93 protein-coding genes and 2 riboswitches (1 of these 95 running past the window's edge) are annotated in these 104,989 nt (G+C 59.4%); of the genes, 60 read left to right on the forward strand and 33 right to left on the reverse strand.

Translation table 11 applies throughout. The features are described from left to right. A protein-coding gene (locus AAA138_RS04045; protein WP_349089661.1) for a LysR family transcriptional regulator crosses the window boundary here: on the reverse strand, window positions 1–253 show its 5' portion. Its footprint begins 686 nt before the window's first position; only the first 253 of its 939 coding nucleotides appear in the window; it begins with the start codon at window positions 251–253; its stop codon lies off the left edge, out of view. Window positions 254–526: 273 nt separating this feature from the next. On the opposite strand from AAA138_RS04045, the gene AAA138_RS04050 reads away from it, so the two are divergent. The 3 genes from AAA138_RS04050 to AAA138_RS04060 all read left to right on the forward strand — a co-directional run bounded on the left by AAA138_RS04050 (window position 527) and on the right by AAA138_RS04060 (window position 3,331). Continuing rightward, window positions 527–1,837: an O-acetylhomoserine aminocarboxypropyltransferase/cysteine synthase family protein gene (locus AAA138_RS04050; protein WP_349089662.1), complete on the forward strand. Its 1,311-nt coding sequence runs from the start codon at window positions 527–529 to the stop codon at window positions 1,835–1,837. 312 nt (window positions 1,838–2,149) lie between these two features. Next, window positions 2,150–2,926: a hypothetical protein gene (locus tag AAA138_RS04055; RefSeq protein WP_271760119.1), complete on the forward strand. Its 777-nt coding sequence runs from the start codon at window positions 2,150–2,152 to the stop codon at window positions 2,924–2,926. Window positions 2,927–3,112: 186 nt separating this feature from the next. Next, entirely contained in the window at window positions 3,113–3,331 is a 219-nt protein-coding gene (locus AAA138_RS04060) for a hypothetical protein (RefSeq protein ID WP_271760121.1), read from the forward strand. 90 nt (window positions 3,332–3,421) lie between these two features. Here AAA138_RS04060 and AAA138_RS04065 read toward each other — a convergent pair whose 3' ends face one another. Both AAA138_RS04065 and AAA138_RS04070 read right to left on the reverse strand, forming a co-directional pair. Then, complete coding sequence (locus AAA138_RS04065) at window positions 3,422–4,336, reverse strand: ketopantoate reductase family protein (RefSeq protein WP_271760123.1); 915 nt, start codon at window positions 4,334–4,336, stop codon at window positions 3,422–3,424. A 123-nt stretch (window positions 4,337–4,459) separates the two neighbouring features. Next, window positions 4,460–4,654, reverse strand: a complete 195-nt coding sequence (locus tag AAA138_RS04070) for a hypothetical protein (protein ID WP_349089663.1) — start codon at window positions 4,652–4,654, stop codon at window positions 4,460–4,462. Between the two features lie 162 nt (window positions 4,655–4,816). On the opposite strand from AAA138_RS04070, the gene AAA138_RS04075 reads away from it, so the two are divergent. The 7 genes from AAA138_RS04075 (at window position 4,817) to AAA138_RS04105 (ending at window position 16,457) form a co-directional block, all read left to right on the forward strand. Further along, the gene (locus AAA138_RS04075; protein WP_271760127.1) at window positions 4,817–6,004 is read left to right on the forward strand and encodes an aldo/keto reductase; all 1,188 of its coding nucleotides are present in this window, start codon (window positions 4,817–4,819) and stop codon (window positions 6,002–6,004) included. A 93-nt stretch (window positions 6,005–6,097) separates the two neighbouring features. Further along, entirely contained in the window at window positions 6,098–7,117 is a 1,020-nt protein-coding gene (locus tag AAA138_RS04080) for a Gfo/Idh/MocA family oxidoreductase (RefSeq protein WP_349089665.1), read from the forward strand. 172 nt (window positions 7,118–7,289) lie between these two features. Next, on the forward strand, window positions 7,290–8,156 hold the full coding sequence (locus AAA138_RS04085; protein ID WP_250787612.1) for a deoxyribonuclease IV: 867 nt from the start codon (window positions 7,290–7,292) through the stop codon (window positions 8,154–8,156). A gap of 147 nt (window positions 8,157–8,303) precedes the next feature. Further along, a complete protein-coding gene (locus AAA138_RS04090) occupies window positions 8,304–9,164 on the forward strand; it encodes an ABC transporter substrate-binding protein (protein ID WP_250787613.1) in 861 nt (286 codons plus the stop codon). Between the two features lie 117 nt (window positions 9,165–9,281). Continuing rightward, a complete protein-coding gene (locus AAA138_RS04095) occupies window positions 9,282–10,643 on the forward strand; it encodes an ABC transporter permease subunit (protein ID WP_271760134.1) in 1,362 nt (453 codons plus the stop codon). Between the two features lie 12 nt (window positions 10,644–10,655). Then, window positions 10,656–11,408, forward strand: a complete 753-nt coding sequence (locus tag AAA138_RS04100) for an amino acid ABC transporter ATP-binding protein (protein ID WP_022094423.1) — start codon at window positions 10,656–10,658, stop codon at window positions 11,406–11,408. A 199-nt stretch (window positions 11,409–11,607) separates the two neighbouring features. After that, window positions 11,608–11,735: riboswitch (cobalamin riboswitch) on the forward strand. 192 nt (window positions 11,736–11,927) lie between these two features. Further along, on the forward strand, window positions 11,928–16,457 hold the full coding sequence (locus tag AAA138_RS04105; RefSeq protein WP_349089668.1) for a prenyltransferase/squalene oxidase repeat-containing protein: 4,530 nt from the start codon (window positions 11,928–11,930) through the stop codon (window positions 16,455–16,457). Window positions 16,458–16,596: 139 nt separating this feature from the next. Here the strand turns inward: AAA138_RS04105 and AAA138_RS04110 are convergent, their stop codons facing one another. Together AAA138_RS04110 and AAA138_RS04115 are read right to left on the reverse strand one after the other, a co-directional pair. Next, complete coding sequence (locus AAA138_RS04110) at window positions 16,597–17,016, reverse strand: flavodoxin (protein ID WP_271760138.1); 420 nt, start codon at window positions 17,014–17,016, stop codon at window positions 16,597–16,599. Between the two features lie 46 nt (window positions 17,017–17,062). After that, complete coding sequence (locus tag AAA138_RS04115) at window positions 17,063–17,767, reverse strand: DUF3793 family protein (protein ID WP_271760140.1); 705 nt, start codon at window positions 17,765–17,767, stop codon at window positions 17,063–17,065. A gap of 175 nt (window positions 17,768–17,942) precedes the next feature. On the opposite strand from AAA138_RS04115, the gene AAA138_RS04120 reads away from it, so the two are divergent. Then, window positions 17,943–18,326 (forward strand): cation transporter, encoded by a 384-nt coding sequence (locus AAA138_RS04120; protein ID WP_271760142.1) that lies wholly within the window; start codon window positions 17,943–17,945, stop codon window positions 18,324–18,326. A 26-nt stretch (window positions 18,327–18,352) separates the two neighbouring features. Here the strand turns inward: AAA138_RS04120 and AAA138_RS04125 are convergent, their stop codons facing one another. Further along, a complete protein-coding gene (locus AAA138_RS04125; RefSeq protein WP_271760144.1) occupies window positions 18,353–18,778 on the reverse strand; it encodes a hypothetical protein in 426 nt (141 codons plus the stop codon). Further along, window positions 18,771–20,276 carry a DNA repair protein gene (locus tag AAA138_RS04130; protein WP_271760146.1) on the reverse strand — a complete coding sequence of 502 codons (1,506 nt, stop codon included), beginning with the start codon at window positions 20,274–20,276 and terminating at the stop codon, window positions 18,771–18,773. The genes AAA138_RS04125 and AAA138_RS04130 overlap by 8 nt, the downstream gene beginning before the upstream one ends. A 223-nt stretch (window positions 20,277–20,499) precedes the next feature. Here AAA138_RS04130 and AAA138_RS04135 point away from each other — a divergent pair, with 223 nt between their 5' ends. Continuing rightward, complete coding sequence (locus AAA138_RS04135; RefSeq protein ID WP_271760230.1) at window positions 20,500–21,024, forward strand: iron-containing alcohol dehydrogenase; 525 nt, start codon at window positions 20,500–20,502, stop codon at window positions 21,022–21,024. Window positions 21,025–21,223: 199 nt separating this feature from the next. Next, window positions 21,224–22,918: a glucose-6-phosphate isomerase gene (gene pgi / locus AAA138_RS04140; RefSeq protein ID WP_271760148.1), complete on the forward strand. Its 1,695-nt coding sequence runs from the start codon at window positions 21,224–21,226 to the stop codon at window positions 22,916–22,918. 141 nt (window positions 22,919–23,059) lie between these two features. Here pgi and AAA138_RS04145 read toward each other — a convergent pair whose 3' ends face one another. From AAA138_RS04145 to AAA138_RS04155, 3 genes are all read right to left on the reverse strand, one after another. Beyond that, entirely contained in the window at window positions 23,060–24,364 is a 1,305-nt protein-coding gene (locus AAA138_RS04145) for a VirD4-like conjugal transfer protein, CD1115 family (RefSeq protein ID WP_271760149.1), read from the reverse strand. Beyond that, window positions 24,357–24,974, reverse strand: coding sequence for an ATP-dependent Clp protease proteolytic subunit (locus AAA138_RS04150; RefSeq protein WP_022094432.1), 618 nt, complete (start codon window positions 24,972–24,974; stop codon window positions 24,357–24,359). Before AAA138_RS04150 ends, AAA138_RS04145 begins: the two co-directional genes overlap by 8 nt. Window positions 24,975–25,037: 63 nt before the next feature. After that, window positions 25,038–26,084: a hypothetical protein gene (locus tag AAA138_RS04155; RefSeq protein WP_349089670.1), complete on the reverse strand. Its 1,047-nt coding sequence runs from the start codon at window positions 26,082–26,084 to the stop codon at window positions 25,038–25,040. 333 nt (window positions 26,085–26,417) lie between these two features. Between AAA138_RS04155 and AAA138_RS04160 the strand changes: the two genes are divergently transcribed. The 8 genes from AAA138_RS04160 to AAA138_RS04195 all read left to right on the forward strand — a co-directional run bounded on the left by AAA138_RS04160 (window position 26,418) and on the right by AAA138_RS04195 (window position 34,915). Then, the gene (locus tag AAA138_RS04160; RefSeq protein ID WP_117745871.1) at window positions 26,418–27,260 is read left to right on the forward strand and encodes a Cof-type HAD-IIB family hydrolase; all 843 of its coding nucleotides are present in this window, start codon (window positions 26,418–26,420) and stop codon (window positions 27,258–27,260) included. 64 nt (window positions 27,261–27,324) lie between these two features. Then, on the forward strand, window positions 27,325–27,984 hold the full coding sequence (locus tag AAA138_RS04165) for an HAD family phosphatase (protein WP_308196326.1): 660 nt from the start codon (window positions 27,325–27,327) through the stop codon (window positions 27,982–27,984). 150 nt (window positions 27,985–28,134) lie between these two features. Beyond that, entirely contained in the window at window positions 28,135–28,878 is a 744-nt protein-coding gene (locus AAA138_RS04170) for a GntR family transcriptional regulator (protein WP_035138851.1), read from the forward strand. Between the two features lie 218 nt (window positions 28,879–29,096). After that, complete coding sequence (locus tag AAA138_RS04175; RefSeq protein ID WP_329737822.1) at window positions 29,097–30,560, forward strand: YfcC family protein; 1,464 nt, start codon at window positions 29,097–29,099, stop codon at window positions 30,558–30,560. A gap of 9 nt (window positions 30,561–30,569) precedes the next feature. Beyond that, window positions 30,570–32,153, forward strand: a complete 1,584-nt coding sequence (locus AAA138_RS04180; protein ID WP_118081839.1) for an amidohydrolase family protein — start codon at window positions 30,570–30,572, stop codon at window positions 32,151–32,153. A gap of 1 nt (window position 32,154) precedes the next feature. After that, window positions 32,155–33,006 carry a sugar phosphate isomerase/epimerase family protein gene (locus AAA138_RS04185; RefSeq protein ID WP_117745875.1) on the forward strand — a complete coding sequence of 284 codons (852 nt, stop codon included), beginning with the start codon at window positions 32,155–32,157 and terminating at the stop codon, window positions 33,004–33,006. A 62-nt stretch (window positions 33,007–33,068) separates the two neighbouring features. Beyond that, window positions 33,069–34,037: an SIS domain-containing protein gene (locus tag AAA138_RS04190; protein ID WP_329737823.1), complete on the forward strand. Its 969-nt coding sequence runs from the start codon at window positions 33,069–33,071 to the stop codon at window positions 34,035–34,037. Between the two features lie 14 nt (window positions 34,038–34,051). Next, window positions 34,052–34,915: a PfkB family carbohydrate kinase gene (locus AAA138_RS04195; RefSeq protein ID WP_138374647.1), complete on the forward strand. Its 864-nt coding sequence runs from the start codon at window positions 34,052–34,054 to the stop codon at window positions 34,913–34,915. Window positions 34,916–35,194: 279 nt separating this feature from the next. Here AAA138_RS04195 and AAA138_RS04200 read toward each other — a convergent pair whose 3' ends face one another. After that, window positions 35,195–35,977 carry a TatD family hydrolase gene (locus AAA138_RS04200; RefSeq protein ID WP_118081837.1) on the reverse strand — a complete coding sequence of 261 codons (783 nt, stop codon included), beginning with the start codon at window positions 35,975–35,977 and terminating at the stop codon, window positions 35,195–35,197. 14 nt (window positions 35,978–35,991) lie between these two features. After that, window positions 35,992–36,789 carry a tRNA threonylcarbamoyladenosine dehydratase gene (locus AAA138_RS04205; protein ID WP_118081834.1) on the reverse strand — a complete coding sequence of 266 codons (798 nt, stop codon included), beginning with the start codon at window positions 36,787–36,789 and terminating at the stop codon, window positions 35,992–35,994. Window positions 36,790–37,249: 460 nt separating this feature from the next. Here AAA138_RS04205 and AAA138_RS04210 point away from each other — a divergent pair, with 460 nt between their 5' ends. The 3 genes from AAA138_RS04210 (at window position 37,250) to ettA (ending at window position 40,082) form a co-directional block, all read left to right on the forward strand. Next, window positions 37,250–37,528 carry an autorepressor SdpR family transcription factor gene (locus AAA138_RS04210; RefSeq protein WP_022094448.1) on the forward strand — a complete coding sequence of 93 codons (279 nt, stop codon included), beginning with the start codon at window positions 37,250–37,252 and terminating at the stop codon, window positions 37,526–37,528. Continuing rightward, window positions 37,521–38,225 (forward strand): SdpI family protein, encoded by a 705-nt coding sequence (locus tag AAA138_RS04215; RefSeq protein WP_349089671.1) that lies wholly within the window; start codon window positions 37,521–37,523, stop codon window positions 38,223–38,225. Before AAA138_RS04210 ends, AAA138_RS04215 begins: the two co-directional genes overlap by 8 nt. 177 nt (window positions 38,226–38,402) lie before the next feature. Beyond that, the gene (gene ettA / locus AAA138_RS04220; RefSeq protein ID WP_349089672.1) at window positions 38,403–40,082 is read left to right on the forward strand and encodes an energy-dependent translational throttle protein EttA; all 1,680 of its coding nucleotides are present in this window, start codon (window positions 38,403–38,405) and stop codon (window positions 40,080–40,082) included. Between the two features lie 220 nt (window positions 40,083–40,302). On the opposite strand, the gene AAA138_RS04225 is transcribed toward ettA, so the two are convergent. Together AAA138_RS04225 and AAA138_RS04230 are read right to left on the reverse strand one after the other, a co-directional pair. Continuing rightward, complete coding sequence (locus AAA138_RS04225) at window positions 40,303–41,649, reverse strand: hypothetical protein (RefSeq protein ID WP_349089673.1); 1,347 nt, start codon at window positions 41,647–41,649, stop codon at window positions 40,303–40,305. 138 nt (window positions 41,650–41,787) lie between these two features. After that, on the reverse strand, window positions 41,788–42,732 hold the full coding sequence (locus AAA138_RS04230; protein WP_349089674.1) for a hypothetical protein: 945 nt from the start codon (window positions 42,730–42,732) through the stop codon (window positions 41,788–41,790). A 203-nt stretch (window positions 42,733–42,935) separates the two neighbouring features. Here AAA138_RS04230 and AAA138_RS04235 point away from each other — a divergent pair, with 203 nt between their 5' ends. From AAA138_RS04235 to AAA138_RS04255, 5 genes are all read left to right on the forward strand, one after another. Continuing rightward, entirely contained in the window at window positions 42,936–44,915 is a 1,980-nt protein-coding gene (locus tag AAA138_RS04235; RefSeq protein ID WP_349089675.1) for an NAD(+) synthase, read from the forward strand. Between the two features lie 118 nt (window positions 44,916–45,033). Then, window positions 45,034–46,197, forward strand: coding sequence for an aminotransferase class I/II-fold pyridoxal phosphate-dependent enzyme (locus AAA138_RS04240; RefSeq protein WP_117745888.1), 1,164 nt, complete (start codon window positions 45,034–45,036; stop codon window positions 46,195–46,197). Window positions 46,198–46,398: 201 nt separating this feature from the next. Next, a complete protein-coding gene (locus tag AAA138_RS04245) occupies window positions 46,399–47,349 on the forward strand; it encodes an L-lactate dehydrogenase (protein ID WP_195919773.1) in 951 nt (316 codons plus the stop codon). 114 nt (window positions 47,350–47,463) lie between these two features. Further along, the gene (locus AAA138_RS04250; protein ID WP_349089676.1) at window positions 47,464–48,624 is read left to right on the forward strand and encodes a DUF2974 domain-containing protein; all 1,161 of its coding nucleotides are present in this window, start codon (window positions 47,464–47,466) and stop codon (window positions 48,622–48,624) included. A gap of 111 nt (window positions 48,625–48,735) precedes the next feature. Continuing rightward, a complete protein-coding gene (locus AAA138_RS04255; protein WP_195644741.1) occupies window positions 48,736–49,740 on the forward strand; it encodes a nucleoid-associated protein in 1,005 nt (334 codons plus the stop codon). 246 nt (window positions 49,741–49,986) lie between these two features. On the opposite strand, the gene dapD is transcribed toward AAA138_RS04255, so the two are convergent. Genes dapD through dapA form a run of 3 tightly spaced genes read right to left on the reverse strand, consistent with a single transcriptional unit; the run spans window position 49,987 to window position 53,788 of the window. Next, window positions 49,987–50,706, reverse strand: coding sequence for a 2,3,4,5-tetrahydropyridine-2,6-dicarboxylate N-acetyltransferase (gene dapD, locus AAA138_RS04260; protein WP_349089677.1), 720 nt, complete (start codon window positions 50,704–50,706; stop codon window positions 49,987–49,989). A 39-nt stretch (window positions 50,707–50,745) separates the two neighbouring features. Beyond that, on the reverse strand, window positions 50,746–51,486 hold the full coding sequence (gene dapB / locus AAA138_RS04265; RefSeq protein WP_349089679.1) for a 4-hydroxy-tetrahydrodipicolinate reductase: 741 nt from the start codon (window positions 51,484–51,486) through the stop codon (window positions 50,746–50,748). Next, the gene (gene dapA, locus AAA138_RS04270; RefSeq protein ID WP_349089680.1) at window positions 51,479–53,788 is read right to left on the reverse strand and encodes a 4-hydroxy-tetrahydrodipicolinate synthase; all 2,310 of its coding nucleotides are present in this window, start codon (window positions 53,786–53,788) and stop codon (window positions 51,479–51,481) included. Before dapA ends, dapB begins: the two co-directional genes overlap by 8 nt. A 65-nt stretch (window positions 53,789–53,853) precedes the next feature. Next, a riboswitch (Lysine riboswitch) is annotated at window positions 53,854–54,022 on the reverse strand. A 144-nt stretch (window positions 54,023–54,166) separates the two neighbouring features. On the opposite strand from dapA, the gene AAA138_RS04275 reads away from it, so the two are divergent. Together AAA138_RS04275 and AAA138_RS04280 are read left to right on the forward strand one after the other, a co-directional pair. Next, window positions 54,167–55,366 carry an N-acetyldiaminopimelate deacetylase gene (locus AAA138_RS04275; RefSeq protein WP_229107727.1) on the forward strand — a complete coding sequence of 400 codons (1,200 nt, stop codon included), beginning with the start codon at window positions 54,167–54,169 and terminating at the stop codon, window positions 55,364–55,366. A gap of 87 nt (window positions 55,367–55,453) precedes the next feature. Then, the gene (locus AAA138_RS04280) at window positions 55,454–55,708 is read left to right on the forward strand and encodes a type II toxin-antitoxin system RelE/ParE family toxin (protein WP_195624768.1); all 255 of its coding nucleotides are present in this window, start codon (window positions 55,454–55,456) and stop codon (window positions 55,706–55,708) included. A 98-nt stretch (window positions 55,709–55,806) separates the two neighbouring features. On the opposite strand, the gene AAA138_RS04285 is transcribed toward AAA138_RS04280, so the two are convergent. Continuing rightward, window positions 55,807–56,964: an IS110 family transposase gene (locus AAA138_RS04285; RefSeq protein ID WP_324252936.1), complete on the reverse strand. Its 1,158-nt coding sequence runs from the start codon at window positions 56,962–56,964 to the stop codon at window positions 55,807–55,809. 226 nt (window positions 56,965–57,190) lie between these two features. Here AAA138_RS04285 and AAA138_RS04290 point away from each other — a divergent pair, with 226 nt between their 5' ends. Next, a complete protein-coding gene (locus AAA138_RS04290; RefSeq protein WP_271736363.1) occupies window positions 57,191–57,589 on the forward strand; it encodes a HigA family addiction module antitoxin in 399 nt (132 codons plus the stop codon). A gap of 437 nt (window positions 57,590–58,026) precedes the next feature. Here AAA138_RS04290 and AAA138_RS04295 read toward each other — a convergent pair whose 3' ends face one another. Next, window positions 58,027–58,743 (reverse strand): YfbU family protein, encoded by a 717-nt coding sequence (locus AAA138_RS04295; protein ID WP_195624767.1) that lies wholly within the window; start codon window positions 58,741–58,743, stop codon window positions 58,027–58,029. A gap of 423 nt (window positions 58,744–59,166) precedes the next feature. On the opposite strand from AAA138_RS04295, the gene AAA138_RS04300 reads away from it, so the two are divergent. The 9 genes from AAA138_RS04300 to AAA138_RS04340 all read left to right on the forward strand — a co-directional run bounded on the left by AAA138_RS04300 (window position 59,167) and on the right by AAA138_RS04340 (window position 66,730). Beyond that, window positions 59,167–59,385, forward strand: coding sequence for a hypothetical protein (locus AAA138_RS04300; RefSeq protein WP_349089681.1), 219 nt, complete (start codon window positions 59,167–59,169; stop codon window positions 59,383–59,385). 430 nt (window positions 59,386–59,815) lie between these two features. Continuing rightward, entirely contained in the window at window positions 59,816–60,742 is a 927-nt protein-coding gene (locus AAA138_RS04305) for a DNA methyltransferase (protein ID WP_195624765.1), read from the forward strand. Further along, window positions 60,739–61,479, forward strand: a complete 741-nt coding sequence (locus tag AAA138_RS04310) for a DNA cytosine methyltransferase (RefSeq protein ID WP_349089682.1) — start codon at window positions 60,739–60,741, stop codon at window positions 61,477–61,479. The genes AAA138_RS04305 and AAA138_RS04310 overlap by 4 nt, the downstream gene beginning before the upstream one ends. A gap of 23 nt (window positions 61,480–61,502) precedes the next feature. Further along, window positions 61,503–61,802 carry a DNA cytosine methyltransferase gene (locus tag AAA138_RS04315; RefSeq protein WP_349089684.1) on the forward strand — a complete coding sequence of 100 codons (300 nt, stop codon included), beginning with the start codon at window positions 61,503–61,505 and terminating at the stop codon, window positions 61,800–61,802. A gap of 13 nt (window positions 61,803–61,815) precedes the next feature. Further along, complete coding sequence (locus tag AAA138_RS04320; protein WP_349089685.1) at window positions 61,816–63,378, forward strand: AAA family ATPase; 1,563 nt, start codon at window positions 61,816–61,818, stop codon at window positions 63,376–63,378. Further along, window positions 63,327–63,752, forward strand: a complete 426-nt coding sequence (locus tag AAA138_RS04325; protein ID WP_349089686.1) for a hypothetical protein — start codon at window positions 63,327–63,329, stop codon at window positions 63,750–63,752. The genes AAA138_RS04320 and AAA138_RS04325 overlap by 52 nt, the downstream gene beginning before the upstream one ends. Window positions 63,753–63,754: 2 nt before the next feature. Continuing rightward, complete coding sequence (locus tag AAA138_RS04330) at window positions 63,755–65,239, forward strand: LlaJI family restriction endonuclease (protein WP_195624762.1); 1,485 nt, start codon at window positions 63,755–63,757, stop codon at window positions 65,237–65,239. A gap of 44 nt (window positions 65,240–65,283) precedes the next feature. Beyond that, complete coding sequence (locus AAA138_RS04335; protein WP_195624760.1) at window positions 65,284–66,312, forward strand: Shedu anti-phage system protein SduA domain-containing protein; 1,029 nt, start codon at window positions 65,284–65,286, stop codon at window positions 66,310–66,312. A 73-nt stretch (window positions 66,313–66,385) separates the two neighbouring features. Next, entirely contained in the window at window positions 66,386–66,730 is a 345-nt protein-coding gene (locus AAA138_RS04340) for a hypothetical protein (protein WP_195624759.1), read from the forward strand. Window positions 66,731–67,220: 490 nt separating this feature from the next. Here the strand turns inward: AAA138_RS04340 and AAA138_RS04345 are convergent, their stop codons facing one another. Beyond that, the gene (locus tag AAA138_RS04345) at window positions 67,221–68,012 is read right to left on the reverse strand and encodes an SDR family NAD(P)-dependent oxidoreductase (RefSeq protein ID WP_195624758.1); all 792 of its coding nucleotides are present in this window, start codon (window positions 68,010–68,012) and stop codon (window positions 67,221–67,223) included. A gap of 333 nt (window positions 68,013–68,345) precedes the next feature. On the opposite strand from AAA138_RS04345, the gene AAA138_RS04350 reads away from it, so the two are divergent. The 6 genes from AAA138_RS04350 (at window position 68,346) to AAA138_RS04375 (ending at window position 73,411) form a co-directional block, all read left to right on the forward strand. Next, entirely contained in the window at window positions 68,346–68,507 is a 162-nt protein-coding gene (locus AAA138_RS04350; protein ID WP_195624757.1) for a hypothetical protein, read from the forward strand. A 169-nt stretch (window positions 68,508–68,676) separates the two neighbouring features. Continuing rightward, the gene (locus tag AAA138_RS04355; protein ID WP_271736372.1) at window positions 68,677–69,402 is read left to right on the forward strand and encodes an Abi family protein; all 726 of its coding nucleotides are present in this window, start codon (window positions 68,677–68,679) and stop codon (window positions 69,400–69,402) included. A gap of 565 nt (window positions 69,403–69,967) precedes the next feature. Next, complete coding sequence (locus tag AAA138_RS04360) at window positions 69,968–70,696, forward strand: hypothetical protein (RefSeq protein ID WP_195624755.1); 729 nt, start codon at window positions 69,968–69,970, stop codon at window positions 70,694–70,696. 212 nt (window positions 70,697–70,908) lie between these two features. Further along, the gene (locus AAA138_RS04365; protein WP_229107722.1) at window positions 70,909–71,451 is read left to right on the forward strand and encodes a DUF4352 domain-containing protein; all 543 of its coding nucleotides are present in this window, start codon (window positions 70,909–70,911) and stop codon (window positions 71,449–71,451) included. Between the two features lie 39 nt (window positions 71,452–71,490). Further along, window positions 71,491–71,913, forward strand: a complete 423-nt coding sequence (locus AAA138_RS04370) for an XRE family transcriptional regulator (protein WP_195624753.1) — start codon at window positions 71,491–71,493, stop codon at window positions 71,911–71,913. A 97-nt stretch (window positions 71,914–72,010) separates the two neighbouring features. Next, entirely contained in the window at window positions 72,011–73,411 is a 1,401-nt protein-coding gene (locus AAA138_RS04375; protein ID WP_195624752.1) for a protein kinase, read from the forward strand. A 42-nt stretch (window positions 73,412–73,453) separates the two neighbouring features. Here the strand turns inward: AAA138_RS04375 and AAA138_RS04380 are convergent, their stop codons facing one another. Then, complete coding sequence (locus AAA138_RS04380) at window positions 73,454–74,587, reverse strand: hypothetical protein (protein WP_271736377.1); 1,134 nt, start codon at window positions 74,585–74,587, stop codon at window positions 73,454–73,456. A 234-nt stretch (window positions 74,588–74,821) separates the two neighbouring features. Next, window positions 74,822–75,454 (reverse strand): MOSC domain-containing protein, encoded by a 633-nt coding sequence (locus AAA138_RS04385; RefSeq protein WP_349089688.1) that lies wholly within the window; start codon window positions 75,452–75,454, stop codon window positions 74,822–74,824. 220 nt (window positions 75,455–75,674) lie between these two features. Here AAA138_RS04385 and AAA138_RS04390 point away from each other — a divergent pair, with 220 nt between their 5' ends. After that, window positions 75,675–76,931 (forward strand): ATP-grasp domain-containing protein, encoded by a 1,257-nt coding sequence (locus AAA138_RS04390; protein WP_349089689.1) that lies wholly within the window; start codon window positions 75,675–75,677, stop codon window positions 76,929–76,931. Between the two features lie 84 nt (window positions 76,932–77,015). Next, window positions 77,016–77,762: an aspartate/glutamate racemase family protein gene (locus tag AAA138_RS04395; RefSeq protein WP_343007024.1), complete on the forward strand. Its 747-nt coding sequence runs from the start codon at window positions 77,016–77,018 to the stop codon at window positions 77,760–77,762. Window positions 77,763–77,886: 124 nt separating this feature from the next. Here the strand turns inward: AAA138_RS04395 and AAA138_RS04400 are convergent, their stop codons facing one another. The 5 genes from AAA138_RS04400 to AAA138_RS04420 all read right to left on the reverse strand — a co-directional run bounded on the left by AAA138_RS04400 (window position 77,887) and on the right by AAA138_RS04420 (window position 84,695). Continuing rightward, window positions 77,887–78,633: an energy-coupling factor transporter transmembrane component T gene (locus AAA138_RS04400; RefSeq protein WP_349089690.1), complete on the reverse strand. Its 747-nt coding sequence runs from the start codon at window positions 78,631–78,633 to the stop codon at window positions 77,887–77,889. Continuing rightward, a complete protein-coding gene (locus AAA138_RS04405) occupies window positions 78,626–80,377 on the reverse strand; it encodes an energy-coupling factor transporter ATPase (protein WP_349089691.1) in 1,752 nt (583 codons plus the stop codon). Before AAA138_RS04405 ends, AAA138_RS04400 begins: the two co-directional genes overlap by 8 nt. Window positions 80,378–80,589: 212 nt before the next feature. Then, the gene (locus tag AAA138_RS04410; RefSeq protein ID WP_349089692.1) at window positions 80,590–81,162 is read right to left on the reverse strand and encodes a hypothetical protein; all 573 of its coding nucleotides are present in this window, start codon (window positions 81,160–81,162) and stop codon (window positions 80,590–80,592) included. 405 nt (window positions 81,163–81,567) lie between these two features. Next, on the reverse strand, window positions 81,568–83,367 hold the full coding sequence (locus tag AAA138_RS04415) for a C69 family dipeptidase (RefSeq protein WP_349089694.1): 1,800 nt from the start codon (window positions 83,365–83,367) through the stop codon (window positions 81,568–81,570). Window positions 83,368–83,777: 410 nt separating this feature from the next. Further along, complete coding sequence (locus AAA138_RS04420) at window positions 83,778–84,695, reverse strand: diacylglycerol kinase family protein (protein WP_022094107.1); 918 nt, start codon at window positions 84,693–84,695, stop codon at window positions 83,778–83,780. A 98-nt stretch (window positions 84,696–84,793) separates the two neighbouring features. Between AAA138_RS04420 and rnd the strand changes: the two genes are divergently transcribed. From rnd to AAA138_RS04465, 9 genes are all read left to right on the forward strand, one after another. Beyond that, complete coding sequence (gene rnd / locus AAA138_RS04425; RefSeq protein ID WP_117797979.1) at window positions 84,794–85,927, forward strand: ribonuclease D; 1,134 nt, start codon at window positions 84,794–84,796, stop codon at window positions 85,925–85,927. 64 nt (window positions 85,928–85,991) lie between these two features. Continuing rightward, window positions 85,992–86,696: a zinc metallopeptidase gene (locus AAA138_RS04430; protein ID WP_117735251.1), complete on the forward strand. Its 705-nt coding sequence runs from the start codon at window positions 85,992–85,994 to the stop codon at window positions 86,694–86,696. A 159-nt stretch (window positions 86,697–86,855) separates the two neighbouring features. Then, complete coding sequence (gene xseA / locus AAA138_RS04435; protein WP_349089695.1) at window positions 86,856–88,307, forward strand: exodeoxyribonuclease VII large subunit; 1,452 nt, start codon at window positions 86,856–86,858, stop codon at window positions 88,305–88,307. Between the two features lie 42 nt (window positions 88,308–88,349). Beyond that, on the forward strand, window positions 88,350–88,616 hold the full coding sequence (xseB, locus tag AAA138_RS04440) for an exodeoxyribonuclease VII small subunit (RefSeq protein ID WP_006234311.1): 267 nt from the start codon (window positions 88,350–88,352) through the stop codon (window positions 88,614–88,616). 154 nt (window positions 88,617–88,770) lie between these two features. Beyond that, window positions 88,771–89,106 (forward strand): histidine triad nucleotide-binding protein, encoded by a 336-nt coding sequence (locus AAA138_RS04445; protein WP_035137921.1) that lies wholly within the window; start codon window positions 88,771–88,773, stop codon window positions 89,104–89,106. Window positions 89,107–89,147: 41 nt separating this feature from the next. Then, window positions 89,148–89,801: a LysR family transcriptional regulator gene (locus tag AAA138_RS04450; RefSeq protein WP_349089696.1), complete on the forward strand. Its 654-nt coding sequence runs from the start codon at window positions 89,148–89,150 to the stop codon at window positions 89,799–89,801. 360 nt (window positions 89,802–90,161) lie between these two features. Then, window positions 90,162–91,322, forward strand: coding sequence for an MFS transporter (locus AAA138_RS04455; protein ID WP_349089697.1), 1,161 nt, complete (start codon window positions 90,162–90,164; stop codon window positions 91,320–91,322). Window positions 91,323–91,442: 120 nt separating this feature from the next. Next, window positions 91,443–92,621 (forward strand): acetate kinase, encoded by a 1,179-nt coding sequence (locus AAA138_RS04460; RefSeq protein WP_128620453.1) that lies wholly within the window; start codon window positions 91,443–91,445, stop codon window positions 92,619–92,621. A gap of 164 nt (window positions 92,622–92,785) precedes the next feature. Next, window positions 92,786–93,964 carry an acetate kinase gene (locus AAA138_RS04465; RefSeq protein ID WP_349089699.1) on the forward strand — a complete coding sequence of 393 codons (1,179 nt, stop codon included), beginning with the start codon at window positions 92,786–92,788 and terminating at the stop codon, window positions 93,962–93,964. Window positions 93,965–94,309: 345 nt separating this feature from the next. On the opposite strand, the gene pta is transcribed toward AAA138_RS04465, so the two are convergent. Beyond that, window positions 94,310–95,290 (reverse strand): phosphate acetyltransferase, encoded by a 981-nt coding sequence (pta, locus tag AAA138_RS04470; RefSeq protein ID WP_006234296.1) that lies wholly within the window; start codon window positions 95,288–95,290, stop codon window positions 94,310–94,312. A gap of 231 nt (window positions 95,291–95,521) precedes the next feature. Between pta and glf the strand changes: the two genes are divergently transcribed. Then, on the forward strand, window positions 95,522–96,724 hold the full coding sequence (glf, locus tag AAA138_RS04475; RefSeq protein ID WP_006234295.1) for a UDP-galactopyranose mutase: 1,203 nt from the start codon (window positions 95,522–95,524) through the stop codon (window positions 96,722–96,724). Beyond that, complete coding sequence (locus AAA138_RS04480) at window positions 96,717–97,748, forward strand: glycosyltransferase family 2 protein (RefSeq protein ID WP_349089700.1); 1,032 nt, start codon at window positions 96,717–96,719, stop codon at window positions 97,746–97,748. Before glf ends, AAA138_RS04480 begins: the two co-directional genes overlap by 8 nt. Before the next feature lie 250 nt (window positions 97,749–97,998). On the opposite strand, the gene AAA138_RS04485 is transcribed toward AAA138_RS04480, so the two are convergent. The 5 genes from AAA138_RS04485 to ppk1 form a co-directional block, all read right to left on the reverse strand. After that, window positions 97,999–99,000 carry a P1 family peptidase gene (locus tag AAA138_RS04485; protein ID WP_349089702.1) on the reverse strand — a complete coding sequence of 334 codons (1,002 nt, stop codon included), beginning with the start codon at window positions 98,998–99,000 and terminating at the stop codon, window positions 97,999–98,001. 101 nt (window positions 99,001–99,101) lie between these two features. After that, window positions 99,102–99,683: a Maf family protein gene (locus tag AAA138_RS04490; RefSeq protein ID WP_055287257.1), complete on the reverse strand. Its 582-nt coding sequence runs from the start codon at window positions 99,681–99,683 to the stop codon at window positions 99,102–99,104. Then, a complete protein-coding gene (locus tag AAA138_RS04495; RefSeq protein WP_055287259.1) occupies window positions 99,680–100,222 on the reverse strand; it encodes a DJ-1 family glyoxalase III in 543 nt (180 codons plus the stop codon). Before AAA138_RS04495 ends, AAA138_RS04490 begins: the two co-directional genes overlap by 4 nt. A 105-nt stretch (window positions 100,223–100,327) precedes the next feature. Continuing rightward, entirely contained in the window at window positions 100,328–101,656 is a 1,329-nt protein-coding gene (gene rlmD / locus AAA138_RS04500; protein ID WP_349089703.1) for a 23S rRNA (uracil(1939)-C(5))-methyltransferase RlmD, read from the reverse strand. A 98-nt stretch (window positions 101,657–101,754) separates the two neighbouring features. Further along, window positions 101,755–104,328, reverse strand: coding sequence for a polyphosphate kinase 1 (gene ppk1, locus AAA138_RS04505; protein WP_349089704.1), 2,574 nt, complete (start codon window positions 104,326–104,328; stop codon window positions 101,755–101,757). Window positions 104,329–104,989 lie beyond the last annotated feature (661 nt).

The raw sequence follows: 104,989 nt of genomic DNA on the forward strand, positions 1-104,989 counted from the left end.
CGTCCTCGTAGCGGGCCTCGAGCATGTCGGCCTGCTCTACGACCTGGCGTGCATAACCCAAAAGCTCGGTGCCGTCGTTGGTGAGTGCAACACCGCGGCTGGAGCGCGTAAAGATTTCGATATGAAGTTCCTGCTCCAGGCTTTTGACGGCATTGGAGATATTGGACTGCGCCGTATAGAGGCGCTGGGCTGCGGCGTTGATCGAACCGGACTCTGCCACGGCGATCATAAAGCGAAGCTGCTGGAGGGTCATCGGCGCCCGTCCCTTCGATAGCTATCTATAAAACCGATAACAGGTTAGCGCTTTTAAGTGATTGACCGAGGGAAACAATGCTCGTACTATTCAAAACACACAAAGGCGGTAGGTAATTAAGCCAACCACGGAACCGGGATGCGAAAGGAGGCCCGCATATGAATTGCTTGCCAAGACGAATGCCGGGCTCCTGTTTGCGCCCGTCGGCGTGATCAGGAGACAGCGACTTACTTCTCTCTTTTTATTTACTTTTGTTCGATCAAGGAGACCATCATGAGCCAGTTCATTAACAACCCCGAGCACACCTTTGGTTTCGATACCCTGCAGCTGCACGTTGGCCAGGAGAGCGCCGATCCTGCATCCGACTCCCGTGCCGTGCCTATCTACCAGACCACGAGCTATGTGTTCCGCAACTCCCAGCACGCCGCCGACCGCTTTGGTCTTGCCGACGCCGGTAACATCTACGGCCGTCTGACCAACTCCACCCAGGGCGTCTTCGAGGACCGTATCGCCGCCCTCGAGGGTGGCATGGCAGGTCTTGCCGTCGCCTCCGGTGCTGCTGCCATCACCTATACCCTGCAGGCTCTTGCCCAGGCCGGTGACCACGTGGTGGCTCAGAAGACCATCTACGGTGGCTCCTACAACCTGCTGGAGCATACGCTCTCCCAGTTTGGCGTCGAGACCACGTTTGTCGATGCCCATAACGTGGAAGAGGTCGAGGGTGCCATCAAGGACAACACCACGGTCATCTATCTCGAGACGCTCGGCAACCCCAACTCCGACATCCCCAACATCGACGCCATCTCCGAGGTCGCCAAGAAGCACGGTCTGCCGGTTGTCGTCGACAACACCTTCGGCACCCCGTATCTGTTCCGTCCGCTGGAGCATGGTGCCAACATCGTCGTCCACTCCGCAACCAAGTTCATCGGCGGCCACGGCACCTCGCTGGGCGGTGTGATCGTCGACGGCGGTAACTTCGATTGGAAGGCGAGCGGAAAGTACGCCCAGATCGCTGAGCCCAACCCCTCCTACCACGGTGTTTCGTTTGCCGAGGCTGCCGGTCCCGCCGCCTTCGCAACCTATGTCCGCGCTATCCTGCTGCGTGACGAGGGCGCCTGCATCAGCCCGTTCAACGCCTGGGCCCTGCTCCAGGGCACCGAGACCCTGTCGCTGCGCGTTGACCGTCATGTCGAGAACACCAAGAAGGTCGTTGAGTTCCTGGCTGGTGACAGCCACGTCGCCAAGGTGAACCACCCGAGCCTGCCTGAGCACCCCGATCACGAGCTCTATCAGAAGTACTTCCCCCGTGGCGGTGCTTCGATCTTTACCTTTGAGATTAAGGGTGGCCAGGAGGCAGCTTGGAAGTTCATCGATCATCTGCAGGTGTTCTCGCTGCTCGCCAACGTGGCCGACGTCAAGTCACTCGTCGTACACCCGGCTACCACCACGCACTCCCAGCTCTCTGCCGAGGAGCTCGCCGAGCAGAACATCACGCCCTCCACGATCCGTCTTTCCATCGGTACCGAGAACGCCGAGGATATCATTTGGGATTTGAAGCAGGCCTTCGCCGCGCTGGACGAGTAAGGCGACTTGTGCAAGGACCCCTTGCGACTCGATAGGTATAACTGCATAAAACGCCTGCTCAAGGCGCCTGTGCGCACAATGGTTGCACAGGCGCCTTTTTTGCATAGAGAGGGTGCAAAAACAGGGTTTTTGACACGATTTATGCATTTGAGTTGTGGAAAACTCCTGTTGAGAGGATGTGAGTTTTACGCAATTGACGTGCGCCTTTTGAGTAAAACCGCAGGTCGCGATTTGCTCGGGGTACTATGCAGCGCGATCGAATCACACGCAGCCCAAACGCAGCAAAAACGCACTACGGAGGTTTCCAGCTACATGAGGATCGATTCACGAAAACCGAAAGCCGCCGCCCTTTCCGCCGCTCTGACCGTGGCACTTTTGGCGGGCGCCGGCGCAACTGATGCCCACGCGGCAACACTATCCGATACGGTTGGATCTACGCCGTCCGAGGCGACGCTGGTGCAGCCCGTCGACTACCGCGGCGACGGTTATGGCTCTATGCAGGAGTGGAACGCCTCGATGGGGGCAAAGCGCGATTCCCTGGAGATGCGCGCTCAGATCATTATGAATATGTATGGCGACTATGCTACCGATGACGAGCGTGCTGTGTTGCAGAACTGCATCGACGGTGCGGGTAGCCTGTTGACGATGGGGGAGGTCGACGCCAAGTCGACCGAGCTCGACGAGCTTCGCTCCACGCTTGAGGATGCCAAGCGCGAGGCGCTCGAGGCTGCCGCAGCCGAAGCCGAGGCCGCTGAGGCCGTTCAGGCTTCGTATTACAACGCCGGCTCCGGCTCGTCTTACACGTCCGCTGCGTATTACGCGAACGGCTCGGGCCTGACGCGCTCGAGCGGCGTCAATAACTATAACGGCCGCCGCGAGACTTATTACAGCAGCAACGTGTTGTATCACCACCGCACGGGCGAATGGACGCAGGATTCCGAGGGCTTTTGGCGCGATTCCGATGGCTACTACGTCGTGGCCGCGGGTGATAAAGCTCAGGGCTCCACGTTTACCGGTTCCAAGGGCGAGTGCAAGGTCTATGACTCCGGCTGCGCAGCCGGAACCACCGACTACTACACTGGCTGGTAATTTTTCTGCATCACGGATATTTGGCGGATGGGCGTCTTTACCGAGCTTTAGGGCAACGTAAGGACGCCCGTTCTATGTATGCGTTTGAGCTAACAGAGCCCTTACCGTGGCAGTACGCCGCGCATATGGGCGCGGGGCACACTAAGTCACGAGAAGCAAAGTCTTTCTCGTGGAGGAAGTGGTCCCATGAACGCTCGAGATGTCGCTATTGCCGTCGTTGCCCTTTTGATCGGATGTCTTGGTCCGGCGGTGGCGTTAGCTGCCGGCTTGCAGTCCGCTACGGGCGCCGCTCCTGTGGTTGTGGGCGCCTTGATTGCAGCGGCGCTGCTGGGAAGCGCCGGCGTGCTACTTTGCCGCGATGACGAGGACGAGGTTCCGGAATCGCAAAATAGGCCTCAGTTTTAGCCTCGAGCCAAATGCAACAGGCCTTCGCGAAGACGGAATCCTCGCGAAGGCCTGCCTGCTTGTATTGCGCGCGTCGCGATGCGGCCGAGGCTACCAGCTGCTTTCTATTTCGCGAATCCTCTGGTAGAGCCAATCGTTTTGAGGCACTTGGATATCGTGTTTGACGGCCAGGCGGCAAATGGTGCCCGCGAACTCCTCGACTTCGGTTTTTCGTTGCGCGATGCGGTCCTGCGCCATCGAGGGCATACCGGTGGGGTCGATTCCCTCGATGAGGTGCACCATCTGCGTCAGGTCTGCCTCGGTCAGCTCAATGCCCTCGGCGTTGGCGACCGCAAGCGTTTCGCGCATGGCAGAAACAAAGCAGCGACGCTGCTCGGAGCCCGGCTCCGTGGCGCTTCCGTAGGTCCCGCCGTAGGCCATGCACGTCTGGTTGATGCCGTCGTTGAGCATGAGTTTGGCCCACATGCGGTGCGCAATGTCGCTCTCGACGGTATGGGCGATGCCGCAGCGCGTGTAGAGCTCGTCGATGGCGGTGACGGTTGCGGGCTCGGTGCCGGCCGCCGCGCCAAAGCGGATTTCGCCCGCATTGGTAAAGGTGAGCTCTCCGTTGAGGAACACGGCGTCCATGCCCTGGCAAATACCAAGAACGGTATGCTCCCAGCCAAAGCGCTCGGCAATCTTCTGCTCGCTCGTAATGCCGTTACACAGCGAGGCGATGAACGTATTGGGCCCCACGACGCGCTCCATAGTCTTGAGTGCTTGGTCGAGGCCGGTCGTCTTGACCGTGAGAATGACCAGGTCGGCGGGCGTTGCCTCGCTGGCGCGGACGGACTTGAGCGCACAGGGCTTGCCGTTGACGGTGAGCGCATCGCCTGCGTGACGCTCAAAACGGGCGTCATCCATAACGTATTCGACGGCGTCATTGCCGAGGGCCTTGGCAATCATGCTGCCGTAGAGCAGGCCGACGCCGCCCTTGCCGATAAAGGCGACCTTGTTGATCTGCATGTGAATCATCTCCCCATATAAAAGGCGCCCGCGTAAGGGGCGCCTGATGGATTGTATGTCGCCGGGGCGTTTGGTAAGCGCGCGGGGCTGCTGTTATGAAAAAGAAACTATTGCACTGTGCGCTTATGCCGCGGGACAGATCACAAAAACGCGCGCAGGGTGTACGACGCCATCGCGCACCTTGGGGAAGGTGCAGAAGATGACAGCGCCTGTGGCGGGAAGCTCGTCCAGATGGTCTATGACCTCGATCTGGCAACGGTCGACCGAGAGGATGTATTGTTCTCCGGGATAGGGGTAGGCGTCCTCGCGCGTGGTCACGCTCGCCTCCTTTCATCGGGCTTTTTGCTGGTGTTAAAGCGGTGCCGTGACGGCTCGATTTCTGCTACGTTACGATACGTTCTCGATTACGATTCCAATGTGTTTCGACGACGTGACCATTGTGTTTCGCCTCATTAGGGCTTCGAGGGGAGAGGAGGGGCAGTGCAATATCGCGTTGACCCCAAAAGCGGCAACCGTATCTCGGCGCTGGGGCTGGGTTGCATGAGGTTTCCCGGTGCGCCGGGACACCCCGATGCGAAGACGGCCGATGCCATCATTTCCCGTGCGGTGGAGCAAGGAATAACCTATCTGGACACGGCCTATCTCTACCCCGGTAACGAAGCTTGTGTGGGAGCTTCGCTTGAGCGCCTGGGTCTACGCGACCAGATTTTGCTCGCGACCAAGTTGCCGCACGCTTCGTGCAAATGTGCGGAGGATTTCGACCGCTTTTTTGACGAGCAGCTGCACCGTTTGCGGACTGACCATATCGACTACTACCTCATGCACAACATCACCTCGCCCGTGCAGTGGGAGTGCGTGGCAGCGTTGGGTATCGAGGACTGGATTGCGCACCAAAAGGCTGCGGGGCGTATTCGCCAGATAGGTTTTTCGTACCACGGCAGTGCGGCGGACTTCCTTACGATGCTTGACGCGTACGACTGGGACTTTTGCCAGATCCAGTACAACTACGCTGGAGAGCGCTACCAAGCGGGAACGGCGGGACTCATGGCAGCCGCCGAGCGCGGGCTCGCGGTGTTTGTGATGGAACCGCTTTTGGGTGGACGCCTGGCGGGCAAGCTGCCTCCGCGGGCCCGTGCCGTGCTCGATGGCGTACGCGATCCGTACCTGAAGACACCGGCTGCTTGGGGCCTTTCGTGGGTGTGGAATCATCCTCAGGTCACGATGCTGCTATCGGGTATGACCGATACCGCGCAGGTGGACGAGAACGCGGCATTGGCGGATCGCGCACTGCCGGATTCGATGACGACAGAGCAGCTCGATACCATCGCACGTGTGCTGGGAGAGTTTGAGAAATCGAATCGCGTGCCCTGTACGGGGTGCGGCTACTGCATGCCGTGCCCCAAGGGCATCAATATTCCCGGTTGCTTTGGCGCCTACAACGCGAGCTACGCGCATAGTTGGTTTACGGGGCTGTCTCAATACTTTACGGCGAGCGCGGTGCGGACGAACGAGCCCAAGCTAGTGAGCAATTGCGTCAAGTGCGGTAAATGCGCACGTCACTGCCCGCAGCACATCGATATCCCCGAGCGTCTCGACGATGTGCGCCGACGTTTCCAGCCTGGCCCCGTAACGGCCGCGCTTAAAGCTTTTTGCAAAACGCGCTCCTGATGCCCCTTTTATAAGTTGCGGTGGAATAGTTCCTGTTTGCGGCAAAATAGGGCTTAAACAGGAACTATTCCACCGCAACTGAAGGGGGCTGTCGTGGGCCATCGGGATTCATGTGATGATTTGCGTGAGGTTCGTTGGGGCGTTTTGGGCGCTGGGCGCATTTCGCATCGATTTGCATCGTCGCTCAAGGAGGTGGACGGGGCACGGCTTGTGGCTGCCGCCGGTCGCACTCCTTCGCATGTTGAGGAGTTTTGCAGGGCGTTTTCGATTGATGCCGCGCACAGTTATGCCACGGCTGACGATAACGGCGATGCAGCTTATGATGCGTTGATTGCCGACCCCGATGTCGACGCAATCTACTTGGCTCTTCCACATGGCATGCATGCGCATTGGGTCTGTCGGGCACTGCGCGCGGGAAAGGCCGTGCTGTGCGAAAAGCCGGCCGTTTTGAATGAAGAAGAGGCTCTCTCGATTGCCTCCACCTCTCGCGAGCGCGGTGTGCTGTTTATGGAGGCGATGAAGAATCGGTTTTGCCCGATGCGCACTCGCGTGAAGGACTTGCTTGCGTCGGGTGAGCTTGGCCGTATTGTCTCGATTGAAAGCGTGCAAAAGCTCGATTACGGCGAGCCTCCTTCGGGCTATCTGCTTGATCCGTTGCAGGGCGGCTGTCTATATGACATGGGCTGCTATGCGGTCGGTTGGTTTGAGGATTTGCTCGCGGGCGCGTGCGAGGTTTCGTCCCGTGAAGTTCGCTGGCGTGACGTGTCAGGCGGCCGCGTCGATTGGGCCGATGAGATCCATATGAGCGTCGGCGGTATACCCATTCATATGGTGTGCGATGGCAAGGCAGCATATGAAAGCCGCTTAACGATTGCCTGTGAGCGGGGCTCGTTGGAAATCGAGCGTCTCCATCGCCCCGAGCTCGCCCATGTGAAATACTCCGACGGACGAATGCTCGAAATTAATGCCCCGTTTGAGGTCGATGATTTCTACGGCGAAATCCAGCATGCGACCCAGCTCATCCGGGCGGGGAAACTCGAGAGTCCCGTCATGTCCCTTGCCGCCACACAGCGCTGCGCGCACATTATCGATGCAATCCGTCTAGCCCTCTAGGACTTGGCGCTGACGCGTAGGGAATCATGAGGCTGGCGCCCGTAGCCGCAGTGCTTGGTGGCCCGCATCTCTGATGCCCCTTTTATAAGTTGCGGTGGAATAGTTCCTGTTTGCGGCAGAATAGGGGCCAAACAGGAACTATTTCACCGCAACTGATGAGGGGGAGCTGGGGATGCTGACGATCGGGTGTCACCTATCCACGACGAAGGGCTATCGGGCAATGGGGGAGACGGCGCTATCCATTGGCGCCAATACCTTTGCATTCTTTACGCGCAACCCGCGTGGTGGCAAGGCGAAAGACCTTGACATGGATGACGTGGCGGCCCTGCGCGAGCTTATGGAGCAAAACGACTTCGGCCCACTCGTGGCGCATGCCCCCTATACCTACAACCCCTGTTCTGCCAAAGAGCGGGCGCGTGAGTTTGCCTTGGAGGCAATGGCCGAAGACTTGCAGCGTCTGGAAGCACTGCCCGGCAACTACTACAACTTTCACCCCGGCGCACATGTGGGGCAGGGGACTGATGCCGGCATTCAGATGATCGTCGACACCCTGTGCCAGGTGATGTTTGAGGGCCAGCAGACGACGGTGTTGCTCGAGACCATGGCCGGCAAGGGCACCGAGGTGGGCCGCAGCTTTGAGGAGCTGGCGCTCATCATCGAGGGCGTTGCCGACAAGCGCCCCGAGCTGTCGGCCAAGCTGGGCGTGTGTCTGGACACCTGCCATGTGAATGACGCCGGCTATGACATCGTCTGCGATCTTGACGGTGTGCTTGACGAGTTCGATCGTGTGGTGGGTATCGAGCGCCTGCGCGCCGTGCACATCAATGACTCCAAGAATCCCTGCGGCGCCCATAAGGACCGCCACGAATGCATCGGTAAGGGCTATCTGGGTAGTGAAGAGTTTGGCGGCGGTATGCAGGTTATGCAGAATATTGTATTGAATAGCCGCTTGCGTGCGCTTCCATTCATTTTGGAGACGCCTAACGAACTTGCAGGTTATGCAGCGGAAATTACGCTATTAAGGTCATTGCAGCAGTAATGACTGTCACAAAGTGGAGTGTTCCATTCACGTTATGGGTTTGTTTCAATCAGTTTTCTAATTGCAGTTTCGCATTTACGGGTGCATAATATCCAACAGTTTTTGCAGACCTCTGAATCAAACGGGGTCACCGGAAGGAGACTGATTATGAAGCTGAAGAAGCTTGGCGCATTTGCCGCCACGGGCGCCATGGCGATCGCCCTTGCACTGACGGGCTGCGGCTCGTCCAACGCCACCTCTGGTTCTGATGCCGGTTCCAGCAGCTCTGACGACGCTAAGGTCGAGAAGGTCGACGGCTCCAAGGAGTACGCGCTCGTCAAGGACGGTACGCTGACCGTCGGCACCTCTGCCGAGTACGCTCCGTTTGAGTACAAGGATGACAACGGCGATTATCAGGGCTTTGACCTTGAGCTCATCAAGGCTATCGGCGACAAGCTGGGCCTGGATGTCGAGTACGTCAACAATGACTTCGACACACTCGTACCCGGTGTCGCTTCGGGCGCTAAGTACGACGTCTCCATCGCGGCTATCACCGACACGCCCGAGCGTGAGAAGGAAGTCACTTTCTCCGATTCCTACTACATGGACGATCAGGCTATCGTGACCAAGGTCGATAACACCGACATCACGGCCGACAACTACAGCGAGAAGCTCAACAACGCCGACGCTACCATCATCGTTCAGTCTGGCTCGACCGCCGAGTCCTTTGCCCAGGAGAACTTCCCCAAGGCCAAGATCGTCCCCTACAAGGACGCTACCGAGTGCTTCAGCGCCCTGCAGTCCGATAAGGGCGACGCCGTAGTCACCAACCGCTCCGTTGCCAGCCAGCTGACCGCCGAGCAGTTCAACACCTGCCAGACCATCAAGCAGATCAGCACCGGCGAGGAGTACGCCATCGCCATCAACCAGGGCAACACCAAGCTCAAGGACGACATCAACCAGGCCATCAAGGACCTGACCGACGACGGTACCGTCGACGCCCTCATGGCTAAGTACAACATCAAGTAAAATAGCTACTTGATTGCGTGTAGGCCCTTTCCGTTTTGCGGAGAGGGCCTTTGCGCTTCTCTTGACGGAGAGTGCTTCCGTCTCGTTTTGCCGGCAACTTCTACGATAGGAGCCACCTTGTCTCGATTGAACGAAGGGGCTGCGGAGCAGCGTTTTCCACTGCCCGCCTTGCTCCAAAAGCTAGCCTGCGCCATGGCCGTGGCGCTCGCGCTGGTGTGCGTGGGGGCATATGCGCCCACGACCGCCCAGGCGCTTGAGACCGCAAAGATTACCGCCCGACCCAACACCGGTTCGGGCAGCGCTGTGGTCGGCGGCACCGAGACGCGCATTACCTGGGAGGTCCAGGCCGATGCCGACGAGGAACTGAGTGGTCTTTCGCTGACGTTTGCCGATGGCACGACCTTTGGTGCGGACGACACACGTCTGACGATGCTCTCGGGCGATGACCTTATGGACCGTACGCCCATGAAGCCTACGTGCAAGGTCGACGGCCAGACGCTCAAGATCGATTTTGGCGAGACGGCGCCCGCTGGCGGCTATTTCCGTGTCGAGGTCTACGGCGTGACCTTCCCCGTCGAGGGCGGCGACGAGGCCTTTAGCGGTACCTATACGCTCGCCGATGGTTCGACCAAGAAGATCTCCAAGATTCCATCGGTGGAGATCAAGGGCGTGACGGCATTCGATAACTTCCTGGCCGACCTTAAGGAGCAGCCGTGGGTCGAGGCATGGAATTCCAACATGTTCCTTCGCCTGTTCCTGAACCCGGTCATTTTGGTCCAGAGCCTGCCGATCGTCTTTAAGGGCTTCCTTATGTCGCTCTCGATCGTGCTCGTGGCGTTTCCGCTGGCCATTCCCTTTGGCTTTGCGCTGTCGCTCATGCGCATCTCCAAGTCGCGCATCCTGCGTTGCCTTGCCGGCATCTATGTGAATATCATCCGCGGTACGCCGGCGTTCCTGCAGATCTACATCGCGTTCTTTGGCCTGCCGCTGGCCGGCGTCAAGGTTGACGACTATGTGCTGGGCGTTATCGTCATGGCCATGAACTCGTCCGCCTACCTGTGCGAGATCTTCCGCGCCGGTATTCAGTCAATCCCCAAGGGCCAGAACGAGGCCGCGCGCTCGCTAGGCATGAACGCCTTCCAGACGCTGCTCTACGTCATGATTCCGCAGACGTTCCGCAATGTCCTGCCCACGCTGACCAGCGAGTTCATCCTGCTCTACAAGGATACGTCGCTGCTCGCCGCCGTGGGCGTGGTTGAGATCGTCATGAACGCTCGCACCATCGTGGCCACGACGGGCTCCATCACGCCGTATGTGGTTGCCGCCCTGTTCTATCTGGTCATTACCCTGCCGCTTGCGCGCTTGGTGAGCGGTCTTGAGGCGAGGCTTCTGGGGACGGCCGAAACTAAGAAGAAGCGTCCCACCAAGAGCGCCGGACAGGTTGTCGCGACGCCCGCCGATCATATCGCCGGTCTGTAAGGAGGTTCTATCATGAGCGAAACCAATAACTCGAACGAGGTCGTCGTCAGCATCAAGAATCTCCAGAAGGCATTTGGCGATAACGTGGTCCTGCGCGACATCGATCTGGATGTGCACAAGGGTGAGGTCGTTGTGGTCTTGGGCCCCTCGGGCTCGGGCAAGTCGACGATGCTTCGCTGCATTAACCGTCTTGAGGAGCCCACGAGTGGTTCGATTGTCGTCGAGGGCGTGGATGTGTGCGCCAAGGGCGTCGACCTCAATAAGGTACGTACGCACTTGGGCATGGTGTTTCAGCAGTTCAATTTGTTCCCGCACCTGTCAGTCAAAAAGAACGTCATGCTCGCGCAGCAAAAGGTGCTCAAGCGCAGCAAGGAAGAGGCCGAAAAGATTGCCGTCGAGGAGCTGACCAAGGTCGGTCTTGCCGAGCGTATCGACTTTATGCCGAGCCAGCTTTCGGGCGGTCAGCAGCAGCGCGTGGCCATCGCCCGTGCCCTGTCGATGAACCCTCACGTCATGCTCTTTGACGAGGCTACGTCGGCGCTCGACCCCGAGCTCGTCCGCGACGTTCTGGGTGTCATGCGCGACCTGGCACGCGACGGCATGACCATGATCGTCGTGACGCACGAGATGGGCTTTGCCCGCGACGTCGCCGACCGCGTTGTCTTTATGGACGGCGGCGTTATCGTGGAGGAGGGCACGCCGAGCGAGGTCTTCGACCATCCCAAGAGCGAACGCACCAAGGCGTTTTTGGGCAATATCTCATAGCTGATCAGCAGTGTCTCGGAATGAGAGTTTGCTTGAGCGGGCGGGGTCGTAGCAATGATGCTGCGGCCCCGTTTTGCATTTCGGATAAAGGTCTCGTCGTTGCCCTGGCGGACTTTCAACCACATTTTCGGTGAATTATGTGTGCGTGATATCGGCGGACGCTCGTTGTCTGGTCTTCCATACAATTACATGCTGTTTGAAAAGAAGCCGGACCATGGGTGCGCTTGGCGCATAAAAGGGAACTGGGTGGGAATCCCAGGCAAGGCGGTTACTGTGTGCGGGGCTGTCCCGCGAGTCAGATTACTTGCCCATGGTCTTCTCGTGTCGAGGGTCTTTTGGGAGCCGCTGGATTCCGGTGAGCAGAAGATGACATCATATTTGCTCCAAGCATCCCGTATGCGATGCGGGGGCATTGCCGCATGCTGTCAGGTGCGGGCGTTTCGCTGTGTCCCGTTTCCCTTTACATGGTCGGCCTCGATTCTTATTGGGGTAGTGATCTTCCAGACCAAGGGGGAAAGGATGCTCAACAACATCCGAACAGGTACGAGGAAATTCCTCGTCGTGCTCATGGCGTTTATCTTTGCCAGTTCGAGCACGGGAATGACCGCGTTTGCCGAGGAGGTGAGCACGGGCGTAGCCGCGGCGGCCGATCAGGTCACCGCGGCGGGCGATGATGGGCAGGGCAGGCCTAATGAAGATGAGCCTTCCGCCGACGCTGAAACCGGCATGGCAGATGGCGGCAGCACGCAGGAGCAGGAAAGCTCCGGTGTTGCCGTGCAATCTATTGCGTCCGAGGAAACGGTACCGGCTGCACAGGTCGAAGAAGCAGGTTCTTTCGCTAAGGTAGTGCACTCGGGCGAGACGGTGGTCGTCAACGATGCGGCCGATATGCCTGAGACCATTGAGGCGGGTGCGACCGTCAAGCTCGGCGCGAATATTTCGATGGGCACTGATCAGCAGATCGAGACCGTTGACGGCACCCTGGATGGCCAGGGCCACACGGTCACCATTAACGGCAAGGCCGTTGCGAATAATGTGGCCGGCTCGATTCAGAACCTGGGCGTGACGGGCTCGGTCTCGAGCACCGACAATGTGGGCTCCATTGCCATGACACTTTCTGGCACCATCCAGATGTGCTGGTCCACGGCGAGTGTGAACCTTATCGGCTGGATGGGCTGTGCCGGTGGCCTGGTCGGCGGTATGACGTCCGGAAAGATCGTCAATTCCTATTTTGCCGGCTCAGGCGTTGAGATGAACGGTGGCCTGGTCGGTGAGGCTCAGGCCGGATCACTGTTGAACTGCCTATATACCGTAGGTTTTTCGCCTGCCGAGATAAACAACCCTAGCGGCTTTAACAAGGGAAACGCGGCTAAAGCCGCCGACCTCTCTTCTGCTAAATCACTCGACGTGCTCAATACCGATACGCCGTCGACTGGCTTTTCCTGGGTGTCCAATGGTGGCCTGCCCTTGCTTGTGAGCGGCTCTGCCCCCGTCGTTGTCAATAAGGACGCGCTCGTCGCGGCTATCACGGCCGCCGAGGCGCTCAATGAGTCAGACTACACAACGGATTCCTGGTCCGCCTTTGCCGCTGCTCTTGCTGACGCCAAAATCGTCAACGATAACGACGATGCATCTCAGTCCGATGTAAATGCGGCGGTCAAAAAGCTCGATGACGCCTCGGATGCGCTTGAGAAAAAGAAGCCGACGGCTCCCGTCGCCCAGCCGGAGAGCGTCAAGCATATCTCGTCGCAGGATGACTTCATGTATATGAACGTCAAGGATGCGAGCAACTACTATGTGCTCGATAACGACATTGTGATTGATGACGAATGGTTCTTCGGACCCACAGGCGAGCTCAATTGCACGTTTGACGGGCAGGGCCACACTATTACCTTCGACAACGGGGGAGGCGTTAAGTCTCTGTTTGCGAGCGTTGGCTCCACCGGCGTCATCCAGAATGTCTCTTTTGCCGGTGAGCTCAAACAGGCCATGGACGGCAAGTCGTTTGGTCCGCTTGGCAATCAGGTAAAGGGCTCTGTCATTAATTGCTCCACGTCCGTTACGGGTAAGGGCGTTGCTGGCTTTGGCCGTACGCTCCAGGGCGGCGTGATCTCCAATTGCATGTCCACCGCCGCTTCGACCGGCGGCGTGCTCTTTGCGAGCTACGACTCCGGACAGCTCATCAATGCGTACTGGCAGGAGGGCCTTACCAATAAGGTCGTCTTTCCCTCGGACGCGCTCGTCAACTCCTATGCTGTCGATACCGATGACATGAAGACGGCGACCTTTGTCGAAAATCTCAACGTCAATCGTGGTGAAAACGGTAGCGTGTGGGGTATGGGGTCTGATGGCTTTCCGCACTTCGGTGAGAATCTAGACCACGAGTCTTCTGAGAGCCCTACTGCAAGCAATAAGTACGAGGTGAAGTTCACGTCTGCCCGTACCGGCAAGACCGTAACTGCTGCCGATGGTGTGCTCTGCCCGTCTCCCGACGACGTTGTGGTGGGCGAGAACGGTGCCGCCTGCGTTTCGGGCACGCTTGAGCTCGATGGCCTGCCCAAGGATGCCAAGGTGACCTGGGGTACCCCAGATGCCAACAGGGGTGATATCGCCGTTAACGAGGAAACGGGCCTGCTGCACGTGTATAACGACGCCGTAGGTACGGTAACCGCCACACTCCACAAGGACGACGGCACTACCGAGAACGTCGCGACCGTTGTGGTCAAGGCAGTGTCCAAACCGATCGATGATTTTCAGATTTGGTATAACGGCGCAAACGTGACGGGCGGCACTATTGCGGTTGCGGGTTCCGAGGTCAAGAATCTTGAAGTCCGTGTTCATTACACCGATGCCGCCGAGGGCGAGTACACTCCTGTTTCCTATGCGCGTTTTCGCTTTGTCGGCACGCCTGCGAACGTACTTTACTCCAATCCCGGATCCGCCTGCTTTTATTTTAAGAAGCCGGGCGAGGCCACGATTCGGGTATCTTCACGCGCAAATCTCGATATCGCCTCCAAGAGCGTGACGGTCACGTCGAGCTATGTGCCAGCGACGAGCGTCTCGCTTGGCTATAACGAGGACGGCGAGACTGTCTATCTGCACGGTCGCAATCCGCTTGCCAAAGGCGCCTTCCTGACCGATAAGGCTGCGCCGGTTGTGGGACCCGAAAACGCGAGTGATCGCGCTTGCTACACGGTCACCTCGAGTGATTCTGCGGTTGCCGAGTACACTACGAGTGGCGAGATTGGCTTTACGCCGTATAAGGCCGGTAAGACAACGTTTGAGGCGACGGTCGAAAACCAGGACGGCAGCGTCATCTCCTCGGGTAAGCGAGAAGTTATCTACGCTTACCGGAACCCACTGAAATCGGTGACAATCACGAATGTCCCCGCGTCCGTTAAGGCCGGTAAGACCGTCGAACTCAACCTGGGTTATACGGGTGAGAACGATGTCGAGGGCTGGAGCGTTTCCGAGCCCGGTATGAAATGGAGTGTGACGACCGAGGAAGGTCGGGATGCCTCGGATGCCGTGAGTATCGACCGACGCGCTCTTGGTGATTGGAAGCACGTTGACGGTGCTCCTGACGACGGCTTGTTTGTGGCGAGCGGCGCCTATGTCCTGACGGCGAACAAGGCCGGTACCTATACGGTGACCGGTACGCCGATCGATCAGACTGCCGGTGCCCAGGCCATCTCCTTTGAGATTACGGTTGACGGAATCGTTGCCTCACCGGATAACGAGGCAAAGGCCGACGAAGGTACCCTTTCCGCTGCCAAGTACTTTGACGCCAACCGTACGATCGATGCGTACACCTATGGTCAAGAATGGGAGATTTACGCCTTCGCAACGTCGGGGCGCAAGATTGACGACGCACTGATCGCGAATTACAAGAAGTCCCTTACCGTTCATAAGGCCGAGTGGTCGGGCAACACCGCCAAGGTGACTGATTGCGAGCGAGTTGCGCTTGCGCTAACCGCGCTTGGCGAGGATATTACCTCTTTCGATGGCGTGGATCTCATTGCCGACATTTGCTCTCACGAAGATCTTGTGGCTTCGGCGAACAACGTGGTCTATGCACTGATCGCCCTTGACGAGGCGGGTATTTCGAATGAGGTGCTGCGTGCGTCCGGCTCTTCTTGGACACGTGCTCAGCTTGTTTGCGCGCTGCTTTCGTTCCAGAATCCCGACGGCGGTTTCACCATCGATGCGGGCGGTGCGAGCAACGTCGATATGACCGCTATGGCACTTCAGGCGCTTGCGCCCTATGTCGATAATGACGCGTGCGCCGTTGCCCTGGCCTCGAATGGCCAACCTTCTGTTGCATCTGCTGTCGACAATGCGCTCGGCTTCCTTAGGGGTCAGATGAACGGCCTTTGCGACTTTGGGTCCGTTGAGTCGAATGCCCAGGTGCTGCTCGCTCTTGTGGCTCTTGGCAAGGATCCCGTAAATACCAAGAACGGTTTTGCAACGGGTGCGAATAGCCTGATTACTGCAATCTGCGCCTACGAGGTCGCCGACGGCAAGGGCTACGCCCATACCATGGAATCCGACGGTAAGCCCGGCAATGCCAACGCGCTTGCGACTGTACAGGCCTTACGATCCCTTTCGGCCTATAAGTCCGCAGGGTCCGGTGTGAGCTGGTCCAAGATCGGTGGCGTAAAAGCCGGTGTCGTCGAACCGGGCGGCTCGATAAAACCCGTGACGCCCGAGGTACCCGTTCCTACGGTCCCGACGAAGAATTCGACGCCCGCGGTCATGCCGACCGGTTCGCAGAGGGGCGATGGCTCCGGCGATAAGCAGGGCGGTTCTGGAATGCAGGAAGTTGTTGCTTCGCAGAATGTGGATGCCAACAAGGGCGAGTCCGATAAGAAGTCCGGCTCCGACGAGTCTTCCGGTTCGAAAACGACGTCCGCTGCTGCCGCATCACGCAAGGGTGCTTTGGATGGGCGAGGCGGCGTTAACCCGGTCGCTGTTACCGGTGTTGTTGTCGGTATCGTGTGCCTTGCGGCTATTGGTGCGTGGTTTGTGCGCTCCCGTAAGAGCGCATAGCGACTCGATGCCTGTAACGTCCGTCGTTTGATACGCGGGTGAGTTGTGCCGTTCGTGTCGTGGCTTTATAGATGAACGGGCTCCGGGTTAAGACGACCCGGAGCCCGTTTGCGCTGCATCTGTCGTGTCAATGGGTGGTTTATGCCAGCTCCGCTCCCAGGGCCTTGCAGGCCGCCTCGCCCTCATCATCGGGCGCATCGTAGCAAATGACGGAATCGACGACGTTGACGCCCGCCTCGTCGGCATCGGCCTTCCAGTTGTCCATCCACTCGCCCTCGGCCCACGAGTAGGAGCCAAAGAGGACGACCTTCTTGTCGCCGAGGGACTCCTTGACCTCGTCCCACATAGGCTGGAACTCGTCATACTCAAGCTCCTCGGAACCCATGGCGGGGCAGCCGAAGGCAATGGCGTCATAGCTGGCGGCCTTGTCTGCGGAGAAATCGGCGCAGGAGATGACTTCTGCCTCGGCGCCGGCATCGGTTGCACCTTCGGCAACGAGGTTTGCCATGGCCTCGGTGTTGCCTGTACCGCTCCAGTAGACGACTGCGATCTTGCTCATATGTTTTCCTTTCGGTTGTGCGGCGTGCGGCCGCGTTTTGTATGCTCTATCGGGTTGCCTGGACAAGTTGTCCCAGGGTGCAGCCCTGTTGATAGATATAGGTAAGGTATTGCGTGCATGCGCGATAGGAGTCAAAGGTCGTGAGCGCCTGTTCGACGTTCGTGTATACCTTCCAGGCGCCAATGACCTTATAGTTTTCGCCGTGCTGGACGATAAACTGATGGACATCTTCGTAGGGATAGCCCAAAAAATAGCCAATTTCGTGGGGGAACTCGCACATACACCCCGTATCGCAGTGCCTATTTCGCGCGAGTGCGCTGACACTGCCGTCATAGGCGCTTTCTGCGGCATTGCTGCTTGCCAGCGTGATGCGCGCGGCGAGATGCACCAGGGATGCGGGCAGGTTGTGGACATCGTAGCCTTCGGCGACAAGCGCCGTCGCGGCGCGGGGGTCGGAGAGATATCGCATAAGGTCCGCAGGGCGGTACACATAGATGAGCGCTCCGCAGGGGCGCCAGACCAAAACTCTCATATGGATCCCGAGCGGCTGGAGCTCGCGGTTGCATTGGGCTATGACGGCGAGCAGGCGAGAGCGTCGCTCTTCGATTTGAGCGATGCCGAGTTTTCCGTTTTGGTTGGCGTAAACGCCGGGATAGGTAAAGAGCGAAGCTGGCTTGATACCTGCGAGCGTAGGGGAGCAGTTGCGCACGACAGCCGTTTGATATGTTGGGATGTCAATGGTTCGAGTCACGTTGCCCCTTTCGAGTCCTCAACTGTTAGCCTAGGAAAACTTATACACGAAAGTAAGCCATGGTCAACAAAAAAGTTTGAAGAGGGAAACTAATTGACCGAACGGACATGATTTTGGGTTAAGATGGGGACACCCTATGGGGGTATCTAGATAGGGCTACTTGAAAGGGGAACGCATGAGTGACTTGCTCAACCCTGCGAATCTCATCGTGCTGGCCGTAATTGCCGTCGGTTTGTTTTTTGGGTTGCGTCGCATCGCCGCTTCGACTCGCGGAAAGAGCTGCTGCAGTGACGGCGCGAGCGGAAAGAAGTCCAAGAAGGTCGTGGTCGCTGATACCGATCTGTCTCATTATCCCTATAGCGAGGAGCTGCTCATCGGCGGCATGAGCTGTGACGGCTGCGCTCAGAACGTAGCCAATGCCCTGAATGCGCTGGATGGCGTGTGGGCAACGGTGACGTATGCGGACCACACGGCACGCGTGCGCTCTAAGCAGCCGATCGATCGCGGTGCTCTCGTGGCCGCCGTGAAGGACGCGGGTTACTACGTCATGACGCTGTAAGCGTCGCCTTGGATGCATTTCCTTGTCTAGGCTCGTCCGCGCAGTTCGATGTCTTGGATATCGTCGAAGTCGATGGCGATGTCCTTGAGCTTGAGGAACTTGAAGGCGGGAAGCACTTCGTCGAGAATGCCGGTGCGGCTACGATAGCCGTATGTATCGTAATAGGTGACACGCACCAAGTCGCCGCGTTTGAGGCCCTCGAGCTTTTTTGAAAGCTCGAGGGCTTTTTCTTCCGTGAGTTCGCATTTTGGTTCGACGGTAATTTCTTGCTTGCGCACGAGCTCGTAGTATCCCGTGAGGGCGGCAAAGGGCATAAACTGCGCGGCGCGGCCGGCGCGGACGGCGCCGTTGGCGGTGAGCTTTGGGTCGGCGGAGCGACGTCTTCCCTCGGGGTCCGCTAGGCGTTCAAAAGGTGTCGGTGGCCGCATCGGCTGTTGTTGGGACTTAGGCACGGTGTCCTCCAACTTGGTCGTTGCGTTCGCGCGCGGTGGCGCCGGCGGTAAAGCTCAATCCTTTGACCAGGGCGTTTTTGCCGTACTTGCCTTTCACGGCCAGGACGGCGCGCGCCAGGTCGCGCTCGCGCTCATCCGCCTCGATATCGCTAAATAGATCGATGGTGGCAAATTCCTCGGGCATGAGGTTGCCAAATCCCAGGTTGATGCGTTTGACCGGTCGTTTGGGATCGACGGTCTGCGCCCAGAGCTCATCGAAATAGCCCATGATCTTCTTAAACGAATTGGTTCGCTCGGGCAGCTTTCGCGAAGCGTTGGAGTGCGCGAAGAGCGCGGCATAGCCACCGCGCGGTTTGCCGCCATGCTCTCCCACAAAGATGCCATCGATTGCCTGCGCCTCACGCACCAAGCGCCGTCGTTCGTCATCGCGTTGGACGGGCTTGGGCGCACGGGGTGCGAGCTCGGGTCCAACAGTTACGGCGGGTTCGATGCTCGACGTGCTCGAGCGTAGGTGTCCGCATCCGTCCACATATTGCGCTGTGCCGCTGGCGTCGAGGCGGCGTATGTCGGCGCGCTCGCTCGCGTAGCCTACAAAGAGCGAGATGCTGTCGCACACCACGTGCTTATCGACTAAGTCCAGCACAGCGTTGTCGACCATCTCGCGCAACACGGTGTAGGCCTGCTCGTAGGCATAACCCTTCGAGAGCACCTGCCCTGTGGTGGTCGAGGTCGCTTGCGGGCGATAAGCTTGGATATCGGCGATAGTTGTCGGCTCGCGCCCAAAGGCGTGGTCGATAAGATACTCGGCATTGACGCCGAGCTCGTCGTAGAGCAGGTTTTCGTCGAGCGCCGCGACGCCCATCAAATCGTAGACGCCGTATTTTTCGAGTCGCGCTGCCACGCCGGGCCCGATGCCCCAGATGTCGGTGATGGGGCGATGGGGCCAGATCTCCTTGCGAAAGGTCTCGTCGTCGAGTTTGCCGATGCGACTGGGCACGTGCTTGGCGGTGATATCGAGTGCAACCTTGGCCTGGAATAGGTTGGGGCCGATGCCGACCGTTGCCGTGATGCCGGTGCGCCCCAGGACCTCGTCACGCAGCATGCAGGCGAAGCCTTCAGCGTCAGTATGGTAGAGGTCCAGATAGGGCGTCACGTCGATAAAGCATTCGTCGATGGAGTAGACGTGCACGTCCTGTGGGCTCACGTATTCCAGATAGATGCCGTAGATTTGCGCCGACACCTCCATGTAGTGCTGCATGCGCGGTACGGCCTTAATGTAGTCGATGCTATCGGGAATCTCGAATAAACGGCAGCGGTTGTGTATCCCGAGGTCTTTCATGGCCTGTGTGATGGCGAGACAGATGGTCGTTCGTCCGCGCGATTCGTCGGCAACGACCAGGTTGGTGGTGAGCGGGTTGAGCCCGCGGTCGACGCACTCGACGCTGGCGTAGAACGTTTTAAGGTCGATGCAGATGTAGGTGTGCTGCTCGTGCGCCATCCGTGCCCTTCCATCAAACACATGTTCTTATCGAATACATGTTCGATAATACCCGCTTGCGCGGACATCGTCAAAACCTGTCCCTTTTTGGTGGGTATGGTCGTGCGGTTGGATCGGTTTTTAACGCAGCTCTAAAGAGCGTGAAACAGCTCGGAAAACCTCGCTTCTTAGCATGAGCCTAACGATTGATACCGCCTATACGCACGGAAGGGTTGTGGGAAAGATGGTCAACTATGGGTTTGGTATGCCGACGCGCTTGGTTGCGGATGGAGACGTGGCTCGCTGGTGTGGACGATTGGTCGCTCACTACGGCGGCACCAAGGCGCTGGTCGTGCTGGGCGGTGACAAGCATACGCGTGATGAGCTCGTCTCGGCGGCACTCGGCTCGCTCGATCGCGCCCTGCTCGAACGCGTGCTCTTTCGTTGCGGTTTGGTCGGGGGCGACGGGGGAGACGATTTGGTTGATGAGGCCGTGGCCCTAGCGACCGACGAAGGCGTGGACTTTGTCCTGGCGATCGGCGATGCCGATACTGCCGGCTTTGCGCGCGAACTCGCGCGTCGCATGGCGGTACTCGATGCCGGCGAAGACGGTTTTGTCCCTTATGGATGTATTGTCTCGGAGGGCAAAGTGCCTGCCGTCGTGGGGGCCGGCGAGGTTCCCGTTTTTGCCATTATCGCTCCCGAACTGCTTGAGGGCATTGGGTCTCCTCTGCGCGAGCTGCTCGGCAGCGTGTGCGCGGCGGCCTAGCACCTGACAGGAAGGGACAGGTTAATTTTGGTAGGTAAAGCGTTTGACCTGCCAAAATAAACCTGTCCCTTTTTGGTCGGTCGCCGTTTGGGGGCGAATTGGCAACGCTCGCTGATTACGGTCTTGACCTGCGCTAGAATAAGGGCATCTGATTATCCGGGCGCATGGAGGTATGCGCCCGTATGTTGAGGAGGACTTTATGGCAACTGTTGCCGCACCTATCGACGCTACGTCGACCGCCGCTTGGAAGGCGCTCGAGGCCCATCAGGAGAAGCTCGAGGCCGAGGGTATCGACCTTAAGGCATGGTTTGCTGCCGATGCAGAGCGCGTGAACAAGCTGAGCTTTGATGCCGGTGACCTGCACTTCGACCTGTCCAAGAACCTGGTGACCGATGAGACCGTCAAGCTGCTGTGCGATCTTGCCCGCGAGGTGAAGCTCGAGGAGCGCCGCGACGCCATGTTCTCCGGCGAGCACATCAACACCACCGAGGACCGCGCTGTTCTGCATACCGCGCTTCGCCGTCCGGCAAGCGAGAAGGGTCAGCTCATCGTTGACGGCCAGGATGTCGTCGCCGACGTGCACGAGGTCCTCGACCGCATGTACGCCTTCGCCGAGCGCGTGCGCTCCGGTGAGTGGAAGGGCGTTACCGGCAAGAAGATCGAGCACCTGGTGTCCGTCGGCATCGGTGGCTCCGATCTGGGCCCGGTCATGGCCTACGAGGCCCTGCGTCCCTACGCCGACGCCGGTATCGACTGCCGCTACATCTCCAACATCGACCCCAACGATCAGGCCGAGAAGCTCAAGGGTTTGGATCCCGAGACCACGCTCGTGATCATCGTCTCCAAGACCTTCACCACGCTCGAGACCCTCACCAACGCCCGCGAAGTCAAGACCTGGATGCTCGAGCAGCTCAAGGCTCAGGGTGCCATCGACGGTTCCGATGAGCAGAACGCCGAGGCCGTGGCAAAGCACTTCGTCGCCGTTTCCACCGCACTCGAGAAGGTCGAGGCCTTCGGTATCGACCCCGCTAACGCCTTTGGTTTCTGGAACTGGGTCGGCGGCCGCTACTCCGTCGACTCCGCCGTGGGCCTGTCGCTGATCGTCGTGCTCGGCCCCGAGCGCTTCCAGCAGTTCCTCGAGGGCTTCCATGCTATCGACGAGTACTTCTGCAACACGCCGCTCGAGAACAACGCCGTCGCGCTGATGGGCCTGCTCAACGTCTGGTACGTCAACTTCTTCGGCTCCAAGAGCCACGCCGTGCTTCCGTACTGCCAGTATCTGCACCGCTTCCCGGCCTACCTTCAGCAGCTCACCATGGAGTCCAACGGCAAGCACGTCCGCTGGGACGGCAGCGCTGTGACCTCCGATACCGGTGAGATCTTCTGGGGCGAGCCCGGCACCAACGGCCAGCATGCCTTCTATCAGCTGCTGCACCAGGGTACCGTGGTGGTTCCGGCCGACTTCATCGCCTTCGCCAATACCGCCAACCCTGCGACCGATAGCGGCCAGGACGTGCACGAGCTGTTCCTGGGCAACTTCCTTGCCCAGACCAAGGCACTCGCCTTTGGCAAGACAGCCGACGAGGTTCGTGCCGAGGGTACGCCCGAGCAGATCGTCCCGGCCCGCTGCTTTGAGGGCAACCGCCCGACGACCTCGATCTTCGGCGACACGCTGACCCCGTTTGCACTCGGCGAGCTCATCGCCCTGTACGAGCACATCACGTTTGTCGAGGGCACGGTCTGGGGCATCGACTCCTATGACCAGTGGGGCGTTGAGCTGGGCAAGCAGCTTGCCAAGCAGATTACTCCGGCCTTCCACGACGACGCTGCCAAGGCCGAGCAGGACGCTTCGACCCAGGCGCTCATCGAGTTCTACCGCGCTCACCGCAAGTAGTCGCTGCTGTTAACGCATCGCGCCTTATAGTCAGGGGCCCGTATCCTATCGGATGCGGGCCCCTTTGCTTTGCCGTGGTCCCGGGGCGCACGGCCTTTGTGGAACATCGCCGGGGCGCCGCGCGCTGCGAGAACCCTGCGTCTAGATCTCGGCCTCCGCATGGCCTCGCTGCGCCTCGGGCAGCTCCCCGTAGAGCGGATGGTCTTCGAGCCTAAAGCGCTCGACCTGTTCGGGAGTGCGACCGCGTACAAAGAGCCACGAGCGATCGATCGGCGTCGCCATGAGCGTGCTGGGCAGCGCGTCGGCGCGGTCGGAAAACACCCGGGCGCTCTCGGGATCCTGGAACGCCAGCACCAGATGCGTGTCGCAGTTGCCCATGATGGAGCGTGCGCGTGCCTCGCCATAGAGCGCATCGAGCTGGTTGGTCGACTGCAGCAGCAGCGTTGCCCAGATGTTGCGGCTTCGGATAATCGAGAGCGCGTTGTCGATCTGGGGGATCTGCAGATTTGCGAAGTCATCGAGCATAAAGCGCACGGGCACGGGCAGGCTGCCGTCGGGCTGCCTATCGGCTTCGCGAATGAGGCCCATAAACGCCTGCGAAATAAAGAGGCCGGTCAGCGGATCGAGATTGCGGTCAATATCGCTCACGGTTACAAACAGGGCGCAGGGGGTGTGTCCCATGGAAGCGAAGTCCACCTGATGGCACTCACGATAGAGCTGTGCCGCACCGTCGAATCCCAGACACATGACCTTTTCGGCAAGGATGCCGACGATGCTCGCGTGCATGCGCTCGGCATTTTGCGTAATGGCGTAGCGCCGCCATAGCGAGAGGGCATAGCTTTGGGGGTCGGTCGTGATCAGGTCGTCAAACAATCGACCCGTGGCACCGTCCTGCAGGTGCTCGATCAGCTTGATGACCGAGCTGATCGTCTGCTCGTCGGCGGGTAGCTGTTCGGTGACGTAGGCGATAAGACACGACAGCAGGTTTGCCGCCGCATGATCCCAAAAAGGCTGGTTGTTGTCCTCGATGGGGCAGATGGCCTTTGCCACCGAGAGGATGTCCTGCTGGTTGGGCCTGCCGTCCGCCTTGCGGCGAATGTGCCTCAGGGGGTTGTAGCCGCAGCGCTCGATGCCGGGCGCAAGGGCCGGGACGGTGTTGAGGTCGGCGAAGTTGAGACATTGCACGCGGTAACCGTGGGCTGCCAGCACGGGTCCCACTTCGCGACAGAGCGTGCCTTTGGTGTCGAGCACGATGTAGCTTGCGTTCATTTGCAGTAGGTTGGGCTTGAGGACGTTTCGGGTCTTGCCGGCTCCCGAGGGGCCGATCACAAGTGCATTGTTGTTGAGTCCCGTTTGGCGGGTGTCGCAGGAAAGCGTTCGATCCTTGGCGAGGATGGTGGACAATGCGGACTCAGATGCGGCGAGGCGGCTGGCGAGGTTAGACATGGGCGACCTCCTTGGTGGTCGAGAGGATTTCGTGGGCAAAGCCGAGCTCGACGGCGCGCTCGGCCGAAAGGTAGGTGTCTTTTGCAGTGAGGGACTGGATGCGCTTGGGCGTGAGGCCGCTGCGGTCCGAGAGGATTTGCGTGAGGGTCTTGCGGGTCTGCATGAGACGCCGGCTGGTTTCCTGCAGCGCAAGTGCCGAGCCGCCTGCCCCCTGGGGGATCAGCGGGTCGTGAATCATGAGCTCTGCATGGGGCGCCATACGGCGATCGTCGCCGCCCATAAAGATCACGGCGCCCATGGACGCGGCGAATTCCAAGCAGACGGTGCGGATGGGGCACGATGCGAGGCGCATGGCGTCATAGATTGCAAGACCCGATCGCACGCTTCCGCCGGCGCTGGCGACAAATATGGTGATGGGGCGGCTGGGGTCGGTGGCATCGAGCAGGCGGATCTGCTGGCATAGGTCGTGGGCCATCGGGGTTTCGATGTTTCCCATGACGGAGAGCTCGCGACGGGCGAGCATCTCATCGTAAATGCTGGTGAGCGTGATACCTCGGGCGGATTCACGCATGGTGAGGGGGCTGATGATGGGGGAATGATTGGTGTCCATGAGGACTCCTTTCTGTTGGTTGTGTTGTGGAATAGGATTGTTGCCCGCGGAGGGGCTGGCGGGCTACAGGGTTCGTCCGAGCCTGAGATCGAGTTCGGTTGTGGGGCAGGCTGCCTGTTCGTGCGGCTCGCAAGCGCCAAGGGCTCCAAAGCGATGGAGCGTTGCGGCGGGCGTGGTGTAGGCGAGCCGCAGCTGATGCTCGACAGGGGCACATCCGTCATTTTTGTAATGAGCCGCGTAGTACTGCGCGACGCTGGCGTTCATCTCGCTGCCATTGCGATGGCGCTCAAACTGGCGTCTGCAGGTCTCGATGATCTTTGCTACCGACTTGGGTGCCGTCGCGGGAACAAGGGCGAGATAGCCCTCAAATAGCTCGTTGATGCTCAGGAGGCACAGCAGGTCGATCAGCGTCCTTATGGCTGCTCCCTCGGCGGAAAAGTGCGCGGTCATGCGGTTATATCGGTTGCGGTCGACGATGGCCGCATGGGGTCTTGGGGTTTTCTGCCCCGTGGTCCCGGGCTTTTGCCGCGCCTGTGTATTGAGCTCGACGTTGCAGCGCTTGAGGCCGTCCAGCGGAAGGAACAGTGCGGTGCGCAGGGTGTTCCGCTTGCTTTCGAGTTCATGACGCTCGTCGGGTTCCCATTCGAGCTTGAGTTTCGTGTCGAGCGCCGTAAGCATATGGGCTAGGCAGCCTACGGTAAGAACGTGCGAATCGTTGTCGCGTTTTGGGGCATAGGGGTCTGTCAGCTTGCGAATGTCGGGGTCGCCCATGATCTTTGTGCAGCGCTTCAGCAGTTGAGGATGGTCGGCCAAGATCGTCGCGAGCGGTAGCGACGCGTAGTTCTTGATGGTCGCGGCGGCAAAGGCGGCATCATATTCGTTTGCATATGCTCGCTCAATTCGGGCATCCAGAATGCTTTTCTTATCGCTGTCTTCAGCGTGGTGGTTTGTCATAGCTTCTCCAATCGGTTGATGTTCGTGCTGTTTGTTGATGTGTTGGTTGTCGTGAGTGATGTGCTTGCCGTGGGTGATGTGCTGACGTTGGGGTGCTATGCGGTTTTCAATGAGCCCGTGAGGCAGTTGCTGCAGGGGCGGGATGGAACGGCCCATGCAAGGCGGAAGGCATCGTGCTCAAAATCGAGACAGCAATGCCCGGGGTGCCTCACATGTGGCAGTTACCTCATTAAGTTGTCATTGCGTTTGGGGTTGTACTTTGCCGATCTTCCTTCTCTTACACGCTAAAACTCAAACTTCATATGCTCGATCTACTTAAAACCGCAACGGCGGTCTTTTATCAACTTATATGTCGGAACGCGTCTTTGCAAGTACTTTTTTGCCTTTGTTTCAAATGGGGTGGTTTTGCAACCGTCATACGCGCGCTGTGCGAACGTGCCCCGGCTCGGATAAGATAGTGCGCGATAAAAACGATGCAAGGAGGCACATATGGCAATCAAAGCCATCGCGATGGATATCGACGGTACGCTCACCAACGACCAGAAAGTGATTAGCTCGCGTACGCGCAAGAAGCTGCTCGCGGCGCAGGAATCGGGCATTAAGCTCATCTTGGCTTCGGGCCGTCCCGCATGGGGGCTGCACGCCTTGGCGCAGGAGCTCGACCTTCAAAACCATGACGGTCTGCTGGTGGCCTTTAACGGCGCGCATGTGGTCGACGCTCAGACCGACGAGGTGCTGTTCGATCAGGCTATGCCTGCCGACGAATTGCATCGCCTGATTGATCACCTGCGTAATTTTGACGTGATCCCTATGATTTCGCTCGGTCGTGATTTGCATGTCGAGGACTCGTACCGTTGCATGATCACGCTGCCTGACGGCTCGCAGAAGAATATCGTCAAGTATGAGCGCGACGCGTGCGATCTTAAGATTCGCGAGGTGGAGAGCCTGCATGAGGTCGCTGATGCTTATCCCGTGGACAAGCTACTCACTGCGGGCGACCCGGCATACCTGCAGGCGCATTACGAGGAGATGTATGCGCCCTTTAAGCAGACGCTTTCGGGCATGTTTACGGCCGACTGGTACTTTGAGTACACGGCGCCCGGTATCGACAAGGCCTGCGCGCTCGAGGGTGCCCTGCCCAAGCTCGGCATCGATGCCAGCGAGGTCGTATCGTTTGGCGACGGCCAGAACGACAAGTCCATGATCGAGTGGGCCGGCACCGGTGTTGCCATGGGAAACGCCGTCGATGAGGTTAAGGCTGTGGCCCAGATGGTGACCACCAATAACAACGAAGATGGTATTGCGGTGGCGCTGGATAAGCTGCTGGGCTAGAATCGCCGATTAATGCATGATTCGGGCGCCTGCTCGCGGGCGTCCTTTTGTTAGGGAGGGTGCCGTGTCCGCATTTCCGTTCGACGCCGTTATCTTTGACATGGACGGCGTCATTGTCGATACCGAGTATTACTACTTGGGCGAGACTGCCGCGTTTGCCAAGGAGCTGGGGCTTAATCTGACTCAAGAGGAGTTGAATGGGCAGGTCGGTACCTCCCATCAGTTCTTCCTGCATATGCTGGTCGATTGGTTTGAGCGCGCCGGTAAGGGGCATTTCACTGGCGAGGAAGCGTTGGCCCGTTGGGACGAGTGGGCGCATAAGCGTCCGCGCGACTATCAGGCTTTGATTAACCCAGGCGCCGTGGATACGATTCGAGAGCTGCCGCGCCGTGGCGTTCGCGTGGCGCTTGCCAGCTCGTCTCCCATGGTTAGCATCGAGGAAGTGCTCAATGCGTGCGGGCTGTCGGATGCCTTTGAGTATGTGGTGAGCGGCGAGCAGTTTAAGGAGAGCAAGCCCGAGCCCGACATCTACTTGCATGCGCTGGACCTGCTGGGGCTGCCCGCGAATCGCTGCTGCTGCGTTGAGGATTCGGTGCCTGGCATCACCGCTGGCAAGCGAGCCGGCCTGACAGTTATTGCCAAGCGCGAGGAGCGTTTTGGCTTTAGCCAGGATGCCGCGGACAAGATTATCGACCAGCTGCCGGAGCTGCTCACGCTTTCTTAGGAGCGCGGTAGTTGCGCGTTTTTCGGGTCTGATGAGTAAATAGCCAACATTTTGGTGCGACACCTAGCATACTTTAAGCTAATGCGGGCTTAAGGGCTTGTTGAATGCCCTTAAGCCCGTTTTAGAATTAATTGTGCTGGGAGAAGGTATATGCCACCGACTGAAGGGCTAACTGACGGTAAAGCAGCGATACCGCTGTACCAACAGGTCATTGATATCATTAAAAACGAAATCAACTCCGGCGCCTACAAGGCAGGCGCGCGGATACCCAACGAATTCGAATTGGCTGAGAGCTATAAAGTTGGCCGCGTTACCGTGCGACGCGCTATTGAGGAGCTCGTCCAGCAGGGCTATCTAACGAAGCGACAGGGGAAAGGCACGTTTGTCAATGCCCCCAAGCTCAAGCGCAAGATTCGCCAGAAGGATGACGTTCAGAGTTTTTCGGACGCATGCCGCGTTAACGGAATGGAACCGGGGGCGTGTGTCATTTCGAGAAAGATACTGCCGGCGGATTCCACCGAAGCACAGTTCTTTGGTGTTCCCGTTGGAACTGACTTGATTTGCGTTGAGCGCGTGCGCACTGCCGATGGCGTCCCTGTCATGCTCGAGAACAACATATACGTTTACGAGGACAACGCCTATCTATCAACGGCACCTCTATCTAACCAATCCATTTTTGAGTTCGTGCGTAACCGGACGGGCCGTACGCCCGCGTTTACCGACCCGTGCACACTCGAGATCGCGTGCGCGTCGCCCGAGGTCGCTCGGCTGTTGGCAGTTCCCGTTGGCGAACCCTTGTTTTATATGGAAGCCTTCTTTTTTGATGAGCAGCGGCGGCCGTTTATCATCGGTCGTCAGCGGATCGTTGGGTCTCGCTACGTTTTTGACATCTAGGACATTGCGAATGGAAGCGCCCGGTGGATCATCTCACCGGGCGTTTCCATACCGTTCACGGCGCAAACGCGACCGTTCAACCGCGTTGCGGCAATCAGTTTGAAATTATCTTGATGAAGGAAAAAGCTGCTGGTAATCTATGGGACGTCATAGAACGTTTGCATTGTGCAAACGTTGAACCGAGATGCGATGCAGTCTCGAGTTCTTTGGAGGTATCTATGTCAGATACGAAGGCGAAGAAGACAAACAGACGTTTTAAGTTCAAATTACCGCATGTCTATACGATCATGTTCTTGCTGATCGTTGTCTTTGCGGTCCTGACTTGGATCGTTCCCTCTGGTCAGTATCAACGCAAGACGATTTCGACAGCGGCGGGCGAGCGTGAAGTCGCCGTTGCTGGAACCTATGAACAGGTCGATAAGAACTACACCGATTCCGAGACCGGCGAGACCATCAATCTGGGTCAGGATATCTTCGCGGTTCTGCAAGCGCCCACCAAGGGTATCCAAGAGGCTGCCGACGTCGTTGCGTTCGTCTTATTGATTGGCGGATCGTTCGCGATCATCACCAAGACCAACGCTTTGAATGCCGGCATGAGCCGTGTGATTAAAAAGCTCAAGAACAAGGACATCCTCATCATTCCCATCACGATGACGTTGCTGTCCATTTGTGGCACTACGTTTGGTATGTCTGAGGAAGCCCTGCCGTTCTATGCCATCTTCATTCCCATCATGATGGGTATCGGTTATGACTCGATGACGGCATTCATCATCTGCTTCCTTGGTCCTAACCTGGGATATTGTGCTTCGACCATCGACCCGTTTAATGTTTTGATCGCCCAAGGCATCATTGGCATCGAGGGTAATCCGCAACTGTGGCTGCGTGCCGTTTCTTGGGTCATCTTCACTGCCGTCGGTATCGCATGGGCCATGCGCTACGCCATGCGCGTCAAGAAAAACCCCGAGTCGTCCATTGTGTACGAGGACGATAAGCTCAAGCGTATTGAATTTTCCGTGACCGATGCCTCCATCGAGGAAGAGTTCACTATCCGTCAGAAGCTCGTGCTTATCGATTTTGCTTGCGGTATGGGCATTATCGTCTGGGGTCTTGTTACCCAGGGCTGGTACATGAATCAGATTTCCGCCGTGTTCCTTGGCATGGGCTTGCTTGCCGGTATCCTGGGCGGCCTTGACCAGCAGACGATCGCAGAGGAGTTCGTTAAGGGTCTCGCCGACTTTGCGTACGCTGCCGTCGTTATCGGTATCGCTCGCGGTATTCTGGTCATCGCCGAGGGCGGCATGATCATCGACACCATCCTCCAGGCGCTCGCTACTGCACTGGCCGGTGCACCTGCCGCCGTCTACACCACGTTTATGTATATCGTCCTTGGCCTGCTCTCTTTGCTGGTTCCCTCGAGCTCTGGACTTGCGGCGCTCACCATGCCCGTCATGGGTCCGCTGACCGAGCTTATGGGCCTCAATCCCGAAGCCGCCGTTACCGCGCTCCAGTTTGCTAATCAGACCATCAACACCATCAGTCCCGTGGCGGGCATGACGGTTGCCGGTCTTGCCGTGGCAAAGATCTCGTTTGGTCAATGGTGGAAGACCATTTGGAAGTTCTTCATTTTCATGGTCGTCTTTGGCCTGATCGTAACGGCAATCTCTGGCATGCTTCCGGCGTAGGTGGTTGTGATGTCTGATCGTTTGACGGTCCTGACGTCTAAGAGCGTCTTTACCGGTACGGGGGACCTGCCGTTTGAAGGTTTCGTAGCGGTCCGTGGCAATCGAATTGAGGCTGTTGGCACCAAGTGTGAGCTAGCTTCGTATTTGACCCAGGCGGACGAGGTAGTTGACCTGGGCGACCGCACCGTCATGCCTGGCCTGATCGATGTGCATACCTTCTATACAGGCTGGGCGCTGCGGACGTTGGGGCCTGATCTGTCCGGCATCGCTGATGCCAAAGAGGCCGTGTCGCTCTTGCGTGCATGGAAAGAAGATCGTCCGGATTGCGCGGCGGCTTTTGGCCACAACCTACCCGAAACGTTGGCATCGGATGCCGAGAACGCAAATACAGCAGCTGTGTTTGACGAGTGTTTTGGCGATATCCCCGTCGTCTGCTTTACACCGGGCGCGGATACCTGTGTTCTCAATGCTGCCGCCAGTGCGCGATACGGCTTCACACCCCAGGCGTGCTATGCCGAGAAGATCTGGCGCATGATGAGCGATTTCCTCGCGCTGCCCGAGGTGCGTGCAGGGTATTCGGACTACATGAGCATGCTTAACGAACGCGGCGTTACCGCCATCAAGGAGATGGCGTTTGATGACTACTACGGCTTTGCCGACGAAATGGCTCGCCGTGAGGAATCTGGTGAGCTGACGGTTCGCGTCTCTATGATGTCGCAGCCGGTGGGTGCCGGTGCAAATCTTGCATATGCCCGCGAGGCACGAGAGCGCTTCCGGGGACCGTTCGTTCGTTTTTCTGGCTTCAACCGTATGACCGATCGCGGCGTATGGGCGGGGCTTGCCGAGATGATAGAACCCTATGAGGACTCGGCCGATGCGGGCGCTGCCGGCAAGACGGTCGTCGAGGAGCCAGAGTGGGATCTGATTGAGAACGAGCTGCGTGCAATTGATGCTGACGGATTCCGATATTCCTTGCATTGCCAGGGCGATGGCGCCGTTCGTCGCACCGTGGCGCTCTATGCCTCGCTGCCTCGAGACGAGCATGGACGGATGCTTCGCCGCCATGCGATTACCGATCTCGAGAACTCTGACCCGACCGATCTTGTCGAGTTTGGCAAGTTAGGTGGAATTTGCGAGGTCTATCCGCAGATTCTGACGCTGGACCGACGCGAGGATTGCCTGTCGATGATGCGTCGACAAATTGGCGAGACGCGACTTTTGCACAGCTGGAATCGCCGCGGCATGGAAGATTCCGGATGCACAGTGTGCTGTGGAACGGATTTGCCGCTGCTGATTCCGAGCCTGGGCGAGTCAATCTACAGCGCGTGCGGCGGATTCTTCGCCGACGGACTGCCTGTGAATGAGGTCAACACGCTGACGCTTGTCGAGCTCTTGCGCGCTTGGACTGCCGGGGGCGCGTACGATCTGATGCGCGAAGACGAGCTGGGTACGCTCGAGGTCGGCAAGCTTGCCGATATCTGCGTGCTCGATCGGGATGTGTTTGACCTCGATTATCGCGACGCACGCGATCTTGCGGTTGATATGACGATGTCGGACGGACAAATCGTGTTCGATCGAAATAAGGAGGCATAAGATGTCTGAATCCAAACCGACGCTGCGCCGCGAGCAGATTGCGGGCATGAATATCCACTACATCATGTGGTCGCTCGATTACTTCCTTGATGTGCAGCAGCGTTTGGGCTTTGAGTCCATTGAGCTGTGGTGCGCAGAGCCGCATGTGACGCTCGACCATACGGGCTACTTTGAGGCTGAGGTCCTGGCGAAAAAGGCTGCAGACCGTGGGCTTAGGTATCGTACTCTGTGCCCCGAGAACGTTGTCTATCCTTGGCAGTACTGCGCACGCAAGCCGCTGCATGAACAGCGCAGTCTGGCGTACTTTAAACACGGCATTGAGCTTGCCGAGGTACTTGGGTGCGACCGTATGTCCATCAACTCGGGCTGGGGCGACTGGGACGAGGACCGCGAGGAAGCCTGGAAGCGCAGCCGCGAGCACTTGTCCATTCTGGCGGAGTATGCCGGCGAGCACGGTCTGGTGCTCACGATGGAAAGCCTGCGTCCCGAGGAGAGCAACCTTGTGACGACGGTTTCCGATGCGAAGCGCATGATTGACGAGGTCGCGAGCCCGTACTTACAGCCCATGGTTGATACAACCGCGATGGGCGTTGCAGGCGAGACGCTCGAGGACTGGTTTGCCGCCTTTGGTGATGGGGCAATTCACGAGATGCACTTTATCGACGGTGACCCGTATGGCCATCTGGTGTGGGGCGATGGCAAGCACGATATGGACGCCTTCGTTGCCACACTCAACGCCCATGGTTTCGACGGCATGCTGGGCCAGGAAATCACGGACGGTCGTTACTACGATGACCCGGCGGCGGCTGATGCCAAGAACATGGCCGCATTCGAGAAATATCTGATTGACTAAAACAACTATCGGCCACGCAACCAACGTCATTGATTGCGGCCCAAACAAGAAAGGAACTGGATATGAACGCACACGATCTGATCAAAGAGGCAATTGCCGAGAAGGGCAAGTTCGACAGCGTCTACTGGATTGCTTGTGGTGGCTCCATGATCGATTTGATCCCGGCTCACGAGCTTCTGCAGCGCGAGGCAACCACCTTCACTTCGTATATCTATACGGCTCGCGAGTTCGATATCATGCGTCCGCGTCGTCTGGGCGAGAAGTCCCTGGTCATTGCTTGCAGCCACAGTGGCAACACCCCCGAGGTCGTTGAGGGCTGCGAGATTGCCCTTGCCGCCGGCGCTACGGTGATCGCCCAGACCGACAACGCTGGATCTAAGATCGACTCCGGCAGGTGGACCACGTGGGTCTACCCATGGGGCGAGGGCGTGCCGCAGGCTGAGGTCCCCGCTGGCATTTCGCTGTCGCTTGCGGCCGAGCTGCTCGATCAGCAGGAGGGCTACGCCGATCTTGCCGATATGTATGCCGGTATCGCCGAGATGGATAAGATTCTTCCCCCGGCACGTGAGAAGGTAAATGCCGAGCTGGGCGATCGTTTTGCCAAGCTTTGCCAGGAGCACGAGTTCTTCTATATTCTGGGCAGCGGTCCCAACTTTAGCCAGACCTACGGTTTCGCTATCTGCTCTCTTATGGAGATGCAGTGGCAGCACTGCAGCTACATCCACTCTGCCGAGTACTTCCATGGCCCCTTCGAGGCTACTCAGGATGGCGTTTTTTACTTCCTGCAGATGGGCTCCAGCGAGTGCCGTGCTATGGACGAGCGCGCCCTGGCGTTCCTTAAGACGCATACCGATACGCTGATGGTGCTCGATGCCAAGGAGTACGGTATGGAAGCCGTGCCGGCGAGCGTCCGTGCCTATCTGGACCCGGTGCTGTTCTACGCCATGAACTGCGAGCTGCGTGCTGCACGCGGCAAGGTGTTTGATCACGATCCCGATTTCCGTCGCTATATGGGTGTTGTCGAGTACTAGAAGGGACAAAGGCCATGGCATTTAACGTTAACGCGCTCGGATTTGGCGACAACGTCGTCGATCGCTACGAGCATATCCACACCATGTATCCTGGCGGCAACGCGGTGAACTTCGCCGTTTATGCCAAGAAATGCGGTGCCGCACGTTCCGCATACATGGGCATTTTTGGCAATGACGCCGCTGCCGAGCATGTCATTGCAAGCCTCGAGGATGAGGGTGTCGAGCTTGACAAGTGCGAGCAGATGATTGGCGAGAACGGAGCGGCTCGCGTGACCGTCGTTGACGGTGACCGTGTCTTCCTCGGCTCCAACGAGGGCGGTATCCGTGGCGATGCGCGCTATGTCCTCGATCGCTTTGACCTTGCGTACATGAAGCAGTTCGATGTGGTTCATTCGGGCAACTATTGCTTTACCGAGCGCGAGCTGCCCAAGCTGAAGGCTGCGGGCGTCACGGTCTCTTTTGACTTTTCGGACGACTCCACCGACGAGTACTACGAGCAGATTGCACCCTACGTCGATTTTGCCTTCTTTAGTGCGGCGGATGCCGCGAGTGAGGACGAGATTCGCGAGCGTCTGGCATGGGTGAAGGGCCTGGGTCCGCGTTTTGTGTCGGCTACGGCGGGTGCCGAGGGCTGCATTGCTTACGACGGCGAGCGTTATTACCGCCAGCTGGCTAAACCGGTAACGGACATGAAGGACACCATGGGAGCGGGCGACTCGTTCCTCACTTCGTTTTTGATGTGCTATCTCGATTCCGCCAAGCGTGGAGAGGATGGCGCCGAGGCTATCGAGCGCGCGCTCGACTTTGCTGCCGGGTTTGCCTCGACCGTGTGCGGCATGGAAGGTTCTTGGGGCCACGGAGCACCAATCGTCGAATAGCCGAGCGGTCCCGGGGAGGTGCAGGATCCTCCCCGGGACCTCGTGTGCAAAAAATGCCAAATATGAGTACTGTGACTAATTTAGTCGCAGCAAAATCAACCCCTTCAGACGTGATTTGAGCGCCTGGAGGGGTTTAAGATTTGCGAAAACGCAGGATGAATGACTGTAAAAGCTTTAATTAGCGGACAATCGAGGATTATTCTGGCGGTTGGAAAGTTAAAAGAAATGTATCCATTCCGGTAGCAGTACTCATATTTGGCATTTTTTGCACACCAGGGGTTAGCGAAGGTCAAAAAAAGAGCGCGCATTTGTTAAAACTATCGACTCGATGCGCTTTGCGTCGCAGTTTTTGAGCGAGGTGATGCGTTCTGAGGTCCTTGTGAGCGACCTGATGAGCGACTGCGCGCTTGTTTCTGTGTTTGGCTCGGCCGGCGCATCGGTCTCGAGCAGTAGGCGGTCGAGTGGAATCTGTCGTGCGTATTCGCGACCGCGCTTGGTCGCGAGCATGCGTTCGTTGACGGAAAAATAGCAGCCCGCATTACGCGCGCGGGTGAGTTCGTCCGAAGTGCCGCTAAACCAGTGGAAGATGATAGCGGGGGAGTCGGGGTTTGGGATGAGTAGTCCATGCGATTCGAGGACGTCCAGTACGGCTCCTGCCGAACGAACGGCGTGAATTGATATCACGCGCCCGGTAAGAGGATGCTGCACGAGCGCATCGCAGAGCCGGTTAAGTGCCTGTATTTGTAGCGGCTCACTTCCAGCAAAGCGCGCGGAAAAGTCGAGTCCGACTTCGCCGATGTAGCGTTCTTGGGCAGCAACTTCGCAAAGCAGATTGACTTCGGCAAAACCGCAGTGGCCATCGGCGAGCCACCAGGGGTGAAGCCCAACGCCGGCGATGATGCCCGGGTGGCGACGAGCGCGCTCGTTTGCGGCCGAAAAGTCGCGTGGATCGACGCCGCAATCAAATAGACCCAAGCCCAGCGCCGTTGCCTCATCGGCAACGGCGTCCGGGTGAGCCATTAAATCAAGATGGCAGTGTGCATCAAATAACCGGGGCTCCATCTCGGCGCGCTCCGCTAGTCCAAGCGCTGGCCATCGGCGCGCACGCGCTCGGTGCCGCGGCCACTGATCTGGCGGATAACCTCGCCGGCAATCATCTGGCCCATGATGGGCGGCATAAAGCTGGCGGTTCCGAGCTCGGTGCGCTCGTGGATATTGGAAGGGTCGCGGGGCTGTGTCTTAACCGATTCCTCGCAGCTAAACAGTACATGCAGACTCTTGATTCCGCGCTTCTTGCATTCTTTGCGCATGATGCGGCTCATGGGGTCACGTACCGTATCGAAAATGTCGGCAAAGCGGAGGCACTCGGGATGGAGCTTGTTGGCCCCGCCCATGGAGCTAACCAAACGAATGTCGTGGTCCTGAGCATATTTGGCAATGGTGAGCTTGGCCGAGATGGTGTCGATGGCGTCGACGACGTAGTCGAGCTTGCCGTCCGTCTGCTCCAAAACGCTCGCGAAGAACTCGTCGATATTGTCGCTCAACAGGTATTCGGTGCGCTTGATGACGGTAGCGGCTGGATTGATGTCGTGGATCATGGCTTCCATAACATCGACCTTGCGCTTGCCGATGGTGCTTTGAAAGGCGATGGCCTGGCGATTGATATTGCTGGGCGCGATGATGTCCTTATCCAGAATGACGAAATGACCAATGCCGCCGCGGGCAAGTGCCTCGCAGCAATTGGAGCCCACACCTCCGCAGCCGAGCACCAGCACCGTGGCGGCGGCGAGTTTGTCGAGTGCCTCGCGGCCCATGATGATCTCGAGCTTGGTGTCGCGTGTCTCGTTGGGGGTTGCGGCTGTGGTTTCGGTCATAGACATCCTCCGATGGGGAAGCGAATCGTGTTTTAGCTATCGTCATTATAGGTATTATCGCGATTCCATTTGAGCCCTAGGGGCTTGTTGAAATGAGGCAGTGATTCGCATAAGATGAAGCAGATGGCACCCGTTGCCGCGGGTTGGCCAACTCCCAAACACGTTTGTAGCGTGAGAAGTGGCCGTCTTCGCATTACGCGGGGGCGGCTATTTCATTCGACCTCCAATGTGGATGCCGAGCTCCACAGCCGCGATTACAAGCAATAACAACGTCAGGACATCGTCAATACTCATAGTCCATCTCCTTCTCGGGTAGAGGGAGCTGGCCCATCTGCTTCAACTTCCATTGTAGCTAAATACGAACGAATGTTCTATAGATGTTCCTGTATTAGATAGTTAGACAAACATCTAAATATCGAGTATAGTGTGCGCGTCATGAGAGATGATGAAAGGGGGTCTTATGCCGGGAGAGGGTTTTAAGGCGCTTGCCGATCCAACGCGACGGCGCATTTTGGAGTTGCTGCGCGAGGGCAATTGCACGGCGGGGGAGCTTGCCGAGCATTTCGATATCAGTAAGCCGTCGCTGAGCCATCACTTGGCGACGCTCAAAAACGCCGGGTTGGTAACCGACGAACGTCATGGTCAAAACATCGTATACAGCTTAAACACTACCGTCATGCAGGACTTGATCGGTTGGTTTATGGGCTTTACAAACACGGAAGGTGATAAGGATGAATAACGAAAACAAGGGCATTCACCCCACGGGGGTATCGTCGCGCGTGTGGATTGCGCTGGTCGCTCTGTGCGTCGCCAATGTCGTAGCGCATCTCATGGTGATGCCGAGCTTGCCTGGGCAGATTCCCACGCACTGGGGCGCGAACGGCGCCGTCGACGGTTGGGGTCCCAGCTGGATGGCCTCCGCGCTCGGCGTGCTGCCTCTGGCGCTTCTCGCAATGTTCTGCGTGGTGCCGCGCATCGACCCCAAAGGTGAGACATATCGAACCTCGGGCAAGTTCTACCAGGGCTTCGTAATCGCCTTCACCTTGTTCATGTGCGCGATAAGCTGGCTGGGAGAGCTTACGGTCTGGGGCGTGGTGCCGGCGGTCGGTTCGGTTAACGTGCTGATTTCCGGTGTTGTCGGTTTGCTGTTCATCGGCGTAGGCAACTACTTGCCGCGTGTGAAGCAGAACTATACGCTCGGTATCAAGACACCCTGGGCGCTTGCCGATCCCGAGAACTGGCGCCGTACGCAGCGTTTTGGCGGCGCCTGCTTTATGGTGCTGGGTATTGGCCTGATTGTGATGGGCGTGGCAGGCAGCGTGCTTTCGAGTGAAGTCGTCGCCGCGGTGATTGCGGTTCTGGCGTTTGGTTCGGTCGGAGCCGTCTACGTCTACTCGTATCTGCTGTGGCGCAAATCGCAGCGGGCCGTTCGCTAAGGTTGCGGAAAACTAGCGTACGCAGTTCATGGTATGTTCCGGGGGACTTTTCCCAGGTAGTATTAGGGGGTGTGGGCAACCATGCCCCTTTTTATTAGAACGCGTGGACTGCCTCTCCGCTTTTTCCAAAACGGAGAGGGGGAGAAGATTTCCGCAGCTAGATAAGGAGAAATGACTGTGGCGGAGTTCATTTATCAGATGTATCAGGCTCGCAAGGCCCATGGCGACAAGGTAATCCTTGACGACGTGACCCTGAGCTTCTACCCCGGTGCCAAGATCGGCGTCGTGGGCCCCAACGGTATGGGCAAGTCGACCCTGCTCAAGATCATGGCCGGCATCGAGGAGGTCTCCAACGGTGATGCCAAGCTCACCCCCGGCTACACCGTGGGCATCCTGCAGCAGGAGCCGCCGCTCGACGACGACAAGACCGTCATCGAGAACGTGCGCATGGCGTTTGGCGACATGATCGCCAAGGTCGATCGCTTCAACAAGATCGGCGAGGAGATGTGCGATCCGGACTGCGACATGGACGCCCTCATGGCCGAGATGGGAAAGCTCCAGGACGAGATTGACGCCGCCGACGGCTGGGATATCGATTCCAAGCTCGGCCAGGCCATGGACGCCCTGCAGCTGCCCGATTCCGACATGCCGGTCAACGTGCTCTCCGGCGGCGAGCGCCGTCGCGTGGCCCTGTGCAAGCTGCTGCTCGAGGCTCCCGACCTGCTGCTGCTCGACGAGCCCACCAACCACCTGGACGCCGAGTCGATCCTGTGGCTCGAGCACTTCCTGCACAACTACCAGGGCGCGGTGCTTGCCGTCACACACGATCGCTACTTCCTGGATAACGTTGCCGAGTGGATCTGCGAGGTCGACCGCGGCCACCTCTATCCCTACAAGGGCAACTACTCCACGTATCTGGAGACCAAGGCCGCGCGTATCGAGGCACAGGGCAACCGCGACGCCAAGCTCGCCAAGCGCATGGAGGCTGAGCTCGAGTGGGTACGCAGCTCGCCCAAGGCTCGCCAGGCCAAGAACAAGGCCCGTCTGGCTCGCTATGAGGAGATGGAGGCCGAGGCGCGCGCAAGCCAGAAGCTCGACTGGACCGATATCCGCATTCCCGTCGGGCCGCGTCTGGGCAACAAGGTTCTCGAGGCCCATCATCTGCACAAGGAGTTCGATGGCCGCGTGCTCATCGACGACCTTTCGTTCACCCTGCCGCGCAACGGCATCGTGGGCGTCATCGGCCCCAACGGCGTCGGTAAGACCACGCTGTTCAAGACGATTGTGGGTCTGGAGCCGCTGACTTCGGGCGAGCTCGAGGTGGGCGAGACCGTCAAGATCTCCTATGTCGATCAGAACCGTTCCGGCATCGACCCCGATAAGAACCTATGGGAGGTCGTCTCGGACGGCCTGGACCACGTGATGGTGGGCGAGACCGAGGTTCCCAGCCGCGCGTACGTGGCGAGCTTTGGCTTTAAGGGCCAGGACCAGCAGAAGCGCGCCGGCGTGCTCTCCGGTGGTGAGCGCAACCGTCTGAACCTGGCGCTCACGCTCAAGCAGGGCGGCAACCTGCTGCTTCTCGACGAGCCCACGAACGACCTCGACGTCGAGACGCTGTCCTCGCTCGAGGCGGCGCTGCTCGAGTTCCCGGGCTGTTCGGTGGTCATTAGCCACGACCGTATGTTCCTGGACCGCGTTGCCACGCACATCCTGGCGTGGGAGGGCACCGACGAGAACCCGGGCAACTGGTATTGGTTTGAGGGCAACTTTGAGGCCTATCAGGCCAACCGTATCGAGCGCCTGGGCGAGGACGCAGCCCAGCCGCATCGTATTCACCGCAAGCTGACGCGTGACTAGATTGTTACGCGGTTTTCCAAACCGCGTAACTGCTCGACGCTGCGCGGGCCGCAAGCACCCCATCTTGCCGTTCAAACCGTCGCTCGCGTACCGAAGTACGCGTCGCTCCTCTTTCACGGCAACCTGGGGCACTTGCGGCCCGCTCGCTGTTGGTCACGGAACATCGATGAATGCTAATAAAAACGGCTCAAATCCGGGTTTGGATTTGAGCCGTTTGTCGTTACTGCTCGGGTTCTTCGACTTTGTCGATGGCCCAGGTGGCTCCGAGACCGCCGGTGGTGTTGCGGCGGATGCGCACGGCAACCTCGCGGCGCTCGCCGGCCTGCGTGTAGTGCAGGGGGAAGCTTGCGCGGTTTCGCGCGGCCTCGATGGTACCGCGCTCGCGGGCGATCCAGTAGTACTCGCCGACGATGCCGAGCGTGTCGGCGCCGTAGGGGAGATAGGTCGACAGCTGGTGCAGAAGCGGGCCGGGGCAGAAGACCTCGGTTGCGAAATCGATGGGGAAGTCCTTGGGGATGGTCGGTGCTGCGGGTGCGGGGGCCGGTGCTGCAGCGGGGGCCGGAGACGGTGCCGGTGCGGGAATTTGGTCGCAAACAGCGGCGGGCACGGATTCGATGACGGGTGCGGGCTCCGGCGTCGCTTCCGGCTTGATCGTGGAATCTGCGGGCTCCAGCGTCGTCTTCGGCTTGGTTGTGGAATCTGCGGGCTTCACGGTGACGGGCGCGTCTGCAACTGCGGTTTCAACCTCAACCTGCGTCGCGTTCTCGTTCTCGACGCTCGACTTTGCCTCGATGGGCGTGGATGCCATGGTGGTGATGCCGGCGTTTGCGTTCTCGGGGTCATAGACGACCGTGAGTGAGATGGCAGGCTGCGGTGCCTCGGGCTCCGATGCCGCCTCGGTAGCGTCCTGTTCTGCGGGCTCTTCGGGCTGATCGTCCTCGGCCTCGTCGCCAAAGACATCGCTGTTTTGGAGCGCAGGCGCCTCAGGTTGGCTAGCGGCTTCTTCGGGTGTCGACTTGGGAGCCTCGTTGAGCTCCGTAGTGGCTTCCTGCTCGGATATGACTTTGGGATCGGTCGTGGCGGCGATTTCGGTTTCGGCTTCTGCCGTTACCTCAATAGCGACTTCGATCTCTGTCTCGGGCTCGGGCTCCGGAGCGACTTCGGCCACGGGCTCGGGCTCGGGACGCTTAACGTGCTTAGGGCGCACGGCCTTGAGGTCCTTCTCGCCGCGCTTTTTCTTTTTGTAGGACTGCTTGGCTCCCTTGGCTGCCTTGGGCTTATCCTCGCCCTTGGCAAGGGCGGTATCCCAGGCATCGTTGGCGATGACGGTGGCATACAGGCGACCGCCCTTAAAGACGGTCAGCTTAATGCAGTCGTCGAGCTCCTCGAGCAGCTCGCGCGTGGACTCGAAGCCCAGGTCATAAGCGGCCATGTCACCAGCGACGAGTGCCTCCTCGACCTGCGTCATAAACGTTTGCTTGCCGCATCCGATTGCATCGCGCAGTAGGCGATACAGATAGATGTGGTTGCCCAGCGAAAGCGTGGGCCTAACTATTGTCTTGCTCATGGCAAATCTCCTCTTTACACACCAAAGCATCTTACCATCGCGCGGGGCTTGCTACCTCGGCGTCCAAGGTAAACGGGCGCGACCGTTGCCGGTTCGCGCCCGTTATGCAGGTCGGTTATCTATGAGAGGCAAACGTGCTTAGTTGCCCGACGTCGTGCCTTGGCTCGAGCTGTCAGATGCCGTGCCGGAGGCGGTTCCGCCCGAGCTGTTGGTGTTGCCGTTGTCGGTAGATCCCGTGCCCGATGTATTGCCGCTCGTCTGGTCGCCCGTGCTCGGTTGAGAGCCGTCGGTCGTTTGGCTTGAGTCGGTTGTGCCGGATTGCGTACCGTTGTTGTTCACAGGAGATTCGGCGCCCTGCGACTGATCGGGGGCGTTCGGGGACGAATCGGTAGATGCGGAGGTGTCCTGCGAGTTGTCCTGCTGGCTTTGCGATTGGCTTGAGCTGTCCGCGTCGTGCTCGGCCGTGCGCGACGAAAGGATTGGCTCGGGACGCTCGCCCAGACCCTCACCGGCGGTGGTGATAAGGATGGCGCCGGTGCAGGCGATGACCGCGACGATGGCGATGGCGATCGAGAAGACGATGACCTTCTTTTGCGTCTGGCTGCGCTCTGCCGCGGCCTTGGCGCGCAGGCTGTTAGGGGCGACGCGGGCCGTGGTCGCGCGCCCCGCAATCTGGCGCATCTCCTGCGTAGTCGCGGCGCCGCCCAGGTGCTCCTCGGCATTAAACTCAACGGGCTCGTAGGCGCCGGCGGGGTAGTCGACGTCGGCGTGCGTGCCCTTGAGGGCTTCGGCGCTGGCAGAGATAAAGTGGCGGTAGACCTGCGAGGACACAACGGTGATGACCGAGCTCACAGCGGCACCGATCACCGATCCGGCGATACCGATCTTGGAGGCAAGCGCGACGCTCGTGGCGGCAGCTGCGGCGCCGGCGATGATCTGGGGAATGGAAATGTCGTCAAACAGGCCCTTTTTGGGCGCGATGGCCATGGTCTGTCCGATGGAATGGTTCTCGTGCACGCCGTTGTTGAGCGATGCCGGCGTCATGACGCGCGTGCGCGGCGCGTCGGTGTACTTGGTTGTCATACGGGGTCCTCCCGGTGTAAATCTGCTTCGTTTCGTGTAGCCATCAGGGTACCCACCAGATGTGAATCGTACGTGACATTTAACAGATACCATCAACTCATCAATAGCTCACCAAGTTGGTGGGATGCGGTTGCGCCCGGCGGTTGAACTACAATAGGGCTTGCTAATTGTGTTGAATGGCGTCTACGCACGGGAGCACTCTTATGAATCTTCACCTTTCTCAGTCTGATGGCTTTTTGCGTGTGGCGGCGGCCTCGCCGCGGATTCGCGTAGCCGATGTCGAGGGCAATGCCGAGGTTGCGCTGGCGGCTGTTCGCGAGGCTGCCGAACGCGGCGTTCGCGCGCTGGTGCTGCCCGAGCTCAACTTGTGCGGCTATACCGCGGCCGACCTGTTCCATAACCGCACGCTGCTGCATGCCTGCGAGGCTGCTCTGGTGCATATCCTCGATGAGACTCGTGAGCTGCCGATTGTCTTTACCGTTGGCTTGCCCGTTGCGGTGGCAGAAAACATCTACAACTGCGCCGCCGTGTGCTGCGCGGGCGAGCTTTTGGGCCTTACGGCCAAGAAGTATCTGCCCAACTATGGCGAGTTCTACGAGCGCCGCTGGTTTGCTCCGGGGCCCGCAGATCCTGTGTGGGTCGAGTTTGCCGGTCAGGGTCCGGTTCCGCTGGGTTCGGGGCTTGTCTACCGCTGCTGTGATGAGGGTGCTGAGGACCTGGTGCTGGGCGTCGAGGTCTGTGAGGACCTGTGGGTACCTGCGCCGCCCTCGACCGAGATGGCGCTTGCCGGTGCCACGGTGATTCTCAACCCCTCCGCTTCCGACGAGATCATCGGTAAGGCAGATTACCGACGTAGCCTCATCTCCAATCAGAGTGCGCGCCTCTACTGTGCCTATGCCTATGCAGACGCGAGCGAGGGCGAGTCCACGACCGATATGGTCTTTGCGGGCGAGAACCTCGTCTACGAAAACGGCTCTAAGCTGGCGGCGACGAAGCTCCTTACCTGCGATATGGCGGTTGCCGATGTTGACCTCGACCGTCTGGTTGCCGAGCGCCGTCGCTCGACAACGTGGACGCGCGCGGACGATGCGCCGGAGGCCACAACCGTTGAATTTTCGTTTGAGGGCGTGCTGGCCAAAGAGCCTGTCCTGCGCGATGCACTCGACATCGACCGTGTCTTCCCCCGTGCTCCCTTTGTGCCGGCCGACCACGGCGACTTGGCAGAGCGCTGCGAGACGATCCTCGATCTGCAGACTGCGGGCCTCAAGACCCGCCTTGCCCACACGGGTACCAAGGCTACGGTCATCGGCCTTTCGGGCGGCCTGGACTCCACGCTGGCACTGCTTGTAACCGTGCGTGCCTTCGATGCGCTGGAGCTGCCGCGCACCGGTATCACAGCCGTGTCCATGCCTGGCTTTGGCACGACGCATCGCACCAAGTCCAATGCCGAGTCGCTTGCCCGCGACCTGGGTGTGAGCTTCCGCGAGGTTTCGATCCACGCGGCTGTGGAGCAGCACTTCAAGGACATTGAGCACGATTCGGCCGTGCAGGACGTGACCTACGAGAACAGCCAGGCCCGCGAGCGCACGCAGATTCTGATGGATCTGGCCAACCAGGCTGGCGGTTTTGTCATCGGTACGGGCGATCTGTCGGAGCTGGCGCTCGGCTGGGCTACCTATAACGGAGACCACATGAGCATGTATGCCGTCAATGCGAGCGTGCCCAAGACGCTTGTGCGCCATCTGGTGCGCTATGCGGCTGATGTCTTTGGCGGGCGTATTGCCGAGGTCTTGCTCGATATCCTCGATACGCCGGTATCTCCCGAGCTTCTGCCGCCCACGGGCGACGGCGAGATTGCGCAGAAGACTGAGGATTTGGTGGGCCCGTACGAGTTGCACGACTACTTCCTCTACTACCTGCTGCGTTTTGGCTTTGAGCCGGGCAAGATCTACCGCATGGCGCTCAAGAGTTTCGAGGGTGTCTACGACGCCAAGACCGTCCACACGTGGCTGCGTGCGTTCTATCGTCGCTTCTTTGCCCAGCAGTTTAAGCGCAGCTGCCTGCCCGATGGTCCCAAGGTGGGCTCGGTGACGCTCAGCCCGCGCGGCGATTGGCGTATGCCGAGTGACGCCAGTTCGCGTCTGTGGCTTGCGCAGATCGACGCGCTCAATCCAATTGACTAAGGTTGGCTAAATTGAACCAATGCGGGGGTTGCAAGCGTTACACTTTTGCAATCTGATGGCCCGTATCGCGCGGCGCTCTTGTCGGAGCGCCGCGTTTTTTATATCGAAAGGTGGCACCATGCAGGCATCGCAGCGTCTCGACCGCTTTGGCGCGGAGGTCTTCGCCTCGCTCAACAACAAGCTTCTCGCGCTGAAGGCTCAGGGCAAGACCATTTACAACATGAGCGTGGGCACGCCCGACTTTAAGCCGTACGACCATGTGGTCGAGGCGCTCACGCAAGCAGCCCAAGATCCCGAGATGTGGAAGTATGCCCTGCGCGACCTGCCCGAACTCAAGCAAGCCGTGTGCGATTACTATGAGCGCCGCTTTGGCGTTTCGGGCATTACGCCGTCCATGGTGCAGTCGTGCAACGGCACGCAGGAGGGCGTGGGTCATTTGGGCCTGGCCCTGCTCGATCCGGGTGACACCATTCTGGTTCCCGATCCGTGCTACCCGGTCTTTGAGGCGGGTGCCAAGATTGCCGATGCCAAGCTCGAGTACTATCCGCTGGTTGCCGAGCACAATTACCTGCCCTATGTGGCGGGTATCGATCCCGAGGTGGCCGATCGTGCCAAGTACATGATCGTGTCGCTGCCCGCGAACCCGGTGGGTTCGGTGGGCACGCCCGAGGTCTACGAGGAGATCATCGCTTTCGCCCGCGAGCACGATCTGTTGATCGTTCATGACAACGCGTACTCCGACATCGTGTTTGACGGCGAGCCCGGCGGCAGCTTCTTGCAGTATCCCGGTGCGCTCGAGGTGGGCGTGGAGTTTTTCTCGCTTTCCAAGTCGTTTAACGTCACCGGTGCCCGCATCGGCTTTTTGGTCGGTCGCGAGGATGTGGTCTCGGCCTTTGCCAAGCTGCGCAGCCAGATCGACTTTGGCATGTTCTTCCCGATCCAGAAGGCCGCCATCGCGTGCCTTAATGGCCCGCGCGATGAGGTCGAGGCGCAGCGTCTGAAGTACCAGGAGCGTCGCGATGCCCTGTGCGACGGTCTTGAGGGCTTGGGCTGGGAGCGCCCCAACGCGCATGGCTCTATGTTTGTGTGGGCCAAGCTTCCCGGTGGCCGCACCGATTCCATGGCGTTTTGCGAGGAGCTCATGGAGAAGGCCGGCGTTGTGGTGACGCCGGGCGCGAGCTTTGGTCCTTCGGGCGAGGGGCACGTGCGCATGGCGCTGGTCTTGCCGCCCGACCAGATCGCTTTGGCTGTCGAGGCTATTCGCGAGGCGGGCCTGTATTAGAAAGCTATTTCGCCTCGTCAATATATCGAAACCGATTTCGTGCAGTTATTTTACGAATCCTGCAAACAATTTCGGTAAACGGTCGATTTTTGGCTGCGAATAGGAGCATAATCAAAGTCCCGATTGGATGTATTGGGATTACGACAAGCCGCTCGGGTCGTTCCCGGGCGGCTTGTTTGTGGAGTGAGATGGGAGTTTCTAATGGTTAACGAGAAGAAGGTCGCTATTGTCGGCTGCGGTTTCGTCGGTTCGTCTTCGGCGTTCGCGCTGATGCAGAGCGGTCTGTTCTCCGAGATGGTCCTCATCGACGTGGACAAGAACCGCGCCGAGGGTGAGGCCCTGGATATCGCGCACGGCATGACGTTTGCCGAGCCGATGAAGATCTACGCCGGCGATTATTCCGATGTCGCCGACGCCGCCATGATTGTCGTCACCGCCGGCGCTGCCCAGAAGCCCGGTGAGACCCGCCTGGACCTGGTCAACAAGAACGTCAGCATCTTTAAGTCCATTATCCCCGAGATTAAGAAGTCCGGCTTCGACGGCATTCTGCTCATCGTCTCCAACCCGGTCGATGTTCTGACCTACGCCGCCATCAAGATGTCCGGCCTGCCCGAGGGCCACGTCATCGGTTCCGGCACCGTGCTCGACACCGGCCGTCTGCAGCAGATGCTTGGCGCCCACGTCGAGGTTGACCCGCGCGATGTCCAGGCCTACGTCATGGGTGAGCACGGCGACTCCGAGTTTGTCGCTTGGTCCAGCGCTCAGGTTGCCGGCGTTCCGCTGAACACCTTCTGTGAGCTTCACGGCCACCTGGAGCATGAGGCTGCCGAGAAGCGCATCGCCGAGGACGTCAAGAACTCCGCCTACACCATCATCGAGAAGAAGCACGCCACCTACTACGGTGTCGCTATGGCCGTCAAGCGCATCTGCACTGCCGTCATGCGCGATGAGCAGACCGTTCTGCCTGTCTCCTCGCTCATGGTGGGCGAGTACGGCCTGTCCGATCTTGCCATCTCTATGCCGACCGTCGTTGGCCGCGACGGCGTTGTCTGCCGCGTCCCCGTGCCGCTGGACGATGACGAGCAGCATGAGCTCACCGTCTCCGCCAAGGCCCTCAAGGACATCATCGACAGCGTCGACTTCTCCTGCTAAATCAAGCTCGCTAGAGCGAAAAGCTACAATGAAGGCGTCCGAGTCCACGCGGCCCGGGCGCTTTTTTGGTGCAAAGTAACCTGACCCCAATGCACTATAGTCGATGGGAGGGCCATGTCGGATTCGCCTAATTTTTTGACCTATGCCCAGACGGCGTTTGATCCGTTTGAGGAGCGGCCGTTCTGCGCGGTGGATAGCCTGGTCTTTGCGTGGTTGTCCTATTTGCGTTTGCCGGGTGATATGGCGGAGCTGACGAACTGGCAGGGCCTAGACGTACGCGAGCTGCTGCGCGCCGAGTGCTACCAAGACATGATTGGCGACCTGTGGGATCCGGAGGGGAGTCGTGCCCTGTTGGAGGCTGTGGCAGCAAGCCCTCCCTACCGTGGCGTTCGTGTTTGCGGCTATCGTAGCGTGAGTGATGCCGAGACAACGGAGCAGTTTGCGGCCATGACGTTCCGATTTCCGGCGGGGTTTAGCTATCTTGCCTTCCGGGGGACCGACAGCACGATTGTGGGCTGGAAAGAGGACTTTAACATGGCGTTCCGGTGTCCTGTGCCGGCCCAGGAATCCGCGGCGCGTTATGTAGACGAGGCGGCGGATGCGATTGACGGGCCGCTTTTGTGTGGAGGTCATTCCAAGGGTGGAAACCTTGCGGTGTACGGTGCGGCGATGTGCCCCGATGTCGCCCGTGAGCGAATCGAACGGGCGTATTCCCATGATGGTCCGGGCTTCGTCGAGGAGTTTCTGAGCGGCAACGCCTTCGCCGACCTATCCGGTCGAATCGACAAGACGCTACCTCGGTCGTCGATCTTTGGCATGATGTTCGAGACACAGGAGGACTATGCCATCGTTGAGAGCACCGAGTTCAGCCTGCTTCAGCATAATCCCTTTAGCTGGGTGGTTGATGGTCGCGACTTCGTGTACTGTGAGCGCCTGTCCGCCGGTGCTCGATACGTTGATGGCTCCATTCGCGAGATGCTGCTTGCGGTGTCGCCTAACGAGCGCGAGCGTTTTGTAGATGCGTTGTTCTCCGTGCTTGAGGCTACGGGTGCTGAGCGGTTTGCGGATATCGCTGGGAATCTGCGCGAGAGCCTGCCCGTGATGCTCCAGGCTGCGCAAGGCTTTGACAAGGATACGCGACGCTTTGTCTCGCAGACTATCGTTGCGATTCTTAAGTGTGCGCTTCTGCCCAAACGTCCCCAGATCGACATGCCCGCTGCCGGCAAGAGCTTGGCAGAACAGCTCGAGGCTTGGCAGTCCGAGCTCCTGCGCTAACCATTGGTGCAAAGCAACCTGTCCCCGATGCACCAATCTTCGATGCGCCTGGGGCGGGATCGACCGCTATACTGGTTCGTGCCGAAATCGATCTAGAACGGAATGCCGTATATGAAAATCAATCACGCGATTCTGCATATCCTGGACTTTGACTCTGCCGTCAACGTTATGAGCCAGCGCGAGCTCGATATCGAGAGCCGCACCGTGCGTAATTTCGTAACCACGCACCTGCGGCGCGCTCGTACCTCGGCTGATAACAAGCGTGCCACGTTTGCCGAGAACTCCGCATTCGGCGGCGAGCTCAAGGGCTATTTCTTTGGTGAGCGTGAGTTCGTGGATCTGTCTCAGCAGATTGCGGAGTTCATCTCTTCCGAACTTACCAAGGCCGAGAAAGCCGAGTCCACTGACGTGCTCGTGGCCGATTTTGACGACGATGAGGATGCCCGCTGGTTTGCCGTGATGCTGCTGGGCTCCAAGCAGGCTTTTATGCACGAGGTGGGTCGCGAAGAGGGCGAGGTGCGCAACGACATTGCGCGCCACTACGCCATTCTGCCGAATCCCTCGCAAAAGGTGCCGAGCTATGCAATCGTGCGTGCGAGTACCATGGAGATCGGCTACGTGGACAAGAAGCGCAAGATTGCCGGCGAGGACCGTATGCTTATCCCCGATGGCCTGCTGCAGTGCGACACGGGCGTATCGGGCAAGGAGGTCATCGACACCGTGACGCGTGTGGTCGAGGAAGTCGCCGAGGAGCACGGTGCCAACACGGCTGTAGCGCTCGCCAAGGTTAAGGCTGCCGTTGCCGAGAAGGTCGAGGATGACGAGGAGCTGCCGCCTTGGGATATCGTCGACGAGGTCTTTGAGAACGAACCGGTTATCAAGGAGAGCGTGCGCGCGGCACTGACCGAGGAGAAGGTGCCCGAGCGCGTGCCCGTGGAGCGCAAACAGGTCGAGCGCGCAGCTGTGCGCAATCACAAGATCCGTACCGACACGGGTATCGAAATCAGCTTCCCGGCCGAGATGGGTTCGAACTCCGAATACATCGAGTTCGTCAACGAGCCCAACGGCCTCATCTCCATCGAGCTCAAAAACATCGGGTCAATTGAGAATCGATAAACTGCGCTTGTAAGCTGCAGACAAAACAAAGGCCGAAGCTCCGTTGGTGCTTCGGCCTTTTTGCTTGGGATTGAATTGCGCCGCAGGTTGAGCATGCGTCAGCGAAAACGACCCAGAGCGAGCAAGGTGACGTGAAAGAGGAGGGCATTGACCTTCTGGTCATGCCCGACGATTGAACGCCAGATTGCCGCTTAGGGGCGTTTGTAGCGTCGAGCCGTTGCGCGGTTTGGTAAAACCGCGCAACTTCTACAGCTTGCGCAGGCCCTCTTCCAGGCCAGTCTTGCTGTCGGTCTTCTCGTCGCGCATCTTGATGACGTGGGCGGGGACACCGGCCACGACGGCGCCGGCGGGGACGTCCTCGACGCATACGGCACCGGCAGCCACGACGGCGCCCTTGCCCACGCGAACGCCCTCCAGGACCACGGCGTTGGCGCCAATCATGACATCATCCTCGATGATGACGGGCGTGGCGCTGGCGGGCTCAACGACGCCTGCCAGTACGGTGCCGGCGCCGATGTGGCAGTTCTTGCCCACGGTTGCGCGGCCGCCCAGGACGGCGCCCATGTCGATCATGGAGCCCTCGCCGATAACGGAGCCGATGTTGATGATGGCGCCCATCATGATGACGGCGCGGTCGCCGATCTCGACGCGATCGCGGATGATCGCGCCCGGCTCAATGCGGGCGTTGATGCCCTTAAGGTCGAGCATGGGGACGGCGGAGTTGCGGCAGTCATTCTCGACGTCGTAGTAGTCGATGGAGTTGGCATTGGCATCGAGGATGGCCTTGAGCTCATCCCAGTCGCCAAAGACGGTCTTGCCGCGACGACCGCCGTAGACGTGTGCATTGCCCCACTGGACCTTCATGCCCGGTTTCTCGCGCACGTACAGCTTGACGGGCGTCTTTTTGGGCGCAGTGGCGATGTAGTTGATAATCTCCTGTGCATCCATCTCGGCTGCGTTGCTCATATGCTGTTTCTCCTTTGCGTGGATACGGTTGATATCTGGTTAGGCAAACATGACCTGGTCGAACGTATAGAAGCCGGGTTCGCGGGTGACGAGCTTCTGCGCGGCTGCCAAGGCGCCGTTGACAAAGATCTGACGGCTCGTGGCGCGATGCGTGAGCGTGACTTCCTCATCCTGGCCAAAGAAACTCACTTCGTGCACGCCGGCGACAGTACCGCCGCGCAGCGAGTGCATGCCGATCTCCTTGGGGTCGCGCGCGCCGCACATACCCTCGCGGCCATAGACGGGGTGATAGCCTGCCTCGGGCTCGGCCTCGACGACGGCATCGAGCAGCAACTTGGCTGTGCCGCTGGGGGCATCGACCTTTTGGTTGTGGTGTGTCTCGACGATCTCGCAGTCAAAGCCGGGCAGCTCGCGTGTGGCCTGCGCTACCAGATGACGCAGGGCTGCAATACCGATGGAGTAATTGCCCGAGTGCATAACGCGGGCATTCTGGCCCAGCTCGCGCAGGCGGTCCATCTGCTCGGGGGTGTAGCCCGTGGTGCCCGAGACCAACGCGGCGCCCGTGCGCTCGACATAGGCGACGACGGCATCGAAGGTAACGACGTTCGAGAAGTCGATGATGACGTCGGCTGCCGGGGCGTCCTCGAGCTCGGACAGATCAAAACCGATCTGGGCGACGATATCAAAAACGGGCTGACCGGCGGCGTCGACAACGCCCTCGGCGGTAGTGCGGATGAGCGAGCCCATGCGGCCCGTTCCCATAATGACAGTCTTAATCAAGCAGACCAGCTCCCTTCAGAGCATCGGTAAGTGCAGCGCGCGTGTCGTCTGCCATGGGGCACAGCGGCATACGGTAGTTTGCCTCGATCATACCCATCTGAGCGAGCGCTTCTTTAACGGGGATGGGGTTGACCTCGCTAAAGAGGGCGTTGATGAGCGGCTGGCCGGCAATCTGGATGTCGCGGGCGCGCTCCACGTCGCCGTCCAGGTAGGCGCGGCACATGTCATGCACGAGCTGCGGCTGAACGTCGGCCCACACGCTGATGGTGCCCGAGGCGCCCAGGCTCATGAGCGGCACGGTGAGCGCGTCCTCGCCCGAGTACATGCGGAAGTCGTCGGACAGCAGGTGGGCAATCTTGGCCGCGTAGGCGACGTTGCCCGAGGCTTCCTTAATACCCATGATGTTGGGGTGCGCGGCCAAGCGCTCTACGTTGCGCTCGCTGATGCCGCAGCCGCAGCGGCCGGGGATGTTGTACAGGATGCAGGGGATGTCCACGGCATCGGCGACGGTCTTAAAGTGCTGATAGATACCCTCTTCATTGGACTTGTTGTAGTAGGGGGTGATGAGCAGCAGGCCGTCGGCTCCCAAGCCCTGGTAGGTGAGCGACTTGGTGAGCATCGTCTGCGTGGAGTTGGAGCCCGAGCCGGCGATGACGGGGACGCGTCCCGCAACATGCTTGACCACGGCGGCGACGACGGAGTTGTCCTCGTCATCGGTCATCGTGGCGCTCTCGCCGGTGGTGCCCAGGGTGAGGATGGCGTCGGTGCCGTTTTGCAGGTGGAAATCGATAAGGCACTCGAGCGCGTCAAAGTCGACGCTGCCGTCCTTTTTAAACGGCGTGACGAGGGCGACGATCGAGCCCTCGAGGTTGCGGATATCCATGTTCTTCTCCTTCGCTTCCGCGATCTGGATGCGTTTGTTCCATTGGGCGGCGACGGCCAGGCTCTCGTCCTGGGCGCGACGACGAGCGCTTTCGGCACGCGATTTGGCCAGCAGCTCACGGCCGCACGGCAGCACGTCGAGCGTGGCAAAATAATCGCCCGGGCGCTCGGCGCGGCGGATAAGGTCGGCCGAGCCGTCGGGGCGCAGCAGCACCTCGGCGGAGCGCAGGCGGCCGTTGTAGTTGTAGCCCATGGAGTAGCCATGCGCGCCGGTATCGTGGATCACGAGCACATCACCCATGTCGATCTGCGGCAGCTCACGGTCGATGGCGAACTTATCGTTGTTCTCGCACAAGTTGCCCGTGATGTCATACGTGTTCGTGACCGGTGCTGCGGTCTTGTCAGGGCCACCCGGCTGTCCCATTACCGTAATGTGGTGGTAGGCACCATACATAGCGGGACGAATGAGGTCGACGGCGCTTGCGTCCACGCCGATATAGTCCTTGTAAATCTGCTTCTCGTGGATGGCCTTGGTGACCAGGCAGCCATAGGGGCCCATCATAAAGCGGCCCATCTCGGTGCAGATGGCCACATCGCTCATGCCGGAAGGAACCAGGATTTCGTCGTAGGCCGCGTGCACTCCCTCGCCGATGGCGTGAATGTCGTTGGCCTGCTGCTCGGGCAGATAGGGGATGCCGACGCCGCCGGACAGATTGATAAAGGCGACATGTGCGCCCGTTTCACGCTCCAGGCGCACGGCAAGTTCAAAGAGGGTACGTGCGAGCTTGGGATAATAGTCGTTGGTGACGGTATTGCTGGCAAGGAAGGCATGGATGCCAAAATTCTCGGCGCCCTTGGCCTTGAGCATGCGGAAAGCCTCGAAGAGCTGCTCGGTGGTCATGCCGTACTTGGAGTCGCCGGGGTTGTCCATGATGCCGTTGGAGAGCTGGAACAGGCCGCCCGGGTTAAAACGGCAGCTGACCGTCTTGGGGATGGGGCCCGCGACGCGCTCAAAGAACTCGATATGGCTGATGTCGTCAAAGTTGACGATGGCGCCCAGCTTGTCGGCGAGCTCAAAATCCGCCGCCGGCGTGTCGTTGGACGAGAACATGATGTCGTGGCCGGTGATACCCAGTGAGCGGGCGATCATGAGCTCGGTATAGCTCGAGCAATCGCAGCCGCAGCCGTATTCGTTGAGGATGGAGATGAGTGCCGGGTTAGGGTTGGCCTTGACGGCATAGTATTCCTTAAAGCCCGGGTTCCACGCAAAGGCGTCGCGCACCTCTTGCATGTTGCGGCGGATGCCCGCCTCGTCGTATAGGTGAAACGGCGTGGGGAACTGCTCGACGATATGCTCGAGCGTTTCCTTGTCCACAAACGGCTGTTTGGCCGCATATGCTTCGTTGGGGGTCAATGCCATGTCCCGTAAACCTCGCTATCCAGACGGCGCCATCGGCGCATCGAATCCGCATAGCGTGGACCCCATGTCCGGATAGCGCTCCCGCATTGCTGCAGACAGTCCTGCGGGTGTTTCCCGCAGGCCCACCAGGTTGTTCGTGCCCGAAAAACCCAGTTCGGCGGGTTTCGCCTCCCCGCGGGGTCAAAGCCTGCCGGCTCGCCCGCGGCTCTTCGTGCCCGCGCCTCTATCAAGTGGTAACGACCCTACCACGTTGCACTTTACCAAACAAGAGTATTCGTATATAACGTTTAAAAAATGCAGCGTTTTGCTAGAAACATGCACACAACAATCCTGCGTCACCATGGATGGCAACTGATGCGCTCCACGAAAGGAATCTCTATGACCGAGCTCCAAGAACTCCGTCGCTATCGTCGCGATCTCCATCGCATTCCGGAGCTCGATTTCGATCTTCCGCAGACCATCGCCTATATCGAGGACGTGCTGGCACCGCTCGACTGCGAGGTAGTTCATCCGTGTCCGAGTTGTGTCTGTGCGTTTTTCGATGCTGGCGTGGGCGCCTCGCATGCTACGGCGATTCGTGCCGATATGGACGCGCTGCCCATCGAGGAGGCGACGGGCGCGGCTTTCGCTTCGTGTCATCCCGGCAAGATGCATGCCTGCGGCCACGATGGGCATATGGCTATGGCACTTGCCGCCGCAACCTATGTGGACCGTACGATTCGCGAGCAGCCGGGTGCGCTTAAGCGCAACGTGCTCTTTGTGTTTCAGCCTGCCGAGGAAACGACCGGTGGTGCCAAGACGGTGTGCGAAAGCGGCGTGTTCGAGCGCTGTGGCGTCGACCGCATCTTCGGGTTTCATGTTTGGCCCGACCTTCCCGCCGGCATGCTGGCGAGCTGTTCTGGCCCACTGTTGGCGCGCTCGAGCGAGACGCATATCCACATCCACGGAGCGAGCATCCATATCGCCAAGACCTACGGCGTGCCGGTCGAGGAGTCGCACGATGCGGCCCTGGCGGCAGCGAAGTTTTTGGTTGCCGAGCGCGAGCTGATGGACGAGCTGGGCGCCAACGAGCCCTGCATCGGTAAGTTTGGCTTGCTGCAGGCTGGTACGGTCTGCAATGCGGTGGCGGGGGAGGCACACGTCGCCGGCAGCCTGCGTGTGTTTACGGACGATATGTTCGACCGTGCGCGCGAGGGCGTACGCCGCGTGCTGGACGAGGCCTGTGCCGCGACGGGCTGTACGTATGATCTGGACTTTGCTGAAGGGTATCCGCCGGTCGATAACGATCCCGAGCTGTTTGCCCACATTGCACCCGCCCTTCCCGAGTTGCAACTCGTTGACGAGCCGTTGCTGATTGCCGAGGATTTTGCCTTCTATCAGCGTCATCTGCCGGGAGTGTTTTTCTTGCTGGGCACGGGCGTGCCGGCCGGGCAAGACAACCCAAATGACGCCGAGAGCTGCCCTGCTTACGCGACAAGCGCCCTGCATACCGACACCATGCTCTTTGACGAGAAGATCCTGCTCGAAGGCCTCGACGTCTACAAGCGACTGCTTTCGCTTGATTGGGTCTCTGTGTAATTTACTCAGAAAATACGAACAAATGTTTGCTATAATTTAGGTGTAAGTCTATAGAAACGTTTGACGTTATTAACGCAAGGCGATACTATGATTGCATCCTATAAAGACAGAGATACCGAGCACTTTGCTATGGGTATTCGGGTCAAGAAGTTTGCTCCCTTTGAGCGTGTTGCTTTGAGGAAGATTCGACAGCTTCAGGTCTGCGTTTCTCTTGATGACCTCCGCGTCCCTCCGGGCAATCGTCTTGAAGCGCTGAAGGGCGATCGCGCCGGTCAATATAGCATCCGTGTCAATGAGCGCTATCGGGTTTGCTTTGAGTGGAGACGGGGGGTGTTCCTATAGTTTTGTCAACTGGGCAATGCTGTTTTCGAGATTGAATCGCGACATGCTAACGCCAGGCCTTTCGGCCGATGGGCTCCAATCTGTTCGGAGCGCTTCGACTAGGCGGCGTAGGGCACCCTGTCCCGCATGATCGCGTAGATGACCTTCAGCCTCTTTCGTGCCAGCGCCTTGAGCGCCTTGCCGTGCGGCATGCCCCGCTCTCGGCACCTAGCGTAGTAATCGCCCCATCTTCCCTCTGTCCGGGTAAGGCAGTTGCACGAGAATATGAGCAGGTTCTTCAGCCTCTTGTTGCCTTGGCGCGATGCCGTCACCGAGGAGATCGAGGTCCCCGACTGGCGGTTGCGCGGCGCCAGGCCGCAGTACGACGCGAGCCTGTCGTGGCTTGGGAAGTCTTCGATATCTATGGAGATCGCGAGCTCGGAAGCGGTTTTGGGGCCGATCCCCGGCACCGTCAGGAGGCATCGGTAGGTATCGTCGCCCTCGAGGAGGGCGGATATCTCCGCCGTGATCACATCGATCTCCGCCGAGTTCTCGGAGATCCTGCGCGCGAGCAGCCTCACCGCCCGGTCCTCGGCGGCGATGGCCGCCGCGTCCGGCCTTGTCGAGGAGGCCGTCGAGCGGACGAGGGCCTCGATCTTGCCGCGCGCCGCCCCGCGCGTGAGCGCCGCCGCCCTGCGGGGCCCGGCGTCGGCCACCGACCAGGCCCCGCCGAGGGATGCCATGAGCCTCAGCTGGGGACCGTCGGACAGGTCGACCAACGCCTCGAAGGCGGGGCACGATTCCAGCAGGATGCTGCGCAGCCGGTTCTTGCTCCTGGTGTTTTCGCAGGTCAGGAAGTTTCTCTGGGCGGCCGGCGCCCTCGCCGCCGCGACCGTCGGGCCCGGATCCCCGACCGGCAGGAGTGCGTCGGGGATGCCCAGCGCCGTCTTCGCGATGACCATTGCGTCCCGCTCGTCGGTCTTGGTGTCGCCGGCGAAGAGCCTGGCGGCCCCGTGTGCCGCGAGTCCCGGCAGGTACGCCGCCGACATCCCGGCCGCCTTGGCGCGGGCGAGCGCGAGGGCGCCTATGTTGCGCGACTGGTCGACGACCACGAGCGCGTCGGGGAAGCGGCCGAACAGCGAGTCCGGATCGCCCTCCCTGTTCGCGACGGGGGCGCTCAGCAGTATCTCGCCGTCCCGGGTCGCGACGCATGCCCAATGGGACAATTTCCCGACATCGAGCCCGATGACGGCTTCCGGCATTCTAGGTGGTGCCACGGTGTTATCCTCCAATCGGTAGGCCGATCGGAACCCCTCCCTGCGACACCCACATTACCTGGCCGTGGCGCTTGCGCCCGGCAGTTTCCTATCAGTCGTCCGGAGCGGCGAGCGCCCCCGGTGGCAACACCCCCCGGGCCCTCTACGGGGCAGGGGCAGACGGCCATCCGGAGGCGCCCGATCGGCGGCCCCTCGGGGCTTGCCCGTATCGTAGGCAATGCGCCGAATGCTCGCCATCGAAATTTATCGGTGGCCCACTTCAGACTGTAATGGGTGGCTTGGAATGTTGAAATCGTCGATTACCACAAATGAGGTGGCTGCAGGCGGCCTGCTGTCGCCGGTAACTCCAGGGGAGCTTCTTAAGGAGGAGTTTCTTGTCCCCATGGGCATTTCCCAATATCGTCTTGCAAAGGAGACTGGGATCCCGGCTCAGCGCATCGGGCAGATTGTTTTGGGCAAGCGCCGTGTGACGGCTGACACCGATCTTCGTCTTTGCCGCTACTTTGGTCTGACGGATGGCTATTGGCTTCGCGCTCAGATGGCGTTTGACCTTGAAGCCGAGAAAAGAAGAATCGAGCCGGAGCTTGACAAGATCGTTCCTGTCCAGCGGGCTATGGCAATGTAGATTACGAGGGGTTGATTTCCGATCTCAGCCGAACACATTGAGCGGATAGGTCGTTCCCGCAGCCAGCCGAACGCCCCCGAGTCCCCTTCCGGGCCCCGGGGGCGGCATTTTCCCAGTTGAAGGAACGGTGGAGATGCTTTTCGATGGGTCCGGTGGCCATGCCCCGCCCTCCGTCCGGAACCTCTTCCCAGACTCAGCCGGACGGTCGGTCCGTCTATTCCGTTTTTCCCTTCAGGCCAGGACAGCGGGGCATCGCCCCTTTCCTCGCGCGCCCGCCCTATCAGCCCCGGCGTCAGGTCGAGCTCGCCGAGCGGCACGTCCTCCACGCCGTAGGCGTTCGGCGGCTCCCGGCCGTCCCGTGGACGCTCCAGCCCTTGAAGTAATCGATGGCGTACTTCAAAATTCGTCCGATGTCTTCAGGCATCGGTTGCTCCCTCCTAGTAGCCAGAGTCGTAGCGCTGCGCAGCGATGACCTTCTCGATCTCGGCGAGGCCGAGGAAGCGGTCGCCGAGCATATGCTTGCGCCAGAGGGGCTTGAAGCAGTGAAGCATGCGGCGGTACATCTCGAGGCGGGGCCCATGCGAGTTCCCGCCATCCGAGTACTTCCTCAGGGGCTCCGCGAGCTCCTCATAGCGCTTGTCCGCAAAGAGGTGCTTCACGTAGCCGGCGAGACGCCCCTCCTCCATATCGTTGTAGTCGAAGCCCTGAGGCGAGATGTCGCGCTCGTCCACCTCGGCCTTCTCATCTTCAGGCAGGTCCTCATATGAGGCCCTGAGGACGCGGAACATGTCGAGGATGTCGTACAGCTCCTCGCAGCGGGAGTTGGGAATCTCCGGTCGAAGCGCGGCGAATGCCTCCGGGTACTCGCGCACGTAGCCCTTCTCGAATATCTGTGCATTGCGCTTGTGGTAGGCGGCATCCTCCTCGTACTCCGAGAGGGCGGCAAGGATGAGCTCCTGGTCGCGGAGGATGAGGCGGTTGACCGGCGCTATGGTCAGCGGGGCCATCTCCTCGGGGTAATCGGTGCGGGGGCTGCCCACCATTGATCCGAGGGCTTCGGTGACCACTCCTGAGATGGTGCCACCCGATTCGTGGGCCAATCCCTCGAGTTTGGCCTTGAGGTCATCACTGACCCGGATAGAGATGGTTGCCATTGTCTACCTCCTTAATGGTGTCCTACTGTCATGTATTACTGTATGACACTTACACGGTGACGTCAAATAGTCGGAGCCTGCCGGTTTGTGACCGGCCTGGAGAATGCTCGCAGTGGCAATCGTTGCGGGCATTTATCTTGCCCGCCCGGGATGCGGGAGGTTCAGACGTGGAGTCCTCCAATCTCCCGGGGCCGGCTGATCCGGCCCTCAGGGCATCGGATTCCCAAATTCATCCGCACATGTGCGGATGAATTTGGGAAGTGTTCGGATGAAGTTGATATTCAAGGCGCGGGAAGGGATGATGCAAGGGCCGCGAATCAGCTTGTTAGAAGCCCGCCTGGCGGGTACACGGTCTATCGATGGCTCCGGGATGACCTCTGATTCAAGTCACCAGGGCTCAATTTTTACCCATTTGGAGTCCCTATGGCAGAAGAGACAGCGACCGGCAACCGCGAGTGGGCGGGACTCTGGCTCTCCGAGGAGCGCCTCGCGCCCTACCTCGAGGCGTGCGGAGGCGACGCGGATCGCGCCGTCGAGCTCCACGAGTGGAACATCTCGCTCGCGCAGGTGCTCGTGTGCGACGTCGCGCACCGCGAGGTCGCCATGCGTAACGCCTACGTGTTTGTGTCAACGGCTAACTGAACAAGTGTTCAGTTTTACGCTACCGCTGACAGATCTCGTAGCGGCCCCTCACGGACCCGGCACCGCGCGAGCGCCGAGCCGGGAGCGCATGCGTGCGGCGGGGTGCCTGCCGCCCGGGGTGACAACCACTGAAGTGTGCGGGCGAGCGGGTGGCGGCAGCGTCGTGGCCGCGGGAGCGGAGGGTGCGCGCCGCAGGGGGCGTGGCGCGATCGACCCGGCGCGGCACCCGGAGCGGACGGCCCCGACGGGCGAGCACGCGGTAGTGGTTGCCCCGCTGGGCGGTAGAAAATGTTATTTACGTAGACGCACCCCAATGACGCCGGCATGCAGATTTCTATGACAGGTCAATACTGTTCTTGAGAATAGCCGAGTTTTATCATTGTATTATTTTCTGCTGATTCGCGTTATTTCTTGTTCAGGGGGCAATACGATGGAAGAACCTTGGGTGACTATGAAGGATATAGCCTCCCATGTCGGCGTGACCCCGGAGACGATTAGAACCTGGATAAAGACCAAGGACTTCCCGGCCAAGAAGGTTGGGCATCAATGGAGGTTCAAGCTCAGCGCCGTTGACGCGTGGACCGAAGGCTCAAGCGAAGATAAGGCCTGCGAAAACCACGTGGGCGATTGCCGCCATTACGCCCCGACGCTCATCAATGGCGACTGCTTGGAGGCGCTCCGCAGTATCGACGGGGACTCAGTTGACCTCATTCTTACTGATCCTCCCTACAACCTCGGCCTGTTCATGAAGGAACGCGCTACGAACCTCAAGGCTCTCCGTGACAACTATTTCGGGGCAGCAGGTTGGGACAACCTTGAGTACGACCAATGGAACGAGTCCATGGACTCGTTCTTTGACGAAGCGGCTCGCGTCATGAAGCCTGGCGGGTCAATGGTCGTCTTCATGGCGGTCATCAAGGTTGAATCGATTATCGCTCAGGCAGTGAAGCACGGGTTCTATTACAAGACGACCGGGACGTGGCACAAGCAAAATCCCATGCCCAGAAACATGAACCTGCACTTCGTGAACTCCACCGAGTCTTGGATTTACTTCACCTATGGCGCGCGCGTCGGGACATTCAACAACGAGGGGAAGGTGGTCCATGACTATTTTGAGTCCCCCGTGACCCCAAAGAGCGAGCGCAGGTACGGAAAGCACCCTACGCAGAAGCCCATCGCTCTCATGGACTTCTTCGTGGAGAAGCTGTCCAATCCCGGCGACCTCGTGCTCGATCCCTTCATGGGAAGCGGGAGCTCCGGCGTCTCCGCCATACGGAACGGCCGGCGCTTCATCGGCATAGAACTTGAGGAAACCTACTACGACATCGCGACCAATAGGATTCAGGACGAGCTATGACGAAACCGACTGTAATAGATCTGTTCGCCGGCGTCGGCGGACTGTCGCTCGGGTTCGAGCTCGCCGGTTTTGACGTCAAGATCGCGAACGAGTTCGACCCCTCGATTGCTGAGGCCTATACGCGCAATCGCCCCGATACCAAGATGGTCGTTGCGGACATACGGGACCTGAATATCGAGGAGACGTTTTCGGAGTATGTCGGCAAGACCACGGCCGTCATAGGTGGCCCCCCTTGCCAAGGCTTCTCCCAGAAGGGGCAACGCAAGAGCATCAACGACCCAAGGAACTTCCTCTTCCTCAAGTACTACGACGTTGTCAAGTTCGTGAAGCCGAAGTACTTCGTGATCGAGAACGTCCCCAATCTTCTCACGACGGAGAATGGCTACTTCAAGAACGAGATCGTCGAGCTCTTCAGCGGACTCGGGTACGCCGTCAACTGCGGCGTCCTATGCGCCGCAGATTACGGCGTACCGCAGGACAGACACCGCACATGCATCATCGGAAAACTCGATGCCGACGAGCCGGTGAAGCTCCCCGCACCGAACGGGAGAAGAGCCACCATCTGGGATGCTATCAGCGATCTAGCCTATCTCGAATCCGGCGAGGGAGAAGAGGTTTCGCGGTATCGGCTTGAGCCCCAATCCGACTACCAGCGCATGCTGCGGCAGGGCTCGGTGAGCTTTGCAACCACATCGCGACCGCGCACTCAAAGGTCACGCTTGAACGGCTCCGAATGATTCCGCCCGAGTGCGGCAAGGAGATGCTGCCCAGCGAGCACCTTACCAAGTCCATCTACAGCGGCACGTGGTGCCGCATGAAGAAGGACGGCATCGCGCGAACCATCACGACGCGCTACGACACACCCTCCTCGGGCGAGTTCACGCATCCGTATCTCGACCGCGCGATAACCACTCGCGAGGCCGCCCGCATCCAGTCCTTCCCGGACGCGTATCATTTCTATGGGCCGAAATCGTCGCAGATGAAACAAGTCGGCAACGCCGTACCGCCCCTGCTCGGTAAAGCGATTGCCGAGCAGATCATGCGCGACCTCGAATCGTAAGGAGTGGTGAGCCATGCCGCTGCCGAAGAAACTTGCACTGCCACGGGACCTAGACCCGCGCCTCGTCACCAAGACTTCCTTGTCTGACCCGAAACGCACCATAGCCCTCCTCATAATCATGTGGTATGCGGCTGGAAAGCCGGGGTCCCATGCCTATGGTCTCGAAATAGGAAAGGGTAAGAAGGACGGCGGCACCGGCATCCTCGATAACGCCACCATCGATTCCGTCTCTAAGCTTGCTGAGAAAAACAGCATCGACCTCCAGGGCCTATCCGTGAGAGACGTGCTCGCCGGCAACGCGATGTTCGAGTCTCAAATCGAATCGCTCAACGCGGCGTTCCAACTCATATGGCATCTTGCCAGCTTCTCGTTTGCCGATGAATCCAAAAACCTCAGCGCCGAGAGGACCGGCGGTCTTCGATTCCGAAAGCTCATTCGGTTTGCATCCAACATGGATTTGATCGACATGGTCGCCCAGCCCAACGAGGCGGCTCTTGTCGGAGTCGCTTTCAACTGGCTCACCTCCGGCGTCGTGGAGTGCGACCCCGCCATGGAAGAGAGGATCAAGCGGACCTTGGCGGCGTTCGCGGAGACTTCGTTCTATAAGACCATGAAAGGCGATGACGGGATCGTCTACGCGCCGAGCGGAATCTACGACGTCATCGCCGAGGGCGCGAGCGTGGTCAGTCTCGTTAACGAGGGGGCCGAGACCCAGGGCACCACGAGAATCTTGAAGTCTGCCGTCAAGGATGGACTCAACCCCATGCTCGTCGAACATGGCGGAAATGAGGTCTCCCGAAACAACGCGTACACTTCAGACGAGCTTGCCGCCTACAGCGAGCGGGCGAAAAACACCCTCGCGATCTCTAGCATCAAGCTCGCTGCTTCCGACGTATCGGTCGATGAGAGCCCGCAGCAGCCCTCTTCTCTTCCGTGGAACCTTATCTACTTCGGCGCCCCCGGGACGGGCAAGTCGTATCAGCTCGGCAAGAGGGCTGAATCGACTTTCGGGGAGACCGAGGGCGGCGTAACGCGCGTGACGTTCCATCCCGACTACACGTACTCCCAGTTCGTCGGCTGCTACAAACCCATTAGTGACGTGAACGATGAAGGTAGGCACGAGGTCTACTACGATTTCGTCCCCGGCCCCTTCACGGATGTCTACGTTAAGGCCAAGAAGCACCCTGAGAAGAAATACGTTCTGCTCATCGAGGAGATCAACCGCGCCAACCCCGCGGCGGTCTTCGGAGATGTGTTCCAGCTGCTCGACAGAGGCAGGGACGGACGAAGCGAGTATCCAGTGCGAGTCTCACAGGATCTCGGCAAATACCTTTACCACGCGTTCAACCATGTGAACGTTGCTGAGGACGATGCGAAGGTCCTCGAAAACGAGGAGTATTCGAACGAGTGCGTAAGCACGGTCTCTATTCCCGACAACATGTATCTGTGGGCGTCCATGAACAGCGCCGACCAGGGGGTTTTCCCATGGATACCGCTTTCAAGCGACGCTGGGACTTTCGCTACATGGGTATCGACGAGGGGGACGAGGGCGTTGCGGGCTACGAGGTTCCTGTAGCCAAGGGCGACTCCGTCGTCTACGTCAAATGGAACGAGCTCCGCAAGGCTATCAACGCGCTCCTTATCGCCAACAAGGTGAACGAGGACAAGCTCATCGGCCCCTACTTCATCAAGGAGACGGCACTCGCGGATCCGAATTCCTTCGCAGGCGTGTTCAAGAACAAGGTGCTTCTGTACCTGTTCGAGGATGCGGCAAAGATGAAAAAGGGCAACATCTTCAGCCTTGGATCCACTGCGACATATTCCCAGGTCTGCAAGGATTTTGATGTCAATGGTCTCTCTGTTTTCAACGGTCTTGGCCCCGTTCGGGAGCTCTTCCTCGGGGAGAATGATTCGACCAACGAAGACCACGAGCCTGATGCGGAAGAGTAGTTTTGAAGGGCCCGGTCTACGTTCGCGAGCTCTCACGATATAGCGCCGACTCGCTCGCGAAGAAGATGCAACTGGATAGCGATGCGGCTCAAGACCTCATTCGCGCCCTTGCGGTTGCAGGGGTGCTGAGCGCTCCTCTTTCGGGTCTGAGCGGCGATGATGGGGTAATGGGCACCGTCCCCGTTGGTCCGCGCGCGCGGGACTGCTTTCAGTTTACTTGGGTGGGCATTGCGATCTTTCGCGACCGGCCGATTGTCGTCTACCCCAAATACATTAACAAGGGTGCGAATTATTTCCTGAGCGAAGACGGGCGCGCCGAGATGCAGCAGGTCCTCAGGGTGGTCCGCAAGGGGGCCAACGGACCCAGCGTGTTTCACGAGCTTGACGACGATTCGGTGAGCGCGAGCGGAATGCTCGCGCTCATGCTGGCCCTCATTGATTCATTTAGTGAGAACGGCATCTATTCGAACTATCTCAGGGGCAGCAAGACGAACGGCAGCGGCGCCATCGACTGGGAGAGAACTATCTCCAGATATCAGCCCTTCCTTTCGAACGGAGTCCCCGTTTACTTCGAGTACGAGACCACGGAAACCTCCCAAGACGTTGCGGACTACGTAACAAGGCTTCATCGCTGCGTTCTGACCCGGTGCTCCAAGTACCTGACTGAGACGGGTCTTGCCGAGTTGCTCTCAATCGATCCCATAGAGCTATCGGCAGAGAATCTCGATGATTTCGGCGAGAGGGACTACATTCTCTACAAGCTTGAACAGGAGCGATCGAGCCAGTTCATTACGTGGAAGCAAAGCGTCATAGACATGCTGCGGCTCTTCATCTCATCCGATGAAGTTACCGCCAACACAAACGATGCCGCCTGCCTGGGAACGCCCGTCTTTCAGAACCTTTGGGAAGACGCCTGCCAGATTGCCTTCGGCAACCAGCTTGACCGCCCCATCGGAGAGCTTGGAATCGAGCTCACCGAGAAATGGGCCGGCATATCTGGCAAGAAGCTCATTGAGCTTATTCCCCGTCCGAAGTGGACCAAATGGACTGAGAACGGCTCCACTCCCTGTGGTGACGTTGCCACCCTCATTCCCGATGTCATCTCGATTGCTGACACCGGCGAAGGCGGCAAGGCATTCTGTATCTACGATGCGAAGTACTACAAGCCCGCGCTCGGTGAGAAGACCTTCGGCGTTCCGGGCGTTGAGTCTGTTACCAAGCAGATCCTCTATCAGCGCGCATACCGTTATTTCGTGCGAGATAACGGAATCGATGCCGTTGCCAACGTCTTTCTTGTACCCACGGATGAAAGCCAGCCGACGCACTTGGGTAGGGTCGAGTTCCCCGGTGTATTCGACCCTCTGGGCAAGCCGTTCGTAGACGGAATCGAGATGTGGGCCCTACCTGCTTGCGACATGTATGACTGCTACTTAAATGGTACGGCGGTTGATGATGGCTACGTCCGTTGCATCTGCGGGCTGGCTTAGCCTACCGCTTTTCTTTGCTTGTTGCCTTAGGAGAAGGGCCCTGTATGGACGATTCCCAAATCATGTCTAGGAAAACCGCTTCGAGTGGTCGCTGCGACTACGGAGACCCTGTAGTAATCCACGAAACCTCGAAGACGAAAGTTGTGCTCGTTCCCTTTTTTATCAACCATGATCATGGATCCGAGCTCACAATCAAATTAACCACTTACAAGAAGGGCGCCCTTCCTTTTGAATGGTGTGTCTCAGAAGATAAGTGCATTAATTTAAATGATGAAGCCACGCTCAGATTGCATGCCATCCTCTCGAAACTGCTTGCTGTAAACAATGAAGAAGAGACTGGCAATTACATTGCTTTAAAGCTTAATGGGCAAGAAGTTGACATGAGCGGCGTTGACCCCCAAAAGGTAACTTCTGCACTAGTTAATGCCCTTTCCCAGAAGGATCTCATTCAGCATCTAAAAGGTGCCGAAATCTCTTCTGAGCTTGCAAATGCATTGCGTTATTCGGTTAGGCTTTCAGAAATGAAAACTGCCATGGCTGAACTCAGGCTCCTACTTGACACTGGAGAAGTTAGGGAGCAAGCCTACCAGGAATGGTGTGAGAAACATCCTTGGTCCTTCGGAAACCAATTCATCGTCAACGAGAAGATCCGAAACATTTCCCCGCACGACCAAGTGGACATGCTGATGCCAAGGATTCTTGCCGGCTACAGGGATATTGTCGAACTAAAGAGACCTAATCTGCCCGTACTCGCTTACGACAAAGGACATAGGAACCATTACTTCTCAAGCGACGTTTCCAAAGCAATCGGACAATGCCATAGATACTTAGACGTCTTTACGGAGGTGGCCAGAAACGGCCTGATCGACTGCGAACAAATCGTTGCCTACCATCCGGAGGCAACGATTGTAATCGGCCGCTCAAATGGCTGGAGCGACGAGGAGACTAGGGCTCTCCATGGCCTAAATGCGAGACTGAATGGAATTCGAATAATAACGTATGATCATCTCTTTGCTCAAGGAGAAAACCTCGTTGGTTATTTATCGAACTTAGACGGTATGGCAGCGAAATAGCGTAAGCCCATCCCGCCAAATCAATGATGAGACCGGTTTGTGACCGACCCGGAAAATGCCAGCAACGGAGACGTTGCGGGCATTTCTCGTATCTGCCCGCCTGGGACGCGGGAAGTTCGGGCAGCCGGAGGAGCCGCAGGAGCCGCAGGAGCAGGAAGCGAGGCAGGTAGAGGCGACGCCGGACTACAAGGAGCTTCTCGACCGCCAGGACGCGCGCATCGCGGAGCTGGAGGCGCAGGTGACCAAGGTCGCCAAGTCCAAGGAGTTCGCCGAGGCGCTCGCGGCCGAGATCGAGAGGGTGCGGGCCGAGACCGCCGAGGAGAAGGTGGCCTACGAGCTGCGGCTCGCGGGTGCGCACAACGTGGTCGCGGCCAAGGCGCTGCTCGGCGAACACGGGGGCGACGTGGCGAAGCTCTAGGCAGCGGAGCCGAGGCTGTTCGAGGGCTCGGCGCCGACGGGATGCACCGCGTGCTCCGTGCCTCGCTCACCGACCAAAGCGCGACGCGCTGGGGCTGGCGGAGGACCTGGGGCCGTACTTCGACGTGTTCGTCTCGTTCTTCTGCTCCGGCCTTTTGGCCCTTTATCACCAGTGGGAGCGTACCGATTCGGAGCTTCCCATGGAGGAGCTTGCAACGCTCGCCGGGTCTGCCATGACGGGTGGAATCGCTGCGGTTATCAAGACGGCGCGGAGCCCGGGAGTGAGCGATAGGGCGTAGGGCCGAGCACCGCGGCGGTTCTTGAGCCAGCTCACACCGACCACGCCCTCGCGCCGACGCTCACTGCGCCCACCCATGAAAAGAGGGTTCCCTCGCAGGCGCCGCATCCGCACGCCACCGCAAAGAAACCCTCGCACTCGCATCTCTACCCGCGAACCCGCACGCACCCTCGCGCACGCGCCGCGGCAGCCGCTAGTCGCGGTAGAACGAGCCCATGTAGCGGATGTACTCGTCCTCGGTGTGGTTGGCCTTCCAGTCGTGGACGGAGTCCTTGTTGCGCTGGCCGGCGATGACGGAGAGCTCCTTACCCAGCTTCTCAAAGGCCTCGTCGACGCACTCCTCGGGGGTGAGGGCGATCTTCATGACGGCCTCGCCCTGCGGGCCGCCGGGGAGGTTGGACAGCAGGCTGGGGGTTAGGGTGGTGCCGAGGGTGATGACCTCGACGTCGACGCCGGTGCCCTCGCACTCGCAGGCCACGGCCTCGGTCATCTTGAGGATGAAGGCCTTGCCCGCGCCGTACTGGCCGTTCCAGGGGCTGGAGCTGATGCCGGTCATCGACGAGACGTTGATCACGGCGCCGCGGTCCTGGGCGGCAAAGATCCGCATGTAGTGGTGGAAGCACTTGAGGAAGGTCACTACGTTGACGTTGATCATGGCCTCGTGCTTCTCCCAGGGGGTGTCCTGGATCTTGCCGAAGCTGTGCAGGCAGGCAACGTAGCTCATGAAGCCCATGTCCAGGCCCCCGGTCGCGGCGAAGACGGTCTCGGCAGCGCCGGGCTGGCTGAAGTCGGCGCGCACGACCTTGGTCTCCACGCCGTAGGTCTCGCGGATCTCGCCGGCGAGCACGTTCAGCTTCTCCTCGCGACGGCCGACCATGACGACGTTCATGCCGCCGGCGGCGATCTTCTCGCAGAACGCCTTGCCGACGCCCTCGGTCGCGCCCAGGATCAGGCCCCACTCACCGTACTTCTCCCTCAGGTTCATGCTGCATCCTCTCTCTCGATGCCCGTGCGGGCACCTCTCCTTTAGCGTGCGGCCGCACGGCCGCACACGGTGCGCCATTATGCGCTGAACAAGAGGGGAGCGTGTTCACGACTCTGCGAACGAGCCCGAAACAACGATGAACGGTGCCGGTCTGTCACCGCGAAGAAACCCTTGCGGTATCGAGAGGGGAGGTGCGGTTTTGCCCACCTTGCTAGCTATTCACCAGGAGGGGTTCGAGAACATGTCCGGCGCGAAGTCGTTCGCGCAGGCGTTCACATCCCGCCGCCAGATAATACGAAAACATGTTCGATTATCTGGCGAGGGGAGGACCCCATGGACGGCGGCGTAGAGTTCGACCCGGCCGAGATGGCCTACCGGGTTCCCGGGCCCGCCGAGCGGGTCTACGTCGGCGTGTCGGTGTTCGTGGACGCGAGCGGGAACCGATGCCTTGAGTCCATCAACTGGCCCGGCCCTCCTCTGTCAGTGGAAGCGTAAAACTGAACACTTGGGGGAGATATTCAAGGGGGATTCAAGAGGGGATGATGTAGGGGCCGCGAATCAGCTTGTTAGAAGCCCGCCTGGCGGGTACACTGTCTATCGATGGCCCCGGGATGACCTCTGATTCAAGTCACCGGGGCTCAATTTTTACCCATTTGGAGTCCCCATGGCAGAAGAGATGACGACCGGCACCCGCGAGTGGGCGGGGCTCTGGCTCTCCGAGGAGCGCCTCGCGCCCTACCTCGAGGCGTGCGGAGGCGACGCGGACCGCGCCGTCGAGCTCCACGAGTGGAACATCTCGCTCGCGCAGGTGCTCATGCGCGACGTTGCGCACCTTGAGGTCGCCATGCGTAACGCCTACGACAGGGCCCTCTCGGATGCCTGGGGCGGGGACGCGCACTGGCTTCTGGATGACGACTCCCCCGTTCGACGGCCCCTCATGAGGAAGGCCGCGAGGGGCGAGCTTGACCTCAACCGCATCAACCGCAAGATCATCGACGCCGCGGTGGAGAAGCTCCCCGCGGGCTTTACGACCGGCCAGCTCGTCTCGAACCTCACGTTGGGCTTCTGGGTGCACCTCGCGGACCGCTCGCGCGAGGCGGCGATATGGCGCACGGCCCTCTACCGCGCCTGGCCGAGGGGAACGAGGCGCAAGGAGCTGCTGCGGGCCCTCGACGGGGTGCTACGCGTGCGCAACCGGGTGGCCCACGACGAGCGCCTCTTCGACCCGAGGCGGCCTGAACTCTCCCCAATCGGGGCGGACGCGGATGCCGTGAGACTTTTTCGCGAGCTCTGTCCCGACGCTGCCGCGCGCGTCCTCGAAGACGACGCCATGACGCCCGTCGAGCGGTTCCTCGCGGAGAATCCCGCGCCGGCGGACGTGAGGCTCTAGCCCCTCACTTGAACAGCCCCTTGAGGACGTCTCCTAGGCCGATGGTGGTCTTGCGGTAGCCTTCCCTGGAGTGATGCAAAGGGGTCGTTCGGGCGGGTGGCGTTCAAGGCCGACATGGAGCAGGTGGAGTTCCTGAACATAGACTACTGGTTCTACGCATACGGCGGGATCAAGTCGTTCGAGGGCATGGGGCACCTCGGGCGCATGTCCGACATGGCGTTCTGCTTCGCAAGCTGCTCGGCGGTGATGGAAGATCGACCTGCGCGGGTTCTCGCCGGCGAGCCTGGCGGACCTGACGTACGCGTTCTCGGGGTGCAGGGCGCTGATGCGGATACTGGCCGTACGCGGACTGGGAGCTTCCGTCCCCGGGGCTCACGATCTCACAGACGTTCTACGGGTGCTCCGAGGCGCTCGTGGGCGGCAACGGGGCGGCGTGGAGCAAGGACGCGGCGAGCAGCGCGTATCTGAGGATCGACCGCGAGGACGAACCGGGGTACCTGACAGCGGGGTGACGCTTCATGGGATAATGTGGGCGTCCGGGCCGATGTAGAACGGAGGGCCCCACTTGAAGACGATGATGATACCCGAGCATAAAATGTTCCTCTACGGAGAGGCGCGCGAGGGATGGACCCCCGAGCGGGTCCGTGCCTGGCTCTCGAAGCGGGAGGAAAGCCGCTGGTACGGCCAGTGCCTCGCCGACATGCTCGCGCAGGTGTGGAACCAGAACGGTGTTCTGATGCACGAGTTCCAGGCCGACGAGTGCACCGATGAGGACTTTGCCTCGTGGCGCAAACTCGTTGACGAACTGGCTGAACGGGCGCTAACGATGGTGCCGGGAGATCCCGACGAGCAAGCGCTCTGTCCGCGGCTTAAGCCTTTCATGGCCAGATACTCCTATCGCGACGGCGCCGGCTGGTGGGTCTGTGACTGCGACGACAAACGTCCGGCGAGCGTGTACACGCCGGCCTACGAGAGCGACGGCCTCAGGGAGTGGGTCCTCTCCCTTCTGGACAGCTGCGCGGTGAAGACTCACCGCTACGGCGACGAGGGCTACGAGGACATAGGTGACTGGGGGACGTACTACGAGGTCTCCGTAGCGGTGCTCGGGGAACCGCTCTGGATCGACTGCGGAGAGGGCGAGCACCTCACGATCTTCTACCGCGGCTGGCACTCGCACTTCGAGTGGTACGTTAACGACCTCCAGTGGTTCGAGTGGATGGTCGGGCGCTTCCTCGCCGGGGACGTCGCCGGCCTCGGGCTCAAAGACCTCGATGGCAACCGGATCGAGAACTGACCCCGCTTTACAAGGATGCTCACAGGAACGGCGGCCGCAAGGCCACCGTTCCGCTTTCTTTACCTGCAGAAACGATGCCTTTTGCTTCAATGAGCTTAAACCGTTCTGAGACCCTCAGTCTGTCTTAGCTCGCAGCTAATGAATTCCCGTTCAATCCTTCCTACGATGTGCTGTGTGCCGGCGCGGTAGCCGGATCATAGGAAGGATGCATGATGAATAAGCTCGAAAACGAAGTGCTGCTGAGCCGTCGCGCTGCACTTGGCGCATTCGCCACTGTTGCCTTGGGGACTGTTAGTCTTCTTGCCGGTTGCGGTAGCGATAAGGCGACCGTCACCGAGGATGCCGGCGATGGCGACAAGAAGGAAGAGGCGAAGAAGGAAGAGCAGTCTACGACTGACCTGGCTGTTGGCACGACGGTGACCACGGCTGCCGGTCTTTCCGTCGTTGTCGATTCCGTCCAGCCCGGTCTCACAAATTATGACGGTTCGACCATGACGGGCATTCACGTCACGTACGTCAACAATGGTGATGAGGGTGCAGATTACAATATCTACGACTGGAAGGGCGAGGACGCCAACGGTGCTCAGCAGAACCAGGGTTATTACAGCGAGGGCTCCGATGAGCTGCAGTCTGGCACCCTTGCCGCCGGTGGCTCCGTGGCGGGCAATATCTACTTTGATGGTGACATCAAGAAGGCTCTCTATTTTGCCAACGTGTTTGATAAGTCTGCTGCTGCAAGCTGGGTGCTGGCCTAACATGTCGCTACCGTTGCGCCGTATGGGAGGTGAGGTCGTATGCCCGATAAAAAGCTGACGGACGAGTTACTCAATGAGCTTCTCGATGCGCCAAACATCGATGGCTATATCAAAGAACACGACTTTGCCGCCCCGTTGCTTTCGGACTATCTTAAGCAGCTGCTGCAGGAAAAGGGCTTAGAGCGCTCGCGCGTGGTGCGCATGGCCGACCTCAATGAGACTTTTGGTTATCAGATTTTTACCGGTGCGCGGCATCCGAGCCGCAACAAGGTGCTGCAGATTGCCTTTGCAATGGCGTTGACGCTCAAGGAGACCAACCGCGCCCTGACGGCTGCCGGAGTGAGCGTCCTCAACTGCAAGGACCGTCGCGATGCAATCATTATCTTTTGTATCGATCGCGGCTGCAGCCTGCAAAAGGTCAACGAGGAACTGTATCGCTTTGGCGAGGAGACGGTGAGTTAGCGGCCGATGGCTGAGTTGGCTGTTACCAAAACAACTATGCGAACGAACGGGGCGCGGACACCATGGGGTGTCCGCGCCCTGCGCTATGATGGACGCTATGGATACTCAGAGCCCAACATATTCCGATGATGAACTGACTGCTTCACTTGTCGAGCATTTGGCGTCGCTCGACCGCGATGACAGCTATCGTGTGGAGCGTGTGCTCAAGTGCTCGGATGTCGAGACGACCGAACTCGTCTATTTTGAGGGTTCTGGCGGCGGGTCTCTCGGTCCCTTTGTCCGCAAGCGCATCGATGCTTCGGCGCAGATTGGCGGGGCCTACGAGCGCCTGTTTGCGGCTCAGCGGGCCGGACGCCGTTTTGAACACTTACCCCGGATTGTCGATTGCCGCCGCGCGGGCGAGGAGCTCGATGTGGTGATGGAATATGTCGAAGGTGAGACGCTCGAGGCGCTCGTGGGGCGCCTGGGCGCGACGCCCGATTATGCCCGTGTGCTATATCCCGTCCTGTGTGATGCGGTGAGCGAGCTCCATGCCGGCTTTGCGGCGGCGGGGGAGGCGGCGACACCGGTGATCCACCGCGATCTTAAACCCTCGAACATCATCGTATCGGGCGTGAGGTATACGGCCGATGCTGGCATGACCTTCTCGTCGCTGGTGATTATTGACCTGGGAATCGCGCGCGTTTGGCGCGATGGCGCCGACGCCGACACCGTCAAGTTTGGCACGCGTTCCTATGCGCCGCCCGAGCAGTTTGGGTTTGGGCAGACGAGCGTCCGCAGCGATATTTACGCGCTTGGCGCACTGCTGTTCTTTTGCCTGACGGGAACTGACCCCAAACCGGGGCGGGACATACGTGAGCAATGCGAGGCGCATGGCATTCCCGTTCCGCTGGCGGATGTGATTTGCATGGCGATGGCGCTCGATCCGGCTAAGCGCTTTGCGAGTGCAAAGGCACTGGGGCATGCTGCGCGTGCGGCATATGAGCTATGTCTCCCTGCACCGTCGCCCGTGACCTTTTCTGCTGCCAGCGTGCCCCGGGCCGCGGTGCCACAGGTGCAACGGGTACAGCAGCCGGTTGCCTTCACGCTTCCGTCTTCTGCAAGACGGCGTTCGATCGTCTCTCTCGTGACGTCCAAATGTGCGCGTCTGCTCTCGCGTATCCCCGAGCCCGTGGGGCGCATATGGAATGGATGCGTCTATGCGACAACATTGTTGCTGCTGATGGGCAGCCATTTTGCGGTATTTACGCCGACGAGCGAAAACCGAAACTATCCAACGTGGTTTTTGGCACTTGAGTATTTCTTTATGGTCGATGGCCTGGTGCTGCTCATTACATTCGGAATGCTCGACCGGCGTAGGCTTCGACGTCGTTTTCCCGTTCTCGATCGGTATCGGGGGAGTGCTTTTGTCGAACTATGGTTCAAGGCACTCGGGTTTATGTTTGCCGTCATGTGCGTCGTCGTTGTTATCGGTAACGCGACCGGTGTCGTCTCTTAGATAATCGAAAAGGGCCCCGTCTGGGGCCCTTTGCAGTTGCACCTAAATACGGTTCATTTGATTGGCGACCTTGTTGTACCAGTCCTGCCACGTGGGCGGGCAGTACTTCTTGGCGGCTGCCGGGGTAAGCGTGGAGCCATAGTTGGCGCCCAGGTAGGCAACGTGGGCAGAGACGCTCTCGCTCCAGCTGCCAAAGCTACGCCAACCGCCGCCGCGGGCACTCCAGCCCCAGGCGTTATAGGAGCCGGCGCAATAGAGGCCCTTGCTGCTCTCGATGCAGGCGATGGCGGGGGACCAACGGGGATCGACGCCGGTATTCCAGGCGGCAACGGCAAAGTTGTAGCCCTGGCCTGCCATAGGGGAGCCGGCAAGGTAGTTGTCGATGCGGCTCGTCCACTCGTTAATGAACGAGTCGTAATCGGAATTGCCGCTGTTGGGACTGTTCGGCGTGGTGTCGATGGTGGTGTTGGAGTTGGTGGCCTGACTGTTGGAGTTATTGCCACTCACGCCGGTACCCGAGATCTTCTCGGCGGCAGCGGCCTTGTCGGCCTCGAGCTTTGCCAGCTCGGCGGCATTTTCCTGCTCAGCCTTTGCCTGCGCCTCGCTGCGGAGCTGCTGTGCCTGCGCCAGCGCGTCCTCGGCATTCTTTTGCTCGCCCTCGAGCTGAGACTTGGCCTGATCGAGCTCGGTTTTGTTCTGCTCGAGCTCGGTCTGCATCTTGTTAAGCTCTTCGATTTCGTCGACGCTCGAGCTCGTAATCTGGTTGGTGTATTTGCAGGTGGTGATAAAGTCACCCAAGCTCTGCGTGTTTACCAGGAAGCTCACGATGGGGCTGGTGCCCTTCTGGTACTTATACAGATCGCGCATGGCGGAGCTTGCCTTGGCCTGCTGCTCGGGTAGCTCGGCCTCGATCTTATCGATGTTCGCCTCATTGGAGTCGATCTGCTTTTGCAGATCCTCGAGCTTGGTTCGGGCGTCGTTGTAGGCGCTCGTAGCGTCCTCGATTTTTTTCTGGGCGGCGGAAAGCTGATCCTGCGTTGCCTGCGAGGCGGCATAGGCCGCGACGGGGGAGAGCATCGGCGTGGCCGTCAGCGCAACGGCGAGCGCGGCGCTCGTGATGATACGAGCCGGCTTCGACGCGACGAGCGCTGCGGTGCGATGGTTCGAATGCTGCATCCAGTCCCTCTGCAATCAATCGTAGGTTATTGGTCGAAGTGTATTCTACTACTGCTTTCGACCTCAACTTGAACCTTAAAGGTTCTAAAGGGTCAAGTTGAACTTGAGGTTTTGGCCTTGACCTGCGGGAATGGTGAATTGTTGAGAAACCATAGAGTTCAACTTTAACGTTACGGCACCCTGTTGCAACGGGATTTTTGGCTGTAAAAGCTACCTTAACGTGGGGTTTTGCAACTACAGGGTCCCTTCGCGACGAGCCTGCTCCATCTCTTTGAGTGCCTCGGCGGGAGTGAAGGAACAGGTACCGTCGCCGAGCCTGACCACCTGTATGTCGTCACCGATATGGACTTCTCCGCCCTGCAGCACGACGCCAAAAATGCCCTCGTGGGGGAAGATACAGTCGCCGGCGAGATAGTAGATGGCACAGCGGGTGTGGCAGACTTTGCCGATCTGGCTGATTTCGACGAGTACTTCGCTGCCAATCTTGAGCTGCGTTCCCAGAGGGAGCGAGAGCAGGTTGATGCCCTGGGTTGTGAAGTTCTCACCAAAGTCGCCCTCGTGCACATCGAGCCCGCGCGCCTGCGCCGTCTGGATAGACTCTGCAGCTATAAAGGAGACCTGGCGGTGCCAATGTCCGGCGTGCGCATCGGAGGCGAGGCCAAACTGCTCGATGACGGTGTCGTGCCCGTCGGCGACGGGTGACTTACGCGTGCCTTTGTGCTCCGACGTGTTGATTGAGACGATGCGGGTAGGCCCGTTGTAAGCATCGTTTGCGGTGCGTAGGGGAGCTGCCATCTGGGCGCGATCCGCAAGTTCGCGCTTTGCGGCGTCAATGATGGGGTTGTTGATCGGATGAGCCTGGGGCACAGTGTACCTTTCGACGGGGCGGGCAACATGTTGAATCCTACAACAACGGTGGGTTCATTGCCCGTTGTCGTACACCGGCGATCGCCGCCTTCGTGCTGGATAATTACGCCGATTGCCATAGATACGGTGGAGCTTTGGGTGCCGGCGGCTCGGCACGCTAGAATAAATCAGTTGCACAAAGACCGCCCGTCGTGTGGGCAGTTCTAGATAGGAAGTTTCCATGGCATTGCAGTTTACAGAGCGCGAGTTTATCCCCGTGCTGCTCGGCGGCGACATCAACGCGTATTCGGTGGCGCGCGCTTTCTACGAGGAGTATCAGGTTAAGAGCCTGGTTTTTGGCAAGTACCAGACCGGCCCCGCGTATCGCAGCCAAATTATCGATTACACGCCCAACGTGGATATCGACACCATGCCGGTCATGATCGAGACCGTTAACGGCGTCGCACAGGCCAATCCTGATAAGAAGATTATTCTCATGGGCTGCGGCGACAACTACGTCGCGCTCGCCGCGCAGGCTCAGGACGCCGGCCAGCTTGCCTCGAACGTCATCGCGCCCTATGCGCCCTACAGCATGCTCGAGCAGTGCCAGAAAAAGGAGATCTTCTACGAGCTGTGCGAGAAGCACGGTGTGCCCTATCCGCACACGTTTACCTTTACCATGGCGATGCTCAACGCTCAGGGCGAGGCTTCCGCCGAGGCGCTCGACCAGATTGACTTTCCCTTCCCGATGATTCTGAAGCCCTCTGACGGCATCATGTGGTGGGAGCACGAATTCGAGGGTCAGAAGAAGGCCTACGAGATTGCCGATCGCGCCGAGCTGGAGCAGGTCATTCGCGATGTGTACGCCAGCGGCTACACCGATGACCTCATCTTGCAGGACCGCGTGCCCGGCAACGACGAGTACATGCGCGTGCTCACCAGTTATTCCGACCGCAACGGCAAGGTCCGCATGATGTGCCTGGGTCACGTGCTGCTCGAGGAGCATCAGCCCCATGGTGTCGGCAACCACGCCTGCATCATCACTGAGCCCAACGACGAGCTCATGGGTGGCGTGCGCAAGCTGCTTGAGGACCTTAAGTTTACGGGCTTCTCCAACTTCGACGTCAAGTACGACCAGCGCGATGGCTCGTTTAAGTTCTTCGACTTCAACACGCGTCAGGGACGCAGTAATTACTATGTCACCAATAGTGGCTTTAACGTTGCCAAATACGTGGTGGATGAGTACGTCTATAACCGCCCGTTTGAGCCGGAGTTTGTGACGGCGCAGGACGAGGCGCTGTGGATGGTCGTTCCTATGGGCGTCGTTGACAAGTATGTCAAGGACCCCGAGCTGCGTGCGAAGGCGCATCGCCTGGCCAAGGAGGGCAAGGCTGCCGATCCTTCGTTTATGAAGGGTGATTTTGTCTTTAACCGCTGGTTGCGCATGTGGCACACCAAGCTGCGTCACTTTAAGCTGTTCAAGACGTATTACAAGTAGACGAGTGTGGCGCCCGTCCGGTGTGTATCGGGCGGGCGCGGGTATGATACGCGCAATTGCGTGGGCGTCACCAAGGAGGCGGCGATGGAAAAGCTGGGAGTTATCGGCGGCATGGGCGCCGAGGCCACGTCGTATTACTACGACCAGGTCGTGCGTCATACGGCTGCTACCTGTGACCAGGAGCATATCGACATGGTGGTGCTTTCCAAGTCGACCATGCCCGACCGTACGCTGGCCATCAAGACCGGCGAGCATGCCGAGCTGCTGGCGACCATGAAAGAGTGCGCTCAGGCGCTCGAGTCGCTGGGCTGCGCGCACATAGCGATTCCCTGCAACACGTCGCACTACTTCTACGACCAGATTCAGTCGTTTACGAAGGTGCCGATTATCCACATGCCGCGCGAGTCGGTGCGCTATGCTCTGGCCGGCGCGGTGATGGGGGAGTGCGAGTTCGACCCCAACCTGAGTATGCCGGCCGAGCCGGTGCACAAGATCGGCATCATGGGCACCGACGGTACCGTGGGCGCAGACGTCTATGGGCGCGAATGTGAGACCGCGGGCGTTGAGGTCGTCTATCCCAGTGAAAAGCGTCAGGCCGACGTGATGTCGCTCATCTACGACGATGTGAAGGCCGGGCGCGAGCCCGATATGGATAAGTTCGACCGCGTGATGTGGGAGTTCGCCCGTAGCGGCTGCGACCGCGTCATCCTGGCCTGCACGGAGCTTTCGGTGTTGCAGAAGTATCGCGAGATGCCCGAGATCACCCTCGATGCGATGGATGTCCTGGTACGCGAGTCCATCATTCGCAGCGGCGTCCCCTACCGCCTGTAACCCTCGACCTGCCAAAAAGGGACAGGTTTATTTTGGTAGGTTTTATCTGGTGAAACAGTAAAGGCCCCGGCTCGTTTGATGCGAGCCGGGGCCTTTTGCGTTTGTCGGTTGCTGTCAGCGATTGCTAGAACAGGAAACCGATGGCGATAAGGGCGATGCTGACGATAAGTACGGCGATATCCAGGCCTTTGATGGGGTAGCGCTTATACGAACTCGCACGCGTGCGCAGGTAGAAGCCGCGTTGCTCGGCGGCAAGCGCGGTGGCATCGGTCTTGCCCACGCTCGAGATAAGCAGTGGCACGCACAGCGGCAGCATGAGCTTGAGTTTCTTGACGGGATTCCTAGTGTCGTATTCGACGCCGCGTGCAGTCTGTGCCTCCATGATGGCGTTCATTTCCTGGCCAAATACCGGCACAAAGCGCAGTGCCGTGGTAAAGGTGAAGGCATAACGATATGGCACGTGCAGCACCTCGACGCAGGCGTTGGCGAGGTCGTTGAGCTTGGTCACCATAAGCATGAGGATGAGTGGCAGCGCCACGCCCAACAGGCGTAGGCAGGCCTTCGATCCGGTAATGAGGCCCGTGTCGGTGATAAAGCCCCACGCCATGTTGCCGTCGCGCATAAAGGCCAGCTGAAGCACCAGCATGATGAGCGCGAGCGGAATCAGCAGCTTGAGCAGTGCGAGCAGACGGTCGGCGACGCCGGCGTAGGCGCCCAGTGCAAGGGTGAGCGCCAAAAAGCCCAACAGTGCCATGTAGGTGTCAGACAAGAAGATGCCGATGATGATGGCGGCGGCAAGACCCAGTTTGACGACCGGGTTCAAGCGGTGCAGCAGTGTGTCGCCCGGCATGTAGTCGATGACGTTAACCACGGTTGACCATCTCCTCGGTAATGCGAACGATATCGGTGACCTCGCTCACCTGTGCAAAGGCGGGAGAGACGGAGGATGTCAGGCGACGAGAAAGCTCTATGACCTGGGGTGGCTCAACGTAGGCTCGCTGCATGAGCTCGATGTTCGAGAACAGCTCGTGCGTGCGGCCGCGCTCGAGGATGCGGCCGTCGGCCATGACTACGATGCGCTCGGCAAAGTCGGAGACGACTTCCATGTCGTGACAGACCATGATTACAGCGCAGCCGCGCTCGGCCATGGTGCGCACGGTTTCCATGACGGTCATGCACTCGCGGTAGTCAAGGCCGCTCGTGGGCTCGTCGAGTACCACGATTTTGGGCTCTACGACCACGACGGAGGCGAGTGCCACCATCTGGCGCTGACCGCGCGAGAGCGAGAAGGGCGCCTCGTCGGCCGGCAAGCCAAAGCGGTCGATGACGAGCTGGGCGCGACGCAGCGCCTCGGCACGGTCGATGCCGGCAAGCTCCAGGCCAAAGGCGACCTCGTCGAGCACGGTTTCCTTGCAGATCTGGCGGTCGGGGTTTTGGAAGAGGGTTGCGACTTCGCGGGCGATGCGGCTCGTGGGAACGGCTGCGGTATCCAGTCCCGTGACGCGCACGCTGCCCGAGGCGGGCTTAAGCAGGCCTGTAAGCAGCTTGGTGAGCGTGGTCTTGCCGGCGCCGTTTTGGCCGACGATACCCACGAGCTCGCCGGGATAGAGGGTCAGGTTGAGGTCGTGGACGGCGGCGCCGCCATTGGGATAGGCAAACTCAACGTGATCGAAGGTGAGCACGGGCTCGGCGTCTTTGGCGTGCGGGCGCAACGACGGTGCGTGCGGCGAGCCGGATGGTGCCTGAATGTCGCTGCTTGCGTGTGCGGGGTCGACGATGCCCGTAATCAGGCGCTCGGCCTCATCAACATCCAAACAGGGAGTGCCGCTGGCCAGGCCGTCGGCCTCGAGGCTGTTGAAAATGCGCGTGACACGCGGGCAATCAACGCCGATGGCGCGGAGCTCATCGGCGTGTGCGAAGACCTCGTGCGGCTCGCCCTGTAGCGCGATTTCGCCATGATTGAGCACGAGCACGCGGTTGCAATACTCCGAAAGCAGGGCGACTTTTTGCTCAACGACGACGATGGTGATGCCGAGTGCACGGTTGGCCTCACGCAGGGTCTCGAAGACCAGCGTGGAGCTGGCGGGGTCGAGCGCCGCGGTGGGTTCGTCGAGCACGAGCACGCGCGGACGCATGGCGAGGATGGCGGCGATGGCAACCTTTTGCTTTTGGCCGCCTGAGAGGGTGGCGATCTCGCGGTCGCGCAGGTCGCTGATACCGACGGTCTCAAGCGTCTCGCTCACACGTTGCTCGATCTGGTCGTGGGGAACGCCAAAGTTCTCCAGGCCAAAAAGCATCTCGTCCTCGACGACCGAGGCGACCATTTGCGTGTCGATGTCCTGCAATACGCTGCCGACGATCTGCGATATGTCGGTGAGCGAGACCTCGCAGGTGTCGTGGCCGTCAACTAACACGGAGCCATAAAAGGCGCCGGTGTAGTGGCGAGGTACGGCGCCCGACAGACAGGCGGCAAGTGTGGACTTACCGGCGCCCGAAGGCCCGATAATGCCGATAAAATCTCCCCTGTTCACGCCGAGCGAGATATGCTTAAGCGCCTGCTCGGTCTGCGTGCCATAGGAGAACGAGACATCGTCGACGTTGATGATCGTTTCCATGGATACCTTTCATAGTCATTGGGGACGTTCTTACATGACTAGTCGTTTAAGAACGTCCCCAAAAGCTAGCTGTTTGGGACAGTCTTTGGTGGTGAAGCACGGAGACGGCTTTACGAGGGGCCCTAGGTTGGCGCGAAAGAGGAGCGAAGCGTACTTGGGTACGCGAGCGACGAATGAACGCCAAGATGGGGTGGCTCGTAAAGCCGAGCGGCTTAATTGAGCCTAAGGGCCTTCTGGATGGGCAAGTAGAGAGCGCCGACCAGGATGGCGTTAAAGACGGCGGTCATGGCGACGACGGGCAGCATGGCAGCGGCGAGCTCGCTCACCACGCCGAGCATGGCCATCTTGATGACCATGAAGATGACGCCCGAGACAAAGGTGGTCACGAAGGCTGCAACGATGGCGACGGCGGGCTTAACCTGGCCGTCCTTGGCGGCAGCGTTGACAATGACGGCCATGAGCATGGCAGCGATGCCCTCGGCGGCAAAATCGACAAACGGCGAGGTGGTGGTGATCTGGATCACGGCGGCCGAGATCAGGCCGATGACGAGTGCCTGACCGATGTTGGGGCGCACGACCAGGATAGTGAGGCAGAAGGCCGAGATAATGAACTCGGGGCTGATCATACCGCCCGAGATGCCGGAGATAGCCTTGCCGACGGTGAAGTTGAGGATGAAGCCAGCGGCAAGCAGGATGGCGAGCAAGACAAGGGCACGGACGTCGAGTTTGCCGCGGTCGGCGGTCTGGACGGTGCGGGGCTGGGCGGTGGTGGTGTTCTGAGACATGGTGAAAATCCTTTCGGAGGGGAAGTGAAAGAGAAGAAAGCGGAGGCGCGCGATGCGAATGCGATTGGGCTCGAGATAGAAAAAGGCCCCCGGTCGAAACCGGAGGCCTTCCAATCACCTAGAGCGCAAAACAGGCGTGAGGGACTCACTGTCGACCGATCGTATTCGCATCACGCCACCACCAGTTGTTGAGAGGCTTCATCGTGTTCTTCATGTTGGTGGCTCCTTTCGTGATGCCGTGGCGCGGTCGCACCTAGTTGCTGTTGCGCTGCACTATAGCACAGCAAAGTGTGTGCGGGGAAATCTTTTTTGAAAAGATTTCGGCGACGTTTCCCGCCGGTCGAATGGGCGGCTGCGCGGGCGGGCGACCTTGGCCATCCCACCCGCGCCTTAAGGTGGGGGTTCTTATGCCTTCTTGCGACGATAGAGCACGAAGCCGCAGACACCGATGATGACGACGGCGCCAACGGCCATGGCGGCCATGTTGTTGCCCTCGGACTTCTCCTCGGTTGCCTCTTCCTCAACCTCGGGCTCAGCAACGTCCTCATCGGAGAGGGCCTCGTCGGCGTAGGTGATGGACTCGACCAGGCAGTCGTTGTCGGCATCGTAGTCGCTCGGGACGAACTCCTCGGAGAAGTCGCCCTCCTTAAGGTAGTCACGCATCTCCTCGAGCATGGCCTTGCACTTGAGGTAGGTGTTCTTGGTGGCAGCCTTGCCGGCCTTGTTGGCCAGGGCGGTGCGCGCCTCGGTGTCCTCGGCGGCCTGCATGGCCTCGTCGACGGTCAGGTTCTGCTCGATGAGTTCCTTCTGCAGCGCATCGAGGTAGGCGCGGACGCCGGTGGCGCAGTGGTCGCGGTTCTCATAGGCGAGCGTGTTGATGTCCATGAGGACGTAGTTGATGGAGTTCTTGGGTTCCTCGTTGTTCACGACGTCTTCCTCTTCGCAGTGATCGAAGGAGACATCCTGATCGCTAAAGTAGGGGCTGACCTCGGTGAGCAGTGCAGAGTAGAGGGGGATGGCGACGGAGAACTCGGCGTTGGAGAGCATCTCCCACTGGATGGTCGCGATTTCGGGATCCATGCCGTGACGAATCTGGAAGGTGTGGATCTCGGTGTTGCGGTTGGAGCCGATGGCATAGGCGCCGTCGGTGTTGGCGTTGAGGCCGGCGACATTCTCGCCGCGGGCGGCGAAGGAACGGATCATCTCGAAGGTGTTCCAGTCGGACTTGCCGGGCTGGAAGAACAGCGGCTGCATCTCGTGGACCAGGGCGCCGGTCGTGGCGCGAGCATCTTCACGCTCGTCCTTCACGATCTCGTAGTCAGTGCCTTCAGCCAGCGGGGCCATGAAGTAATCGCGACCCTGGATATAGCGCGACCACTGGTGCATACCGGCCTCGCCGATCTCCTCGCCGTAGGTTTTGGCGACGTCGAACTTGCCGTCGGTGTACTCGGCAAAGCCCTTCTCCTTGGGCATGGACTCGATGCCCTCGGAATGGAGACAGTTCTCGGTGTCATCGAGGTCTACGTTATAGGTGAGGTTGCCGATGTTGGGGTTGAGCGAGGCGATGTCATCGGCGAGCTTCATAGCAATCCACTGATGGCCGGAAAGCGCGGCGAACAGCCAGGTCTCGGTGCTGTCGGCGATGATGATCTGGTCGTTGGAGCAGACGCCCTGCTCGTCGATCAGGCTGCCGATGAGCTCGACGCCCTCGCGGGCCGTGGCACTCTCGCCCAGGATGACGCTGGCATAGCTGTACTCGCCAATGCCAGTCTCCTCGGTGATGGGATCGGCCTCTTCGGCCTTCTCGTTATAGGAGGTGCTCAGCGTGGCAGAGCAGGAAACGCCCTTCTCGTTGATGCCAGCCTCGGAATATGCGTCGTAGCGATCTTCCCACTGAGAGGGGTTGTCGCGAACGAAGGTGTAGCGGTAGGTTGCGCCCTTGGACTTGTACTCAAAACCGGACTCGACCGAGGTGTACTTGTTGCCGTCCTTGTGTGCGGGCTCAATGCCAAAGTGCTTGACATAGCGCGGACCGAAGTCCTCGGAACGGCCGTAGTACGTGTTGCCGTCTGCCGTAAGCTTGCTGCCCATGTAGATCTGGGTGCAGGCGAGCGCCGAAGTCGGCATGGCCATGATGGCCGCTGCTCCAAACGCAAGGCCGCAGCCGAGCTTTTTGAGCGTGTTGACAGGATGAGTAAACCTCATGATCCCTCCCAACCGTTGAAACCCCGCGGAACCGTGCAGGATTTCAGCTAATAAATACATCTATTAGCCTATCGGAAGTCTAAATAGTATTCATCTATTTCGATGAAATACTCGATGAGCGTCCTAAAATATGCGATGAGCGGACAAGAATACTCATTATCTAGCTTTAGTTAAATAAAGACGCCCTGCAATTACTGTATCTGAATAAAGCGCCTTGCACGGGGCACAAAGAAAAATCCCCCGCTGTCTGGCAAATGCATAAACAACGGGGGAGACGATAATTGGATGAATATCATACCAATGTGGAATTACTTCTTCCGGCGGTGGATCACGTTAATCGCATAGCCGACGAGCATGGCCAAGACGATGACGATAAAGCCAATCAGGGGGTTGTCGTTCATGGGGTCCTCCTATTTTCCGAGCGGGGAGAATTCGTCGACGATGAGATCGAGGCATTGCGGAAGCGCGCGGGCACCAAAGACGCCCGAGTTGCTGGAGATGATCTCGCCATCGAACTGCATGCCCAGCGACGGCGTGCAGGTGATCTTGGCTTCCTTGGTCTGGATGATCTTGAACTGCGGACGGCCGAGCACCTTGCCGGCGGGGTCGAGTGCGGCGGTGATCACGGTGGGCAGGAGCTGGACGGTTTTTACGGGCTCGATGACCGCGATGTCGACCATGCCGTCGTTCATGCGGCAATCGGGGAACAGGTTGATGTCGTTTTGAATGACCGAGGTGTTGCCGGCCATGCAGCAGATGCCATCGAGCTCCTCGACAATGCCGTCATGCTCAATCGTAAAATGCGCCACCGTGGGGTTGGGTGTGGCGAGCGCCGACAGGAAATAGGCGATCTCGCCGATGTCGTTTTTGGCGGGGGCGGCCTTCATCATGATCTCGGCGTCGAAGCCCGAGCCGGCGATGATGATAAAGCCGTGGCGCTTCTCGTTGCCGTTCTCGTCGAGCCAAAAGAGCTCGCCCATGTCCACTTTGACCGTGCGACCGGCGCGGCAAGCCTTGGCAAGCGCCGCTGCCTCGGGGGCATTACCGATGTTGTTAAAGAACAGGCAGGCTGTGCCGGAGGGGAAGACGAGCGTGGGGACACCGCACCCGCGCATCTGGTCGAGCACGTTGGAGACGGTGCCGTCGCCGCCCGAAACGACCACGCGATCAAACTCGCGCACGTCTGCCACGGCGTCCTCGGGTTCCATGCCATCGCCGATAAAGCGCATCACGACCTCGTCGCCGCCCTGCGCGAGGGCGTGCGTGAACGCGTAGATTTCATCTGAGCTGGGGCCCGATGCCGGGTTGTGGATGATAAGGCAGCGCATACTTACGTTCCCGTTCTGTGACTAACCGAGTATAGTTGTAGGGCAATGCCGATATCCTACCCGTGTTTTTCGGGCCTAACCTTATTCGATGGGTTGATATGTACATTTCCACACATCAGGCTCTGCTCGACTTTTGCCAGCGCGCCCGTGAGTTTGACGCGATTGCCGTCGATACCGAGTTTTTGCGCGAGCGCACGTTCCACCCGCGCCTGTGCTTGGTTCAGATTGCCACCCCTGCCGAGAGCGTCGCGGTCGATCCTTTGGTGATCGACGACCTGTCGCCGCTTGCCGAGCTTATGGCCGACGAGAGCGTGACTAAGGTCTTCCACGCCTGCTCGCAGGATATGGAGGTCATGCTCCATACCGTGGGCGTGCTGCCGCGTCCCATTTTTGACACGCAGGTGGCCGCCGCCTTTTTGGGCGAGCGCCAGCAGATTTCCTACGGCGCGCTCGTGCAGACGTTTTGTGGCGTCTCATTGCCCAAGACCGAGTCGCTGACCGACTGGTCGCGCCGCCCGCTGACTGATAAGCAGGTCGAGTACGCGATCGATGACGTCAAGTACCTGATTGTCGCCTATACCGAGATGATGAGTCGCCTGCGCGAGCTGGGCCGGGTGGACTGGGTGCTCGACGAGTTGCGTCCGCTGGCCGACGAGTCGCACTACCGCGCCGACCGCCATGAGGCATTCCGCAAGGTCAAGCGCATCAACTCGTGTAGCCGCCATCAGCTGGGTATCGCGCGCGAGCTTGCCGCTTGGCGCGAGGACCGCGCCGAGCGCCGCAACATCCCGCGCAAGTGGGTCATGTCCGACGATACGCTGCTGGCCCTGGTTAAACGTAATCCCGTTCGTGTTGAGGAGTTCCGCAGCATTCGCGGTACCGACCAGCTGGGGGAGCGCGACGTGGACGGCGCGCTCATGGCCATTAAGCGCGGTGCGAGCTGCCCACACGATCGCCTGCCGCTCATGGTGCGCGGGCACCGTCAGATTTCGCCGGAGTTGGAGAGCGTGACGGACCTGATGTATGCGCTCATTCGCCTGGTTGCCGAGCGCTCGGGCGTGGCGACCTCGGTCATTGCCTCGCGCGATGACCTGGCCGACTATATTGAGCATCCCGAGCAGAGCCCCCTGCGCGAAGGCTGGCGCTTTGAGCTCGTGGGCTCGCGCCTGGACGATCTGCTCTCGGGCAACATGGGACTCACCGTGAAGGACGGAAAGATTGAGTTGTTATAGGGAAGCCTAGTCGGCTGAGTGGGTAGAATGCCTCCAACGTGTAACTCGATTCGGAGGAATTCGCATGCCTTATTACTATGGATATGGCTTTGGCATTGACCCGCTGTACCTGCTGGTTGTTCTTGTCTGCACGGTGCTTGGCCTTGCCGCGCAGAGCTATATCAACTCGACGTACAAGACGTGGTCTAAGGTTCGCTCGGACGGCGATACGGGTGCCACGGTCGCTCGCCGCATGCTCGACGCCAACGGTTGTAGCGCCGTGGGCATCAAGGGCGTTGCCGGCGAGCTCACCGATCATTACAACCCGCAGGACAACAACCTGTATCTGTCGGATGCCAACCGTTCGGGCGGGTCGGTCGCAAGTGTTGCCGTCGCCTGCCACGAGGCGGGCCATGCCGCCCAGCGCCAAAGCGGTTACGCCATGATGAAGGTACGTACCGCTTTGGTCCCCGTCGTCAACTTTACCCAGAACACCTGGACGATCGTGCTGCTCATGGGCCTGTTCATGAACATCGCGGGGCTCACGACCCTCGCGCTGGTCTTCTTCTCGTTTAGCGTGCTGTTCCAGCTGGTTACGCTGCCGGTCGAGATCGATGCCAGTCGCCGCGCCGTGGCGTATATCGAACAGTCGGGCATGAGTTCCAAGCAGGTCAACGGCGCCAAGAAGGTGCTGACGGCAGCCGCGCTTACCTATGTGGCCGCAGCGCTCACTTCGATCATTCAACTGCTCTACCTGATGGCTCGCTACAACAGAAATTCCAACCGATAACAAATAGGATGATGGCTCGCTACAACAGAAATTCCAACCGATAACAAATAGGACAGGCAGGCGCCGCGGGGATTCGTGTCCTCGCGGCGCTGTACTATGTGTTGGACTTAAATTTGCACGGGGCCGGAGCCCTTGTGCACGATGACGAAAGGGGGCTGCGTGGCAGGCTGGAACCTAACCGGCAATGCCGTTTCCGCCGAGTTCGACGGTTCGGACGATCAGGAGCGCAAAGAGCTTAGCGTGAGCCAAGCGGTGGAGATCGCCGCCGGCGCGCTCGATGCCATTCCGCAGCTGAGCGTTTTGGGCGAGGTCACGGGTTTTCGTGGTCCCAATGCCCGAAGCGGCCACTGCTACTTCCAAATCAAGGACGACTCGGCGGCCGTCGACTGCATCATCTGGAAGGGCGCCTACCTTAAGCGCACCTTCGATCTGCGCGACGGCATGCAGGTGAGCTTTAAGGGCAGCTTCAACCTCTACAAGCCCACGGGTCGTATGAGCTTTGTCGCTCGCTCATTCTCGCTGGCGGGGGAGGGTCTGCTGCGTCAACAAGTGGCGCAACTGGCCGAAAAGCTGCGTCGCGAGGGCCTGATGGACGAGGCGCGCAAACGTCACATTCCGGTGTTTTGCTCGCGTGTGGCGGTCGTCACCTCGCTTTCGGGCGCCGTAATCGACGACGTCAAGCGTACGCTGCGCCGTCGCAACCCGCTCGTCGAGCTTGTCTGCGTGGGCGCAAAGGTCCAGGGCGAGGGTGCACCGGCAGAGCTTATTGAAGGCTTGCGCCGCGCCGCTGCCATTACACCGGCGCCCGATTGCATTTTGCTCGTGCGTGGCGGCGGTTCCTTTGAGGACCTCATGACCTTTAACGACGAGGAGCTTGCCCGCGCGGTGGCAGCCTGTCCCGTGCCTGTGGTGACGGGCATTGGGCATGAGCCCGATACCTCGATCTGCGACATGGTGAGCGACCGTCGCGCCTCCACGCCAACGGCAGCGGCAGAATCGGTGGCGCCGGCTATGACGGAGCTGGCCGATGTGCTCGAGACACGTCATCAGCGTCTGAGTGCTGCGATGGCATCGATGATCGGGTCAGATCAGGTCGATCTGGAAATGCTCGACCAGCGCGGTCGTCGTGCCTGGGACACCTATACGGCTCGTCTGGGCGACGCGCTCGATGCGGCCGCGTGCCGCCCGTGCCTCAACGATCCAACGTTTATGGTCGAGCGTCGCGAGTCCGAGCTTGCCCTGACGGCCGATCGTCTGTCCGGCGCCATAACGCGTTCGGTTGGGGCCTTCCGCTCCAACTTCGAGCGTCTGCCCGAGCGCTTGATCGCAAGCACCTCGGGGCTCGATGGCAAGCGCCATGCGCTCACGCTCGCGAGCTCCCGTCTGGAGCATCAGGGGCGCACGATGCTCAGCAAGCCCGCGTCCGATCTGGGCCGAGCTGCCGCGTCGCTCGATGCCCTGTCGCCGCTTAAGGTACTTGCCCGCGGTTACTCCATCGCGTACAGCGATGATGGCGTGGCTACGAACGCCAAGACCTTTAAGCCCGGCGACGCCATTCGCGTGCGCATGGCGGACGGTAACGTGTCGGCAACCGTCAACGCGGTCGAGTAGGCCGCGTTTCATAGCGATAAACCTTTAGGAAAGGAAACAGATATGGCAGAGAAGACCCCGGTCGAGCAGCTTACGTACAAGCAGGCCTCGCAGGAGCTGGAGCTCATCATCCGCAGCCTGGAGTCGGGCGACATGGAGCTCGAGGAGTCGCTCGAGAGCTACACCCGCGGCGTCGAGCTCCTCAAGAGCCTACGCACCCGCCTGTCCGATGCCGAGCAGAAGGTCTCGGTGCTCCTTAAGGACGTCGACGGCAACGACGTGCTCGCCGACGGCGAGGCCGCCAACACCGACGACAACCTTTCATTCTAACCATCTCGCAGCCTACTTTGGGGTAGTCTTTTGGGACGGGGCTTTTTTGACTACCCTTGCGCGACGGCTTGCCAAGTGTTTGCGCTTGCGAAAAAGTAGTCAAAAAAGCCCCGTCCCAAAAAGACTACCTTGGTCTGTGAGAAAGGAACCAACCATGTGTGATTGCATCTTCTGCAAAATTGCCAACCACGAGATCCCCTCGACCGTTGTCTATGAGGACGATCAGGTCATCGCCTTCGACGACCTCAACCCCCAGGCACCGGTCCACACGCTCGTGATTCCCAAGAAGCACTACAGCGACATCGCCGACAACGTGCCTGCCGAGACCATGGGCGCCATGGCTCACGCCATCCAGGAGGTCGCCAAGGCCAAGGGTCTGGAGGACGGCTTCCGCGTCATCTCCAACAAGGGCGTCAACGCCGGCCAGACCGTCATGCACTTCCACATGCATGTCCTCGGCGGCAAGAACCTGGGCGAGAACCTCATCTGAGGACGCACAGCCCGTCGCCTTGGCTGCCTTTGGAGTAACCTATGCAGCTTTCTCAACTCGAATACCTTCAAGCGGTAGCGAACTACGGCGGCGTGCGCAAAGCGGCTCGCGCCGTTCACGTGAGCCCACAGGCCGTTTCGTCGGCAATCAAAAAGTTGGAATCTGAGTATCAGATTGTTTTGCTCGACCGATCGGCGGGGGAGGCTGTTTTGTCTCCGGCGGGCAGAGAATTTGCGCGTCGTGCACGCGTGATCCTGGCACAAGTCGACGATCTCAAAAAGTACGCTCAATCGGGGAACGGCGGCGTTTCGCCCGACGGCCACTTCCGTCTTTACGCCCCCTGTCTTCACGGGCGGGGGCGTCTTTTTTCCGAAAACTGGTACGACTCGTTTGAAAGCTCGCACCCCCAGATTCACCTTGATGTTTGGCATCAGCCAACGGCCACATGCTTTGAATCACTTGTGCTTGGCATTTCGGATGCGGCCATCTCATTTGAGGAACCAAGGGATAGTGTCCTTTCTTCGAAATACTTGGGTGAAAAGGAGCTCAAGGTTCTTTCGTGCCCAGCGGGTCATCGATCTGTGGGTGCTATGACCGTTCGTGAGTTACTGGGCGGCAGGTTAGCTGTTCCCATTAATTTGTCGCCCTGTCTCAATGCAATCAATCAATCAATGTCCCGAAGCTCAGCTGGTTAATTTCCGTTTCCGCGACGTCGAATACGGAAACAGGGCGCAGACTGAGTTTCTTCAAGCCGGGGGATTGATATTGGGTTTTTCTGGCTCTTCTCTCGCATCGGATGGATCGGAAGTGAGCGAGTGCTCCATTGAAGCCTCACATGACGTAGCCTTGCCCATCTACTTTTGCTATCGACAAAATGCCTGGACCGATCGACACCAGACGGTATTTCTTCACCTATTGCGTTATCTCGCTTCGTGAGGTCATTTGGCCTCGTGGCGTCAAGTGAATGTTGACGCCTTGTAACACATGGCTGACGGCTCTGCCCTCATGCTTTTCCAAGATTTCGGTTTGGGTTATTGGCTCTTGGAGGGCGGAGCATGAACAATCGTACGATTTTGCTTTATATGACGTTCGTTTTTCTGTCGAACTTCAGCACCATTTTGTATTTTCTGACGGTTTACCTTGAATTCGTCGGATTCTCGATGGTGGCGATTTCTAGCATGATGATTGCATATCAAGTGAGCAAGTTCATCCTTGAAGTTCCCACTGGCTATATTGCCGATAGGTTTGGACGAAAGACAAGTGGTCTCGTTGGCGTCGTGGGGATGCTTGGATACTATGTCGCCCTGCTTCTCGTCCGTTCTCCTCTGCTTTTAATCGGCGCGTTTGCTCTCAAAGGTTTTGCCGTTGCATGTATGAGCGGATCCATAGAAGCGATTTACATTGACAGCGTCTCTCAGGACCAGCTCGTAAGACTTAATGTCGTTGAGCGATTCATCTTCTATGCGTCTTATGCCCTCTCCGCTTGTGTGGGCGGTTTCATTTCGTCCGCTGGCGCGTATCTCATTGGGCTTTCGGTCGATATCATCGCAATGGTGCTGACATTGGTTGTCGTTGTCTGTATTCCTGAGGTGAGAAGAGAGGGCACCGCGGTGACACCTGAGCATGGAATTAGCCCGAAGATGATCGGTGCTGCTATTGCGGGTAATGGCATTCTTCGGTCAGCGTTCATCATGGACTGTTCTCAAGCATTTGCTTTTGTCGCCCTGGAAGACTTTTTCTCACTGTTGCTTGCGGGTCGCGGAATGAATGCCGTCGCTTCGGGTGTGATCATTGCGGTCCAGCTCCTTGCCTCGGCCTCCATGGGGCTTATTGTGCCCAGTGTGATTGCTCATGTCGACAAGGGCCGTTTTGCGCGTATTTGCGGCATCGTGCGCCTTTCCCTGACTGCTCTATTTTTGATTCCCTTTACTCCGGTCTATTTGCTGCCCGTGTTCTATGTGTTGCAGACGGTCGCCTACTCGTTATTTGCTCCAATTAAATACTCAATTTTTCAAAATGCTGTCGATTCATCGATGCGCTGTTCACTGATTTCGGTTCAAAGCCAGATGGTGGCGGTGGGTGCTGTTCTTTTCTATCTGCTCAACTCTGTGCTGAGCAGCATCGCGGGCATTCGAGTCATATTGCTTGTAGCGCTCGGGATATCTTCTTTGGTGTATATCCCCGCGCTCTTTCGTCTTACAAGTCAAAGGCCATGAGTATTTGGGCACCGATAACTTATATATCAACGCAATAAACCCGAGCGTGAGGGCGTTTGGGTTTATTATTGAAGCGTATGTAACCTGGCGGCGCCACACCGCCTGTTAGTAGGGAGACACATGAACGTTCTGGTCGTCAACGCAGGATCTTCGACCCTTAAGTATCAGGTCATCGATACCAAGTCCCACAAGGTGTCCGCAAAGGGCTCCTGCGAGCGCGTCTGCTTTACCGGCGGTACCTTCACCCACGCTGCAAACGGTTCCAAGAAGGTGACCGAGAACATCGAGTTCCCCGATCACAAGGTCGCCATCGAGGTCGTTCTGAAGGACCTCGAGGCCAACGGCGTCAAGATCGAGGGCATCGGCCACCGTATCGTTCAGGGCGGTTGGTACTTCGGCGATTCCTCCCTCGTCGACGAGGACGTCCTCGCCAAGATCCGCGAGGTCGCTCCGCTCGCCCCGCTGCACAACAACCCCGAGGCCAACGTTATCGAGTACTGCCTGGAGCAGTATCCCGACCTGCCCAACGTCACGGTCTACGACACTGCTTTCCACTTCAATATGCCCGAGGTCGCCAAGACCTACGCCCTGCCCAAAGACGTCTGCGACAAGCTGCACATCCGTAAGTACGGCGCCCACGGCACCAGCTACCGCTACATCTCCAAGAAGGTTGCCGAGATGACCAACGGCGAGGCTCGCAAGGTCGTCGTGTGCCACATCGGTTCCGGTGCTTCCCTGTGCGCCATCGAGGACGGCAAGTGCATGGACACCACCATGGGCTTGACCCCGCTCGACGGTGTCATGATGGGCACCCGCTGCGGCTCCATCGACCCTGCTACCGTGTGCTACCTGCAGCGCGAAGGCGGCTACACCTTCGACGAGGTCGACGAGATGATGAACAAGAAGTCCGGCCTTTTGGCTGTGACCGGCGGCAAGACCAACGACTGCCGCAACGTTGAGGAGCTCGCCGCTGCCGGCGACCCCGAGGCCCAGCTCGCCTTCGACATGTTCGTCTACAAGATTGCCGCCAAGGCCGCCGAGATGGCCACTTCCATGTGCGGCATGGACACCCTGGTCTTTACCGCCGGCATCGGCGAGCACGCTCCGGCCGTTCGCGCTGGCGTGGCCGACCGTCTGGCCTTTATGGGCGTCAAGATGGACCATGCCCGCAACGCCCTGCGCGGCGACGGCGCTTGGTGCCTGTCCGCCAAGGATTCCAAGGTCAAGATCTTCGTCATCCCCACGGATGAGGAGTTCATGATCGCCTCCGACGTCGAGCGCATCGTCAGCGGCAAGTAATTGATGCAAGGGGAGGGGACTGGATGGCCTTGTGCCGTTCAGCCCCCTTTTATGCTCTTTGGGCGAAGAGCTTAATAGATATTTATTGAATTCTGATAACTTCTTATTAAAGGTACGGCCGTCTTATAGGTTTGCCGACCGTACTGTAATCACGAAGGAGTCTCATGAACGTACTTGTTGTCAACGCCGGCAGCTCAAGCCTTAAATATCAGCTTCTGGATACCGATACCCGCGAGGTTTTCGCCAAGGGCAACTGCGAGCGTATCGGCTCGGACATGGGTATCTTTGGCCACTCCGAGAACGGTGGCGCCAAGCAGACCGAGGAGGTTCCCTTCCCCGATCATCGCTCTGCTATCGCTCGCGTGCTCGAGGAGCTCGAGAAGACCGACTTTACGATCGATGGCATTGGGCATCGTATCGTTCAGGGCGGCTGGCACTTCGATGATTCCGCAGTTGTTGACGACGAGGTCATGGCTAAGATCCTTGAGGTGGCCCCGCTCGCCCCGCTGCACAATTACGGCGAGGCCGCAGCAATCGAGTATTGCCGCGAGAAGTATCCGGAGCTGCCCAACGTCGCCGTCTTCGATACCTCGTTCCACATGACCATGCCCGAGGTCGCCTACACCTACGCGCTGCCCAAGGACGTGTGCGACAAGTACCACGTGCGAAAGTACGGTGCCCACGGTACGAGCCACCGCTACGAGTGGATGATGGCAAAGGAGATTCTGGGCTCGTGCTGCCACCGTCTGCTTTCGTGCCATCTGGGCAACGGCGCTTCGCTCGCCGCCATTGAGGACGGCGTTTGCCGCGACACCACGATGGGGCTCACGCCGCTCGACGGCCTGATGATGGGCACCCGTTGTGGTTCCATTGACCCTGCCACCGTGTGCTACCTCCAGCGCGAGGGCGGCTACAGCTACCAGGAAGTCGACGACATGATGAACAAGCAGTCTGGTCTGCTTGCCATCTCGGGCATCTCCAACGACGCCCGCGACATCCGTACACGCGCCTCCGAGGGCGACGAGCGCTGCCTGCTCGCCTTCGATATGTTCGCCTACAAGGCTATGCAGCAGGCCGGTTCCATGATTGCCTCTATGGCGGGCGTGGATACCATCACCTTTACCGCCGGCATCGGCGAGAACGACTGGTCGATCCGCAAGGCCTTCTGCGACTGCTTCGAGTGGCTGGGCGTGCGCATCGACAACAACAGGAACCGCGAGGCCGTGGGTAACGGCCCGCAGGTCATCAGCGCCGCCGGCTCTTCCGTCACGGTCATGGTCATCCCCACCGACGAGGAATACATGATCGCCCACGACGTCGAGCGTCTGACCAAGAACAGCTAACGCATTCGTCTGTAATTGAAAAAAGGCCTCCAGAGCAACAGCTCCGGAGGCCTTTTTGCTAGCAAGCGGAAATCCGAGTCCCAAAGTGATTGCCACCAGCAACGCCTGCGCTCCCAGCAACGACACCCATCCGTTCAGATTTTCAGCCCCAATTCGTAGCCAAGCCGCCGTCCACTCCAGATTCCCTGAGCACCACGTAGCGGCAGGGACCCTACAGGGTAAAGCTCTGAAAACAATCCGCAAGGCGCGAGAAGCCCCGCCGCACGTAGTGCGCAGCGGGGCTTCTCGCATGCCTGAGGACGTTTTCAGAGCTTTACCCTGTAGGGTCCCGAGCGGATCAGTACGCTACTCAGCCATCTGAGCCTGGACGGCGGTGATGGCCACGACACCCACGATGTCGTCGGCAGAGCAGCCGCGCGAAAGGTCGTTAACCGGCTTGGCGATGCCCTGCAGGATGGGGCCGTAGGCGTCGGCGCCGGCGAAGCGCTGGACCAGCTTGTAGCCGATGTTGCCGGCCTCGAGGTCGGGGAATACGAGCACGTTGGCCTTGCCGGCGACAGAGGAGCCGGGAGCCTTGAGCTGGGCGACGGTGGGGACGATGGCAGCATCGAGCTGCAGGTCACCGTCGATGGCGAGCTCGGGAGCCTTCTCCTTGCAGAACTTCACGGCCTCCTGGACCTTCTTGGCGACCTCGCCACCGGCGGAACCCATGGTGGAGTAGGAGAGCATGGCCACGTGCGGCTCAACGTTGCCCATGAAGGTGGACCAGGAGTGAGCGGAGGCGATGGCGATCTCGGAGAGTTCGTCGGAGGACGGGTTGATATTGAGACCACAGTCGGCGAAGATCAGCGTGCCGTCGGTGCCGAACTGCGGGGTGTCGGTGCACATCACGAAGAAGGCCGAGACCAGCTTGGTGCCCGGGGCGGTTTTGAGGATCTGCAGCGCGGGGCGCAGGGTGTCGGCGGTGGAGTGGCAGGCGCCGGAGACCAGGCCGTCGGCATCGCCCATCTTGACCATCATGGTGCCAAAGTAGGTGGCGTCCATCACCTGGGCGCGAGCCTGCTCGATGGTAACGCCCTTCTTGGCGCGGAGCTCGGCAAACTTCTGTGCGTACTCCTCGTGCTTCTCGGCATTGCGTGGGTCGATAACGGTAGCGCCGGGAACGTTGATCTCGTCGGGGTTGCCCAGGATGACGATCTTTGCCAGGCCCTCCTCGATGATTTTGGTGGCCGCGACGATAGTGCGCGGATCCTCGCCCTCGGGCAGGACGATCGTCTTAAGGTCGGCCTTGGCGGCAGACTTCATACGGTTTAGGAAATCACTCATGTTACTCCTTACAAGCGTTTCGCTAAGCTCCAGGCGCCCGGCTGTTCACGAATAAACCCGCTGCTAGCGGGTCTACCTTTCAATTATGTTCGCCGCTGTGCTTGAGCTTTCCTTGTGTGGCAAGCTCATTATAGGACGCATTAGCGCTATAATCGCTCTGATAAATATGTCTCGAAGAATGTTCGAGAAAAGCCCAGCTAACGAGCCCGTGGCTTTTGACAAGGAGTATCGATGCAGATTACCTCAGGCCTGCCTGAAGGCTTTAACGCCGGCGCGTACGACATGATTGTCGTCGGTGCCGGATATGCCGGTGCCGTTTGTGCCCGCCGTCTTGCCGAGACCATCGGCTATCGTGTTGCCGTTTTGGAGCGCCGTAGCCACATTGCGGGCAATGCCTATGACTGCACTGACGAGGCCGGAATCCTGATCCACGAGTACGGTCCGCATATCTATCACACTTTTAACGAGCGCGTGCACAATTTCCTGTCGCGCTTTACCAAGTGGACGGATTATCAGCACAAGGTGCTCGCCAACATCAACGGTACCCTTATGCCCGTGCCCTTCAACCATGCGAGTCTCAAGCTCGCCTTTGGTGACGAGCGCGGCGAGGAGCTGTATCAGAAGCTCGTGGAGACCTTTGGCAAGGATGTCAAGGTGCCCATTATGGAGCTTCGTAAGAAGAACGACCCCGACTTGGCCGAGGTCGCCGATTATGTCTACGAGAACGTCTTTTTGCATTACACCATGAAGCAGTGGGGCCAGACGCCCGATCAGATCGACCCCTCGATCACCGGCCGCGTTCCCGTCTTTGTGGGTGATGATGACCGCTACTTCCCGCAAGCTCCCTTCCAGGGCATGCCGCAGGAGGGCTACACGGCGCTCTTTGAGCACATGCTCGACCACGACCTAATCGACGTGTTCTGCGACGTGGACGCCCGCGATCTCTTTGAGATCGACGAGACTACCGTCAAGATCGACGGCAAGGTCTATGGCGGCGAGATCGTCTACACCGGTCCACTCGACGAGCTGTTCAACCTCGACCTGGGCGCGCTGCCGTACCGCACGCTCGATATGAAGTTCGAGACGCTCGATATGGACCAGTTCCAGCCCGTGGGCACCGTCAACTACACCACGAGCGAGGACTACACGCGCATTACCGAGTTCAAGAACATGACCGGTCAGATCCTGCCCGGCAAGACCACCATCATGAAGGAGTATTCCAAGGCCTATACGCCCGGCTCGGGCGAGACGCCGTACTACGCCATTCTTGAGCCCGAGAACCGTGAGCTCTATGAGCGCTATCTTGAGCGCGTCCAGAACCTGACGAACTTCCACCCGGTGGGTCGTCTGGCCGAGTATCGTTACTACGATATGGACGCTGTGACCAATTCCGCCCTCGATCTTTCGGATGAGATTATCGCCTGCCATGCATAAAGTCATAACATTCGGTATTCCCTCGTATAACGCCGCCAAGGACATGGACCATTGCATCACCTCCATCTTGGAGGGGAGCAATTACGCCACCGATATCGAGATTATCGTAGTGGACGACGGCTCCAAGGACGAGACGGCCGATAAGGCCGACGAGTGGGAGGCACGTTATCCCGGTATCATTCGCGCGGTGCACCAGGAGAACGGCGGCCACGGTATTGCCGTCCTTTCGGGTCTGCGCGAGGCACAGGGCACCTACTACAAGGTCGTCGACTCGGATGACTGGCTCGATGCTGCGGCTCTTTCGACTATGCTGTCGATTCTGCGTGGCTTTGAAGAGCGTGACCAGCGCGTTGACCTGTTTATCTCGAACTACGTGTACGAGAAGGTTTACGAGGGCACGCATACCGCTATTGGCTACAAATTTGCCCTGCCGCGCAAAAAGATCTTTTCCTGGGATCAGATCGGTCATTTCCGCCTGGACCAGAACCTACTCATGCACAGCCTGTGCTATCGCACGGATGTGCTGCGCGAGTCCAACCTTCCCATGCCGCCGCACACGTTCTATGTGGACAACATCTACGCCTACGTGCCGCTGCCGCGTTGCAAGACCATGTACTACGCCGACATCGACCTCTATCGCTACTTTATCGGTCGCGAGGGCCAGAGTGTCAACGAGGCCACGATGGTCAAGCGTCTGGACCAGCAGTTCCGTGTGACGCGCATCATGATGGAGTCGTACCACCTGTACAGCGATGTTGAGTCGTCGCGTCTGCGCTCGTACATGATGGGCTATTTCACCATGATGATGGCGATCTGCTCGGTGCTCACCAAGCTTTCCAAGGAAGATTGCGCCGACGAGCGCCTAAAGACGCTGTGGAATGATTTGAAGGCCTACGACGAGCGCATGTATCGTCGTGCCCGCTACGGCGTGGTCGGGTTCTTCACCAATCTGCGCGGACGGGCCGGAGACAAAACCACACTCGGCCTATACCGTCTTGCCTCAAAGATCTTCAAATTCAACTAGCTGCCGAGTAATCGCTGCTGATAGGTTGACTGGGCCCCTTGGCCTTTAGTTTGCTACTGCGAACAGTCCTGCTCGCACGGAAAGCACATTAAGTGCTTTCCGGCTCGTGCGGAACTTGTATCAAACTAAAGGCCAAGGGGCCTCTGCTATAAGAATCGATTGTCAGGTTATTTGAATTTGAAGATCTTCGACGCGCGGTACACAGGGGCCTGGGCTGAAAAAATATTAGTTGGTAGTCGGTCGAGTGAGATTACTTCGCAGCACCTGGGATTCCGTGGGAGGTTTTGGCGGTTTTGGCTCCGTTTACGATGGCGGTTTCCAGGGCCCTTACGGCGAGCATGCCCAGCAGGTCTAGGGGAACGGCGGCGCTTGCCTGGGCGCCCAGTTTGCCGCTGGCGAGGGTGTAGATGGTGTCGCCGTCGTTGGTGGTGTGTGTGGGGCGGATGGCGTGTGCGTAGGCGTCTGCGGCCATCTGGGAGACCTTGGTGGCTTGTGCCTTAGTGAGTTCCACGTTGGTGACGATGCAGCTGATGGTGGTGTTGGTGCGGTCGAGCGGCATCTGCATGGATCCGGCGGCGGCAAAGGCTGCGAGTTCCATGTCGACGATCTGGTCGCTATCGGCTGCGGCGCGCATGCCGGCGACCCACTCGCCGGTGAAGGGGTCGACAACGTTGCCGCAGGCGTTGACCGAGACCACGGCGCCCACCTTGATGGGGCCGAGTGCCACGGCGGCAGCTCCAAGGCCGGCCTTCATGCAGGTGGCAGGCCCCATGAGCTTACCCACGGTAGCGCCCGTGCCGGCGCCCACGTTGCCCTGTTCGAGCTTGGTGGGGGTGTTGTCGAGTGCTTCGCGCACGGCGGCGATGCCGGCCTCAATGTCGGGGCGAACGATGGGGTTACCAAAGGCGAGGTCGAAGATACAGCTGGAGCACACGATGGGCACCTGCGTGGGGCCGACGGGAAGGCCGATGCCGCGGCTCTCAAGCTCGCGAGCGACGCCGCTTGCAGCCTCGAGGCCAAAGGCCGATCCACCCGAAAGGCAGACGGCGTGGACCTTGTCGACGGTGTTCTCGGGTCGCAGCAGGTCGGTTTCGCGCGATGCTGGAGCACCGCCGCGAACGTCAACGCCGCCGGTGGCGCCCTCGGGTGCCACGATTACGGTGCAACCGGTGCCGGCCTCCTCGTCCGTATAGTTGCCATAGCAAAAGCCATCGACATCGCAGACGTCAATGGCCTCGAGCAGTGTATCCATGTTTAACTCCTATCGGTTTTCCGCCGCGCCTTGTGCCCGGTCGGGATCCGTACGGTACGCCAAAATTGTAGGCGCTGGGGAATACCCAGCGCCAGATGCAATTACGAGAGTTTTTGAATCGCGCGCGCGACGCGGGCGATGGGTAGGCCCACCACGTTATAGAAGTCGCCCGAAATATCGTGCACGAGCATGCGTCCGCCTGTGCCCTGAATGCCGTAGGCGCCGGCCTTGTCCATGGGCTCACCCGAGGCGACGTAGCGCTCGATCTGCTCGTCGGTGAGCTCGTAGAACGTCACGTCGGTCACATCGACAAAGGACAGGCTCTCGGCGGCATGCGGGGCGGCCGTATTGCCTGCCTTAACGATGCAGACGCCGGTTGCGACCTGGTGCGTGCGGCCCGAAAGCTCACGGAGCATGGTGCGCGCCTCGTCCTCGGTTGCCGGCTTGCCCAGAATCTTGCCGTCAAAGGTGACGATGGTGTCGGCCGCGACCGTTAGCTCATTGGGCTCGGCATGCTCGGCGGCAACGGCGGCGGCTTTTGCGCGTGCTAAGCGTTCAACGAGCGTAAGCGGGGCCTCGCCATCAAACGGCGTTTCGTCGATATCGGCAGGAATGATGCGAATGTCATAGTCCGCCTCGCGCATCAACTCGATGCGGCGCGGTGATTGCGAAGCCAAAATCATAGCTGAATGCCCTCGGCGACTTTCTCGACGGCCTTGTCGCCGGCGAGCGTGCGCAGCAGCTCAAGCGCAAAGGGGAGCGACTGGGCCATGCCGCTAGCGGTGATGATGTTGCCGTCTTGCGTAACCTTCTCGCCGGTATAGGCGCCTTCGGGGAAGCTTTTCTCAAAGCCAGGGAAGCACGTGGCATGGCGCCCCTCGAGCAGGTCGAGCTCGCCCAGGATAAACGGGGCGGCGCAGATGGCGGCGACGTGCTTGGTCGCGGCGAACTCGCAGACTACGTCGCAGACGCGCTGATCTGCGCGCAGGTTGGTGGCACCGGGCAGGCCGCCGGGCAGCACGACGCAGTCGTACTCGTCAAAGTTGATCTCATCAAAGAGTGCATCGCAGGTCACGGGGATCTGCAGCGAGCTTACGACCTCACGCGTGGGCATAATCGAGACGAGCGTGGCACGCACGCCGCCGCGACGCATAACATCGACCATGGTCAAGCATTCAATAGTTTCAAAGCCATCGGCGGCGAGAACGGCAACGCTGGGCATGAGGGTTCCTTTCATAGGCGGCATACAATTAGCCGTCTTATACCCCGAAGACCTCCGCTTGCCACGCTCGATTTCCCAATGATTTTCTGAGCAATGATTAAGCGGCTAGTTGCGCTTGAGGTGGACGACCGTTTCGCAGTGGAAGGTTTGCGGGAATAGGTCGACCGGTGTGATCTTGATGGGAGAGAAAGTGCCTTCCTCGACAAAGCGTTTAAGATCGCGCGCCAGGGTGGCCGGGTCGCAGCTCACATAGGCGACATCGCGAGCGCTTGTGCTGGCGATGAGGTCGATGGCCTCAGGCGCTAGGCCTGCACGCGGCGGGTCGACTACTAGGACATCGGCGTCCTGGTCGGGGAACTCGCGCACCGCGTCTCCGCCAATGACGTCGACGTTATCAAGCTTGTTGATTTCCAGGTTACGGCGTAGATCGCGCACGGCGGGGCCGTAGGCCTCGACGGCAGCGACAAAGTCGCAGCGGCGGGCGAGCGGCAGGGTAAAGGTGCCGGCACCGCAGTACAGGTCCACGGCAAGCTCGTCTTCCTGCGGATCGAGCGCCTCCATGACAAGCTCGATCAAAATCTCGGCACCCTTGGTGTTGACCTGGAAAAAAGACGGGGCAGACAAGCGCATCTGACCCTCGGCGATATTCTCGGTCCATGAGCCCTCTCCGGCGAGCATTTCGACCTTGGAGACACGGCGGGCCTTCTTTTCGCCCTTGCTCATCACGCGCACGATGCTCGTGGGGTGTGCGGCGTCTGCCAGCACGCGGGAGACCTGCGAGCGCGGGAAGGAGCCCGTAGGCGTCCAGAGAGCGACCTCGAGCGCCTTGGTGCGGCGCGAGGCGCGAATGCCCACGCGCTCGAGGCCCAGGTCGTGGCTGCCGCTCAGATAGTTGAGCGCGCCGACGACCGATTTGAGCGCCTTCGGGAAGCGCTTATCGAACAGCGGGCACGTATCGACGGTCACGATTTTGCTGGGGTCGACACCGTGCATGCCAAGGCGCACGCGACCGTTGACGACGGTCGGTTCGAGCTCGATTTTATTGCGGTAGCCCCAGTCGTCCTTGGTGTGGCAGATGGGCTGTACCAACTCATCGACCTGCTCAGGAGCGAACTTGCCGATGCGCTCGAGCGTGGAGCGCAGGTTTTGCTCCTTGGCGGCGAGCTGTGCCGTGCGTGAGAGATTGCCCCACGAGCAGCCGCCGCAGATGCCCACGAAGGGGCAGGGAGGCTGAATGCGATCGGGGCTTGGCTCCAGAATCTCGGTGGTGCGGGCGCGCATGAACGACTTGCCGTCCTGTACGACCTCGGCCTCGACGATGTCGCCTGCCACGGCACCCTGCACAAAGACGGCCTTGCCGTTGTCGGCGTGCGCCAGCCCGTCGGCGCCGTAGGTCATCGATTCTATAGTGAGCTTCATATTCCTGCCTGTCATTCGCGTTGTTGTTCGCACCATGGTAGCAGGGAAAAGCGCCCCGCATCCGAGGCTTTCCTCAAATGCGGGGCGCTTCTACAAACTGCTTCTACAAACGACTATTTCGTCTTGCCGGTAATGAGCGTCTTAAGACCCAGGCCGATCAGGCCCAGACCCATGCGCACGCGGCCGGGGCGATGGCGCTCGATGGCCTTGGTCTTGCCAGCGGGCTTATCGCGACGGGCACTCGTCTCGGGTGCGGGCTTGGTGACCTGAGGCTCGGGCCGAGGTACAGGTGCAGGCTCGGGCTCAATGACGGTCGCCTGGACCTTCTGAACCTCGGGTGCGGCCGGCTGCGGCTCAGGAGCAGGGGCGGGCTTTGCCTCGGCGGCGGGCCCCGGAGTCGCGGTAGCGGGCGCGGGCGCTTTCTCCACGGCGGGCTCTGCGGCAGCCTCGGGCTCATTCACCGGGGGAGCGGCAACCGCTTTCGGTTTGGCAGCTGCCCCATGTTCAACCTCGGCCTGAATAGCCTCCTCGGCTACGCGTTCCTTCTCCTGTGCGCGCTGTTGCGCGGCGGCCTCGGCGTTGCGATAGGCGCGCTCCAGCAGAGCCTCCTGCGAGTTGAAGGGTTTCTCACCCTCTGCACGCTCCACGGGGACCCAGGTGCCGTCGCTCGTGAGGCTGCGGGCCTTCACGTTGTCCCGCAGCTGCATGCCCATGTACTCGTGTACCAGGGCGCGGCAGGTGGGGTCGAGCACAGGGAAGGCGATCTCCACGCGGTGCTCGGTGTTACGTGTCATCATGTCTGCCGAGCTCAGGTAAATCATGTCCGAGTCCACGCCAAAAGCGTAAACACGGGCGTGCTCCAAAAAGCGTCCGACGATGGAGCGGACATGTACGTTCTCGGTCTTGCCCGGAACACCGGGCTTGAGGCACGAGATGCCGCGGATGATCATGTCTACGCGCACGCCGGCACACGATGCCTCGGCGATCTTGTCGATAACCTCGCGGTCGGTCAGCGAGTTGAGCTTAAAGAACACGCGGGCGGGCTCGCCGGCAAGGGCGCGCTGGATCTCGCGGTCAAGCCCGCGCATGATGAGCGGTTTCAGTCCGACGGGCGCCACACCCAGGAAGCGGTAGTCGCCGCGCAGGTTGCCCAGCGACAGATTGCGGAAGAACAGGTTGGCGTCCTCGCCGATGCCGGGATGGGCTGTCATGAGCATAAAGTCGCTGTAGAGTTTGGCCGTCTTCTCGTTAAAGTTGCCGGTGCCCAAAAGCGTGAGGCGCGTTAGCGCCATGCCCTCGCGATAGGTGAGCTGGCAGATCTTTGAGTGGCATTTAAAGCCCTCGGAACCATAGATGACGGTGCAGCCTGCCTCTTCCAGACGCTCGGCCCACTCGATGTTGTTCTGCTCGTCAAAGCGGGCACGAAGTTCCATGAGCACCGTGACCTCTTTGCCGTTCTCGGCAGCATCGATCAGCGACTCGCACAGGCGGCTCTGCTTGGCCACGCGGTAGAGCGTGATGCGCAGCGAGATGCACTCGGGGTCGTAGGCGGCCTCGTGCACCAGATCCAGGAAGGGGTTCATGGCCTCGTAGGGATAAAAGAGCAGCTTGTCGTGCTGCAGCACCTGCTCGCGGATGGAGCGGGTCATGTCGATGGTGGGATTGGGCTGCGGCCTAAACGGCGTAAAGAGCAGCTCGTTGCGCAGGTGCTCGGGAATCTTGCCCTCAATGCCAAAGACGTAGCCCAGGTCGAGCGGGATATCGCAGGTAAAGACAGAGCGGCGCGAAAGCTCGAGCGCCTTGCGGATAGTCTTGAGCGTCGCCTTCTCGAGCGACCCCGAGACCGCGAGCACTACCGGCTGCAGGCGCAGGCGCTTCTTGAGAATGCGCTTCATGTGCTGGCGGTAGTCCTCTTCCTCTTCGACGCCCTCCCCGTCCGGATCGATGTCGGCGTTGCGGGTGACGCGGATCAGCGCACGATCCAGCGGTTTATAGGAGCCAAAGCAGCTGTCCAGGCAGGCGAGGATGACGTCCTCGAGCAAGATGTAGGAGTAGGTGCCGGTGGGCGAGGGGATCTCGACCACGCGGTTCATCGAGGCGGGAATCTCGATAAGGCCCAGCAGGCTCTCCTCGTCGGTGGCGCCGTCCAGACCACAGGCCAGATAGAGCGCGCCATTGCGTAGGTTGGGGAAGGGGTGGCGAGGATCGATGACCAGCGGCGAGATGACCGGCGACACGTAGGCCTGGAAGTAGCGGGTTACAAAGGTGCGCTCCTCGGGCGTAAGCGAATTGATGCGGGCGCGGTGAACGCCCAAGGTGTCGAGCTTGCCCTCGATGCTCTTAAAGATGGACTCCCAACGGGTAAGGAGCCCGGGCATTTCGGCCATGACAGCATCGACCTGTTCGGAGGCGGTCATATTGCTCTTGTTGTCGACAGGCTGCTTTTTGAGCTCGGCAAGGTCGGACAGGCCACCCACGCGCACCATAAGGAACTCATCGAGGTTGGACTCGAAGATCGAGACGAACTTAAGGCGCTCGAACAGCGGCACGGACTCATCAAAAGCCTCGTCGAGCACACGGTTGTCAAAGCGTAGCCAGCTGAGCTCTCGGTTCTGCGTGTACGAGAAGTCGCGCGGCGGTTTGCGCAGCTTTGCGGCGGCTTGCTTTTTTTCGATTTTGCTCGGCATATGCATCTGTCCGTTCAGTCCCCGCAGGGGACGGTAGCCTAACACTATCCACTATTGTCTCAATTTAGTCGACTTGTGGCACGGACGTATTGTGCGAACGGTATCTTAACCTACTCCTTACGCTGTCAAGGCATGCAACTAACTGCTCAACTCGTTTTGAAAACAATCTATATCCATACTCAACTGATGAGGATGTATGAATAAGAATGATTGCTAGCTGAATATAATCGAATCCAAATTGAATCATGGACAGACGACATATATATGCAGAAAACAGTTTTAGCTATGCAATTCCTAAACATGAAATTATTTGTGCAATCTTGCTCAATTCCTTAGAAAAAAGAACGATTACCTTTGAAAACCTGCTTTAGAGAACTGAAGTGCATCATGGGGGAATCATATGCGATATACCGTTCATCGCACTTTGCTGACCGTTCGGGGGCGAGGTGGAATTGCGGGTGGTTTTTGGATATAACTAGAGCTGTCAGCAAGCAGCGTCCCATACGGAGGGGCGCTGATACATTCGGCCAGTAAGGCCCGAAAGAAAGGTAGGAGGCCATGACGAAAGGTCTGCACGTGCCTTCCGAGATCGGCAAGCTCAGGAAGGTCTGCCTGCACCGTCCCGGCGACGAGCTCCTCAACCTGCCGCCCGACGAGCTCG

Origin of the sequence: Collinsella sp. CLA-JM-H32B (assembly GCF_040098065.1) — a bacterium.
Lineage (GTDB): Bacteria > Actinomycetota > Coriobacteriia > Coriobacteriales > Coriobacteriaceae > Collinsella.

Bases quoted from the DNA above. Each gene is read 5' to 3' on its own strand.
- AAA138_RS04380 (WP_271736377.1), bottom strand. From the start codon at position 74,587: ATGCAGCATTCGAACCATCGCACCGCAGCGCTCGTCGCGTCGAAGCCG.
- AAA138_RS04410 (WP_349089692.1), bottom strand. From the start codon at position 81,162: ATGTCTCAGAACACCACCACCGCCCAGCCCCGCACCGTCCAGACCGCC.
- AAA138_RS04205 (WP_118081834.1), bottom strand. From the start codon at position 36,789: ATGACCGAAACCACAGCCGCAACCCCCAACGAGACACGCGACACCAAG.
- AAA138_RS04465 (WP_349089699.1), top strand. From the start codon at position 92,786: ATGAACGTACTTGTTGTCAACGCCGGCAGCTCAAGCCTTAAATATCAG.
- AAA138_RS04480 (WP_349089700.1), top strand. From the start codon at position 96,717: ATGCATAAAGTCATAACATTCGGTATTCCCTCGTATAACGCCGCCAAG.
- AAA138_RS04335 (WP_195624760.1), top strand. From the start codon at position 65,284: ATGGACGATTCCCAAATCATGTCTAGGAAAACCGCTTCGAGTGGTCGC.
- AAA138_RS04320 (WP_349089685.1), top strand. From the start codon at position 61,816: ATGCCGCTGCCGAAGAAACTTGCACTGCCACGGGACCTAGACCCGCGC.
- AAA138_RS04200 (WP_118081837.1), bottom strand. From the start codon at position 35,977: ATGGAGCCCCGGTTATTTGATGCACACTGCCATCTTGATTTAATGGCT.
- AAA138_RS04325 (WP_349089686.1), top strand. From the start codon at position 63,327: ATGGGTATCGACGAGGGGGACGAGGGCGTTGCGGGCTACGAGGTTCCT.
- AAA138_RS04485 (WP_349089702.1), bottom strand. From the start codon at position 99,000: ATGGATACACTGCTCGAGGCCATTGACGTCTGCGATGTCGATGGCTTT.
- AAA138_RS04230 (WP_349089674.1), bottom strand. From the start codon at position 42,732: ATGACAACCAAGTACACCGACGCGCCGCGCACGCGCGTCATGACGCCG.
- AAA138_RS04170 (WP_035138851.1), top strand. From the start codon at position 28,135: ATGCCACCGACTGAAGGGCTAACTGACGGTAAAGCAGCGATACCGCTG.
- AAA138_RS04065 (WP_271760123.1), bottom strand. From the start codon at position 4,336: ATGCAGATCAACAAGGTCGCCTTTATCGGCAAGGGCGGCGTCGGCCTG.
- AAA138_RS04350 (WP_195624757.1), top strand. From the start codon at position 68,346: ATGGACGGCGGCGTAGAGTTCGACCCGGCCGAGATGGCCTACCGGGTT.
- AAA138_RS04185 (WP_117745875.1), top strand. From the start codon at position 32,155: ATGTCTGAATCCAAACCGACGCTGCGCCGCGAGCAGATTGCGGGCATG.
- AAA138_RS04420 (WP_022094107.1), bottom strand. From the start codon at position 84,695: ATGCGCTGCCTTATCATCCACAACCCGGCATCGGGCCCCAGCTCAGAT.
- AAA138_RS04085 (WP_250787612.1), top strand. From the start codon at position 7,290: ATGCTGACGATCGGGTGTCACCTATCCACGACGAAGGGCTATCGGGCA.
- AAA138_RS04415 (WP_349089694.1), bottom strand. From the start codon at position 83,367: ATGAGGTTTACTCATCCTGTCAACACGCTCAAAAAGCTCGGCTGCGGC.
- AAA138_RS04180 (WP_118081839.1), top strand. From the start codon at position 30,570: ATGTCTGATCGTTTGACGGTCCTGACGTCTAAGAGCGTCTTTACCGGT.
- AAA138_RS04195 (WP_138374647.1), top strand. From the start codon at position 34,052: ATGGCATTTAACGTTAACGCGCTCGGATTTGGCGACAACGTCGTCGAT.
- AAA138_RS04290 (WP_271736363.1), top strand. From the start codon at position 57,191: ATGCTCGCCATCGAAATTTATCGGTGGCCCACTTCAGACTGTAATGGG.
- AAA138_RS04250 (WP_349089676.1), top strand. From the start codon at position 47,464: ATGTCGGATTCGCCTAATTTTTTGACCTATGCCCAGACGGCGTTTGAT.
- AAA138_RS04365 (WP_229107722.1), top strand. From the start codon at position 70,909: ATGAATAAGCTCGAAAACGAAGTGCTGCTGAGCCGTCGCGCTGCACTT.
- AAA138_RS04105 (WP_349089668.1), top strand. From the start codon at position 11,928: ATGCTCAACAACATCCGAACAGGTACGAGGAAATTCCTCGTCGTGCTC.
- AAA138_RS04225 (WP_349089673.1), bottom strand. From the start codon at position 41,649: ATGAGCAAGACAATAGTTAGGCCCACGCTTTCGCTGGGCAACCACATC.
- AAA138_RS04495 (WP_055287259.1), bottom strand. From the start codon at position 100,222: ATGCCCAGCGTTGCCGTTCTCGCCGCCGATGGCTTTGAAACTATTGAA.
- AAA138_RS04295 (WP_195624767.1), bottom strand. From the start codon at position 58,743: ATGGCAACCATCTCTATCCGGGTCAGTGATGACCTCAAGGCCAAACTC.
- AAA138_RS04055 (WP_271760119.1), top strand. From the start codon at position 2,150: ATGAGGATCGATTCACGAAAACCGAAAGCCGCCGCCCTTTCCGCCGCT.
- AAA138_RS04280 (WP_195624768.1), top strand. From the start codon at position 55,454: ATGATTGCATCCTATAAAGACAGAGATACCGAGCACTTTGCTATGGGT.
- AAA138_RS04455 (WP_349089697.1), top strand. From the start codon at position 90,162: ATGAACAATCGTACGATTTTGCTTTATATGACGTTCGTTTTTCTGTCG.
- AAA138_RS04345 (WP_195624758.1), bottom strand. From the start codon at position 68,012: ATGAACCTGAGGGAGAAGTACGGTGAGTGGGGCCTGATCCTGGGCGCG.
- AAA138_RS04160 (WP_117745871.1), top strand. From the start codon at position 26,418: ATGGCAATCAAAGCCATCGCGATGGATATCGACGGTACGCTCACCAAC.
- AAA138_RS04390 (WP_349089689.1), top strand. From the start codon at position 75,675: ATGGCATTGCAGTTTACAGAGCGCGAGTTTATCCCCGTGCTGCTCGGC.
- pta (WP_006234296.1), bottom strand. From the start codon at position 95,290: ATGAGTGATTTCCTAAACCGTATGAAGTCTGCCGCCAAGGCCGACCTT.
- AAA138_RS04060 (WP_271760121.1), top strand. From the start codon at position 3,113: ATGAACGCTCGAGATGTCGCTATTGCCGTCGTTGCCCTTTTGATCGGA.
- AAA138_RS04240 (WP_117745888.1), top strand. From the start codon at position 45,034: ATGCAGGCATCGCAGCGTCTCGACCGCTTTGGCGCGGAGGTCTTCGCC.
- dapD (WP_349089677.1), bottom strand. From the start codon at position 50,706: ATGAGCAACGCAGCCGAGATGGATGCACAGGAGATTATCAACTACATC.
- pgi (WP_271760148.1), top strand. From the start codon at position 21,224: ATGGCAACTGTTGCCGCACCTATCGACGCTACGTCGACCGCCGCTTGG.
- AAA138_RS04235 (WP_349089675.1), top strand. From the start codon at position 42,936: ATGAATCTTCACCTTTCTCAGTCTGATGGCTTTTTGCGTGTGGCGGCG.
- AAA138_RS04120 (WP_271760142.1), top strand. From the start codon at position 17,943: ATGAGTGACTTGCTCAACCCTGCGAATCTCATCGTGCTGGCCGTAATT.
- AAA138_RS04460 (WP_128620453.1), top strand. From the start codon at position 91,443: ATGAACGTTCTGGTCGTCAACGCAGGATCTTCGACCCTTAAGTATCAG.
- glf (WP_006234295.1), top strand. From the start codon at position 95,522: ATGCAGATTACCTCAGGCCTGCCTGAAGGCTTTAACGCCGGCGCGTAC.
- AAA138_RS04445 (WP_035137921.1), top strand. From the start codon at position 88,771: ATGTGTGATTGCATCTTCTGCAAAATTGCCAACCACGAGATCCCCTCG.
- AAA138_RS04395 (WP_343007024.1), top strand. From the start codon at position 77,016: ATGGAAAAGCTGGGAGTTATCGGCGGCATGGGCGCCGAGGCCACGTCG.
- xseB (WP_006234311.1), top strand. From the start codon at position 88,350: ATGGCAGAGAAGACCCCGGTCGAGCAGCTTACGTACAAGCAGGCCTCG.
- AAA138_RS04430 (WP_117735251.1), top strand. From the start codon at position 85,992: ATGCCTTATTACTATGGATATGGCTTTGGCATTGACCCGCTGTACCTG.
- AAA138_RS04370 (WP_195624753.1), top strand. From the start codon at position 71,491: ATGCCCGATAAAAAGCTGACGGACGAGTTACTCAATGAGCTTCTCGAT.
- AAA138_RS04310 (WP_349089682.1), top strand. From the start codon at position 60,739: ATGACGAAACCGACTGTAATAGATCTGTTCGCCGGCGTCGGCGGACTG.
- AAA138_RS04110 (WP_271760138.1), bottom strand. From the start codon at position 17,016: ATGAGCAAGATCGCAGTCGTCTACTGGAGCGGTACAGGCAACACCGAG.
- AAA138_RS04155 (WP_349089670.1), bottom strand. From the start codon at position 26,084: ATGGGCCGTTCCATCCCGCCCCTGCAGCAACTGCCTCACGGGCTCATT.
- AAA138_RS04135 (WP_271760230.1), top strand. From the start codon at position 20,500: ATGGTCAACTATGGGTTTGGTATGCCGACGCGCTTGGTTGCGGATGGA.
- rlmD (WP_349089703.1), bottom strand. From the start codon at position 101,656: ATGACAGGCAGGAATATGAAGCTCACTATAGAATCGATGACCTACGGC.
- AAA138_RS04150 (WP_022094432.1), bottom strand. From the start codon at position 24,974: ATGGACACCAATCATTCCCCCATCATCAGCCCCCTCACCATGCGTGAA.
- AAA138_RS04130 (WP_271760146.1), bottom strand. From the start codon at position 20,276: ATGGCGCACGAGCAGCACACCTACATCTGCATCGACCTTAAAACGTTC.
- AAA138_RS04355 (WP_271736372.1), top strand. From the start codon at position 68,677: ATGGCAGAAGAGATGACGACCGGCACCCGCGAGTGGGCGGGGCTCTGG.
- AAA138_RS04245 (WP_195919773.1), top strand. From the start codon at position 46,399: ATGGTTAACGAGAAGAAGGTCGCTATTGTCGGCTGCGGTTTCGTCGGT.
- AAA138_RS04050 (WP_349089662.1), top strand. From the start codon at position 527: ATGAGCCAGTTCATTAACAACCCCGAGCACACCTTTGGTTTCGATACC.
- AAA138_RS04190 (WP_329737823.1), top strand. From the start codon at position 33,069: ATGAACGCACACGATCTGATCAAAGAGGCAATTGCCGAGAAGGGCAAG.
- AAA138_RS04175 (WP_329737822.1), top strand. From the start codon at position 29,097: ATGTCAGATACGAAGGCGAAGAAGACAAACAGACGTTTTAAGTTCAAA.
- AAA138_RS04215 (WP_349089671.1), top strand. From the start codon at position 37,521: ATGAATAACGAAAACAAGGGCATTCACCCCACGGGGGTATCGTCGCGC.
- AAA138_RS04315 (WP_349089684.1), top strand. From the start codon at position 61,503: ATGCTGCCCAGCGAGCACCTTACCAAGTCCATCTACAGCGGCACGTGG.
- AAA138_RS04300 (WP_349089681.1), top strand. From the start codon at position 59,167: ATGGCAGAAGAGACAGCGACCGGCAACCGCGAGTGGGCGGGACTCTGG.
- AAA138_RS04100 (WP_022094423.1), top strand. From the start codon at position 10,656: ATGAGCGAAACCAATAACTCGAACGAGGTCGTCGTCAGCATCAAGAAT.
- AAA138_RS04375 (WP_195624752.1), top strand. From the start codon at position 72,011: ATGGATACTCAGAGCCCAACATATTCCGATGATGAACTGACTGCTTCA.
- AAA138_RS04450 (WP_349089696.1), top strand. From the start codon at position 89,148: ATGCAGCTTTCTCAACTCGAATACCTTCAAGCGGTAGCGAACTACGGC.
- AAA138_RS04255 (WP_195644741.1), top strand. From the start codon at position 48,736: ATGAAAATCAATCACGCGATTCTGCATATCCTGGACTTTGACTCTGCC.
- AAA138_RS04275 (WP_229107727.1), top strand. From the start codon at position 54,167: ATGACCGAGCTCCAAGAACTCCGTCGCTATCGTCGCGATCTCCATCGC.
- AAA138_RS04405 (WP_349089691.1), bottom strand. From the start codon at position 80,377: ATGGAAACGATCATCAACGTCGACGATGTCTCGTTCTCCTATGGCACG.
- AAA138_RS04305 (WP_195624765.1), top strand. From the start codon at position 59,816: ATGGAAGAACCTTGGGTGACTATGAAGGATATAGCCTCCCATGTCGGC.
- dapA (WP_349089680.1), bottom strand. From the start codon at position 53,788: ATGGCATTGACCCCCAACGAAGCATATGCGGCCAAACAGCCGTTTGTG.
- AAA138_RS04090 (WP_250787613.1), top strand. From the start codon at position 8,304: ATGAAGCTGAAGAAGCTTGGCGCATTTGCCGCCACGGGCGCCATGGCG.
- AAA138_RS04490 (WP_055287257.1), bottom strand. From the start codon at position 99,683: ATGATTTTGGCTTCGCAATCACCGCGCCGCATCGAGTTGATGCGCGAG.
- ppk1 (WP_349089704.1), bottom strand. From the start codon at position 104,328: ATGCCGAGCAAAATCGAAAAAAAGCAAGCCGCCGCAAAGCTGCGCAAA.
- rnd (WP_117797979.1), top strand. From the start codon at position 84,794: ATGTACATTTCCACACATCAGGCTCTGCTCGACTTTTGCCAGCGCGCC.
- AAA138_RS04145 (WP_271760149.1), bottom strand. From the start codon at position 24,364: ATGTCTAACCTCGCCAGCCGCCTCGCCGCATCTGAGTCCGCATTGTCC.
- AAA138_RS04210 (WP_022094448.1), top strand. From the start codon at position 37,250: ATGCCGGGAGAGGGTTTTAAGGCGCTTGCCGATCCAACGCGACGGCGC.